A 107,079-nucleotide genomic window follows, 5' to 3' on the forward strand; every position below is an offset into this window, starting at 1 on the left:
TGGCCTATTCGGCCAGCCAGTCCGGCAGCCTGTCCATGCCGATCAGCTCGTCATAGGTCTGACGGGGCCGGATGACTGCGAATTCGCTGCCATTGACCAGTACCTCGGCGGCGAGCGGCCGCGTGTTGTAGCTCGACCCTTGCACCGCGCCATAGGCGCCGGCCGTCATCACCGCGATCCGGTCGCCCGGTTCGACGGCGGCCATGGTGCGGTTCAGCGCCAGGAAATCGCCGGTCTCGCAGACGCCGCCGACGACGTCGGCGAAGATCTCGCGCGCGCCGGGCTTCGGCAGGGCGACCGGCAGGATGTCGTGATGCGCCTCGTAGAGCGTCGGGCGGATCAGGTCGTTCATGCCGGCGTCGACGATGACGAAGGTCTTGGCGGCGCCTTCCTTCACATAGACGACCTCGGAGACCAGGATGCCGGCATTGCCGACGATCATCCGGCCCGGCTCGAACAGGATCCTGCCGCCGAGATTGCCGAGCCGCTTGCGCACGATCGACGCATAGGCTGCCGGGTCCGGCGGGGCTTCCTCGTCGAGGTGATAGGGGATGCCGAGGCCGCCGCCGCCATCGACATGGTCGATGGTGTGCCCATCGGCGCGGAGCTCGCGCACGAGGTCGGCGAGCAGGCCATAGGCGGCATCATACGGCGCCATGTCGGTGATCTGGCTGCCAATATGCATGTCGACGCCGGCAACCTTGATTCCCGGCAGCGCGGCGGCGCGGGCATAGACCTCGCGGGCGCGCTGGTAGGGGATGCCGAACTTGTTCTCGGCCTTGCCGGTGGTGATCTTGGCGTGCGTCTTGGCGTCGACGTCGGGATTGATGCGCAGCGAGATGGTCGCGATCTTGCCCTTGGCGGTCGCGATCTCGGAGATCCGCTCCAGTTCCGGCTCGGATTCGACGTTGAAGCAGAGAATGCCGGTATCGAGCGCCAGCGCGATCTCGCGCGCCGTCTTGGCGACGCCGGAGAAGACGATCTTTTCCGGCGGGCAGCCGGCGGCGAGCGCGCGGCGCAGTTCGCCTTCCGAGACGACGTCCATGCCGGCGCCCTCGGCGACCAGCGTCTTCAGCACGGCCTGGTTGGAATTCGCCTTCACGGCGTAGCAGACGAGCGTGTCCAGCCCGGCCAACGCCTCGCGGAAGACGCGGAAATGGCGGACGAGGGTTGCGGTCGAATAGCAGTAGAACGGCGTACCGACAGCCTCGGCGATATCGGCGATCGCCACGTCTTCGGCGTAGAGCGCGCCGTCGCGATATTCGAAATGGTTCATGGTAGGGTCATACCTCAGTCGTCATCCCGGGCTTGACCCGGGATCCATTCCGCCGCGGCCCTGGCCGGAGGAACCTCCCCAGGCTTCGGCTGGATGGATTCCCGCCTTCGCGGGAATAACGGCAATCCAATGATGGCTTTGGCGCCGCTCGATCGCGACGCTCAGAGAAGCTTGTCGATCCAGAGCGACTGGTCCGGCTTGGCCGGTTTCGAGACGTCGGGTTTCTTGCCGTCCGGGCCGGCATGCTCGGCGGAGAGCGCCTGGGGACCGCCCGGCGGCGGCTCCGGCGGACCCTTCACGCCGCAAGCGGCAAGACCCAGCGCGGCGGTCAAAAGCAGAATTCGGGCGGCAAGGGCCAAGGCGGCTTCTCCTGGGGACTCGTCGGTCGGCGGCGCATCTTATCCGATCGCGCCGCCCCGTCATTGGCAAACTTGGCCAAGCTGGCCTGTGCCGAACTTGGCAGGTCTGCGAAGGCGTCGCGATGCCTTCGCGTTGTCACCAAGCGTCGGCTAGGCCTTGAGCTCGCGTGCGAGCACGCGCTGCCAGCGTTTCGCCTGGGCGCGGACGTTCTTCGGCGAGGTGCCGCCATAGCTGGTGCGGCTCCTGACCGACTTGTCGACGGTCAGCACCGAATATACCGCGTCGGTGATGGCGGGATGCACGGCCTGCATCTCGTCCAGCGTCACCTTGGTCAGATCGACGCCGCGCTCCGACGCAATCGCCACGATGCGGCCGGTGACGTGGTGGGCGTCGCGGAACGGCATGTTCAGCTCACGCACCAGCCAGTCGGCCAGATCCGTCGCGGTGGCGAAGCCGGAGCCGGCCGCCTTCTTCAGGTTGGCGGCTTCCGGCTCCATGTCGAGCACCATGCCGGTGGTGGCGGCGATCGCCAGTTCCAGGCTCTCGAAGGCGTCGAAGGCCTGTTCCTTGTCTTCCTGCATGTCCTTTTGATAGGCGAGCGGAAGACCCTTCATGACGATCTGCAGCGCGGTCTGGGCGCCGATGATGCGGCCCGTCTTGGCGCGCACCAGTTCGGCCGCGTCCGGGTTACGCTTCTGCGGCATGATCGACGAGCCGGTGGTGAACTTGTCGGAAAGCTTGATGAAGCGGAACTGTGCCGACGACCAGATGACGATCTCCTCGGCGAAGCGCGACAGGTGGATGGCGCAGAGGCTCGCCGCCGCCAGCGCCTCGATGACGAAGTCGCGGTCGGAGACGCTGTCGAGCGAGTTCGCCGTCGGCCGGTCGAAGCCAAGCGACGCGGCGGTCTGGAAGCGGTCGATCGGGAACGAGGTGCCGGCCAGCGCCGCGGCGCCGAGCGGGTTCTCGTTGAGGCGCCTGCGCGCGTCCTGGAAGCGGCCGCGGTCACGGCCGATCATCTCGACATAGGCGAGCAGATGGTGGCCGAAAGTCACCGGCTGGGCGCTCTGCAGATGGGTGAAGCCCGGCATCACCTGGCCGGCATGGGCGAAGGCCTTGTCGGCGAGCGCCACCTGCAGCTCGCGCAGCGCCGCGTCCATCGCGTCGATCGTGTCGCGCACCCAGAGCTTGAAATCGGTCGCCACCTGGTCGTTGCGCGAGCGGGCGGTGTGCAGCCTTCCGGCGGCGTCGCCGATCAGTTCCTTCAGGCGCGATTCGATGTTGAGGTGGATGTCCTCGAGCGCGCGCGAAAACTTGAACTCGCCCGCTTCGATTTCGCGCAGGATGGCGTCTAGACCTGCCGCAATCTTTTCGGCATCGTCCGCCGCGATGATCCCCTGGCGGGCGAGCATGGCGGCATGCGCCTTCGAGCCGGCAATGTCCTGACGGTAGAGCTTCTGGTCGAAACCGATCGACGCGTTGATCTCTTCCATGATGGCGGCCGGGCCTTCGGAGAAGCGGCCACCCCACATCGAATTGCTCATGTACCCTCTCTCGGAGGCCTTGGAGGCAGGACGGAATGAATGAGACGCGCGGTAAATCGCGACGCTGGCCGATCATCGGCCTTGCCGCGATCGCAGGCATCGCAGTCGGAGTTGGCGCGGTATACGTGACCGAGACCCGGAAAGGCAACGGGGCTGTTGCGATGGCCGGGGTCGATTGCGGCCCCGCGGTCGAGGCCGCCGGCCTGCTGGCGCCGCTTGCGAAGGGCGAGGTCGCCGCCTTCCGCGTCGCCACCGAGCCGGCGCGACTGTCGGAACTCTCCTTCCAGACCGCCAATGGCGACAAGAAGAGCCTGGCCGATTTCAAGGGTCAGGCCGTGCTCCTGAACCTCTGGGCGACCTGGTGCGCGCCGTGCCGGCAGGAAATGCCGGCGCTCGACCGCCTCGACGCCGCCCATGATGGCAAGGACTTCTCCGTCGTCGCCGTCTCGATCGACACGCAGGACCCGGCCAAGCCGAAGAAGTTCCTGGAGGAGATCGGCGTCAAGTCGCTCGCGTTCTACGGCGATCCCACTACCGGCATTTTTTCCGCGCTGAAGGGCAAGGGCATGGCCGTCGGCCTGCCGACGACGGTGCTGATCGATAGGGAAGGCTGCGCACTGGGCGTGATGTCCGGCCCGGCCGAATGGGATTCGGAAGACGCCAAGGCGCTGATCGGGGCGGCCAGCAAGAGCATCTGAGTCGGGACAAAAGCCCCTTGCCCCAGCCCTCTCCCGTTGCGGGAGAGGGGGGCGGCGAGCCCGGTCGTCCCGAAGGTCCGCTGCCTGCACACCATGCCGGCCGGAAAGCCCTCGCCCGCTTGCGGGAGAGGGTTGGGTGAGGGGCTTGCTTGACTAGATGGCCGTGTCGACGACGACGGTGGCCTGCCAGGCTTCAGCGGGTCGGGACGGGGTGCTCGCCGCGATAGTCGTAGAAGCCGCGATTGGTCTTGCGGCCGAGCCAGCCGGCCTCGACATATTTCACCAGCAGCGGGCAGGGGCGGTACTTCGAATCCGCCAGGCCCTCATAGAGCACCTGCATGATCGACAGGCAGGTGTCGAGGCCGATGAAATCGGCGAGCTGCAGCGGCCCCATCGGATGGTTGGCGCCGAGCTTCATGGCGGTGTCGATCGCGTCCACCGTGCCGACGCCCTCATAGAGCACGTAGATGGCCTCGTTGATCATCGGCAGCAGGATGCGGTTGACGATGAAGCCCGGGAAATCCTCCGAGACGGTCGAGGTTTTGCCAAGCGCCAGCACATACGCCTTGGCCGCCTCGAAGGTCTCGTCGCCGGTGGCGATGCCGCGGATCAGCTCGACGAGCTGCATCACCGGCACGGGATTCATGAAATGGATGCCGATGAAGCGCTCGGGCCGGTCGCTCGCCGAGGCGAGGCGGGTGATCGAAATCGACGAGGTGTTGGTGGCGAGCATCGCCTCGGGCTTCAGCGCCGGGCAGACGCCGGAGAATATCTTGCGCTTCGTCGCCTCGTCCTCGGTTGCCGCCTCGATGACGAGGTCGCATTCGCCGAGCGCGTCGACGCCGAAGGCTGGCTTGACGCGGGCAAGCGCCGCCTTGCGGTCTTCCTCGGTGATGCGGCCGGAATGGACCTGGCGCGCGAGGTTGCCGTCGATGGTCGCGAGACCCTTGCGGACGCGCTCCTCGGCGACGTCGTGGATGAAGACCTCGTAGCCGGCAAGCGCGCTCACATGGGCGATACCATTGCCCATCTGACCGGCTCCGATGACGCCGATCGCCTTAATCGCGGTGCTCATGCCCCAAGGGCTCCTTTGTCTTCCAGAAATCGAAATGGCGTTCAAAAACGGTTCGGCCGCGCTCGCTGACCGGAGTCAGTCGAGCACGGCCGGCAGGAATGTCAACCGGCGATGGCAAAGGTCTAGTTCGCGAGGGCCTTCGTCAGCGCCGGAACCGCCTCGAACAGATCCTCGACCAGGCCGAAATCGGCGACCTGGAAGATCGGCGCGTCACCATCCTTGTTGATCGCGACGATGACCTTCGAATCCTTCATGCCGGCGAGATGCTGGATCGCGCCCGAGATGCCGATGGCGATGTAGAGATCCGGCGCGACGACCTTGCCGGTCTGGCCGACCTGCCAGTCGTTCGGCGCGTAGCCTGCGTCGACGGCGGCGCGAGAGGCGCCGATGGCCGCCTTGAGCTGGTCGGCGAGCGGGGCGATCACTTCCTGGAACTTCTCCGCCGAGCCGAGTGCGCGGCCGCCGGAGACGATCACCTTGGCGGAAGCGAGCTCCGGCCGGTCGGAGACGGAAAGATCCGCGCCGACGAAGCTGGAGAGGCCCTTGTCGGCCGGCGCCGCGATCGTCTCGACCGGGGCGCTGCCGCCGAGGGCGGCGGCCGGGAAGGCGGCGATGCGGACGGTGACGACCAGCTTCTTGTCGCTCGACTGCACCGTCTCGATGGCATTGCCGGCATAGATCGGACGCTCGAATGTATCGGGAGCCACGACCTTCGAGATCTCGGAGACCTGCATCACGTCGAGCAGGGCGGCGACGCGCGGCGCGACGTTCTTGCCGGTCGAGGTCGCCGGGACGACGATCGCGTCATACTTGTCGGCGAGCGACACGACCAGGTCGGCGAGCGGTTCGGCACGGCGATTGGCGAGGCTCTCGCCGTCGGCGAGCAGCACCGTGCGCACGCCGGAAAGCTGCGCGGCGGCATCGGCGGCCGCCTTGGCCTGGTGGCCGGCGACGAGGACGTCGACCGGCTGGCCGAGCGCAAGCGCCGCGGTCAGCGCCTTGGCGGTCGCCTCGTTCAGATGCGCGTCGTCATGTTCCGCGAGGATCAGCGTTGCCATCTCAGAGCACTCCCGCCTGCTTGAGCCTTGCGACGAGTTCGTCGACCGAACCGAGCTTGACGCCGGCCGTGCGGCCGGTCGGCTCGACCGTCTTCAGGACGGTGAGGCGGGGGCTCGCGTCGACGCCGAGCGTCTCCGGCGTGGTCTCGTCGAGCGGCTTCTTCTTCGCCTTCATGATGTTCGGCAGCGAAGCGTAGCGCGGCTCGTTCAGGCGCAGGTCGGTGGTGACGATCGCCGGCAGCTTGAGCCGCAGCGTCTCGAGGCCGCCATCGACTTCGCGCGTCACGTCGACGGAACCGTCGCCGAGCACGACCTTCGAGGCGAAGGTCGCCTGCGGCCAGCCGAGCAGGGCGGCCAGCATCTGGCCGGTCTGGTTGCTGTCGTCGTCGATCGCCTGCTTGCCGAGGACGACCAGGCTGGGCTCTTCCGCCGCGATCACGGCCTTGAGCAGCTTGGCGACGGCGAGGGGCTCGACGCTGGCGGCGTCGGTCTTCACCAGGATGGCGCGGTCGGCGCCCATGGCGAGGCCGGTACGCAGCGTTTCCGCCGACTTGTCCGAGCCGATCGACACGACGACGACTTCCGTCGCCTTGCCGGCTTCCTTGATCCGCAACGCTTCTTCGACGGCAATTTCGTCGAAGGGATTCATCGACATCTTCACGTTGGCGAGGTCGACGCCGGTTCCGTCCGCCTTCACGCGGATCTTGACGTTGGTATCGACCACCCGCTTGACGGGCACGAGGATCTTCATCGCGGCGATTATCCTTTCGGCGCAGCAATTTGCGGAGCGTTTGGGGCGGGACCGTACCGGCGGGTTCTCCCCGAGTCAACGCAAGGAACGTACCCTGGAAGGGCTCAAACCACAGGGTCGACGGGCATTTCCTCGTCGACCTGCCGCGCCAGCAGAGGAACGCCAGGCCGGCGGAAGAAGAGAACCAGCACGGCGCCCATCAGCAGGCCGCCGAGATGGGCTGCCCAGGAGATCTCGCCCGGCGCGCCAAAGGCGAAATTATACAGCTGCAGCAGGATCCAGAAGCCGAGTACCCAGACCGTCCTGAGCCGGATCGGGATGCGGAACAGCAGCAGCACCCAGATTTTCACGCGGGGGTGCAAGAGCAGGTAGGCGGCGATGACGCCGGCGACCGAGCCGGAAGCGCCGATCAGCGCGACATCCGAGCCGGGCTCGACCATGACATGCGCCAGCCCGCCGCCGATCGCGCAGAGGAAATAGAACAGGATGAAGCGGATGTGCCCCATCGCGTCCTCGACATTGTCGCCGAAGACCCAGAGGAACAGCATGTTGCCGGCGAGATGCCAGATGTCGCCATGCAGGAAGGAGGAGGTGATGAAGGTGAGGTATTCCGGCGCGTGGTAGATGCCGGGCGTGCGGATGTGGATGCCGGCGAGCGTCGACGGGATCAGCCCGAACGCCATCACGGACGCCGCCTCGGCATCGGCATTGCCGGCGCGCTGGTAGATCAGGAAGACCAGGCAGTTGAGGACGACGAGGCCGCGCGTCACCCAGGGAAAGCGGATGTAGCGGAGCGGATTCTGATCGTGGAACGGCACGAACATGCGTCGTTCCTCACCGGTTCTGGCCGGGCACCCACAGGACATCCGTGGCGCCGCGATCATTGACGTAACGGGCGGCGACGAACAGGAAGTCCGACAGCCGGTTGACATAGCGGATCGCCGCCGGATTGACGGCCTCGCGCGAGGCGAGCTCGACCATCACCCGTTCGGCGCGGCGCGTCACGGTGCGGGCGATGTGCAGATGCGCCGCCGCCGCCGAACCGCCCGGCAGCACGAAGGAGCGCAGCGGGCTCAGCTCGGCATTCAGCTGGTCGATCTCGGCTTCCAGCCGGTCGGTCTGCGCGTCGATGATGCGCAGCGCCTCGCGGCCGGGCTTCAGGCCGGTTTCCGGCGTCGACAGGTCGGCGCCGAGGTCGAAGAGATCGTTCTGGATGCGCGCCAGCATGGCGTCGACGACGGGATGGTCGGCGAGGTGGAGCCGGGCGGCGCCGACCTGGGCGTTGGTCTCGTCGATCGTGCCGTAGCTGTCGACGCGGAGATCGGATTTGGCGCGGCGCTCTCCCGTGACGAGGGACGTGGTCCCGTCATCGCCGGTTCTTGTGTAGATGCGGGTGAGCGCGACCATCGGAATGCCTCAGCGGGCCGAGAAATACAGGGCAGCCATCATGATGATGATCGCCGCGAACTGCAGCAAGACGCGCATCCGCATCAGCTTCTGCGACCGCTCCGGCGAGCCGCCGCGCAGCATGTTGAACAGCCCCAGCAGCAGCACGATGGCCACGGCGGCGAGCGCAATCGGGATCAGATAGTAAAAGAAGCTGTTCATCGGGCTCTTGCTTCAGGAATCGGATCGATCCGTCCTTATACGCTCGATCTTCGCCGCCTCGCCATATGCGCGGCCTGCGCTCAATTGAGCCACCAGACCGCCGCGTTCAGCACGCTGGCGAACGAGACCCAGGCGAGATAGGGCAGCAGAAGCCAGCTCGAAAGCCCGTCGATCCGCGAGAAGGCGCCCATGGTCGCGATGATGGCGAGCAGTAGCGCGACGATGTCGATCAGCGCCAGCCACGGCATGTGCAGGGCGAAGAAGGCTCCGGACCAGGCGACGTTCAGCACCAGCTGCACCGCGAAGGCGAGGACGGCGACCTGCAGCGTCGTGCCGCGGCCGAGCACCCATACCCGCCAGAACGCCACCGCCATCATCGCGTAGAGCAGGGTCCAGACCGGCCCGAACACCCAGTTCGGCGGGCTGAAGAACGGCTTCGCCAAGCCCGCATACCACGTCGGGATGCTGGGCAGGGTCATCCACGAGCCGAGCGCCGCGGCGGCGAAGCAGATCGCGAGGCTCACGACCAGGCGGACCAGCGAGCCCGGCGACAGCCAGAAATGCGGCGAGCGGAAATCGGCGGAAACGGAACTCATGGCAATACCCTCACGGCGGCGCGTCCCGCGCCCGATGCTCCTTCTACGCGCGCCGGGGCGTTCCGGTTCCAGTGCCCTGCGATTTCCCGCTCAGGAATTCCGCGCGATCAGCCGGTCCATCAGGCGGGCCGGTAGCAGCCGCTTCATCACGGCCGCCGCCTTGGTCAGCACGGTGACGCGGTAGCGAAGGCGCGGCCGCGAGCTTTCGAGCGCATGCAGCAGGGCAGCGGTCACCGCCTCCGGCCCGAGCTTGAAGCGGGAAGGGCGGCGGGTGCCCTTCATGCGCGCGAGCTGCGACTGGTATTCGTCGCGGTGGATCGAGCCCTCGACATCGACGGTCGCATGAAAATTCGCCAGTGCGTTCTGGGTGAAGCGCGTGGCGATCGGGCCGGGTTCGATCAGCGCCACCTGGACCCCGCTGCCGCAGAGCTCGACGCGCAGCGAATCGGTCAGGCCTTCGAGCGCGAATTTCGAGCCGACATAGGCGCCGCGATACTTGCCGGCGACGAAGCCGAGGATGGACGAGCACTGGACGATGCGGCCATGGCCCTGCGCCCGCATCACCGGCACGATGCGGCGGGTCAGCGTGTGCCAGCCGAAGACATTGGTTTCGAACTGCCGGCGCAGGACGTCGGTGGTGAGATCCTCGACCGCACCGACCTGGCCATAGGCGCCGTTGTTGAACAGCGCATCGAGCCGGCCACCGGTCCGTTCGAGCACGGCGTCGGCGCAGGCATGGATCGACGCCTCGTCCACATAGTCGAGGTAGAGCGCCTCGCATCCGGCCTCGGCGAGGGCGGCGAGATCCTCCGGCTTGCGCGCCGTCGCGAAGACGCGCCAGCCGCGCGCCTTCAGGGCCAGCGCGGCATCGCGGCCGATGCCGGTCGAGGCGCCGGTGACGAGGATCGATCGGGCGTCCGTCATGCTGGTCTCTGCTGCTCCCGTTCCGCGCCGGGCTTCGGCGCGACGGCCGGACTATAGTGTGCGAGGCGGCGGAGCCAAGCGGAACCATGGTCGCGCCGGTTGACCGCTGCGGCAGCGCTTTCTACTGTCGGGAACCATCCTCCCAGCCTTGTGATCCCGCATGCCCGCCTGTGCCTTCCCCATCACCGCCCTGCCGGGGGCCGGCGCATGCTGATGCTCGGCCGCCTGACCGAGATCGCTTTCATCGTGCTGCCGATCGCCGGGCTAATCAGCGTCGGCTATCTCGCCGGCTGGACCAAGCATCTCGGCGACCGGGCCGCCGACGGCCTGTCGGAATATGTGTTCGGCATCGCCGTGCCGGTCTTGATCTTCAAGACGCTGTCGGAAGCGAAGATGCCGGAAGGCGGCCAGCCCTGGGGCTACTGGATCGCCTATTTCACCGGCGCTTTCATCGTCTTCGGCATCGGCTTCCTGATCGCCAGGCGGGTGTTCGGCCGGGCCCATGTCGAGGCGGTGATGCAGGGCTTCGCCTCCGGCCAGTCCAACACCGTGTTTGTCGGCGTGCCGGTGATCCTAAACGCCTTCGGCGAAGAGGGCGCCGTGCCGCTCTTTCTGCTGATCGCCATCCATCTGCCGGTCATGACGACGGCCGCGACCTTGTTCGCGGAGGGCTCGGAGTCAGGCATTTCGCGCGCGACGCTGATGCGGCTCCTGAAGGCGCTGGCGCGCAACCCGATCCTGTTCGGCATCTATGCCGGCGCGATCGGCCAGATCGCCGGCATCCAGGCGAGCGGCCCGGCCGGCGAGGTGGTGCGCATGCTGGCGGCCTCGTCGGTGCCCTGCGCGCTGATCTCGATGGGGCTGGCGCTGCGCCGCTACGGCTTCGCCGGCGACCTCAAGGCCTCCTTCGTCATCAGCATCCTGAAGCTGGTCGTCCACCCCCTGATCGTGCTCGGCCTGGCGCATGTGCTGCCGATGCCGCCGGTCTGGGCCGGCGTCGCCGTCGTCTTCGCCGCCATGCCCTGCGGCGTGAATGCCTACCTGCTCGCCAATCACTACAAGGCCGGCGTCGCCAGCACGGCGAGCGCCGTCTCGCTGTCGACGCTGCTCAGCCTGTTCACGGTGACGATCTGGCTCTACGTGCTCGGCGTCGGCTGATCGGGCACTAGAGTCCGACGAGGGCGCGGATCTCGGCTGGCGTCGCGCCGGCGTCGCGCAGGACGCGCAGCCCGGTCGAGCCCTCCGATTTCGAAAGCTTGCGCCCCGCGGCGTCGCGGATCAGGCCGTGATGGCGATAGGCGGGTTCCGGCAAGTCGAGCAGGGCCTGCAGCAGGCGGTGCACGCTGGCGGCGTGGAAGAGGTCTTCGCCGCGCACGACGTCGGTGATGCCCTGCAGCGCGTCGTCGACGACGACGGAGAGATGGTAGCTGGTGGGGATTTCCCTGCGCGCGATAACCACGTCGCCCCAGCGGCCGGGCTCCGCCGTCACCCTTCCCGTCTCGCCTGCCGGGCCGCGGCCCTGTTCGGCGAAGGCGAGGGGGCCGGCCTTGGCCATGGCCGCGTCCATCTTCAGCCGCCAGGCATAGGGGGCGCCGGACGCGATCCGCGCGTCCGCCTCGCGCGCCGGCAGGTCCCGGTCTCCGCCTGGATAGAGCGGCGCGCCGTCCGGATCGCGCGGCCAGTCCGGGCTCGCGGTCGCCGCGCGGATCTCCGCCCGGCTCAGGAAGCTCGGATAGACCAGGTCCATGGCCTTCAGCCGGTCGAGCGCTTCCGCATAGGCGTCGAAATGTTCGGATTGCCGGCGCACCGGCCGCTCCCAGTCGAGCCCGAGCCAGGCGAGATCGTCGAGGATCGCAGCCTCGAACTCGGGCCGGCAGCGCGTCACGTCGATGTCTTCGATCCGGATCAGCAGCCGCCCGCCGGCCTCGCGCGCCAGATCGCCATTGAGCAACGCCGAATAGGCGTGGCCGAGATGCAGCTCGCCATTCGGGCTCGGGGCAAAGCGGAAGGTGCGGGACATGTCGGCGCGACGTCGTGCGGGATGGCGAAACGGGATGCGGACTTGCTAGCATGAGCCAGATTCGTTTGCCTGCCTGCAACAGGGATTTTCCATGCTCGATGGTCCGCGCCTCGCTCCGCTTTCCGGCGACAAGCCCAAGAAACTCGTCGTCCTGCTGCATGGCGTCGGCGCCGACGGGCACGATCTGATCGATATCGGCAGGCATTGGGCGCCGCTGTTTCCGGATGTCTATTTCGTCGCGCCGGATGCGCCCGATCCGTCCGATTGGGGCATGGGCCGGCAGTGGTTCCGCCTCTCCGTGCGCGATGCGCATGAATATTGGCAGGGCGCTTCCGCCGCCGCGCCGAAGCTCGATGCGTTCCTCGACGCCGAACTGGCGCGCCACGGCCTGACCGATGCCGACCTGGCGCTGGTCGGCTTCAGCCAGGGCACGATGATGGCGCTGCAGGTCGGGCCGCGCCGGCCGAACGAGATGGCCGGCATCGTCGCCTATTCCGGGCGCATCGCCGGAGTCGAGCGGCTGAAGGCGGAGACGAAGAGCCGGCCGCCGATCCTGCTGGTGCATGGCGCGCTCGACGAGGTGATTCCCGTCGCCGCGCTTCAGGAGACGGAAAAGGCGCTTCTCGACGCCGGTTTCCCGGTCGCGGCGATCGAGCGGCCGGCCCTTGGCCACAGCATCGACGAGGCCGGACTTGCCGCAGGGGCGGCCTTCCTGAAACGCATTTTTGCCACAGCCGAGGCCTGATCGACGCGCACGGAAACGTCAACGTTTCATTGGCTTCACAAGGATGACACAGAGCCTATAGACTATTTCGGCAATCTCGAGGTTCGGCGCGTCTCAACAGAGGAAGCCATGTCTTGACGATAGCCGTGTCGCCCGGCGCCCATCCGGCCCTTGTGCTCAATGCCGATTACCGGCCGCTGAGCTACTACCCGCTTTCGCTCTGGTCGTGGCAGGACACGATCAAGGCGGTCTTCCTCGATCGCGTCAATATCGTCTCGGAATACGACATCGACATCCGCAGCCCGTCCTTCCGGATGCGGCTGCCCAGCGTCGTCTCGCTGAAGAGCTACATGACGCCGGCCCGCAACCCGGCCTTCACTCGCTTCAACGTCTTCCTGCGCGATCGTTTCCAGTGCCAGTATTGCAGCGCGCGCGAGGACCTGACCTTCGACCACGTCATCCCGCGCGCCCGCGGCGGCCAGACGACGTGGGAAAATGTCGTGGCCGCCTGCTCGCCCTGCAATCTGCGCAAGGGCAGCCTCACCTCGGCCGATGCCCGGATGTGGCCGCGGCAGAAGCCCTACCAGCCGAGCGTCTCCGACCTGCACAACAATGGTCGCCTGTTCCCGCCGAATTATCTGCACGACAGCTGGCTCGATTATCTCTACTGGGATACGGAACTGGACCCGTAGTCCGCCTTCCTCCCCAGCCTGCCGCCCGTCTTGCCGAACCTGATCCGCATCACCGACCCCGCCGATCCGCGCATTGCCGCCTATTGCCATGTGCGCGAGCGCGACCTCGTCGGCCGCGACGATCACTTCATCGCCGAGGGCGAAGTCGTGCTGCGGACCCTGCTCGAATCGGAACGGCACCAGCCCGTCTCGCTGCTCATCGACGAGAAGCGCGTCGACGGCCTCGGCAACATCACCGGCCGCCTGGCCGAGGACGTGCCGGTCTATGTCGCGAGCCAGGCCGTGCTCGACGGCATCGTCGGCTTCCACATTCATCGCGGCATCCTGGCGCTCGGCCACCGCGCGCCGGCGCCCACGGCCGATGCGCTGCTCGCCGGTCTTTCCGGCCGGGCGCTGGTCGTGGTGCTGATGGGGATCGCCAACCACGACAATCTCGGCGGCATCTTTCGCAACGCCGCCGCCTTCGGCGCCGATGCCATCCTGCTCGATGCGCATTGCTGCGACCCGTTCTATCGCAAGGCGATCCGCGTTTCGGTCGGCAACACGCTGACGCTGCCGCACGCGAAGCTGGAACCGGCGGAGGACGTCGTGGCGCTGCTGGAGCGGCACGGCTTCACCGCCGTGTCGCTAAGCCCGAATGGCGCGTTCCGGCTCGCCGAGCTGAAGCGGCCGGCCCGCGTCGCGGTGCTGCTCGGCACCGAGGGACCCGGTCTCGACGCGGCGGTGCTGGCCCGGACGCTGACGGTGCGGATCCCGATGGCGGCTGGCGTCGATTCGCTCAATGTCGCGACGACGAGCGGCATCGTCCTGCATCAGCTGACGCAGGCGGCCGTCGACGAGGAGCCGGCCTAGCCGACCGGCCTCCGGCTTACACCCGGCGCAGGCCGGCGCGCAGCAGCAGGGCGGCGATCACGGCCGAGACGACGGCGTTCCAGCCGGCAAACGAGAGCCCGAGGACGCGGAGCGCGGCGTCGGTGCAGCTCACCACCTTGGTCTTGTTGACCTGCGCCAGCAGATCGCCGGCATTGCTCGTCGTCGTCAGGCCGCCGCCGCAATCGGCCGGTCCGAGCCAGAGCTTCCATTCGACGCCGGCATGATAGATGCCGAGGCCGAGGCCGACGAGGAAGATCACCCCGGCCAGCACCAGCAGGGCGCGCGCCAGGCCCGTCGACTTGCGGGCGGCGAGCAGCAGGATCGCAACCAGCAGCACCGGCAGGCCGAGATAATAGGGAATGCGCTGTTCGAGGCAGAGCTTGCAGGGCGAATAGCCGCCGAAGATCTGGAAGCCCCAGGCGCCCAGGATCGCCGCGAGGCCCAATCCGAAGCTGAGGACGGCAAGCGGCAGGCGGCGGGAGGTACTGTCAGCCATTCATGTCTCGCTTTGATCGATGCGCTCTGCTTCTAGCCTGCCGCGCGCGAATCTGTCGACCGCGACGGCTTTCACATCCGCGTGGGGTGTGGAGGCGCCGCGCGCGGGGGGCATCCGGCAGGTGGGCATAGCGCGAAAACGGCGTTGCTTCTGCCGCCGGCCTGACTATAGTCGCGCCGTCGCAGGCCACTGGCCAGCGCGTTGCGGGCGTGGTGGAACTGGTAGACGCGCCGGACTCAAAATCCGGTTCCGAAAGGAGTGTCGGTTCGATTCCGACCGCCCGCACCACCTTTATCCTTACAGAGCAGATCCTGAACAGATCCATCCGCCGGCGAGAACCGCGCATGATGCGTTGATGTCCATGGCTGCGGGCCCCGCGATGAGAAGGCTGCGGCTCGCCCCGGTTCGGGCGCGCGGCTCGTGGGGACGCCTGCAGGCGCGGACAGGCGGGGGGCGATTCGATTCTTGCCGGGCGAAGGATTCCGACCCTGCAGCCGCGATCCGGCGCATTCATCGAATGGCGGGCAGCCATCCGGCGCGTCTGGCTGTGGCCAAAAAACCTCAAGCCTGTCCGGTTTCGCGTCGCGTTGTTTGGCGGGGAGGCGCTTGACTCTGGTCCGGCAAGCAACGCCGCCCGGGGCTGAATCGCACGATTCAGCGGTTGCAAGCCAATACTCCGCAAGCCCGCGGATATCCTTAACGAATGGTTAATCGAGTTGGATGCGGCTTGCGTGGCGGTGTTGCATTTCTGTCATAGCGCGCGTCAGGCCCTTGGGTAATAGTGACTGCAGGAATCACGAGATGAGGTTCCGGTTGCGTCTGCCGGCTGCCCTGGGGTGGGAGCCAAAAAAGCGGACGCAGCTAAACGGGGATTAGGACGGACTTCGTACGGGCTGTCGAGAAGGGGTGATCCTGCGGGATCTACTCGGTGGCGACGAGAAGAATGAAATACTCTCCTGGATTTACCTTTTTGGAGGTCAGGATATGAACTTTAAGACCCTTCTCCTCGGCTCTGCAGCAGCCATGCTGATGGCTGGTGGCGCTCAGGCGGCGGATCTCACGGTCGCCGAGCCGGTTGACTACGTGAAGGTCTGCGACGCTTTCGGCGCTGGCTTCTTCTATTCGCCGGGCACGGACACCTGCATCAAGATCGGTGGCTACGTGAAGTTCGGTACCGCCTTCGGCGATAGCGACTTCGGCTACTTCAATGCTGGCTACGACAACAGCAACTGGGGCAACTTCTACACGGAAGTGTCGATCCAGGCGACGGCTTCGACGGTCACCGAATACGGTAACCTGACCGGCTTCATCGACATGCGCGCCCAGACCGGCAACACCTTCTCCGGTGGTCAGACCTTCTCCGACCTGGTCAACTCCTCGACCAATTCGGCTTACGTCGACAGCGCCTACCTGGAGCTTGGCCCGCTGAAGGCTGGTCGCTTCACCTCGCTGTTCGACTTCGGTCGTGGCTACAACGACACCGGCATGTTCGGTTCGGACTCGACCACCGACCACATCCAGCTGACCTATGCCGTCAACGGCTTCGGTCTGGCGATCTCGGTCGAAGACAACCGTGACCGTGGCGCTCTCGGCTACACCGACGGCATCCTGGTTGATGGCTCCGGTGACTACTTCACCGGCGGCAACGACAACATCCCCGATATCGTCGGTGCGGTGACCTACGCTTCGGGCATCTTCAGCGCCAAGGTGGCTGCTGCATACGTCAACGAAGCTGTTTCGATCGGCAGCGGCTCGGGCACTCTCCTGGATCCGTACAACCTGAACAACGAGTCGGGTTGGGCCATCGGCGGCGGTCTCGAGATCGCGCTCGACAGCTTCTCGGCTGGCGACCGCTTCTTCGTGTCGGCTGCTTACGGTGACAACGCCAACTCCTTCACCGGCATCACCGGTGGCACCTCGGTTGCTGGCACGTTCAACCCGTTCTCGGCTGACATCACCTACTCGGTCACCCCGGGCACCAGCTGGTCGGCTCTCGCTTCGTACAAGCACGTTTGGAGCCCGCAGCTCTGGTCGTCGCTCTCGGGCGGTTATGCCAACTTCGACGGTTCCGATCAGTCGGACGGCGTGAACGTCGACGCATGGCGCGTTGGCTTCACCACCGCCTACACCCCGGTCAAGGGTCTCGACCTCGTTGGCGACGTGTTCTACTCGAACATCAAGGCTGACGATAACGGCTACGACCTGAACGACGACAACGGCGACAGCGCCTGGAACTTCAACCTGTTCCTGAAGCGTTCCTGGTAATCTGACCTAGTCAGACTATCGAAGGCCCGGCAGAGCAATCTGCCGGGCTTTTTTGTTTTTGCCGGACGCGATCGAGCGGCGAGGGCAGCCGCGAGCCTGATCATCGGCCCGGCCAGAGCTCCGACACCCCGGGATCGGGTCGTGCGGAAGGTATCGGCGCCAGGGCTCCCGCCGATGCGGTGGAATTGCTAGCCCGAACGCCGCGCGCCCCATTTCCGGCCGAGCTTCGCGCGCCGATATTGCGAGCGTCCAAACGGGCGCGTCGAGACGCGCGCGCTTGCAGGCCGCGACGTGCGCCGTCGTGTGGCGGTGCCGGTCGCCCGCCGCGCATCGTGAATTCGCTCGTCGCCGCGTGCCTGCGCGGCCGAGCCGAGCGGCCCGACACCGGCGCCGGCTTCAACCTTTGCGGGTCCCGGATGCGATCGGTCCGGACATGCGAGGCAGCAGGCCCGGGCGCCTTCTCTCTGTTTGCGCGCTACTATTGTCAGGTAGCAAATATAGTCGGCGCTGTCCGGATCCATCGATTGCGCCGGCTGAGCCATGCTGCAATGCAGCCAAGAAGATAGGTCGGATTTTACAATAATATCTCCGGTCGAATTTGCCTTTGCGCCGCCCTAACCTAGATGGATCGTTGCGGGGGCGAGGTCTTTCCCGGTTTCACTCGCTCTGTTCGGCCGCCCTTGCGCAACGCCCATTCACTGAAAAAGCAGCCTCGTCACGCAGATAGTCGTTGCCCAGGAAGGGACCAGATCGATGAGCAAGGATACAGGGACAAACCTCGGCGAGCCCTCGCAGCCGGAGACGGGACTGACGCGCCGGAATCTGCTTCTGACCTCCAGCGTGCTGACGGCGTCGGCGATGCTGGGACCGCTCGCTGCGGTCGAGCAGGCCAAGGCCCAGCAGGCGGCGACGGGCCGCAGGCCGAACATCCTGATCATCTGGGGCGATGACATCGGATGGCAGAACGTCTCGGCCTATGGCATGGGGACGATGGGCTACACGACGCCCAATATCGACCGTGTCGGCAATGAGGGTATCCGCTTCGTCGATCACTATGCCCAGCCGAGCTGCACCGCCGGCCGTGCGTCGTTCATCACGGGGCAGTATCCGATCCGATCCGGCATGACGACGGTCGGCCAGCCCGGATCGTCGCTCGGCCTGCAGGCGGCGTCGCCTTGCCTCGCCGAGGTCATGAAGTCGGCCGGCTATCGCACCGGTCAGTTCGGCAAGAACCATCTCGGCGATCGCAACGAGCATCTGCCGACGGTGCACGGCTTCGACGAGTTCTACGGCAATCTCTACCACCTCAACACGCAGGAAGAATCCGAGCAGCGCGATTACCAGCGCTTCGGCAAGGCGTTCGCCGGCAATATCGAGGACTATGAGAAGCGCTTCGGAACCCGCGGCGTCCTCCATGCCAAGGCTACCACCAAGGACGATCCGACCGAGGATCCCCGCTTTGGCCGCGTCGGAAAGCAGACGATCGAGGATACCGGCCCGCTTACCCAGGAGCGCATGAAGAACTTCGACGCCGGCGAGGTGATTCCGCGGGCGCTCACCTTCATGGGCGCCGCCAAGGATGCGAACGAGCCGTTCTTCGTCTGGCTGAACACGAGCCGCATGCACCTCTACACGCGCCTCAACGACGAGTGGCGCTACGCGGCGGAGACCATGACGTCAGAGGCCGACATCCATGGCTCGGGCATGCTGCAGCACGACCACGACGTCGGTCTGGTGCTGGACTGGCTCGATAACCAGGGTCTCGCCGAGGACACGATCGTCTGGTACTCGACGGACAACGGCCCCGAGCATACGTCCTGGCCCTATGGTGGCACGACGCCGTTCCGGGGCGAGAAGATGACGACCTATGAAGGCGGCGTCCGTGTCCTCTCGATGCTGCGCTGGCCAGCCGAGCTGCCGAAGGGCAAGGTCCTGAACGGCATCCAGGCGCATCAGGACATGTTTACCTCGCTGGCGGCCGCCGCGGGCGTCGATGACGTCAACGCCCAGGTGCTGAAAGACAAGAAGCAGTATATCGACGGCGTCAACAACCTGCCCTACTGGAAGGGGGAGAGCGAGACCTCACAGAGGGATCACATCTTCCACTATTATGAGAGCAAGCTGACGGCGGTCCGGATGGGGCCGTGGAAGTTCCATTTCTCCACGAAGGAAGACTACTACGCGAACGTCATCCCGAGGACGGTGCCATTGGTCTTCAATATCCGCATGGACCCGTTCGAGAGCTTCGATTCACCGGATGCCTATGGCCATCTGATGCAGAAGGTCTCCTGGCTGATCCAGCCGATGAATGTCCTGATGCAGGAGCATCTGCAGACGCTGGCGGACTATCCGCCGGTACAGGGCGGCACCTCCTTCGACATGTCCAACATCGTCAAGGACTTCATGGCCAAGGGCCACGATTGATGCGTCGCGGCCCCCGACCTCGCAACAAGGTTGGGGGCCAAAGCGCATGCCGGCTCTCGTCCAGGTTCCTGTCCGCGCTTCCGGCGGGCAGGTGGGACGTCGGTTGATCGACGCAGCGAATGTCCCCCGGCCGGGTCGATTTCCGGCCGAGGGGTGCAAGCCGGCTAGATGAAATGGCCGTCGCAGCCGGGATGCGTCCGCGTGGGGGCGATGGGCAGTGTCGTTATGCCTGACGCTATTTCGGAAACAGGAAGGTGGCGACGAGGCGCGCTCCCCATTCCGGCCCATTCTCGGGCGCGACGGCGTAATAGCGTCCCATCGCCGCGAGGCTGACGCGCTGGTCGCCGAACTTGAAGATCTTGCTGACGCCGAAATTGATCGGAATGGTCCACTCGCCGGACTGCCAGTCGTAGGTCGATTCGGTATTCAGGATCAGCGACGTCGTATCGGGGAAGGTGTAGTTCAGGAACGGCTGGATGAAGGCCTTGCTGTAGTCGTCGCGGTCGCTCGGCCCGGCGTAGGACCAGATCTGGTTGGCCAGCACGCCCACGGTCCAGCCATTCATCTGCCGGAGCAGGATCGCCGTCGGACCCGCGCCCCAGACGCCGTTGCCGAGTTCGCTTTCCGTGGCCGTCGGCCAGAGGAAGGCGGGGCCCGCGCCGAAAACCCAGCCATCCTTCAGGGCCGGCGCGAGGAAGAAGCTCTGCGTCGTGTCGCCAAGGCCGAAATGGCTGCCATAGCCGGGCGCCAGTTCCCCCTGCTGGATCGTCGGCACGATGGTGCGGACGATGAGGCTCAGATCTTCCGACAGGGTGACGGGAACGACCGGCTGGAGATTGAGCGTGTACTGGCCCGCGTCGCTCGGCCCGAAGCAGCAGTCATAATTGCCCTGGAACGGCACGCTGATGAGGTTGGCGATCGGATTGGCGAGCTGCTTGGCGAGCTCGGCATCGTCTTCCGCGCGGGCGGCGCCACCCTGAAGCGCGAAGGCGACGGTCGCCATGAGGGCGAGCCGGATCGAGCTTGTCATGCGAATTCCCCCTGTCGTGCCGGTCCCAACGAGGCCGCTCGACGGGGCCGGGCCCATCGAGATGCGCCGGGTCTTCCTTGAGTTCGTCTGTCGTGGAAGGAGGGCCGGTCTCCTGCCAGCTTTGGACGTGGCGAGCGAGCCTTGCTTGTGGAGCCGCCGGGCTTCCGTTGCGATTCTGTCCTCGGCTCGCAGCGTGCAAGCTGCATCGAAGCAAAGGCACCGACTATCGTCCGAGACATATCAGAATCAGCCCCGTTGAGATGCAAGAAGTATGTTCTGCATGACTGGGGCGCGTCCAGAAAAAAGCTCCTGGCCCGGCGAAGGCGGACGGCGGAGATAGATCGAATACTGAACTACTTTGGGGAGCGGGGGAGTGCATTCCACGCCAGGCGTCGCGTCTCCCGGAGCGGGACGCCAGTCCTCTATGTGCGACGTGATTCCGGCCGTTGCCCTGTCACCCTCGGGGTGGGCATTCGAGCGCGTCTGGCCAAGGGCGCGCGAAGTCCAGCGGCGCGGCACGCCTCGGCTGTCGGCGCAGTACGAATCGTCCGCCGGCGCGGCGCGACATCCGTCATCGTGCTGCGGGGCGGATGCCGTCGTGATGACGGGTCGCCATCAGCTCCGGATGTCGGGGCAGTCTTGCGCGCTGCGCGTGGGAGCCGGCTTGACGGGTGCCATCACGACGGTCCGCTCGGCCGTGGCCCGGGCCTCCTCGGCTGCCATCCTGAGCAGATAGGCGAGGTCGTGCATTTCGTGCTGCCGGGCCAGATGGCTGAGCTCATCCGACAGGTCTTCGATGTATCGAGCTACTCTCTGCATTTCCGCCTCCCAGTCCCAAGCGTGATGCGAAATTCGCGTGAACCGTCTCGGATCAAGGTTCAACGGAACAAAAGAAGTGACCGCAGCCGAGGCAGTCAGTTCATTCCCGGGCGCTCCCTTCGCAGAGGTCGCCCACCTATGTGCGATCCCACGTGCGTATCCGCATTGCCACTGTCCACCTGATCAGTTGACAATTCCGATGCGCAGGAAATCCGCTATTTCGGCGGCGCCGGATCTAGGCGCCCCGAGATGGACAGGGTCCCCGCCATGTCATCCGGCCAGGGCCTGCTGCATGCATTTCGGCTCTTCCCAGCCGAACATTTCAATTTCGGCCCGGCAGATCCGGCTCACCCGCTGGATCTGCTCCCGGGACAGGCTCTCGACCGAGCGGCTCTTGACCCGAATGCCTGATTTGTGCCGCGGCAAGTCATCGACCGACAAGGGAAGCCGCAGCCGCTTTGCGACACCCTCCAATTCGCAGGTGAGCTTGGAATAGTCTAGCACAGTGTCGACAATGATCGAGCCGCTCTCGTCTGCATAGGCTGGAATATTCGACCAGTACTGCACGAGCGGATCGCCGTCATTGCTCTCGATCCGATCGAGAAAGTGGTCGAAGGAGATCTCCCGCTTGAGGCGATGCTGGCGCCAGGACCAGAGCGAGAGCAGGCGATCCCAGGGCTGCCGTTCGATGCTGAACTTGTAGTAGCTCCGCCAGACGTCCTCTCCGACGCTGCGGCGCACTTCCATCGCTTCCGAGTGTTGGTCTAGCCGAAATCCGGGGCGAACCAGGCGCAAAGCCTTCTTGAACGGGCGTTCGATGGCCGCCAGGCGGGTGACTGGATGAGGCGTGCTGAGAACCGGCAGGCGGCGGTTTTCGTCGCTGGTGATGACGAGATCCATCTGGCCGAGTAGCGGCGCCAGCCATCCCTCGACCGAAGAGCCCGCGGTCTTTCGCGACTTCAGGAAAATGAAGCGGTGCTTGTGAGAGATAATGGTCATGACGATCGACGAAAGCTCTAGAACGGATCGTCTAAAATGTCCCATGAGACAGAATTGTCGTCAATGAAACGACGGATGGATTGGTTTGCTTTTCCCGTATCCGCTGAGTTTCGGCCCGCGAGAATATGCTTGGGTGCGGGAAATGTTGTTGCGATGCAGCACTCTGCCTGCAGGTTCAGGTTGCCTGTCGGCGCTGGTGCGACTGTTCCATGCCGGACCGCCGGCGGTGTGGAGGGGCGCCTCAGTCGACCGCGCAGATATCCGAGCGGACCAGGAAGCGGCGCTCGCGGCCGTTGTCGAGCGAGAACATGCCGCCGCGACCGTCGATCGCGTCGATCGTCAGTTCGGTGTGCTTCCACACCTCGTATTGCGCAGCGCCGATATAAAAGGGCGTGTCGCCGATCGTGCCGAGCAGCACGTCGCGGTCGCCGATGAGAAAGTCGCCGCGCGGGTAGCACATCGGCGACGAGCCGTCGCAGCAGCCGCCCGACTGGTGGAACAGCACCGGGCCGTGATCGGCGATGATCTCGTCCAGCAGTTTCTGCGCCGCCGGGGTCGCGGTGACGCGGTTTTCCGAACCTTCTGCCATGATGGCCTCCGCTACCTTCCGGCCCGATCCCGCAGGAAAAATGCACCGCGCGGAGCGCCCGCGCGGTGCCAGTCTGGGGAGGAGCCGTTCTAGAAGAAGCCGAGCTTCTTCGGCGAGTAGCTGACCAGCATGTTCTTGGTCTGCTGGTAGTGGTCGAGCATCATCTTGTGGTTTTCGCGGCCGATGCCGGACTGCTTGTAGCCGCCGAAGGCCGCGTGGGCCGGGTAGGCGTGGTAGCAATTGGTCCAGACGCGGCCGGCTTGGATGGCGCGACCGAAGCGGTAGGCGCGGTTGCCGTCGCGCGTCCAGACGCCGGCGCCGAGGCCGTAGAGCGTGTCGTTGGCGATCGAGAGCGCCTCGGCGTCGTCCTTGAAGGTGGTGACCGAAACCACCGGCCCGAAGATCTCCTCCTGGAAGATGCGCATCTTGTTGTGGCCGCGGAAGACGGTCGGCTGCACGTAGTAGCCGCCGGCGAGGTCGCCCGGCAGTTCGTTGCGGGCGCCGCCGGCCAGCACCTCAGCGCCTTCCTTCCGGCCGATGTCGAGATAGGAGAGGATCTTCTCCAGTTGCTCGCTGGAGGCCTGCGCGCCGATCATGGTCGAGGGATCGAGCGGGTCGCCCTGCTTTATCGCCGCGACGCGCTTCAGCGCCTTCTCCATGAAACGGTCATAGATCTTCTCGTGGACCAGCGCCCGGCTCGGGCACGTGCAAACCTCGCCCTGGTTCAGCGCGAACATGACGAAGCCCTCGATCGCCTTGTCGAGGAAATCGTCGTCCTCGGCGGCGACGTCGGCGAAGAAGATGTTGGGCGACTTGCCGCCGAGTTCCAGCGTCACCGGAATCAGGTTCTGCGAGGCGTACTGCATGATCAGGCGGCCGGTCGTCGTCTCGCCGGTGAAGGCGATCTTGGCGATGCGCGGGTTGGAGGCGAGCGGCTTGCCCGCCTCGAGGCCGAAGCCGCTGACGACGTTGAGCACGCCGGCGGGCAGGATGCCGTCGATCAGGTCGAGCAGCACCTGGATCGAGGCGGGGGTCTGCTCGGCCGGCTTCAGCACGACGCAATTGCCGGCGGCGAGCGCCGGGGCGAGCTTCCAGACGGCCATCAGGATCGGGAAGTTCCACGGAATGATCTGGCCGACGACGCCGAGCGGCTCGTGGAAGTGATAGGCGACGGTGTCGTGGTCGATCTCGGAGATACCGCCTTCCTGGGCGCGAACGGCGCCGGCGAAGTAGCGGAAATGGTCGATCGCGAGCGGGATGTCGGCGGCGGTCGTCTCTCGGATCGGCTTGCCGTTGTCCCAGGTCTCGGCCAGCGCCAGCGTCGCGAGGTTCTCCTCCATGACGTCGGCGATACGGTTCAGCAGCAGGGCGCGCTCGGCCGGGCTGGTGCGGCCCCAGGCGTCCTTGGCGGCGTGGGCGGCGTCGAGCGCCAGTTCGATGTCGGCGGCCTCCGAACGGGCGATCTCGCAGAGCACGCGGCCGTTGACGGGCGAGGTGTTGTCGAAATAGCGGCCCGATACGGGCGGTACGCGCTTGCCGCCGATATAGTTGTCGTAGCGGGGCGCGAAGGGCGCCTTGGTGGCGCGGGTGAATTCCGGCTTGTTCATGCTGACCTCCCTTGGTCGACGCTGAGTGGGCGTCATGGGAGGGAGTTTGCCCGGCCCGCGGCCGGTGTCAGCCCTGCCGTGTCGCAGGGATCGACGAAACTGTCTCACCCTTGCGACACTGTGCGGCGCAATACCCGGTTGCAGCGCAATATTCAGTGCGGACGTTCGAGCCCGAGCTTGCCGAGCTTGCGATGCAGGGTGGCGCGCGACACGCCCAGCTGGCGGGCCGCCGCCGTCACATTGCCGCCGGAGCGCTGCAGCGCCCGTTCGAGGATGGCCCGTTCGGCGTGGCGGAGCTCGTCGCCGAAGCGTGCCTCGCCGGCGACGTCGCCGAGCGGCAGCGGCTGGCCGATCAGCGCTTCGCGATGGCGATAGGCCTGGCGCGCGGCCCGCGTCGCGCCGACGACGATATCGTCCTTGTCGACGGCGAGCAGGGCGCTTGGCGACCATTCCGGCGTCGGGGCGACGACGATGCGGGCGTCTGGGAAGGCGAGGCGGAAATTCTCAGCCTCGATGCGGCGCGTCGCATCGGTCACCGCCATCGCGACCAGATTGGAGAGATCCTCCGTTTGGTCGTTTCGGCAGGAGGAGACGTCGAGCGCGGCGGCGAGGCGTCCCTCGTGGTCGTAGATCGGCGCGGTGGTGCAGGAGAGCGCCGTGTTGCGGGTGAAGAAATGCTGCTGGCGATGGATGGTCAGCACGCGCTGCTCGACGAGGCAGGTGCCGATGCCGTTGGTGCCCTCGCTCTCCTCGCTCCAGACGCAGCCGGTCCAGAGGCCCCAATCCTCGAAGGTCTCGTCGTCGCCGACGGCGCCGCGCCGCTCGACCGGGATGCCGTCGCGATCGGCGAGCAGCACGCAGCAGCCCATGCCGCCGACGGCGAAATAGAGGCGGTTGAGGCTCGCCTGCGCCGCCCGAAGCAGGGGCTCCATCCGTTGCCGGACGGCTGTCAGCTCGCGATCGCTCAATCGATTGGGGAGGCGCCGCTCGGCCGGGTCGAGCCGGTGCAGGCTGGCGGAGCGCTGCCACGACGCGACCAGCGCCGAGGAAGCCGCCTCGCCCGAGCGGATGGCCGACTGCACCCTGTCGGCATGCAGGCCGATTTCCGGCTTCGACATCGCCTCCTCCCAGATGGCTTGTTGCTGTCGTCGCTTTCCGTGTCTTGTCGCGGCGGGCCCGTTCCTTGTCGGCGGCCGCCCGCATGTTCCCCATAAGATAGCGAGCCACGGCCGTTTCGCAAAACCCGTTACCTTGGCCCGGCCCTGGCCTTTCGCGTGGCTCGCCGCCATCGACAATCCGCGCGCAAGAAATTATCTATAAAACATGAGCAAGCCCAAGGAAGACACGCTGGCGGTGCGGATCAGCCGCGCCCTGGCCGAGCGGATCATTGCCGGCGAGATCGAGCCCGGCGCCCGTCTGCGCCAGGATCATGTCGCCGAGGAGTTCGGCGCCAGCCATGTGCCGGTGCGCGAGGCGTTCCGTCGTCTCGAAGCGCAGGGCCTGGCCGTCAGCGAGCCGCGCCGCGGCGTCCGCGTGGCGTCGTTCAACCTCGCCGAGGTCAAGGAAGTGGCGGAGATGCGCGCTGCGCTCGAAGTGCTGGCGCTGCGCCATGCCGCGCCCAACCTGACCGCCGCCATCCTCGACGAGGCCGAGGCGGCGACCAAGGCGGGCGACGAATCGCGCGATGTCCGCTCCTGGGAGGAGGCAAACCGGCGGTTTCACCGGCTGATCCTGGCGCCTTGCGGCATGCCGCGGCTGCTTGCTTCGATCGACGACCTGCATGCGGCCAGCGCGCGCTTCCTGTTCGCCGCCTGGCGCGCAGACTGGGAGGCGCGCACCGATCACGACCACCGCGCCATCCTGGCCGCCTTGCGCAGCCGGCAGGTCGAGGCGGCCTGTTCGACGCTGGCGGGGCATGTGCAATGGATCGGGCGGCGTCCGGTCTCGGCGTCCGGCGGCCGTACGCGCGACGCCTTCGCTATCGTTGGCTGAGTTTTATAGATAGAGATTGCGCGAATCGATCCGATGTGGATTCAGTTATAGATAGACTGCAATATTATCTATAATTTGGAGTTCACATGACCTCGACCCTCGTTCCCGCCATCCGCCAGGCCCGCAGCCTGTGGCGGCCCGCCGCCGTCGTCGTCGCCGGCATCGCGCTGATCACGCTCTGCGCCAAGATCCATATTCCGTCCTGGCCGGTGCCGATGACGCTGCACACCCTCGCCGTGATGGCGATCGCCATTGCCGCCGGTCCGCGTCTCGCTACGGCGACGTTCTTCGGCTACCTCGCCGTCGGCGCGGCCGGCCTGCCGGTCTTCTCCGATTCCCCGGCGCGCGGCGTCGGCCTCGCTTACATGATGGGGCCGACCGGCGGCTACCTGCTCGGCTATCTCGCCGCCAGCTGGCTCACCGGCGCGCTCGCCGAGGGGCGCAGGACGCTCGGCCGCACCCTCGCCATGCTGGCCGGTCTCGCCGTCACCTATGCCGTCGGCCTGCCGTGGCTGGGGCTGTTCGTGCCGGCCGGGAACATCCTGGCGCTCGGCTTCACGCCCTTCATTCTTGGCGACCTGATCAACATCGCCATGGTCGCGGCCGGCGCCGCGATCCTGCCCGCCCGCTTCATCGGGACGATCGGCCGATGATCGCCGAGCATGGCGTAGTTCCGGTTTCCCCGTCTGCGATGCAGGCGGGGAGGCCGGACCGGCGATGGACCGAGGCGGAGGCGGCGGCGCTCTATGCGCTGCCGTTTCCGGAGCTGATGTTCCGGGCGCAGAGCGCGCATCGCCGGCATTTCGACCCTGCCGCGATCGAGCAGGCGAGCCTGCTCAGCATCAAGACCGGCGGTTGCCCGGAGGATTGCGGCTATTGCTCGCAATCCGCAGCCTATGCCACCGGCGTCAAGGCGACCAAGCTGATGGAGGTCGAGCGCGTCGTCGCCGAGGCGGCGCGCGCCAAGGCGGGCGGTGCGACCCGGTTCTGCATGGGCGCGGCCTGGCGCAGTCCGAAGGACCGCGACATGGACAAGGTCTGCGCGATGATCGCCGGCGTCCGGGCGCTGGGGCTCGAAACCTGCGTGACGCTCGGCATGCTGACGCCGGACCAGGTCGATCGGCTGCGCGAGGCCGGGCTCGACTACTACAACCACAACATCGACACCTCGCGCGAATTCTATCCCGAGATCATCACGACGCGGACGATCGACGATCGTCTCGAAACGCTCGGCCATGTCCGCGATGGCGGCATCAAGGTCTGCTGCGGCGGCATTGTTGGCATGGGCGAGACGATCGCCGACCGGATCGGCATGCTCGTCCTCCTCGCCAATCTCGATCCCCCGCCGGAGAGCGTTCCGATCAACATGTGGAACGAGATCCGGGGAACGCCGGTGCTGGACAAGGGCGAGCCGGTCGAGCCGATCGCCCTGGTGCGGCTGGTGGCGCTTGCCCGCATCCTGATGCCGGAGAGCATCGTCCGCCTGTCGGCGGGGCGGGATTCGATGAGCGACGAGACGCAGTCGCTCTGCTTCCTGGCGGGCGCCAACTCGATCTTCACCGGCGACGTGCTGCTCACCACGGCCAATCCGCAGCGCGACCGCGATGCGGCCCTGCTGGCGAAGCTCGGCATGCGCCCGGCGGCCGTCGCCGCGAGGGCGCGGTGACGCCGCGGCGGATCGTCGTCACCGGCACCGATACCGGCATCGGAAAGACGGTATTCTCGGCCGGTCTCGTCGACCGGCTGGGCGCCGACTACTGGAAACCGGTGCAGGCGGGGCTCGACGGCGAGACGGACAGCGAGACGGTGGCGCGGCTCGCCGGGATCGGCGGCGGGCGCGTGCATGCGGAGGCATACCGCCTGAAGATGCCCGTCTCGCCGCATCGCGCGGCCGCGAGCGAGGGCGTCGCGATCGACGTCGCCGGGCTGGCGCCGCCGCCGACGCTTCGACCGCTCGTCATCGAGGGGGCGGGCGGCGTGCTGGTGCCGCTGACGCCGGCGGCGAGCTTCGCCGACGTTCTGGCGCTCTGGGGCTTTCCCGTCGTGCTGTGCGCGCGGACCTCGCTCGGCACGATCAACCACACGCTGCTGTCGCTGGAGGCGCTCCGCCATCGCGCCGTTCCGCTCTTCGGAGTCGCGTTCGTCGGAGAGGCCGAGCCGGAGACGGAGCAGGCGATCGCCGGGATCGGTCGCGTGCGCATCCTCGGCCGGCTGCCGTGGCTTCCGCAGCTGACGGCCGCGTCGCTGCGCCAATCGTTCCGCCAGGGCTTTGGCGCGCGCTTCGACGTCGGGCCGGGCGGGGAGATGTGTGATGTTTAGGCAACGGTGGCTGCCGATGCGTCCGTGCATGGCTGCGTTGCAGGCCGCCATCACATACGCGCCGCATTCCCTCTGGTAGGAGGCGGGCCAAGGCCCGCGCGTTGCGCCAGGCCATTCCCATCCACTTCCAAGGTTTTCCGTCCGTGTCTTCAGCTCTTTCGCGTCGGTCGTTCCTGACCGGCATGTCCCTTGTCGGCGTTTCGGCGCTTGCCGCCTGCGCGCAAGTGCCGAAGGAGGTCGACGTGGAGACGAGCCTCGCGCCGATGGCGCCGGGCCTGTCGCCCGCCCCGGCGACGGCCGAGCCGGCAGCCGCGACCGCAGCCGCCGAACCGGTCTCCGGCGGCAGCGACTATGCGCGGATGTACGCAGCCGTGACCGATGGCGATTTCAAGCTGCCGGCGATCCGCCACGACGCCGTCGATCCGAAATATCTGCGCCAGCTGGTCGATGATCCGACCGGCGAGCCGCCCGGCACGCTGGTCGTCAACACCAAGGACAAGCATCTCTATCTGGTGCTTAGGGATGGCAAGGCGATGCGCTATGGCGTCGGCCTCGGCCGTCAGGGCTATTCCTGGAAGGGCCGCGCCATCGTGCAGTGGAAGCGCAAGTGGCCGACCTGGACGCCGCCCTCCGCCATGATCGGCCGCAAGCCGGAACTGGAGAAGTGGCGCACCGGCATGCCGCCCGGCCTGCAGAACCCGCTCGGCGCGCGCGCCCTCTACATCTACAAGGATGGCGTCGACACGCTCTATCGCATCCATGGCTCGCCGGAATGGCGCACGATCGGCAAGTCGGCTTCGTCCGGCTGCGTGCGCATGTTCAACCAGGACGTCATCGACCTCTACGACCGCGTGCCGTCGAAGACGACGCTGGTGGTGATCTAGGCCCGGACGCTGCGCGCCGTCATTCGGCCGTCACTTGGCCGTCATCGCCGGCAGGTCGGCGGCGAGGGCGTCGATCGCGATGCGAACCCGCAGCGGCAGCCGCGCCTGCCCCGGCCAGACGGCGTTGATCTGAAACTCCAGCCCCGGCCGTTCGGGCAGGAGCCGTACCAGTTCGCCGGACGCGATCCGGTCGCGGATCAGCCAGCATGGCAGCCAGGCGAGCCCGAATCCGGCGGCGGCGGCATCGGCGATTGCCTCGAGATCGTCGAACCGCATCCGGCCCAGCGGGATGAATTCCTCCAGGGCCTCGTTGTCGCGCGGAAACAGCCAGCTGCGGATCCGATCGCCGCGGCCATAGGCGATGGTGGCATGACCGCCTAGGTCCGCGATCGTCATCGGCCTGCCGTGGGCTTCGAGATAGGCCGGCGCGGCGCAGACGGTCATGCGCTGGCGCGCCAGTCGCCGCGTCAGCAGACCCGGGACTTCCGCGAAGGGTTCGTTGCGGATCGCGAGATCGAAGCCGTCGCCCATCAGGTCGACGGTCCGGTCGCTGAATTGCAGGTCGAGTTCGAGGCCGGGATGCTCGCGAGTCAGCCGTGACAGGATCGGCGCCACGCAGCGCCGCCCGAACAGCACCGGCATCGACACGCGCAGCCGGCCGACGACCTCTTTGCGGCCGGATTCCAGCATGGTTTCGGCGGAGCGCAACGCTTCCAGCGCGCGCGCGGCGTGCTCGTAAAGCGCCTGGCCGTCATCCGTCAGGCTCATGCTGCGCGTGGTGCGATGAAACAATTGGACGCCCAGCCGCTGTTCCAGCCTGGCGATGGTCTTGCCGACCGCGGAGCGGGACAGGCCGAGACGCGCGGCCGCCGTGGCGAAGCTGCCGGATTCGACGGTCTGGACGAAGACGGAGACACCAGTCAGCGGGTCGCTCATGGTCGGTTCTTTGTAGCTATCGTGGAACCAATGACGGGCGATCTTATCGCCACTGGATCTCTTCGTTCAACGCTATCGTCCGCCTCCCGAAACGATCAGGATACGGACATGACCGAAACAATGCAGCGCTGGACCCTCGACGCAGTCGGTCGCGATCACCTGGCGCTGACGCGAGCGCCGATCCCGGAGCCCGGACCCGGCGAGGTGCTGGTGAAGGTCGCGGCCGTGTCGCTCAACTATCGCGACAAGCTGGTGATCGATGGCGCCATGCCTCTGCCGCTCGCCTTCCCGTTCACGCCAGCTTCGGACCTTGCAGGCTCGGTCGTCGCGCTCGGCGAAGGCGCAAAGCGCTTCGAACCTGGACAGCGGGTGATCTCGACCTTCGAGGCGGGCTGGATCGATGGCGCGCCGGAAGGCACGGCCCGCAATCCGCCCTATCGGACGCTGGGCGGCATCCATCCGGGCGTGCTCGCCGAATACGTCGCATTTCCGGAGGATTGGCTCGCGCTGGCGCCCGCCAGCCTCGACGACGCCGAGGCAAGCACCTTGCCGGTCGCCGGCCTGACTGCATGGTCGGCGCTGGTCGAATATGGCCGGCTTCGGGCTGGGCAAACCGTCCTGCTGCAAGGGACTGGCGGTGTATCGCTCTTCGCGCTGCAGATCGCCAAGGCGCATGGCGCCGAGGTGATCGTGACCTCGTCGAGCCCGGACAAGCTCGCCCGCGCCAGGGCGCTCGGCGCGGACCACGGCATCCATCGCCGAGACGATGGCTGGGTGGCGGCCGTGCACGAACTGACGGCCGATCATGGCGCCGACCACATCCTCGAAATGGCCGGAGGCGCCAATCTCGGCCGCTCGGTCGAGGCGGTGGCGGTCCAGGGGCGGATCTCCGTCATCGGCGTGTTCGAGGGCTTCGCCTTCTCGGGACCGATGGGGCCGTTGCTGCGCAAGCAGCCGGTGATCCAGGGAATCAGCGTCGGCCATCGCCGGGCGCTGGAGGATTTCGTCTTGGCCGTCGACCGTGTGGGGCTGAAGCCGGTCATCGACCGACGCTATGGCTTCGCCGAGCTGCCGGCGGCCCTCGATCACCTCGATCGCGGTCCGTTCGGCAAGATCGTCGTCACCCTCGACGGCTGAGGCGCCTCAGCGCTTGCAGTCGGTGGCGAACAGGAAGTTCTTCACCGAGATGTCGCCCTTGACGACGAAATCGAAGGCGCGCGGCCCCCAGAACACCACGTCGCTAGCAAGGCGCTTGGTGTAGTCGCTGTCCTTGCCGATCCGGCCGAGATCGATCGGTCCGTGCGTCGCGCTCGTGCCGTCATCGAGGACAAGCGGCCGCTCGCAGGTCGTGAACGTTAGCTGCACCAGCAGGATGCCGACACCGATCACGCAGTAGAGCAAGGCCAGACGAACGAGAAAGAACACCGCGGATCACCCCTGTGCGACGCAAAGTTTGCCGAGCATAGAGAACTATGCCGGCCGCGCCAGAGCCGGCCCAACTGGCGTCATGCCGGAACGGCCTCGTGACCCGGCGGTTCCTGAAACGAGAGAGGCGCCGCGACCTGTTCGGTCGCGACGCCTGTTTGCCATGGCCCCGCTTGGCCGATATGGCGGAGACTAGCCGCCGCGCAGCCAGACCAGCATTTCGCCGGGCTCGCGGTTGTCCCAGGCGTAGTAGGGGACGGCCTTGATCGGCACGGTCTCGGTCTTCGGCGCGGCGGTGCGGTAGAGATCGCCGTTCCAGTCGCCCGTCGCGTCGGCCTCGGCTTCGGCCGCCAGCGTCACGACGCCTTCGAGCAGGCCCGGCTCGAAATTGGCCGTGAAGCTCGACGGGGCGGGGACGCGGAGGCGGTTCAGCGACAGCGGGTTGTCGATGCCTTCCAGGCAATAGACCAGCGGTCCGCGCTTCAGCGTGACGCGGCCGACGTCCTGGCGGACTTCCGGATGGGCGTGGAGCTGTTCGACCGCGAGGTCGAGATCGAGCTGGACGGTGTCGCCCGCCTTCCATTCGCGTTCGATCCGCGCATAGCCGTCCTCGGTGGCGGCCTTCAGGTCGACGGGCGCGCCATTGACCGAAAGCGTCGCCTTGCGGCACCAGCCGGGGATGCGCAGGTTGAGCGCGAAGCGGGTCGGCTTGGCGACGTCGACGGTGATACCGATCGCGCCATCCCAGGGATAGCGGGTGTCCTGGGTCAGCTTCACCTCGGCGCTGCCGATGTCCAGCGTCGCGGTCGAGTCGCAATAGAGGTGGACGGCGACTTCGCCTTCCGCCTGGCCGTACATGTAGGTGCCGATCGACGCGACCATGCGGCCGATGTTCGGCGGGCAGCACGGGCAGCGGTGCCACTTCCAGCGATTATGGCCGCCGCGGCTTTCGAGCGGGTTCTCGTAGAAGAACAGCGAACCGTCGAGCGACAGGCCGGAGATCGAGCCGTTGTAGAGCGACAGCTCCATGGCGTCGGCATAGCGCGTGTTCGGACCCATGCCGAGCATGCGATTGGCCCAGAAGGCGAGGCCGACGGCGGCGCAGGTCTCGGCATAGGCCGTCTCGTTCGGCAGGTCGTAGTCCGAGGTGAAGCCCTCGTTGTCGGCCGACGGGCCGAGGCCGCCGGTGACGTAGAGCCGTTTCGAGTTCAGATCGTCCCAGAGCCGGTCGAGCGCCTTCTTGAGGTCGTCGTCGCCATACTCGGTCGCGACGTCGGCCATGCCGGCATAGAGATACATGGCGCGGACGGCGTGGCCGACGACCTTGTCCTGCTCGCGCACCGGCTTGTGCGCCTGGTTATATTCATAGTTCTTGAAGTGGTAGTCGGCCGGATCTGCACCGCGCGCCTTTGCCTCTTCGTCGAAATAGTGCGGCTGCTGGCCGCGCTGGTCGACCATGTACTTGGCGAGATCCATGTATTTGTGGTTGCCGGTGACGCGGGCGAGCTTCACCAGCGCCAGTTCCAGCTCCTCATGGCCGCAATAGCCCTTGCGCTGGCCCGGATTGGGGCCGAACACGGTGCCGATATGGTCGGCATAGCGCGACATGACGTCGAGCAGCTTACGCTTGCCGGTCGCCTGGTAATAGGCGACGGCGCCCTCGATCAGGTGGCCGGCGCAGTAGAGTTCATGGCAGTCGCGCAGATTGGTCCAGCGCTTGCCCGGCTCCATGCGCTGGTACCAGCTCGACAGGTAGCCGTCTTCCTGCTGCAGCTTCTCGAACATGTCGATGACGGCGTCGATCTTGGCTTCGAGCGCCGGATTGGGCTTGCGATAGACGCAATAGGCGGCCGTCTCGATCGTCTTGCCGAGATCGGAATCCCAGAACATCTGCATCGTCACCGTGCCGTTCGGATGGAACGGGATGCGCAGCGCCGGCACCGGCCGGTCGGGGTCGATCTGGTCGAGCATGCCGGCCTCGACGCAGCGCTGGTAGAGGATGTCGGCGGTCTTGTCGGCGACGGCGTCGACGCGCGAGCCCCAGAAGCCGCGCACTTCGACCTGGGGAACGGCGGGCGGACGGAAGCGGGCGCGCGGGGCCTCGTCGACGGATGGCAGGGCACTCATGGAAGACTCCTATTCTATCGGAAGCAGGGTTCGGGGGGAGCGCTACTTCACCGCGCCGGCCGTCAGGCCGCGGATGTAGTAGCGCTGCAAGAGCAGGAAGAGGATCAGGCAGGGGATCATCATGACGGTGACGCCCGCCTGCACGGCGCCCCAGTCGACGGCGCCGAAGCGGCCCGACTGCACGGCGGTCATCATGATCGGCAGGGTGAACTTCGCCTGGTCGGTCATCAGCACCAGGGCGGCGAGGAACTCGTTCCAGGTGTTCAGGAAGGCGAAGAGCGCGACCGTCACAACCCCGGGCCAGACCAGCGGCAGCATCACCTTGGTCAGAAGCGCGAAATTGGTGGCGCCGTCGATGCGGGCGGCCTCCTCGATCTCCTTCGGCACCGCGTCGAAGGCGTTGCGCATCATGAAGATCGAGAACGGCATCTGCAGCGTCACATAGACCAGCACCAGCCCGGTCAGCGTGTTCTGCAGCCCGAGCCAGGAGAGGATCAGGAAGATCGGCGTCAGGATCGACTGGAACGGGATCATGATCGTCGACAGGATCAGCACGAAGAACAGGTTCTTGAACGGGAAGCGGAAGCGCGAGAAGCCGTAGCCGGCGAGCAGGCTGATCACCGTCGTCAGCAGCACGCTGGCGACGGCGACGAAGATGCTGTTCTGGGCGGAATGCCAGAGGCCGGCGCCGAAGCTGTCGAGCGTGACGTAGTTCTGGATCGAGAAGCCGGTCGTCGGCCAGGGCGGGATCGGGGGCAGGCGGGCCTCCGCCGGCGGCTTGAAGGTCGACAGGATCGTCCAGACGATCGGCGCCAGGAAGATCAGCGACAGCAGGACGCCGGTGCCGTGCTCGCCGAAGAGGCTCGCGATCGAGCGGTTCGAGGTGGAGCGGGTGGTGGCGGCCATCATGTGCCCTCCGGGTTACGCAGCAGCCGGAGCTGGATGAGGCTGAGGACGACGAGGATGACGAGCAGCACCATGGAGAGCGCCGCGCCGTAGCCGAGTTTGAACGAGACGAAGGACTGGTTGAAAATCCAGTACACCGCCGTGATCGTCGAATTGCGCGGGCCGCCGCGCAGCAGGATGTAGAACTGGTCGAAGGCGAGGATCGAGCCGGCGACCGAGAGGATGAGCGCCAGCGCCAGCGTCCGGCGCATCAGCGGCAGCGTGATGGCGCGGAAGCGCTGCCAGGCATTGGCGCCGTCGATCTTGGCGGCTTCCTGCAATTCGGTCGGGATCGACTGCAGCCCGGTCATCAGGATGACCATGGTGAAGCCGGCCACCTTCCACACAACCATGACGATGATCGACCAGAAGGCCGGATTGAAGGTGGCGATCAGGTTGAACTTCCTGTCCGTCAGGCCGAGCATCTGCGCCGCCGGGCTGAACAGGCCGCTATCGACGTTGAGCAGCCAGGCCCAGAGCAGGCTGGCCGAGGCGAAGCCGACGACCACGGGCATGAAGAAGGCGGTGCGATAGACGCTCGCCATCGGTCGCGGCTTCTCGACGAAGAGCGCCAGCGGGAAGGCGACGGCGAAGATCGCGATGGTGACGATCACCGTGTAGTAGAGCGTGAATTTGAGGGCGTTCCAGAAGCGGACGTCCTTGGTGATGGCGATGTAGTTGTCGAGCCCGATGAAGCGGTGCTGGCCCATCAGCGGCCAGTTGTGCAGCGACATCCAGGCGGTCATGCCGAGCGGGATCACGAAGAACACCGTCACCAGGACGATGGCCGGGGCGATGTAGAGCAGGCCGACCCAGTGGCTGCGGTCGACTTTCGCGCGTCGGCGGACGGGTTGGGTGGGCAGGGCGCCCGCCTTGGCCGGGATCGCCTTGGCCGTGATCGAGGACATGGTGTTTCCTTCGCAAGCGATGCTGGCGGACGGCGAGGGCGCGGCAGCGCCCCCGCCGATCGAGGGGCCTTACTGGCCGGTGCCGGCGTCGATGATGCCCTGCATGGTCTCCTGCGCATTGGCGAGCGCGCCGTCGACGTCGTCGCCGAAGAACACCTCGTTGATCATCTGCGCCCACGGGCCGTTGGCGCTGTTGATGATGTCGTTGAAGACGACGGAGTAGGGGGTCTTGCCCTTGGCCATCGCTTCCGCCGCGATCTGGTAGCGCGGGTCGAGGTCCTTCAGAGCTTCCTTGGCGATGTCGCCGCGGACCGGCAGGCTGCCGCGGCTGGCGAGCAGCGTCTGGCCTTCGAGCGAGTAGGCGTAGTCGAGGAATTCCTTCAGGACGGCCAGCTTCGGCGTGCCCTTGGTGACGACGAAATTGTCGCCGCCGGCGAAGGAGGACCAGCCGCCGTCCTTGCCCGGCAGGAAGGTCACGCCGTAGTCGATGTCCTTGTACTGTGTGTTGAGCGCGCCGATGGCGAAGGCGCCCGACGGCGCGATGCCGACATTGCCGCCGGCGAAGGCGGCGAAGAAGTTGGCGCCCGAATCGGTCTTGGCGCCTTCCGGCACCAGGCCCTTCTCGACCATGCCGCGATAGAGCGCGATCGCGTCGCGCATCTGCGGGCTGTCGAGCGTCGCCTTCGAGCCGTCCTCGCTGAGGATGTCGCCACCCGAGGCCCAGATCAGCGGCGTGAAGGTGAAGATGTTGCAGCCGCCGCAGGCGCCGGAGAAGTAGAAGCCCTTGATGTCGCCGCCCAGCGCCGCGACCTTCTCGGCGTCGGCCGCGATCTCGGCGAAGTTGGTCGGGCCCTTTTCGGGATCGAGGCCGGCCTGCTTGAACAGCTTCTTGTTCCAGATCAGCACGGAGCTGTCGGCCGAGAAGGGCAGGCCGTAGATCTTGTCCTTGTAGGTGCCGGTCTTCACATGCGCGGGCGACAGGTCCTTGAAGTAGGGCAGCGACTTGGCCCAGTCGGTGATGTCCTCGAGCTGGCCGGCCGCGGCGAAGGCCGGGGTGTAGATCAGGTCGAGCGACAGGCCGTCCGGCGCGGTGCCGCCGGCAGCGGAGGTCGCGTATTTCTGAACCAGCTCGGCGTTCGGGATGATGTCGAGCTTGATCTGGTTCTCATGGCTCTTGTTGAAGGCCTCGACGATCTGCGGCATGAAATTGGAGCCGTCGGCGCGGACCCAGATATTGGCCGTCTCGGCCGCCGAGGCGAGCGCCGTCATCGAGAGCAGCGTGGCGGTTGCCGCCAGCAGGCTTGTCAGTCTTTTCATGGTCTTCCCTCCCTGATGTCCCCGATCCAGGCTCCTCCCGGGACCGTGACAGGTAACCCTAGTCGCCCGGCGGACGACCGCATGACTGACGCACCACCAACCGGCACGGCAGTTTTCGAATGCCCGGCTCGACGGGCTTTCCGTCGACGAGCGAAAGCAGTGTGAGGCCGGCCTCGCGGCCAAGCGCCGTCAGGTTCATGTCGACCGTGGTGAGCGGCGGGCGCGTGGCGGCGGCGACGATCTCCCAGTTGTCGAAGCCGATGACGCCGACATCCTCGGGCACGCGCAGTCCCCGTTCGCGCAGCGCGTCGACGACGCCGCGCGCGATCTGGTCGTTGCCGCAGAAGACGGCGTCCGGCTTTTCGCCTGGCGCATCGAAGAGTTCGGCCACTGCCTGATGGCCCCAGCCTTCCGACCATTTGCCCATCAGCACGCGCGGCGGAGCGAGGCCCTGCTCGTCCAGGACGGCCCGATAGGCACGAGCGCGCTGGTGCACCACCTCGAAGGTCTCGGGGCCCGTCACATGCACGATGCGCTTGCGGCCAAGCGCCGCGAAATGCTCGACGGCGAGGCGGGCGCCGCCCTCATCGTCCGAGACGAAGGCGATCGAGTTCGGGTCGGGGTCGGTGAAGGCGTAGATCACCGGAATGCCGAGATTGGAAAGGTCGACCGGCAGATGGCGATCGAGCCGCTTGCCGGAGGCGATGATGCCGTCGACGCGCTTTTCCAGCATGGCATCGACATGCATCTGCCCGAGGCGCGGATCGTCCTCGACATTGCAGAGGAAGACCGAGACGCCATTGTCGAGCAACGCTTCCGATACGCCGGCCATCACCGGCAGCGAGAAGCGGCCATAGGTGTCGTTGGTGAGCAGCCCGACGGTGAAGCTGCGTTGGCGCAGCAGGCTCTGGGCGAGGCCGTTCGGCCGGAAGCCGAGCTGCGATGCCACCGCGCGGATACGCGTCCGCGTCTCGACCGTCATGCGGCCCTGGTCGTTCAGCGCCTTGGAGGCAGTGGCGACGCTGACGCCGGCCGTTTCGGCGACGTCGCGCAACGTCACAGGCCGCCTGCGGGCGGGCTGAATCACGTTGTCGCTGCCGTCGCTCATGCCGTCGTTTCCTCGCCCCGGCCGTCCGTTCGAGCGGCGGCCTCTCTTTTAGAGAAAAGGTTTTCTCAACCGGTTTCAAAAAAAGGGCGGAGGGAATAGCGCCGCCGCCCGGACCGTCTGAGAAAACCTTTTCTCAGGAAAAGCTAGCACAGTTTTTTCGCCGCGCAAGGCGCTCGCGACGTGCCGGTGAAGAAAGTTTTTGGATAGCGGAACAAACGCCCGGATTGCCTCGGTTCCGGAATATCCACGATGGCCGCCGGCGTCGGGGGGAGGGGCTCAGGCCGCGCCCCAGAGGTCGGATGTCCAGCGATAGAGAAAAAGCGACAGTTCCGCGCCGAAGAAGACGATCGCCGAATTCCAGGCGATGGCGACGACGGTGAGCGCCCAGCCGACCAGAACGGCCAGGCCATCCCGCTCGATCAGGCCGAAAGCGAAGACGATGACGGCGAGTGCGGGCAGCTGGTTGCCGAGCGGGATCGGCAGCAGGATCATCACGGCATGGACGAAGATCGGCACGGCGAGGATGAAGGGCGCCAGCCGGCCGGAAAGGAAGGAAAAGCGCGGCCGCAGCATCCATTCGACGCGCCGGAACCAGGGCGCGATCCAGGCGCCGCCGCTGACGACCGGGCCCCGCGGCAGGCTCTGCCGGCGCAGCCATTGCGGCAGGCGCAGCCGGTCGGCGCCGGCGAGAATCTGCAGCGACAGGATCGCCAGCGCGGTGCCGAAGACGAAGCCGGTCGGCAGGCCGGGGATCGGGATGAAGGAAGGCAGCGCCAGCATCAGGATGGAGAGGCCCAGGCCCGCCTCGCCGAGCGCGTCGACCATGTCGCCGAGGCTGACGCGATCCTTCTTCAGCACCGAACCGAGATCGGCCAGGATCGCCGAGGCGGAGCGGGTCCGGAAGAAGGCGGTCGTCGCGTCGTCGGAGGTGGGGTCGGCGGGCAAGCGGCGGATCCTCTACGGTCGTTCGATCGTCCCATATGGGGTGCCGCCGTCGCGACGCCACCCGTGACGGGCATCCTGCGCCGCTTGCATGACACGTCGATTGCGTCCTAACTCCCTATTCTCGTCATCTTTAATCCTATAGCTCAGGCAGCCGCATGATGCGGTACATTGCCCTGCTGGAGATCTGCTTGTTCAGCGCCGCCTCCCCCAGCCGCCGGCCGGCTTCCGTCGACACGCTCCGAGGCGCGGTCGCCGCCTTCCTTCGCCTCGTCGTCGCCGCCTGGCTTTTCGGCGTGCTGGCGGCGGGATCCGCCTGGGCGCAGCCGGAAGATCCGCAGAAGCAGATCAATGCCTGGAATATGTCGCTCGAGAAGATGGACGCCGCCATCGATGGCGACGGCCTGACCGATGCCGACTTCAAGCGGTTCAAGCAGGACACGACCGATATCGTCACGGCGGCCAACGCGCTGGCCGACGCGCTGGCGCCGAAGGTCGAGGCCGCCACAGCGCAGGTCGACCAGTTGAAGCCGACCGGCGCGGCCGACGCGACGGAATCGGACGCGGCGAAGGAAAATCGCCAGCAGGCCGAGCAGCAGCTCGCCGATCTCGCCGGCTTCCAGAAGCAGGCTCTCGCTGTCGCCACGCACGGCTCCTACACGATCTCGCAGATTTCCGAGCGCCGCCGCACCCGCTTCACCGCCGCGCTGCTCGAGCGCAATTCCAGCCTGATCGATCCCGGCCTCTGGGGCGATGCTGCCACCGACGTGCCGGCGATTGCCGGGCGTTCCGGCTCGGTCGTCAGCGAATGGGCGACGGTGATCGCCAATCGCAGCGACCGCTCGGTGATCGCGATCTTCGTAAGCCTGCTGGCCCTGATCGTCATGGTGCTCGTGCCGGGCCGGCGCTTCCTGCTTTCCAAGCTGCGCCGGCCGACCGCCGACCAGCAGCCGACCATGCGCACCAAGGTGATGTCGGCGGCGGCCATCGTCGCGGTCAACGCCTTCCTGCCGCTCATCGTGCTGACCGGCGTGCAGTCGATCCTCAAGGCGCTCGATCTGATGCCCTATCGGATCGATCTGCTCTGGACCGCGACCACGGCGGCGGTCGTCTTCTTCTCGCTCGCCTTCGGCGTGTCGCGCGCCCTCCTGGCGCCGACGCGCAGCACCTGGCGGATGGTCGATCTCGACGACGCGGTTTCCACCCGCGCCTTCCACATCTCGGTCGCAATCGCCGCGCTCGAGGCGCTGGTGGTCGTCCACCAGAGCTTCGCCAAGGTGACGCTGGCGTCGCTGCAATTCGTCATCGCGCTCGACGGCGTGCTGTCGATCGCCATCGCGGTGCTGATCATCAGCATGGTTCGCGTGCTGACCCGGCGGGGTTCGCCGGAGGATGAAGAGAACGACGATCCCGCCGACGAGGATTACGGCCTCGGCCGGATCGCGCTGATCATCGCGGGCCTTTCGGCCGGCATCGCCATCATCGCCAACGTGATGGGCTATGTCGCGCTCGGCCGCTTCATCACCACGCAGACGGTGTGGATCACGGTCGTCATCTCGCTACTCTACCTGCTGATGAAGCTGACGGACGAGATCACCGCCGCCTCGTTCCGTCGCGACGGCGTCGTCGGCAGCCGCCTGATCGGCTCGGTCGGCTTCGCGCCGCGCTCGGTGACGCAGGCCGGCGTGCTGGCCAATGGCGTCGCGCACCTCGTCCTGATCAGCTTCGCCTGCCTCGCCATCGTGGCGCAGTGGGGCGTCGATTCCTCCGGCCTGTTCGAGACGATCCGCCAGCTCTTCTTCGGCTTCAAGATCGGTTCGATCACCATCTCGCTGTCGACGCTCGTCGCCGGCATCGCCGTCTTCATCGTCGGCCTGGTGATCACACGGTCGATCCAGAACTGGCTCGACACACGCTTCCTGCCGACGACGCGGCTCGATTCCGGCCTGCGCAACTCGATCCGCACCAGCTTCGGCTATGTCGGCATGATCTTCGCGGCGACGCTGGCCTTCGGCTATGCCGGCCTCGACCTCTCCAACATCGCCATCGTCGCCGGTGCCCTCTCCGTCGGTATCGGTCTCGGCCTGCAGGCGATCGTCAACAACTTCGTCTCCGGGTTGATCCTGCTCGCCGAACGGCCGATCCGTGCCGGCGACTGGATCACGGTCGGCGCGGAGGAAGGGACGGTCAAGCGCATCAATGTGCGCGCCACCGAGATCGAGACCTTCGACCGCGCCACCGTCATCGTGCCGAATTCGAGCCTGATCACCGGCGTCGTCAAGAACATGGTTCTGCGCGATCGCTCGGGTCGTGTCGTCGTGCCGGTGACGGTCAGCAAGCTCGCCGACGCGGAACAGGTGAAGGCGATCCTGCTCGACTGCGCCAAGGGCCATTCGCTCGTTCTGCGCTATCCGGAGCCGATCGTGCTGTTCCTGAATTTCGGCGAGAAGTCGCTCGATTTCGAGCTGCGCTGCTATCTCGCCGATATCGCCACCGGCGCGACGGTCCGTTCCGACCTGCGCTTCGCCATCCTGAGCAAGCTGAAGGAGGCGGACGTGGCGCTCCCCGGCTGAGCCGCCGCCGATCCTTCTTCTCCTGCGTCGCTTGTCGCTCGCAGTTCGTTAGCGTTTCCTGACTATTCCAGACGTCACCGCGTCCCTTACCCCCGAGGCCGTTCCATGTTCCTCTCTTCCCGGCGCCTGCCCCCGCTGCTTGCCGCACTGACCGCCGCCGCTGTCCTGGCCGGCTGTTCGGAAACGGTCGTCGACACCACGCCGAAATCGCCGGTCTTCTACAACCGGATCGATTCCGCCGGCGCCACGGTCGACCCGCAGGCAGCGGCGAGCCTCATTTCCGGCTACCGCATGAACAAGGGCCTCGGCACCGTCACCGTCGACCCGCTTTTGAACAAGATGGCGGCCGACCAGGCGCGCGCCATGGCCAAGGCTGACAAGGTCAATCATGACGTCGGCGGCAGCTTCCAGCGCCGCCTCGCAGCTTCCGGTTTTGACGCCGGCATCGCGGCGGAAAATGTCGGCGCCGGCTATCGCACGCTCGCAGAGGCCTTCTCCGGCTGGCGCGATTCGCCCCACCACAATGCCAACATGCTGAAGCCGGGCGTTACCAAGATCGGCATCGGCACGGCCTATGCGCCGAACAGCAAGTACAAGGTCTACTGGTCGCTCGTCCTGGCCAAGCCCTATGAGCGCCCGGCCGTGGTCGGCGGCGGCCCGCTGCCCGCCGATGGCAGCACGGTCGTCTCGATCGGCGGCGCCGTCATCAACCGTTAGTCGGCTCCGACAGCAGCGTTTCCAGCGCCCGCGCCGCCTTCGAGCGGTAGCGTTCCTTGTGCCAGACCATGCTGAAGGCGCGCGGCGTCATCTCGAAGGCGACGCGCGCCAGCTTGCCGGCCTCGATATGCGGGCTCGCCACCAGTTCGGAGACGACAGTGGCGTGCTCGCCGGTTTCGACGGCGGCGCGCACGGCCTCGTTGCTGGGCAGTTCCATGTCGACCTGCAGCGTTTCCGGCTGGATGCCGCGGGCCGTCAGCGCCGCCTCGAACACCGAGCGCGTGCCGGAGCCGCGCTCGCGCATCACCCAGCGTGTGGCGGCGATCTCTTCGGGGCCAACCGTCGCGGCCCGGGCCAGGGCATGGCCGGGCGTCGTGACGAGAATCAGCCGGTCCTCGCCGACCGCGCGCGTCGCCAGCGCTGGGTCGTCGATCTCGCCTTCGATGAAGCCGATTTCGGCGAGGCCCTCATGCACGGCATGGCGCACGGTCTCGGTGTTGCCGATCTGCAGATGGATGCCGAGCGAGGGATAGGCGGCGCGGAAGCGCACCAGCGCGGACGGCAGCCAATAGCTCGCGATCGTCTGGCTCGCCTGCACCTCCAGCGTGCCGCGCAGCAGCCCGCCCAGTTCGGCAAGCGCCAGTTCCGCCGCCTGCGCCCGGGCGATCGTGGCCCGCGCCTCGACCAGGAAAACCCGGCCCGCCTCGGTGAGTTCGATCCGCCGTCCGACGCGGTCGAACAGCCGCGCGTCATAGCGGGCCTCGAGCGCATGGATCGCCGAGCTCACCGCCGAGGGCGTCAGCCGCAACGCCTCCGCCGCGCGGGTCAGATGCTCGCGCTCGGCGACCGCGATGAAAATTCTAAGCTGGTCGAGGGTCATGGCATTGTTTGTTCGATTGGGTCGAACGAACAGTAATATATTTCGAAATGGAATGCATGATTGGGCAGGATCATCCTGCCGTCATGATGATTTCCCTTCGTACTCTCCCGTCGCGTCTGCAGGCCCTTGGCCCCGGACTCGCCCTTACTGCGGCGGTCTCGGTGGCCGCCCTCGCCATCGAGCATGTCGAGGCGTCGTTTCTCGGACGTGCCTGGCTCGACGGCGTCGTGCTCGCCATCCTGCTCGGCGTGGCGGTGCGCTCGCTCTGGCGGCCGGGCGCCATATTCCTGCCGGGCGTCACGTTCAGCGCGCGGACGCTGCTCGAGGTGGCGGTCATGCTGCTCGGCGTTTCGATCAGCGCCTCGGTCGTCGCCGCGCAGGGCATGACCCTGCTCGTGGGCGTCGCCGTGGTCGTTGCCTGCGCGATTCTCGTCAGCTACGGCATCGGCCGGACGATGGGCCTCGATCGCGGTATGGCGATCCTGATCGCCTGCGGCAACTCGATCTGCGGAAATTCCGCCATCGCCGCCACGGCTCCAGTCATCCATGCCGACGGCGAGGATGTGGCTTCCGCCATCGCCTTCACCGCCGTGCTCGGCGTCGTCGTCGTGCTGACGCTTCCGCTGCTGATGCCGGTCTTTGGCCTGTCGGTGACGCAATATGGCGTGTTCGCCGGCCTCACCGTCTATGCGGTGCCGCAGGTCCTGGCCGCCACCGCGCCGGTTGCCGCCGCGAGCGTGCAGATGGGCACGCTGGTCAAGCTGCTGCGCGTCCTGATGCTCGGCCCCGTCGTGCTGGTGCTGTCGCTGTTGCAGAGCCGGATCGACGGCGCCCGCATCGACGCCGGCCGTCCCAATTTGCGCCACATGGTGCCGTGGTTCATCCTCGGCTTCATCGGCCTTGGCATGCTGCGTTCGGCCGGCCTGATCCCGGATGTCGTCGTCGCCCATACCGCGCCGGTCTCGGGTTTCCTGACGGTGCTTGCCATGGCGGCGCTCGGGCTCGGCGTCGATGTCCGCTCGGTGGCGCGGGCCGGCATGCGGGTGACGGCGACGGTTGTCCTGTCGCTCGCCGCCCTTGGCTTGATCAGCCTTGTGGCGATGCGGCTGATGGGGGTCGCCTGAGCCGGGCCTTCACCGCCTCGGCCTTCTTGCGGGTGGCGCGCAAGAAGCGGCGGGCGATCGGACGCAGGGTTAGTTCCAGCCTCGCCAGGGCCAGACCCGTCTCGTAACCGATCCCGCCGCCCTTCGGCCCGATCACAAGCGTGCCGATTTCCAGCCGGTCCGGCCAAATCGGATCGACCATCGGGTGGTTGGCGACGGCGATCGAATCGATCCGCTCCACGGCCGGGTCGGCGAGCAGGGCCTTCGACCCTTCCAGCATGACATGGACGCCGGGCGAGAAGCGGGCATAGGCCTCGTCATAGGCGATCTTCCAGGTGACGGCGCTGGCGCCGGCCCGGAAGCTGACCAGCATGGCGACGGCGCGGCCATCGAGCCGGATGGCGTAGATCACAGCGTCGCCGCCCGCGACGGCGGCCCGGGCAAACGCTTTTTCCCGCGGGCGCAGCGCCAGCGCGGTGCCGCGTCGGCCCTTCCAGCCGCTCGCCTCCAGCGCGAAGAAGTCTTCGAGCGTATCGGCGTGCTGGGCCGGATCCGAGATATGCTCGACCGTCACGGCGCCGAGGTCGCCGAGGCGGCGCCATTGCCGCGTCAGTTCCCGGCGTTTCTTGGTCGAGATCGTCTGTAGGAAGGCCGTGGGGTCCGTGCCAGTCCGCTCCAGCTTGGCACGGCGGTGCGTCGCGAGCACGGCGATGGGGCGACCCGCAAGTCCGGCCTGGCGGCGGAGCGCGTCGGCGACGGGGCCTGCCAATGGCAGATAGGGAAATTCGAGGATGGCCCGGCCCGGTCGGCCGCCATCCATGGCGGCGAGCAGTCCGGCCGCGGCCTCGTCGATCGCGCCGGCGTCGAGCAGCGGTGTGCCGAGCGGGCCATGCGGGTGTACCCAGACCGCCATCGCCGGCACGACGCGGCCGAGCCGTGTCGGCCGGATCGGCGCCAGGCCGATGGTCTGGCCGGCGGCATCGGTGATTTCGGCCACCGTCACCCTGGCATCGCCGAGATGTTGTCGCGCCGCGCCCAGGATGCCGGCGGTGAAGAAGGGGTTGTCCCCGGCCGCGCGGGCGGTCAGGTCCGTGGCCGGAGCCTGGGCCGCCGCCTCGCTCACGACGGGCTCTCCGGGCGCGGCGCCAGGCGGATCGTGCCGCGCGGCCCCAGCACATGTAGGATCGAGCAGCGTAGCTTCAGCCGCCAGCGCACCGCCAGGTAGACGGCGAGCGTCTCGAGGCAGAGCGCCAGCGAGGTGGCGATCGCCGCGCCCTCCAGCCCGAAATGCGGGATCAGCGTGTAGTTCAGGATCAGGTTGACCAGGAAGGTGCCGGCATAGACGGCGGCGCAGATGCGCTGTTCGCCGGCCATGGTCAGGATGCTCTCCGCCGGGCCGATGGCGGCGCGGACGAGCAGGCCGGCGGCGAAGATGAAGATCAGCGGAAAGCCGGAAACGAAGCTCGCGCCGAACATCGACAGCAGGAAGCGGCCGCAGGCGAGCAGGACGAGGACGGCGACGACGGAGGGCCAGAAGGTCCAGTGCAGCGAATCGCGCACGGTCGCTTCGAAGCGGACGCGGTCGCCGGAGGCGTAATATTGCGAGAAGCGCTGCATAGTGGCGGCGCGGACGGCGAAATAGACGAAATGCACGAGCGCCAGCGTCTTCACCGTGGCGAAATAGACGGCGACTTCCTCCGGCGCGCGCAACTGGCCGACGATCAGGATGTCGACATTGGTCAGCAGGTTGAAGAAGCCCTCGACCAGGAAGATCGGGAAGGCGACCGCGATCCAGGTGAAGGAGCGATAGTGGCGGACGCCCGGGGCCACCACCTTGCGCGTGCGATAGGCGAGCGCCGCCATCTGCAGCAGGCTGGTCAGATAGGTGGCGAGGATCGCCGTCGTCATCGCCGTGGTCGCGTCGGGAACGGCGCCCATTTCGAGCGCGGCGAAGGTGAAGGCGATGATCAGGACGGGGCGGATGATGAAGGTCGGCCAGAGCGCCAGGTCGGCCCAGTTGAAGCCGCGCGCCAGCCCGTCCTGGATCTCGCCGATCGCCAGCATGGGAATGCAGATCGCCGCCAGATAGAGCGGCATGACGTAGTATCCGGCGATCTGATCGCGGAACAGGAAGATGCCGACCAGGCCGATGGCGCCGATCAGCGTCGCGGTGGCGAGGCCATGCACGCGGCTGCCGATCAGGATGCCACGCAGCAGCGCCAGTTCGTTGCGCGCCGCATATTCCGGCACGAAGCGGACGACGGCGGTCTGGATGCCGAGGCAGGCGAGGCCGCCGATGATCACGGCGCCGACCCAGACGACGACATAGACGCCATATTCGAAATCGCCCATCCAGCGCGCCAGCAGCACCTGGCTGACATAGGCGATGACGGCGGAGAGCACGCGGATGGTGAAGGCGGTCAGCGCCATGCGCTGCGCCACGGCGCGATCGTCGCGGCCCGTCACGATGTTGTCGGCGATGGCGGCGAAGCGGGAAAGCCGGGCGCGCAGCGCCGCCGGCGCAAGGCGCTCGACCATGCCGACGAAGGAAACACGCAACGGGCAGGGCTCCTGGATCAGGATCGCGTTCGGGGACCGGGTTCACCTTCTAGGGCGTTCTGCTTTAAGAAAGCGTTCGCCGGCCGGGGAGCCGGCAGAGACAGGATGCGCCGAACGAGATGATGGACGAAGCCGAAGCGACGCGCGGCGCGGATGCCGACCGCTTTCTGGATGCGCGCGGGATCGCCTGTCCCCTGCCGGTATTGAAGGCGCGCAAGCATCTTGCCGGCATGGCGCCGGGCGAACGGCTGCGGGTCGAGGCGACCGATCCGATGGCGGCGATCGATCTCCCGCATCTCTGCCAGGAGGACGGTCATTTGCTTGTGCGGCAGGAGCGGTTCGAGGAGGCCGGCCGCACCATCCTGCGCTTCGTCATCGAGCGCGGCACGCGCGTGGCTCAGTCGGACTGAACGGCCGAAAGAAGCGCCGCGAGGCCCGTCTCGATCGTGGGCCGGAGAGCCGGATCCGCCGCGATCGCCCCTGCCTCCATGCCTTTGGCGATCAGGGCGACGCTGATTGCCGCCTCGTCGACGACGCGGCCCGACATTGTCGTCAGCACCAGGCGAAGCTGTGATTGCGCGTCGGAGGCGCGGGGCGAGGCGTTGAAGAGCGCGATCGGCTTGCCGGGGAATTCATGACCGCCGACCAGCCAGTCGAGCGCGTTCTTGAACGCGCCGGGGATGCCGCGCGCATACTCCGGGCAGGAGATCAGCAGGGCGTCGGCATTATCCACGCGGGCGCGCAGCGTCGCGACCGGCGCGGGAAGCGGTCCGGCCTCGATGTCCGGATTGAAATGCGGCAGTTCGCCGATGCCCTCGTAGTGTTCGAACGTCACTCCCGCCGGCGCAATCAGTTCGGCGGCGCGCAGCAGCGACCGGTTGGAGGACGCCGCGCGCAGGCTGCCGCAAAGGGTGAGGACATGAACCATGGCGGACCGAATCGCTCCATCGTGACGGGAGCGTCATGATGCCGGAGCGATCCGGATCCGCCAGGGGCTTCCGCGTCAGCCGAGATAGCGGACCTTGCCGCCCTTGGTGACGATGCAGTTGAACTGCGCGTCGTTGATCACGAGCCCGAATTCATAGGTGTTGCTGTGGATCCTGGCACGATTGATATGCACGTTGCCGCGCAGCGAGTTGTGCTTGATGGCGGCCTGGTTGATGCAGATGTTCTTCGCCGCGGACTGCGTAACCGCCTGCGCCTCGATCGGGATCAGCGGCAGGAAAGCGGCAATCGACACGGCGGCGACGGCAATTTTCATCGACATCTTGGGTCTCCTTCCGGTTGCATCTGCAGCCTCAACGGCGATTTTTCCGTTCAGTTCCCGCTCGGGTTCGGCGATTTTTCCGAAGTCCTTTTTGCGGGGATGACCGGAATGGCGCTAGGGCCGGAAGACGCCGGAAAAGCCCGAAATGGCGAGTGGATTGTCGGCGATCGTTGTTGCATCCGCCGTGTCGGTCTGCGGCAGGTCGGAGAAGGCGCCGACGATGGCGCGCTCGGCTGCCTCGGGGAGATCGCGCACGATCAGCACCAGTCGCGAGCGGTGGTCGTCGCTCGGCCAGGCCGGGAGCCGGGCAGGCGGGTGGAAGATCGTCTGCGCCGCCTGGATCACCAGCGGCCGGTCCGGCGCGTCGGCGGTCTGCACCAGCCCCTTCAGCCGCAGCAGGCTCGGGCCGTGCTCGCGGGCCAGCCGGTCGAGGAAATCATCGAGGGCATGGCGGGAGATCGGCGTCGCGCGCGTCGCCGTGAACGAACGGATGCGCGCATCGTGGCGGTTGACGTCGTGCGCCTGCGGGTGGGCGTGGCCATGATGGTCATGGCCGTGATCATGGTGGTGCCCATGATCCCCATGGTGGTCGTGGTGATGATGGTGGTGGCCGGCGTGATCCTGCGCCTCGGCCGCCAGCCAGCCGACGACGTCGGCGATCTTTCCCTCGGTGGTGAAGGGCTGCGTATCGAACAGATCCGCCGGCTGGACGTCGTCGCGGCCGGCCTCGAGGACCTTCGCGCCGGGGTTCAGGGCGAAGATGCGGTCGCGGATGGCCGGGTCGGCTTCGTCGAGGTCCGTCTTGGTCAGCACGATCCGGTCGGCGACGGCGATCTGCCGGTTCGCCTCGTCCGAGATGTCGAGGGTGTGCGCGCCGTTGACGGCATCGACCACGGTGACGACGCCGTCGAGCCGGTAGCGCATCGAGAGATAGGGGTGGAGCAGCACGCTCTGCAGCACGGGCGCCGGATCGGCGAGGCCGGTGGTTTCGATCACGACCCGGTCCAGACGTTCGATGCGGTGATTGTCGAGCGCGCGCAGCAGGTTTTCGAGCGTCGTGACCAGCTCGCCGCGGATGGTGCAGCAGAGGCAGCCGGAGGAAAGCTCGATGACGCCATCCTCGGATTCGCCGACCAGCAGGTGGTCCAGCCCGATCTCGCCGAATTCGTTGACGATGACGGCTGTGCCGGCCAGCGTCGGGTCGCGCAGGAGGCGGTTCAGCAGGGTCGTCTTGCCGGCGCCCAGGAAGCCGGTCAGCACGGTGAGCGGAATCGGCTTCGGGCGCTGGCGGGCGGGGCGGGCTTCGGTTTGCTGGGGCATGGCGGGATCGGGAACTGGGCCACGGAACGGGCCGTTGGCATCACTGCGTGACGGCGAGGGCGGAATCCGGCAGCGGCGCGACGTCGGTCGAATCGAACGGCACGCCGAGCTCGATTTTCGGCTTGGCCGGCGCCTTCGCCTTGACCGGCTTCTCGTCGGCCTTCTTCACCGGCTTGGGGACGGGCTTGGTGGCCGTCTTCTTCTCGCCATCCTTCTTTTTCGCAGCCTTGCCCTTCTGTTTCTTCTCGAGCTTGGCGGCCGCGGCCGCGGCGGCGGCCGCTTCGTCCTCGGCTTCGGCGACGGCGGCCGGCTTGATCGACCCGTCCGGGTTGCGGACGCCGAGCGTCGAAACGACGACGGGCTCCATCAGCTTGACGCGCGGCTGCAGCGCGCTCGGCAGGTTCGGCGCGGCGGCTGTCTCCGCCTCGTGCTCGCCGCGATCCTTCTTGCTGCAGATATCCTCGCGCATGTTGATCGCGCCTTCGACCGGCGAGGCGCCGCGGAAGCTGGCGAGCGACGGGCGGCTGCCGGAAAGCGCCAGGCTGCCGAAGCTCTGGTTCAGCAGACGAGCCGTTAGCTCGGCGCGCTCCTTGGCGGTGCTGGCGCCGAGAACGACGGCGGCGAGCGTGTGGCCGTCGCGCGATGCGGTCGCCACGACGTTGAAGCCCGAGGCGCAGATGAAGCCGGTCTTCATGCCGCTGGAGCCCGGATAGCGCTCGAGCAGCGAGTTGGCCGATTTCAGCACGCGCTTGCCGGAACGGATCGCCGTGATGCCATAGAGCTCGCGCCGCTCGGGAAACTCGGTCCAGAGTGCCCGCGCCAGCACGGCGAGATCGCGCGCCGTGGTGTACTGGCCTTCGCCGGGCAGGCCGTTCGGATTGATGAAATGGGTATTCGTCATGCCGAGGCGAGCCGCTTCGGCGTTCATCATGGCGACGAAGCCTTCCTCGCTGCCGCCGACCGTCTCGCCGATCGCCATGGCGATGTCATTGGCCGAGTGGACCAGCATCATCTTCAGCGCATTGTCGAGGTCGATGACGGTGCCGACCTTGAAGCCCATCTTGCTCGGCGGCTCGTCGAGCGCGTGGCGCGAGACGATGATCTGGCTCGCCAGCGTTAGCTTGCCGGCGCGCAGCGCCTTGAACACGACATAGGCGTTCATCAGCTTGGTGACAGAGGCGGGATACCATTCCTGGTGCGGATTGCGCGCCGCCAGCACCTTGCCGCTGTCCATGTCGACGACGACGTAGGGCGTTTCCACTGCGGATGCCGCGTTCACGCCAAGGCCGATCAGCAGGATGAGTGCGAAGAACCGGGCGATCGATCGGGTCACGAAGTGCATGTCTGGCTTTGTCCGTCTCGGGGAGGTCGCAGTACCGACGGGGCCGGCGCGTCCGACCTGAATAACCGATCTGGGGCTCGATTGGCAAAGCGACCATTCGGCCAGGACCGATCACAATCCCGAAGTCCTTGGAACCAGAGTGGAAATTTCTGTAGGATCCGGATGCCGCGCGGACAGGCTTTCGCAAGGAAATCCGCGAAATCTGGCAAGTGAATCAGCTCGTGAATCGGCGTGGCGGCACGCCGGCTTTGCATGGCCGCATGGTATGACGTAGCGTTATGGCCTAGATTGGGGGCATGGACCGCCGCGTGCGGGGCAGGCGGCGCGTCGGAAATTGCCGGGCCGACATCATGTTCGGGACCGGCCTGTCGTGATGAGGCGCCCGATGATCCGCGCAACCGCCGTTCTTCCCGCCGGTTCCTGGACCGGCCCCCCGGCCGACACCATCCTGCTCGACTATGACGCGCGCCATCGCCGCCGGCTCGCCATATCGGGCAGGGCCGGCGTGTCTTTTCTGCTCGACCTGCCGATGGCGCTCGGCCTGCGCCAGGGCGACGGGCTGCTGCTCGAGGATGGCCGCATCATCGCGGTCGAGGCCGCCGCCGAACCGCTGGTCGAGATATCAGCCGCCAGCCCGGCCCAGCTGAGCCGCATCGCCTGGCATATCGGCAATCGCCAATTGCCGATCGAGATCGTCGGCGAGCGCCTGCGCATTCGGCCCGATCCGGCCGTGGAGGCCACGCTGGCCGGGCTCGGCGCCGCTACGCGGATGATCGAGGCGCCGTTTGATCCGGAGGGCCCGCCCAGTACGGAGGAGGACGGGCCTTGGGCCGGCTTCTGGCAGGGCTTTGGCGACGGAAAGTTCTTTTCGGAGAGCTTCGGCGCCTCGTCGGGACCGGGACATGCTTCGGCACGCGGAAGTTTCCATCGCGATGGTCCGGTTTTCGCGGAGGCGCATGGCAACGCGCATGCGAGCGGCCGCTCTCGGCATTCCTACACGCGGTCGGAGAGCCACGCCCGCAGCCCGGCCCATCCGCAGCACGATCATTCGGAGCCGGAGGACCGGGACCCGGATGGGCCGAATCCCCGTCAGGGTTGAGTGCATGGGAAAAGCAAACCGGATCGTGATTTCTTGCTGCGCTGCAGCTAGAGTGGGGCTTCGTGCTGTAGATCCTGCGGAGTTCCGGAATGCCGATCGTCAATCGTCTCGCCGAATATCAGGACGAGCTGGCCGCGTGGCGGCATGATCTGCACCAGCATCCGGAGATCCTCTACGACGTGCATCGGACCGCCGCCTCGGTGGCTGCGCGGTTGCGGGAGTTCGGCGTCGACGAGGTCGTGACCGGCCTTGGCCGCACCGGCGTGGTCGGCGTCATCCGCGGCCGGCGCGGCGAGGGCGGCCGGACGGTGGGGCTGCGCGCCGACATGGACGCGCTGCCGCTGACGGAGATCACCGGCAAGCCCTATAGCTCCACGATCCCTGGCAAGATGCACGCCTGCGGCCATGACGGCCACACGGTGATGCTGCTTGGAGCCGCCAAGTATCTGGCCGAGACCCGCAATTTCGATGGCACCGCGGTCGTCATCTTCCAGCCGGCCGAGGAGGGCGGCGGCGGTGGCCGGGCCATGGTCGAGGACGGGCTGATGGAGCGGTTCGGCATCGACGAGGTCTATGGCATGCACAACATGCCGGGCCTCGACCTCGGCAAGTTCGCGATCCGGCCGGGCCCGATCATGGCGGCGACGGACGAGTTCAACCTCAGCATCGCCGGTCTCGGCGCCCATGCCGCCAAACCGCATCTGAGCCTCGACCCGATCGTCATCGGTGCGCAACTGGTGCAGGCGATGCAGACGATCGTGTCCCGCTCGGTCGATCCGCTCGAATCCGTCGTCGTCTCGGTTACGAAGTTCCACGCCGGCGAGGCGCACAACATCATTCCGCAGACCGCCGCTCTCGGCGGCACGGTCCGCACGCTGAAGGCGGAGATGCGGGATCTCGCCGAGAGGCGGATCCGCGAGATCGCCGCCGGCATCGGCGCCGCCCATGGCGTCAGCATCGAGGTCGACTACGACCGCAACTATCCGGTGACGGTCAACCATGTCGCCAACACCCTCTTTGCCGGCGATATCGCCTCGGAGATCGTCGGCGGCGATCGCGTCGATCGCGACGTGGCGCCGATGATGGGCGGCGAGGACTTCTCCTACATGCTGGAGAAGCGGCCGGGCGCCTTCATCTTCATCGGCAATGGCGACTCGGCCGGGTTGCACAACCCGGCCTACGACTTCAACGACGACGCCCTGCCGATCGGCGCATCCTACTGGGTGCGTCTGGTCGAGACGTCGCTGGCGCCGGCCTGAAACGCGGCGCGGTCGTCGCGCCGCGTCTTCCACAGCGAGAGGATGACGCCGCCGCCGAGCAGGCCCAGCGTCGAGCCGAGCGAGAGCAGCGTATCGACCGGCCCGACCAGGTGGGTCCAGAAGATCTTGCCGCCGACCAGCACCAGCACGAGCGCCAGCGCGTATTTCAGGTAGTCGAACCGGTGCACCATGGCGGCGAGCGCGAAATAGAGCGCGCGCAGGCCGAGAATGGCGAAGATGTTCGAGGTGTAGACGATGTAGGGATCGGTCGTGATCGCGAACACGGCGGGCACGCTGTCGACCGCAAAGACGATATCGGCGATCTCGATCGAGACCAGCGCCAGGAACAGCGGCGTCGCCACCCAGTGCATCTTGCCGTCGGCCTTCTTCACATGGGTGAAGAAGTTGTGGCCGTCGAGCGTCGGCGAAACCGGGATCATGCGCCGGACCAGCTTCAGGATGCGGCTCTTCTCCAGATCCATCGGCTCGTCGCCAGCAAACAGCATCTTGATGCCGGTGATGATCAGGAAGGCGCCGAAGAAGTACAGGATCCAGCCGAAGGACGAGATCAGCGCCGCGCCGAGGCCGATCATGATGGCGCGCAGCACCAGCACGCCGAGAATGCCCCAGAACAGTACCCGGTGCTGGTAGGCGCGCGGAATGGCGAAGGCGCCGAAGATCAGCGAGATGACGAAGATGTTGTCGAGCGCGAGGCTCTTCTCGACGACGAAGCCGGTCAGGTAGAGCATGCCGGCGTCGGCGCCGAGGTCATACCAGACCCAGCCGCCGAAGAGCAGGGCGACGCCGATATAGAACGAGGAGAGGATGAGGCTGCGGCGGATGCCGATCTCGTGATCGCCGCGGTTGAGCACACCGAGATCGAGGACGAGAAGCGTCGCCACGACGCCCACGAACAACGCCCACGCGACCGCGGACTTGCCGAGAAACTCGGCACCGAGAAATGAAACGATATCCATGAGTCACGAGCACAGGTCGCCGGGCCAATAGGCTCAAGGGTCCGACATCGCGGTGGGCGACACACCGCCAGAGGGGCCCGGACCCCACTCGTTCGGGACAAATGGCACCCGGATCGGTGACTCGCAAGGGTCTGGATGGAGGAATTTTCTCGACATCCCCCCCGCTTTGGTGCAACCAACCCTAGCCACCACCTCCCTCGGACGTTCCGCTCGATCGGCAGCGCCTTATATGAGGGAGACCGCAGTAGATCGAGGTCATCATGCCCGCCTATCGTTCCCGTACCTCCACCCATGGCCGCAACATGGCCGGCGCGCGCGGCCTTTGGCGCGCCACCGGCATGAAGGATGGCGATTTCGGCAAGCCGATTATTGCGGTGGTAAACTCGTTCACGCAGTTCGTCCCCGGCCACGTCCACCTGAAGGACCTCGGCCAGCTGGTGGCGCGCGAGATCGAGAAGGCCGGCGGCATCGCCAAGGAATTCAACACGATCGCCATCGATGACGGCATCGCGATGGGGCATGACGGCATGCTCTATTCGCTGCCGTCGCGCGAGATCATCGCCGACTCGGTCGAGTACATGGTCAACGGCCATTGCGCCGACGCCATGGTCTGCATTTCGAACTGCGACAAGATCACCCCCGGCATGCTGATGGCGTCGCTGCGCCTCAACATCCCGACGATCTTCGTCTCCGGCGGCCCGATGGAAGCCGGCAAGGTGGTTCTCTCCGATGGCAAGATGCACGCGCTCGACCTGGTCGACGCCATGGTCGCCGCCGCCGACGAGACGGTGTCGGATGCCGACGTCAAGCTGATCGAGCAGAACGCCTGCCCGACCTGCGGCTCCTGCTCGGGCATGTTCACGGCCAATTCGATGAACTGCCTGACCGAGGCGCTCGGCCTGTCGCTGCCCGGCAACGGCTCGACGCTGGCGACGCACGCCGATCGCAAGCGCCTGTTCATCGAGGCCGGCCACCAGATCGTCGATATCACCCGCCGCTACTACGAGCAGGACGACGAGAGCGTGCTACCACGCAACGTCGCCTCGTTCGGCGCGTTCGAAAATGCGATGACGCTCGATATCGCCATGGGCGGCTCGACCAACACGGTCCTGCACATCCTGGCGGCCGCGCATGAAGGCGAGATCGATTTCGACCTCGACGACATCGACCGCCTGTCGCGCCACGTTCCCGTGCTCTGCAAGGTCGCGCCGGCCAAGCAGGACGTGCACATGGAAGACGTCCATCGCGCCGGCGGCATCATGGCGATCCTCGGCGAACTCGCCCGCGGCGATCTGCTGAACCTCGACCTGCCGACCGTCCATTCGTCGACCATGGCCGAGGCGATCGCCCGCTGGGACATCCGCCAGACCAACAGCGAGAGCGTGCGCGAATTCTACCGCGCGGCGCCGGGCGGCGTGCCGACGCAGACGGCCTTCAGCCAGGACCGCCGCTGGACCGATCTCGACCTCGACCGCGAGAAGGGCGCGATCCGCGACGTGCCGAACGCCTTCTCCAAGGATGGCGGCCTCGCCGTGCTGAAGGGCAACATCGCGCTGAACGGATCGGTGGTGAAGACCGCCGGCGTCGACGAGTCGATCCTGAAGTTCACCGGCCCCGCCGTGATCTTCGAGAGCCAGGACGACGCCGTGCTCGGCATCCTGAACAAGAAGGTCAAGGCCGGCGACGTCGTGATCATCCGCTACGAGGGTCCCCGCGGCGGCCCCGGCATGCAGGAAATGCTCTATCCGACCAGCTATCTGAAGTCGCGCGGCCTCGGCAAGGCCTGCGCGCTGGTGACGGACGGCCGCTTCTCCGGCGGCACGTCGGGCCTCTCCATCGGCCATGTTGCCCCCGAGGCGGCGGCCGGCGGCGCCATCGGCCTGGTCGAGGAAGGCGATACGATCGAGATCGACATCCCGAACCGCATCCTGCGCATCAAGATCTCCGACGAGGAGCTTGCCGCGCGCCGCGCCGCCATGGACGCCCGCGGCAAGGACGGCTGGAAGCCGGTCAAGCCGCGCAAGCGCAACGTGACGACCGCGCTCAAGGCCTATGCCGCCATGGCGACCAGCGCCGACAAGGGCGCCGTCCGCGACGTCAGCCGCTTCGACGTCTGATCCGACGGATCCTCGGAAATGAAAAAGGGCGCCTCCTGGCGCCCTTTTTGTTGTCTGGTCTTGCGTTGCGTTGCGATGCGAGGGCACGAGGGGCCGACGCGCCTCAATCGTCGATGATCTTGACCTTGTCGCCGACGGGCGGCAGCGCATTGCCCTTGATATCGTTCAGGATGCGGAAGAGATCCGCCGGCCGGTCGACGCCGTTCATCCGCCGGGAGAGGCTGTCGACCGTGTCGCCTGTCTTCACCGTCACCAGCTGGACGCGCAGCGGCTTCAGCGCGGCGGCTTCCTGTGGCGACAGCTTGCGGAAGCTCTGCACCGTTTCCATCGTCGCCTGCTCGAGGCCGGGCGTATCCGTCTCGTTGGCGAAGATGAAGCGATAGGTGGCGCTGGCGCCGACCCGGATCACGGCGATGCGGAACACCCAGCCCTTGGCCTCGGCGCGCGCCGAAGCGGCCTCGAGGCCGTTGACCGTGAAGCTCTTGATCGAATTGCGGTCGAGCCCGTTGACCCAGCCTGACGCGATGTAGTCGGCCAGCGCCGTGCCGACAGGCAGGTTGGCGCCGTCGAAGCGCAGCGCCGTGCCGTCCGGCGCCGTCGCCAGCACCGCATCCGCCGTGTTGTCGAGCACGAACCCGTTCGGCACGGTGAAGCCGACGCCCAGCGTCGGGTGATAGAAATTCTTGCCGCGGACGAAGCCCTGCGAGCGGTCGTCGCCATAGAGCATGCCGTCGATGCCTTGCAGGTAGCGGTCGCGGTCGACCTCGCCGATGCCCGGCGCGCCGAACTGGCGGGCAGCGCGGATGGCGAAATCGACGCGCTGCGGCGTCGCCGGGTGCGAGGCGAGGAAGTCCGGTCGCTTGTCCTGTACGCTGCCGGCCGACTTGTAGGCGGCGAAGCGGCCCATCAGGTCGAGGAAGCGGGCCGCGGCGAAGGGATCGTAGCCGGCCTTGCCGATGGTGCGGACGCCGATCGCGTCGGCCTCCAGCTCCTGCTGCTGCGAGAAGGCGGCGAGCGTCCGCTGGCTGGAGGCGAGCGCCAGCTGGCCGGCGTCGCCGTCCTGCAGCACGTCGGTGACGACGCGGCTGACGATCATCGCGGCGCGCGCCTTGTTCTGGCGCTGCATGGCGTGGTTGGCGGTGACGTGGCCCATCTCGTGCGCGATGACGGCCGCGACTTCGGAGGAATCGTTCGCCAGCGCCAGCAGGCCGCGCGTCACATAGAGATAGCCGCCCGGCAGCGCGAAGGCGTTGACCGAGGGCGTGTTCAGGATGGTGATGCGATAGGATTGCGACGGGTCGTCGGAGGCGGCGACGATGCGGCCGACGATGCGGGCCACCGTCTTCTCCAGCTTGTCGTCGTGATAGACGCCGCCGAAGCTCGCAACGATGCGCGGATGCTCCTGCGCGCCGATGCGGGCCTGCTCGGGATCGACCGGGGGCGGCGTCGCCGCGCCGGCCGTCGTCTGCGGCGGGCCATAGGTCTGCTCGAGCACGGTTGTGCAGCCGGCGAGCAGCAGGCTCGCCGTGAGGATCGCCGCCTTCCAGAGAAGCGCGCCGGGGGAGCTCGACCGCTCCCTATCCAGTGTGGCACCGAATGCCGTCATTCTTCACCATTGGTCCAACAGTTCGAGCTGCTCGGGATGCGTGACCCGCAAGCTCGGTCCGTCGTGACTCTCGATCCAGCCCCTCAGTCTTACCCGTTGCCCCCTCAAGGCCGCCACGGCGATGCCGTCCTCGGCCAAGGCCGCGATGGCCTCGGCGGTCACGACAGCCGTGAAATCCGTCGACCAGTCACGCCCGAAATCGAGATAGGCGATCGGGCCGCGCTCGCCGACGGAAACGACCCTTCCTTCAACCAGATCATATACATCGTGCCGGGTTGCAAGCCCGGGATCGGTCGCAGGGCGGATGGCGTAGTATGGATCGGGCCAGAGGCCAAGCCCTGATTTGCGCGCGTCCCTTTCAACCTTCATCAAAGCGCCGACACATTGACGATTGTCGGCGAAGGAATAGACGCGGGCGAGGCCGCTCGCCACCATCTCGCGCTGCAGCCACAGCACCTCGCCGTCTTCGGGCAGGATCTCGACATGCGCCAGCGCGCGGCCATAACGGTCGCGCCGGGCGCCGCCATAGCGCAGTTGCGCCGCCTGGCCGAGCGCCATCCGCTCCAGCGCTGTCTTCGCTTCCTCGGCCAGCGGCCAGGCGGTGAAATCCGGTCGGCCGAGCGGCAGTTTCGGCGCCTGGATGCCGACCAGCCGGACCTCGAGGCCCGAATCGAGCACGAGCGTGTCGCCGTCGACGACGCTGGCGACCAGTCCGGTCTCGCCGTCGACGAGCCGGCATTCGTTGGGCCCCGCCGTCCTTTCGGCCGGCTCCGCCCCGGTCGCAGCTGTCATCATCGCTCCCAGTATCAGCAGGACACGCCCGAGCCGGCTGCCCGGCATCCGAAGACGCCGTCGAGCTTCCGGCACGACCCGCGACGCCCATCCGGCACGACGCTTCGTCCCCATCCTTGATCCTGCTTCCCCCGTCCTTGTGTCATCGTCATGGCGGGCATGCGGCATCGTCTCATGGCAGACGGATCGGCGCATCAGGAAATCCGGCATGGCGGGGCTGCGGCGCCCGCACGACTCGGGCAGGCGGCATCCGTATGCAGCGGTCGATTCCCGCGCAGATTTCTGGCGGTGGCTCTTGAAAACGACGCGACAATCGGACCATAAGCATGTCGCCCGTCCGGCCCGCCGGATGGCGCCATGCTGCCTCGGCGGCCGCTTAAGTCCCGGTAGCTCAGCAGGATAGAGCAACGGTTTCCTAAACCGTAGGTCAGGGGTTCGAATCCCTTCCGGGACACCAATACTCTTTAAAATCAATAAGTTACAAACAAAATGACCGGTGTTGTCAAAAACTGATGGCGCCTGTTTGTTCTCGGCTATTCCGAGGCCTGCTCAACCCTGCGGAGGACGTTCTCTGCGAGCGCGCGTTGGCGGGCACCCTTGGTGTAGCGGTCGACTTCCTTCCGAGTCGTGTGGCCAGTGATCGCCATAATCTCCGCGTCGGTGCATCCAAGCTCCGCCAGGCGCGAGGCGGCCGCCTTTCTGAGGCCGTGCGCGGAACAGTCCGGCAACCGCGCTTCGTCGCACCACTGGCGCATTTTGTTGCCGAACCCGTTGCTGGTGAACGGCTTGCCATAGTCCGTCATCAGGAAGGTGAGATCGCCGCATGGCGACGCGTCGATGACCTTCTGGAGCTCTGGGACGATCGGGATCTGCATGCGGATCGGATTGCGCTTGCGCCCTTTGAACTGAGTGAAGAACAGCCACCCGTCGCGGACGTGTTGCCTGCCGAAGGTCACCATGTCGCTGCGACGCTGCCCCGTGTAAAGCAGCAAGGCGAAGGCGAGCCGAGCTCGCGAGCCCAACGGGTGGGTACGCTCGAACTGCTCCACTTCGTCCAGCGTCCATGAATGGAAGCCGTCGCCCATGACCTTCAGGTTCCGGACGTCGCGGGCGATGTTGTAGGTCAGATCGTCGTCGACCTCTGCCTCAATGGCCCAAGAAAGCATCTGCCGAATCGCCTTCAGGCGGCCATTGGCGGCATTGGGGAAATCGGCCTTGCGGTCGCGAAGCACCTTGATCGCCTTCGCAGTCAGCATGTTGACGGGGCAGTCGCCGAACGTCTCGCTGGCATCGGGCCGAATCGGTTCCTTCAGGCACTTTTCGATGACAAGCTGCCGGACCCTTTGAGTTGATTTTTCGAGCGCCCGGAACTCCCTCGACCGTTCGTACTGCCGCCAGATGCTCTCCAGAGTGTTCTGCGGCGGCGGCGGTGCGAAACTCTTTGTGGCGGGCCGGTGTTCGGCTCCCTCGGCGAGGCGCCGATGCGCTTCGGCAAAGGCCTCAGATTGCGGGTCGTCGGGGAGGCGGGTCGAGCCGCCGTTCGGCGGCCGATAGTACAAGCGCTCGGTGCCATATCGGTCCCGATGTCGATAGACATATTTGGGTAGGGGTCGCTTCATCGCGGCTTCCTTTCGGTCAGACGCCGAAAGCCCATTTGCCTTTCTCGGCGTCTTCGCTAGTTGGCAGCGCCGAGAAGGCTTCGTCCAGCCCGTATCGATCCCAGATGGTGCGGGCATTGATCCGTTTCGGCTTTGGCATGCGGCCATCCTTGACCATCTCGTCGAATAGCGTTGCCGAGATCCCGATATAAGCGGCTGCCTCCGCGCGCGAGAGGCCGCGCGGAGGCAGCGACAGCGGCAAGATATCCCGGGGGCTACGCGCGGCGGCGCTAGTCATGGCTCAGCGCCCCTCTATATCCCCGCGGATGCTTCATCATTTCGAACCCGTTCACGTCTGGGAAGGGATCGGCAAGCACCGAGCGATCAGCGATGTCGAGCGCGCGGCCGAGTGGCTGCTGGAGCGGTGGCCGCCAGCCTTCTCGGACACGGCGGCGCACGCGGCGGCTCGGCTGGCGTGCCTTGAGGCCTGGGAGGACAGTCTGCCGGCCGAATACGCCCGCGCCGCGTTCATCGTGGCAGCGCGCGAGGCGGGCATCCTTGTGCCGGAGGAAATCACCGGCCGACCTGGACGAGCGGGCAGAGTGGTGCCCGGCCGGTAGGGCAAGCGCCGCTTCCATCATGCCGCTTCCCTTTCCCTCTCGACATGCCGCGTCCACTGCTCAGCGAGGGCAGCGGCCATGCCGGGGAAGGATCGGCTCCGCTCCTTCCACCTGTCCGGGCCGGGCGGCATGCGATGCACCCGGTTCCAAGCCTTCCATTCGTCGGTGCCCTTCGCGGGGATCGGAAGCGGGTTGGTCGCTTCCAGTTCGGGGAGGGCGCGCAGATACCAGCCGGTCGCCTTGAACTCGGGATGACCGAACCAATGCGGCTGCACCATCTGCGGCCGAGGAAGGTCTTCGGGCATGCGGGCGCGCGCCAGATCATGCATCTCGGGGTTCTCGATCGCGACGCGCTCAACGGACGCATTCCAGCAGGCGAGGAATAGATCCACGCCGGCCTCGAATTCATCCTTCATGCTCTGCCATGTCCGGCCCTTGGGCAGGGTCTTGGGCGGCGTCATGGTGCCGGGGCCGGAAAGCCAGCGTCGGCCGGAGCGGCACAGCCGCGTGCAGGGCGGATGCGCGACGACAAGCAGATCCCAACCTCGGTCGAGATAGTCGCGGACATCTCCGACCAGGTGCCGGTTGCTGCCATCCTCCGCCGGCAGCAGGTCGTTCGACCAGGCGTCGTGCCCGAGCGCCGCGAAGGCGCGGCGAATGACACCGGAGTATTCGCAGGCAATCAGGACGCTAAGTGGCGCGAGCATGCTCATGGCCGGCGGCCTCGCTCTATGTCATCCGCACGGGACTCAGCGTTTTGCGCCGCGCGCAGGATGCGCGTCGCGAGCGCCTTGTTCTCGACGTGGAACATCTCGTCGGCGACAGGGCCGGCCTGGGGCAGTCCGCCATCGGCATGACGGATGTACTCGGCCCAGTGCCGCAGGATGGCACCGCGGGCGCGAAGGCGCTGGATCTTGGCGAAGCTCATTCGAGCACCTCTGTCGCCATGCTGTCGGTCGGTTTGCCGCCGGCGGCAATGTGGGCGTCGAATTGCGCGCGGCAGTCTTCCGCGGCGCGCTGCTCGCCGTCATCGAGATAGACGTGGCCGAGGGGCTCGTCGATCATCTGCTGATAGGTCGGCGCGCATTCTTCGCACTGGGTGCCGTTCACGTCCGGGAAATAGCGATCGCCCTTTTGAAGCTGCTTCTCGCAGACCATGCACTGGGGGTAGTCGGCCCGCCTTGCCAGTTCGTCAGCCACCTTCCGGCGAGCAAGTTCCTCGGTGACCTCATCGACCTCGAAGTCGTCATCGCTGTCGCTGTCACCGGCGGGCGGTAGCTGGGCGTAGTAGCGGGTCTCGACCACACCGCCCCGAGAGATCGCGACGACGGTGCCGGGATCGACATGCCCATCGGAAAAGAACTCGTGCGGGTAGCTGATGCAGGAGTCGGAACTCGTGTCGTCCTCCGGCCAGTACCAGTCGCAGGCGTCGATGATCCTCTTTAGCCGCGCATTCTCGACGTCGGCCGCGCGGGCGCGCTCCAGGTAGCGGTTGTTCGCCTCGAGCAGCTCGGCGACGCGGAGGGAATGCTTCGCCGGCCACTCGGCGGCCTCGCTGGCGAGCATGCACAGTGCGATCGCGACATCTGTGCTGCAGGCGACCCGCTCCGATCCAGCGCCGAAGGCGACGCGGGTCATTCCCTCGACCTCTGCGAGGCCGCCCGACCGCAGATAGGCGAGCGCTTCATCGATCCGTGCCGTCATGCTCCGGCTCCATTCTGGGTGAGAAAGCTGTCGACCGGCGCGGCGTCGAGGGCCTTCGCCTCGATGCGGCGCTCGCGGTTGCGGCGGCGGGCGTTGGCGCCGCCGCGATCCCAGCGGACGGCGCCGCCGTTCTGTTCGCGCCAGTGCAGGAAGTCGTTCGCCTTCTGGCGCAGGGCGGGGGAGATGTGCGTGCGCATGGTCAGGCCCTCATCGGCATGATGACGACGCCGTGGCGATCATCCTGGTCGTCGGAAAGGAGAAGCGGCGTCTCTGGGTCAGCGATCGCCAGCGTGATGTCGTCGCCGGTGAAGCTGCCGAGGCTGGCGGCGAGATAGAGGCCGTTGACGGCGATCGTCTGCGGGCCGCCCTCCAGGATGACGTTCAGGTGATCCTCGATCTCGGCCGCGTCCGAGGCGGAGGTGAGCATCAGCCCGTCTTCCTGCTCGCCATTCAGCGTCAGGCGGATAGCCTTTCTCTTGCCGGTCAGGATCGAGGCGGCGCGCGCGCTGGAGAGCTCCAGTTGGCGGCGCGGCAGCTTGGCGAAGGTCGACTGGCCCGAGGGGATGATGCGGAGATAGTCCGGATAGGTGCCGTCGACCTGCTTCGACACAATCCGGCAGGAGCCGAAGGCCGCCGCGATCTTGGTCTCGTTGATCGAGATCGCGACCGGCTCGGTGGCGTTCTTGTCGGCGCGCTTCGCAAGCAAGGGGATCAGCGCGCTGACCGTCTGGCGGGGGACGATCACCGCGCGCATTCCGGCCGCGCCCTCTGGCAGGTCCGCCCGGCTCCAGGAAAGCTGATGCCCATCGGTGGCGGCGACGCCCAGATAGGGCGCGCCGTCGCGCTGGCCGGCGTGCAGGAAGACGCCGCAGAGAAAGTAGCGCGTCTCCTCGTCGTTCATGGCGAACTCGGTCGCGCGCAGCATGCGCACCAGGTCGCCGATCGGGATCTCGAACTCGTGACTCCAGCCGCCGGTGTCCATCACCGGGAAGGTGTTGGCTTCGAGGGTCAGGAGCGAAGCCTTGATCCGGCCGGCGCGGATGATGAGCTTCGCGCCGTCCTGCTCCAGCGCGATCTCTGCGCCGTCCGGCATGCGCCGGATCAGGTCCAGGAGCTCGGACTGGTTGACGCAGAGCGACCCCGGCCGCTCGACATGGGCGGCGGCGCGATCCGTGGTCTCGATATCGATGTTCGTGCCGGTGATGTCGACCTGGCTGCCGGAGGCGACAAGCCGAACACAGGACAGGATCGGGATGGTGGTCCGGCTTTCGACGGCCGCCTTGCAGGAGGTCAGCGCGGCAAGCAGGTGGGCGCGTTCGACGATCAGCTTCATGGCGCGAGCTTCCTTCCGGTCTCGCGCTCGAGCAGGGCGATGATCGGGTGCAGGTCGGGGATGGCGCGGACGAGGTAGGTCAGGACGTCCGGCAGGCGCGCGGCCTCGTCGCCCATGCCCTTCGTCAGCGCGTGAATGGCGAGACCGAGATCGTCCCGGTGGACGATGGTCAGGCCATCGTCGTCATCCTCGTCCTCGAACTCGGTGCTTCCGCAATCGGCGCAGATCAACATGCCCGTTCCTCCCCGATCCATGCCTCGAGCGTCGCGAGCAGGGCGTTGTCGTGGAAGCGGCTCTCGACGAGCGCGAGCGTCCAGGCCGTGGCCTCGGCGATCTGCTGGATGGTTTCGCGCGAGGGCTTCTCGCCGGCCCGACGGGCCGCCTGAATGGCCGGGGCGGCGGCGGCGAGGGCGCGCTCGGCGCGGGAGAGCGCGGAGCGTTCGTTGTGGGTAAGGGCGCTCATCCGGGCAACCTCCCGCAGACGAAGCCGATGACGCCGCTGCCGAGCAGGAGCGAGGCAAGGGCAATCCAGTCCGCCGCCGTGCTGTCATGCACCGCGGCGATCATTTCGATGATCGTGCGCATGGTTTTCTCATCTCGGGACGGAAGCGTCCGGCGACGCGGCCTCGGCGGGGGAGGTTGGGGCGGGAGCCGAGGCCGCGCTGGCCCGACGCTTTCGCGTCAGGACAGAAGCGGGAGGGGCGAGGCGATCTCGGTCAGGTTTCCGTCCAGCATCAGGTCGTCATCGCCATTGCGGAGCGCGGCGACGAGGCGGCGCGCGATGGCGCGGGTGCCGGGACCGAGCGCGAGATAGGTCCGCAGGAAAGCCGAGTCCGACTGCGAGCAATCGAAGACGGGCGCGAGGTCGGCGTCGCTCTCACCGGTTCCGAAGAAGGCGGCCACGGGCGTATCGAGGGCGGCGGCGATCTGCAGCATGCGCGACCCGCCGATCCGATTGCTGCCCTTCTCGTATTTCTGGATCTGCTGGAAGGTGACGCCGAGGACCTTGCCGAGCCTCTCCTGGCTCATGCCCCTAGCCTGGCGGATGGCGCGGATGCGGGCGCCGATGGCGACATCGTCCGGATTGGGCTGATGGTGCTTCTCTCCAGGCTTGGCCATGGAAATCTCCCTGCTGGACAGGATCGTCCGGCGACGCGGCTTCGGCGGGGGAGGGCGGTGCCGAAGCCGCGCTGGCCTGACGATCCTGCGTCAGGCGGCCGCCTGGCGAATGGAGCGGCGCTGGGCTTCCTGGTTCGCCGCGCCGGCGTGCTCGGCGATCTCGGCGCCGGTGAAGCCGTAATTGCGCAGGTCGGCCTCGGTGCAGCTGCCATGGCCGGCGGCGAGATTGATCATCTCGGAGGCCATCAGCTCGGGCACGCGGCCGAGGCGGCGGGCCTTGTCGAGCGCGGTTTCGCGCTGGAAGCGGGAGGGGCGGGAAAAGCGGGTCTGGGTCGAAAGCATCGCGGTCTCCATCGTGAACCCTGAGGTTCGGCGCGGAGGCTCGATGCCTGCGCCGATGGAGAGAAAAATACCAATGCGGTATTTTATGTCAATACCATTTTGGCATAATCAGGAATTGGAAGGGTTTAGCCCGCCGAAAATTTGCCGATGTATCGACCCAGCACGTAGAGATCCTCAAGCGCGAGAAGCTTCGGTTCGTGTCGGGGATTGTCCGAAATGACGCTGACCATCACGTCGGGGTCGGAAGGTTTTGAGACCACGTCGAGGCGCTTGAACATCACCCCGCCGAACTGGTCGGCAATTGCATAAATGCCGGGAGGAGAGGGGATGCGATGACGGAGGTCAATGAAGCCGACCTCACCAGCAAAAAGGGTTGGCTCCATCGAGTCGCCCTGCATCGGGAAGGCCGCCGCGTGCTCCGGTTTGATGCCAAGGCGAGCCAATATCCACGCCGGCAATACCCAGAAGTCCTTGATAACCTCTGCAGCGAACCGGGCCCCACTAGGGGACGTAGCCTCTGAAATCATTGCGATCCCGCCGGCGCCCAGACCCGCTGTAACGTCAATTTCGGCGATGCTGTGAGCGGGAATGCCTTGCCGCCCGGTCTCCCATCCCACGGTTGCGTGGCTGTCTGGGTCAGTGTCGGGCTCGAACTCTTGCCCTTCTGGAACTCGACGCAACTCTCCGGGAGCAATGGTGCCCGAGAGGACGTCGTCATCGAACAGCAGATCCTTGGCTGAGATCTTCAGCGCGGCGGCGAGTCTTGTGGCCCACTCTTTCGTCAGTTTGCGTTCCCCCGCTTCGAGGCGGCGGATCTGCGGTTGCGTGCTCTTCACCAGTTCGGCGAGTGCCGCCTGGGTCAGTCCACGCTGCTCACGGTAATGCTTCAAGCGGCTCATTCCGAAATGGTATGACGGCCCGGCTGGTATAGCTAAGTCCGTTTTGGTATTTTGTGCTTGCGTGTAAAATACCATTTTGGCATATACTCCGATTATGAAACTCGCCGACTACCTTGCAGCGGAGAAGATTTCCCATGCGGCGTTTGCCGATCTCATCGGTGTGTCGCAGGCGGCGGTCACTCGCTACGCCCGTGGCGCTCGCTTCCCGCATCGGGTGGTGCTCGCCAAAATCAAAGCCGCGACGAACGGCGCTGTAACCTTCACGGACTTTCTCGATATGGCGGAGGCGGCGGAATGAACCCCGATGACCGCCTCCGCCTTCACGAAGGTTCCGATTTTCCGGCCGTGGCCGGACCGAGAAGCGCGCGCCGTCTCCTTCCGGCGCTCGTGACTGCCTTGCGCGCTGTTGGCTGGCGCGCCGGGCGCTTCCTCCCCGGACTGCGGACGGGCCGGCTCGCGCCGCGCTCGTCCGCATTTTTCCAGGGCGATCATCCCGACGGTCGTCATCTGCGAGGCCCTCCCTGAGGCGTTTCTGACCCTCCCTTTCTGACAGACCGAAACCGTTCCCAGAACGGGAATGCCTGAGGGCGTTTCCCGAGCTGGGAAAGCTTTGCCCGAGGCGACCATGTCCCGACCCATCTCCGACGCTTGGTTCCACCGCGTGAAATCCGCCACCCGCGACCTCGTGCAGGCCTGCGGTGGCCTGGTGCGCACCGGCGAGCTCGCCCATGCCTCGAAATCCGAGGTCTCGCGTTGGCAGGTTGCCACCGACGAGGCGATCATCCCGCTTCCAGCCGTGCTCGCGCTCGAGGCGGATTGCGGATTGCCGCTCGTCACGACCGTCATGGCCGATCTCGGCGGGCGCCGGTTGGAAGGCTCGGCCGACGATACGGTCTCGGCCACCAGCGTGCTCGGCCACTATGCCGAGACGATGCGGGCCTCGTCCGAGCTGATGGCTTCGACAGCCGCCGCGCTCGCCGACGGCAAGATCACCGGCGCCGAGCTGGAGATCCTCGACCGCAATGCCGGCGCGCTGGAGCGTGCTTCCGCGACGCTCCGCCTCAACATCGCCCAGGCCAAGGGCGGCCCGGCGCTCAAGGTTGTCGGGCAGGGCGAATGATCGTGCGCCCGACCCGCACGCGGCCTTCGGCGCGCGACATCCTCTGGCTCTGGCTCGGCATCGTCCTGCTCTGGCTCTCCTTCGCCAGCGTGCTGCTGATCACCGGCGCCAAGATCCTCGACATCGTCATCGAACAGGTGAGGCCATGATCCTGACATGCCACGCATGCCCGCGGCAGTTCTGCGCGCGGGGGAAGCTCTCGACGGTCATCGACCTGGCGCATCTGTTCGGCTGGTCGCGGCGCGCCGGCGGCGACGGGTTCCTCTGTCTGCCCTGCGGAGGCGCGTCATGACCTGGAAACAAAGCCGCTCCGGCCTCGCGATCGACCTGGTGCGGCCGGATCTCTCGAAGATCGACCTTCACGTCGATGTCGCCGTGCCGCTGTCGCTGATCAACCGCTTCGACGGCCATGCCAGCTTCTCGGAATGGCATGGCTATTCCGTCGCGCAGCATTGCTGCCTCGGCGCCGACGCCATCCTGCACGAGACCGGCGGCGACACCGACGCGGCGCTCGCCTTCCTGCTGCACGACGCCCATGAGGTGTTTTCCGGCGACATCACCACGCCCGTCGCGGAGGCGTTGAATCGGATGGTGGTTGATCCGCTGGGGCGGCTGGTGGTCGACCCGCAGGGGCGTCTTGTCCCGTCGAATCTCGTGCGCCGCGCGATCAAGGATATGAAACAGCGCCTCGACGCGGCGCTCTATGCGCGGCTCGATCTCGATTGGCCGCTTCCGCCGCGCCTGGCGGAGATCGTCGCGGACATGGATATCCGCATGCTGCGGGCCGAGCGCGACCAGTTCATGGCGCCGCCGCCGGCGCCCTGGCACGACGCGGTCGAGCGCGCGGCGCCGATTGTCTCGCTCGACTGGCGCCGGTTCCAGCCCAAGCGGCCGGACGAATGGGCGGCCGAATGGCTGGCGCGTCTCGCCGCCTGGCACCCCACGCAGGAACCGGCCCTGTTCGGCGATGCCGTCACCTTTGTCGGCGGGGAGGGCGTGCGATGAGCGAGGATGTCTACGACCCCTATGCCACCGGACGTATCCGCATCGACGTCGATGACGATCCGGAGGCTGGTCCGAAGCCGAAGCGGAAATCGAAGTCGAAAGCGCCGGCCGACGATGGCGAGGCCGTTCAGATCAACGGCATCGCCGCGCAGCAATTGCGCTCGATCGTCGAGCGGATCGAGCGCCTCGAGGACGAGAAGAAGGCCATCGCCGACGACATCAGGGATGTCTACGGCGAGGCCAAATGCAACGGCTATGACACCAAGGCGCTCCGCAAGATCGTTGCGCTGCGGAAGAAGGACGCCAGCGAACGCGAGGAAGAGGAAGCGATCCTCGAACTCTACAAGAACGCGCTGGGGATGGTGTGATGGACCAGATCGCTCCGAGCCCTCTCCGCACCATCGAAACGCTACCGCCGGGCGCGCCGGCGCATCCTTCCCGCGTCGCCGCCGGCCCAGCGCCGCAGCTTTCCTGGCTCAAGATCGAGCTACTGGTCGTCGACCCGGCCTATCAGCGCGATATCTCCGCCGGCGGCCGCGCCAATATCCGCCGGATCGTCTCGGGTTTCCGCTGGACGCGCTTCTCGCCGGTCATCGTCGCTCCGGTCGAGGGCGGCCGCTTCGCCATTCTCGACGGCCAGCACCGGACGACCGCGGCCGCCATGATCGGCATCGACAGCGTGCCCTGCCAGATCGTCTTTGCAACGCCTGGCGAGCAGGCCGAAGCCTTCACGGCGATCAACGGTGCGACGACGCGCGTGCACCCGCTCAACCTGCACCGCGCCGCGGTGGCGGCGGGTGATGCCGATGCGCTGCGCCTGCAAGCTGTCGCGGCGCGGGCGGGGATCACGATCCTTCCCTATCCCAAGGCCGAGCTGCATCAGGCGCCCGGCGAGACACTGGCGCTGGGCACGATCAAGGATGCGGTCCGGCTCTATGGCGAAGACGTCGCCGTGCTGGCGCTGCGCTGCGTGCGGGAGACGGCGAAGAACAACATCGTCGGCGGGCTCTCGGCGTCCATCATCGCCGCGACTAGCCGGCTCGTCGCCGCCGCCCTCAGGGCGGGGCACGAGCCGCAGGCGCTGCTCGCCTTCTTCGATCACGTGCTGCTGATCCGCGAGCAGGACAAGGCCCGCATGACCGACCGGCCCAAAGGCAAGGCGGTCTGGAGCGAGCTTGCCGATCGCCTTGACAGGGCCTTCGCCGCCCATCTCGCCAAGGGGGCATGACCATGCTGCCGTTTCATCCTTTCGCCAATCTGTTCCCCTTGATCGAGGGCTCCGCCTTTGACGAACTGGCGGCGGATGTGGCCGAGCGCGGCCTGCGCGAGCCCGTCGTTCTCCTGGACGGCCAGATCCTCGACGGCCGCAACCGCTATCGCGCCTCGCGCGCGGCGGGCCTCATCAACAGCGAGGATTCTGTCGACCCGGCCGATGCTCGCCATTTCGTGCGGTTCATTCCCGCCGTCGACGGCGATCCGCTTGGCTATGTGATCTCGAAGAACATGCACCGCCGGCAGTTGACGGACGATCAGCGCCGCATGATCGCGGCGCGCCTCGTCACGATGTCAAAGGGGCGCCCTGATGCAAATACCGCCAATGGCGGTATTTCCAGACAGCAGGCGGCCGAACAGCTTTCTGCCGACGAGGCCGGCGTCGAACGGGCGCGGACGGTGATCAACCGCGCCGTGCCGGAAATTGTCGCGGCGGTCGATGACCGGAAAATGAGCGTCCGGGCGGCGGCCGAGATCGCGACTTTGCCCGTGCCGGAACAGAAGGCTGTGCTAGCCCGGATCGCCGCCCACGGAGAAACGGCGCAGGCATTCCGTGCTGTCATCAAGGACCTGCGCGACGAGAAGACGGCCGAGAAGAAGGCGCGCCGCGCCGGGCGCGAGGCTGATCTCGCGGTGAAGCAGCGCGCGTTGCCCGACAGGCGCTATGGCGTGATCTATGCCGACCCGGAATGGCCTTTCGAACCTTACAGTCGCGAGACCGGCATGGATCGGGCGCCGGACAATCACTATCCGACCTCGTCGGTGAACGACATCGTGCTGCGTCCCGTCGGGAACATCGCGGCGAAGGACAGCGTGATTTTCCTCTGGGCCACGGCTGCGGGGGTGAAAGCAGCTCTGCGCGTCATGGAGCATTGGGGCTTCACCTACAAGACGCACTTCATCTGGCTGAAGGACCGGACCGGCACCGGCTACTGGAACCGCAACAAGCACGAGCTGCTGCTCGTCGGCACGCGCGGCGACATCCCGGCGCCGGCGATGGGCGAGCAGTGGCCTTCCGTGATCGAGGCGCCCGTCGGCGCCCATTCGGCCAAGCCGGAGATCTTCGCCGAGCTGATCGAGGCCTATTACCCGAACCTGCCCAAGATCGAGCTCAACGCCCGCCGCGCGCGGCCGGGCTGGGACGTCTGGGGCCTCGAAGCGCCGGAGGCGGCAGCATGACGCCCATCAGCTCAGTCAACCAGCGTGTCCAGCGGAACGGCGAGGGCGCGGGCGATGGCCTTCAAGGTCTCGGTCGAGCCGGCCTTTTTGCCGGTCTCGATATCCGCGATGTATCCCTGCGTTACGCCAGCGGCGGCCGCCAGGCCGGCCTGGGTCATTCCGCGGTGCTTGCGGATGGCGCGGACAGGCGTATCGCCGGCCTCGATCGCCGCCCAGACGCTTTCGGGCAGGGCGATATCCGCGCCGGCGGCAATGGCGGCATCGCTATCGGCGATAATGGCCGCCGTCATGCGATCCTCGGCCGCCTCGTCGCCGGAGCGCGCCATCAGGGCATCATAGTCGCGGCGGGACAGGACGACGATCTCGTCGCTGATGAAGTGGGGCTTACCCATGGCGAAGTCCTTTCAACGGTAGATTTCGCGACGATGGCCGAGGGCGCGAACCTCGATCCTATCGGCAGTTTCGACAAAGATCACGCGGTAGTCGCCGACCCGAAGGCGGGCGCCGATTTCGCCGACCAGCTTCTTGACGTCGCCTTCACCCGTCTCGGCCAGACGAGCCAGCCGGGCTTCGACCTGCGCACGCACATCTACCGGGAGCTTCCGGAGAGCGCGGCGGGCGGAGGAGGTGTAAGCGAGCGTTTTCATGTCTCCTTTATAGCCAATAGCGATATCGCTGGCAAGCGAGAAAATCGCCAATTGCGATATTTCGCGAAGAGATCCGTTCCATGTCCGTGAGCGTCAACATCCGCATCAGCGAGCGCGCCTGGCGCCTGATGAGCCGCGCGGCGCGCGAGCACGACGTCACGCTGCAGGAGCATCTGCGCCTCGTGATCGAGGCCGACGCGGCGGTCTATGCCGTCGAGGACGCCGACCGCAGCCCGGCCGGACCGATCGCCACCAGGCTGCGCCCGCGCAAATGGCGCGTTGTCCGCGACATCGATCTTTCGCCGCCGGCGCGCAGCATCACCGCCGCGCTTTTCGGCGATCCGCCGTCGGCGCGCAGCATCACCGCCGCGCTTTTCGGCGATCCGCCGTCGGGGCGCAGCGCGCTCGACCAGAGGAAGCTTTCGACATGAGCCCGCATCTTTCCATCATTCCCGCGGCGGCCGTGGTCGACGGGCGCCTGGAAGGGCGCGACCTGCAGGTGCTCGCCCTGCTCGGCATCCACACGGACCGGGAGGGCTGGTGCACGCGCAGCCAGGTGCGCATGGCGCGCGAGCTCGGCTGCGGGCGGGCGACGGTGCAGCGCTCTCTCGGGCGGCTGATCGAGGCTGGCTATGTCCAGCAGCGCGCGCTTTTCCGCAAGGATGGCGGCGACCGCTCGCACGAATATCGCGTGCTGCTCGACGAGGTTCGCCCCGCCGAATTCATCACGGAAGTTGATGCTTCGGCCGAGGCGGACGAACAGGCCGGTTCCGCTGCCGACCCCCTGCCCACGGGTGGGCAGGGGTGCCCGCCCAGCATGGGCACGGGGGTGCCCGCCCATGGATGGGCACCCAATAGAACGACCCTTTCTTCGAACGATAGTGAGAGAGAGACGCGCGCGGCGCGGCGTGATCCGGCTCAGGAGAAGCGGGACGCTCTCGCCGCGGCCGAGGCGGACGAACCGTTCATCACCTGGTTCCGCAGCTGGCCGACTTCGGCCTCGGACAGCATCCTGCGGACGCATGCCGCCTGGCTCGGCCTGACCGAGGCCGAGCGGACCGAGGCGGTGCGCTGCAGCGAGGCGGCGGTGGCCAATCACACCATCAGCCTGCGCCGCAAGGGCTGCTACAGCGCGACGACGTATCTCGAGGAAAAGCGCTGGAAGATGCTCCCGGAAGGGGTATCGGCCAAGGCGGGCGGCGTCTCGTCCGTCACGCTCGCGCCCCGCACGCTGCCGTGGTTCGCCATGTTCTGGCGGCTCGTCACGGCGGGCAAGCCGGTCAAGGTCATGTTCGAGAACATGCAGCGCGGCGCGGGCTATGCCGTTCGGCTCTCCGACGTGCCGAGCGACGCGGAGACGGGCGCGCTCGTCAAAATCGAGGCGGCCGTCGACGGTCGCCCCACGCCGGAAATGGCGGCCTGGGCGGCGGCGATGGCGCGCCACGGCATCAGCTTCACGCCCCTCTCGATCGGTATGCCCTTCGTCTGGGTGCCCAGTCGCTGGCCGCCCGGCCAGGAACAGGCGCAGGAACAGGCGCAGGCGAGGGCGGGCTGATGACGATGATCTCAATGGAAATGGCGGCGGGTCTCATGAGCGAACAGGGCAAGGTCTGGCGGATCGGGGATATCGTCGAGCCGGCGCGCGCCGGGCGAGCCGGGGCTGAAAGCCGCCGGCCGGGGCGCGAGGGCTGGTACATCGTCTATGTGGCGGGCGGCGATGGGCGCGCGGTTCATGCGCTGGAGCGGCGCGGCTGGAGCGTCTATCGGCCGATGATGACGCGCTATGTGGCCGTGAAGAAGCGCGGCGGGCTCCGGGCTGATCGCACACAGTCGCGCAAGAAGCGTCGCGAGCAGCCTGCGCAGCAGAGAATCACCGTGCCGCTCTATCCGCGCTACCTGTTCGTCGCGGCCGATTCGCGCCTCGGCGCCTGGTGGATGCTGCTCGATATCCCCGGCGTGGCGGCCGTCATCCGACATGGATCGAGCGAGGTGGTGCGGCTTTCCGATACCGTCGTCGATGGCATCCGGGGCGAGGAAGCGAGCGGCGAGCATGACGAGCGCGAGCCGTCCAACATCTTGAAGCCATTGCCGAATGTGGCCGTGCGCATCGTCAAGGGGCCGTTCCAGGGCTTCCCTGGCATGGTGGTCGAGGGCGGCGATCCGGACACGGTCAAATGCGAGGTCGGCGTGTTCGGTGGCACGGTGCCCGTCTCCATGCCGCTTGACCATGTGGAGATCATCGGATAGCGAATCCGACAGGACGAGCGGACTGGAACACCATCGCACCCATCGGGTCTGAGCGAGGTCGGTCCCCCCGGAAGGCGGTAGCAACCGACCTTCGCAGGCGACGAAGTATGGCCCGGATGCAGCGATGCATGCCGGGCTTTCGTTTGTCCGGGGTATGGAGACCATCACCGTCAAATGGGCTGACAGGCACCTCGCGATCTTCAGCGGACGGATCGCCAACCTCAACACCAAGTTCCCGCTGGTGCTGCCGCGCATCATCAATCAGGTCGGCAACCGGGCGAAGACGCAGGTCATCCGCACCCTGACGAAGCAGACGGGGCTCAAGCGTGCGGTGATCGTCAAGGCGGTCGGAGATCCGGGGCGCGCGCGGCCGGGAAAGCTCTCCTACGACATGGTCACGCGAGGCGGAAACATCCGCCTCAAATATCTCGATCCGAAGGAGACGCTTCCGGGCGTCGTCGCCAAGCCCTTCGGCAAGCGCACGCTCTATCCGGGCTCCTTCATGAGGGGCGGCGCATTCCCGGATCGGAAGGTGGTGCCGCAGTGGAATGGCCATGTCTTCTTCCGCAATCGGTCGAAGGGGCGGCACTACAGCTATGCGCGGTCGGGCGTGTTCATCCCGAAGGAGATGACCACAGGGGCGACGAAGGCGGCATTCGAGGCCATCGCGGCACCGCTGCTCCGCCAGCGCGTCGAGGCGGTCCTCGTCAAGCTCCTCTGACCCTGGCGCCTTCGCGGATGCGAGGGCAGGGGCTCGGGCTTCGCAGGTGCAGCATGCCCCCCTCCGTTGGGTCCTTCTCCCGGCCTGGGCCAGCAGCGGGTGAGCGCGACTGCCGGATTTCGGCCTATGCAGAGTTTCGTAGGGGGATTCCCCCGCCCTTTGATTGGAATCGGAATCACGTGGCCAGAGGGTATTCGACAGAGCTCCGGCAGCAGGTCGTCGCCTTCCTGGATGAAGGCCATACCGTGCGCCAGGCGGCCGAGAAGTTCGGCGTCAGCCCCAGCTTCGCGGCGAAGGCGCGCAAAAAGCTGGCCGAGCAGGCTGATGCGGTGCTCCCCTTTGAGGCATTGGCGGCCGAGGAGGCTGGTTCGGCTGCCCTGGACGCCGAGATTGCGGCAATGGACCTCGCCGACTTTCTCGGCGTGTCGAAGCGGGCGATCTCGGATTTCGCGGACCGTGGAATCATCGCGAAGACGGGCCGGAATCGCTTCGACCTGCGCCGATCCATCCAGCTCTACTGCGATCATCTCCGCGGCGTTGCGGCCGGGCGCGGCGGCGATGGCGGCGACGCGCTCGCAACCGAGCGAGCCCGGCTGGCGCGGGAGCAGGCCGACAAGGTGGCCATGGAAAATGCCGCCAGCCGCCGGGAGCTGATCACGGTCACCGACGTGCGCGGCGAGTGGGTCGCCATCGCGAGGCGGATCCGCAACATGATGATGTCGGTCCCGTCGCGCTGTCGGCAGATGCTGCCGCACCTGACAACCTTCGATGTCGACCTGATCGACCGTGAAATCCGCACGGCGCTGACCGAGCTTGGTGAAAAGGACGATGACGGCGGCGCTGACGATTTTGCGACGCGCGGTGTGGGACGCGCTCACGCCGCCGGCCAAGCTCAAACTCTCGGACTGGATCGAGCAGACGGTCTACCTGCCTGAGGGTGTGTCGTCGCTGACAGGCCGTGTTCGCCTTTGGCCGCCGCAGCGCGAGATCGCCGACGCGATCGGAGACAGCGCGCTGGAGCGCGTCACGCTGGTGAAGCCGGTCCGTGTCGGCTTCACGACGCTGCTCACGAGCGCGATGGCGAGCTTCTGCTCGAATGATCCGTCGCCGATCCTGTCGCTGCTGCCCACCGAGGCCGACTGTCGCGACTACATGGTTTCCGACGTCGAGCCGATCTTCGACGCATCGCCCGGCCTGAACGGGTTGTTGACGGGCGATGTGGACGAGGGTGGGCGGAACACGCTGCTCTCCCGCCGCTTCCCAGGCGGGTCGCTGAAGGTGATCGCAGCCAAGGCTCCGCGCAACCTTCGCCGCCATAACGTCCGCATCCTCTTCATCGACGAGGCGGACGGCATGGCGCCGACGAAGGAGGGATCGCCGATCGTCCTGGCCGAACGGCGGACATTGTCCTTCGCCGACCGCAAGATCGTGATGGGCTCGACGCCGGTCTATGAAGAGACCAGCCATGTGCTGCAGGCCTATGAGCAGTCCGACAAGCGGATCTACGAGGTTCCCTGCCCGGAGTGCAGCCAGTTCCACGAGATTGGCTGGGCGGATATCCAATGGCCGGAAGGGGAGCCTGAGAAGGCACATTTCGTGTGCCCTTCATGCGGCAGTGTCGTCGAGGAGCGGCACAAGCCGGGCATGGTCGGCGGTGGCCGCTGGCGGGCCCTTCGGCCGGAGGTGAGGGACCATGCGGGCTTTCGCATGAGCGCCCTGATCTCGCTGCTGCCGAACGCGTCCTGGGGGCGGCTGGCGAAGGAGTTCGTCGGCGCGAAGAACGATCCGTCGAAGCTCCAGACGTTCGTCAACACGATCCTCGCGCAGGGCTGGAAGGAAAACGCCGACGAGCTCGACGATGTCGAGTTGTCCGGCAGGGCCGAGGATTTCGGACTGGTCAAGGGCGGCGAGGATGGCACGTCGGGCATCCCGATCGAGGTTCTGATCATCACCTCCGGCGTCGACGTGCAGGATGATCGCCTCGAGGTGACGCTGATCGGATGGGACAAGGACGGCATCCCCTACGCGCTCGGGCATTTCGTCATCTGGGGCCGCTATGACGATCACACGACCTGGGCGGAGCTCGATGCGCTTCTCGCCACGAGCTGGGATCACCCGCTCGGCGGCAAGATCAAGGTGGACGCCACCTGCATCGACAGTTCCGACGGCGAGACCATGGAGACGGTCTATCGCTATGCCTTCCCCCGCTTCCGCCGTCGCGTCTATGCGATCAAGGGCGCGGCCGGAAACCGCCCCTGGATCGAGCGCTCGAAGTCGACGGTCAAGGGCGGCAAGCTGTTCATCGTCGGTGTCGAGGGCATCAAGAGCCACATCTTCGGGCGTCTGGCGCGCACGAAATCCATGAGGTTCTCCAAGAGCCTCCCGGCAGTCTGGTTCGAGCAGCTCGTCGGCGAGCAGATGGTTGTCCGCTATGCGCGCGGACAGCCGAGCCGGCAGTTCATCCCGGTGCCAGGGCGGCGTCACGAGGCGCTTGACTGCACGGTCTATGCCTTCGCCGCCCGGCAGATGGTGAACGCCAACTGGGCGCATCGGGAGGGCGAGCTTTCGACGCCGCCCGAGATCAAGCCTGTTTCCAAAGTCCCCAAGATCGCACCTTCGGAGTGGTTATAGCCGTGGCCTCCATTGACGAGCAGATCGCTGCGCTTTCCGACGCCATCGCGCAGGGCGCCAAGCGGGTCGTGTTCCATTCCGGCGGGACGCGCCGGGAGGTCGAGTATCATTCGCTGAAGGATATGCGCGAGGCGCTGGCCGCCCTGCAGGCGCAGAAGTCCGGCGCCTCCCGTATCGTGCTGGCAGCGTTCTGATGGTTAGGCCGAACCTCATCGACCGGGCTATCGGCTGGATCGCCCCGGAGGCGGGAGTGCGACGGGTCCGGCATCGCGCGGCGATGGAAACACTGACGCGCGGCTACGCCGGCGCGGACCGTGGCCGATTGAAATCATCGATCAAGGCGCCTTCGACTTCCGCTGACGCCGAGGTCTCGCGGGATGGCCGCCTGCTTCGCGACCGAATGCGCGACCTGGTGCGCAACAATCCGCATGCGGCGAATGCTCTGTCGGTCCTGGTCACACATGCGGTCGGCGACGGCATCGTGCCGCGGACGAAGGATCGCAAGGTCAATGAACTGTTCGCGACGTGGTCGAAGCGCTGCGATGCCGATGGCATGCTCGATTTCGCCGGCATCCAGTCGCTGGCGGTGCGCGGCATGTTCGAGTCAGGGGACGGTCTTGTCCGTCGCCGGCGTCGCCGTGCTGAGGATGGCCTGCCGGTTCCGCTGCAGTTGCAGGTGCTGGAAACGGATCTGATCGACGGCAGCAAGGACGGCATCCAGTCGGGCGGCGGCATCATCATCCAGGGGATCGAGTTCGATGCGATCCGGAAGCGCCGCGCCTATTGGATGTTCGGCGCGCATCCCGGCAATTCGTTCTTCGATCCGCTGCTTTCGATCAAGTCGAACCCGGTCCCGGCCGAGGATATCGCCCATGTCTATGAGCGACAGCGGCCACAGGTTCGCGGCACCCCATGGGGCGCGCCGGTTATCGCCGATCTCTATGACCTCGCCAGCTATGAGCAGGCCGAACTGGTCAGAAAGAAACTGGAGGCCTGCCTCGTGGGCGTCGTCACAGGTGGCGATATCAACGATCCCATCGGCATGGAAATGAGCAACGACGATGGGAAGCCGCTTCCCGCCGGCGTCTATGATGTGCACGGGGCCCGTGTCGAGAAGTTCGCGCCCGGCATGTTCTACAACGCCGTCGGTGGCAAGGATATCGAGTTCAGCCAGCCTGCCGCGACCGGATCCTATGACGCCTACAAGACGTCGATGCTGCACACCATCGCGGCTGGCTTCCGTGTCCCGCATGCGCTGCTGTCGGGGCGGCTCGACAAGATCAACTACTCGTCCAGCAAGGTCGGCCTCGAGGGGTTCAACCGTACGATCTCGGCGTTGCAGTGGCAGATCATCATCCCGATGCTGTGCGAGCCGATTTGGCGGTGGTTTCTAGAGGCGGCGTATTTCGCCGGCCTGATCGACCACATGAACCATGTGGCCGAGTGGTCGCCGCCGCGCCCTTATTCGGCCGATCCGGGTCGCGACGTGAACGCAAAGCTGGCGGAGGTCCGTGCCGGCTTCCGGTCCCTGTCCTCGGCCATCGCCGAGACGGGCTACAACCCGGATGACGTGCTCACCCAGATCGCCGAGGACAACAAGAAACTCGACGAGCTCGGTATCATCCTGGACAGCGATCCGCGCCACATCTCGCAGGCCGGTCAGTTCCAACAGCAGATCGACGACAAGCCCGACATCGAGGACACGCCATGAGCAAGTTGCAGACCCGCAAGATGCCGGAGGCCCTGCCGCTTCAGGTGCGCCGGCAAACGATCAGTCGGGACTCGATCGATACCGAGGCGCGCACCGTCACCCTGGTGTTCACCACCGGGGCGACCGTGCGTCGCCGGCGGTACGAGGGTTGGGATACGGTCGTTCCGTTCGACGAGACCCTGGTGGTCAGCAAGGCTGCGATCGACCTCTCCCGCATGAATGCCGGGGCGCCCGTGCTCGATAGCCATTCGACCTACACGACCTTCTCGCAGGTCGGCGTGGTCGAGCGTGCCTGGATCGAGGGCAAGGAGGGCAAGGCGACCGTGCGGTTTCCTTCTGCGGGTCTCGATGAGCGCGCGGACCGGATGTTCGGCCTGGTCTCCGACGGGATCATCAAGAACGTCTCGGTCGGATACTCGATCGACAAGATCCGCGTCATCGCCCCGGAGAAAAAGGGGCAGGTCGAGCAGCACATCGTCGAGCGCTGGACGCCGAGCGAGATTTCGTTCGTGACGGTCCCTGCCGATGTCGGCGCGCAGGTGCGGGCCGCGGCTCCGATTTTCCCCGTCGAGTTTGCCAATCGCGGCGGCGTGATCGGAGCCGCTCTGGCTCGCATGCGGATGCGCTGCAGAGCCCTGGGTTTTTAGCTCCGCCCATCACCGAAACTCATCGCCCGTCGATCACCGCCAGCTTGGCGGAACGCCGTCGCCTGCCCTTCGGCAAGGCAAACCCCAAAAATGAAAGGAATGTCCCGATGCGGACCCTGAAGCAGTTGCGGGCGGCGCTTGCGACGCTCAATGCGCGCGCCGCCGCCAAGCTCGGCGAAATTGACGACGGCATGGAGGCTGACGCCGTTCGCGCCATCGAACAGGATCACGAAGGCATCCTCGCCGAGATCGAAGAGGTCAAGGCCGAGATCGCCGAGCGCGAGGCGGAAGAGGCCGAGACGCGTGTCCGTCCGACTGCCGGCGCCGCCGCCGAGGCGGCCGCGCTCGCGGTCCGCTCCGAGCGGGAGCGCGTTTCGACCATTACCGATCTCGCCCAGCGCGCCCGCGCGCCCGAACTGGGCGCCGAGCATGTCCGCTCCGGCACCACGGTCGATGCGTTCCGCACCGCGCTCCTCGAGCACATGGTTGCCCAGGAATCGGCGGCGCCGACCGACAGCAACGTTCGCGCCCATGTTGGCGCCGAGGAGAACGAAAAGCGCCGCGGCCTGATGGTCGAGGCGCTTTCCTACGGCCTTGGCGCGCCGCTGCCGCAGGCCGGGCCGAGTGAAGGCGCCCGCCAGTATATGGGCCGGGGTCTCGTCGACCTCGCCGCCGACAGCGTGAACTTCCGCGGCGGGCGCATGCTCAACGCGCGTCAGGTCGACGAAATCTTCACGCGGGCCTCGCATTCGACGTCGGATTTCCCGATCATCTTCGAGGGCGCCATCAATCGCACGCTGGAGCAGCGCTTCGCCCTGGCGCAGCCGACGTTCAAGCGCTTCGCCCGCAAGCGCAATTTCCGTGACTTCCGGCCGGATACGACCGTTAAGATCGGTGATTTCCCGATGCTCCAGCAGGTGCTGGAAACGGGCGAGATCAAGTATGGCAGCTTTGTCGAGGGCAAGGAGCAGGTGCGGGCCTTCAGCTACGCCATCGCGCTCCGCGTCACGCGGCAGATGCTGATCAATGACGATCTCGGCGCGATCAGCGAACTGCTTTCGAGCTACGGCGCCTCGGTGGCGCTGTTCGAGGAAGTGACGTTCTACGCCACCGCGTTCAACGGCAAGCTGGCCGACAACAAGGATGTCTTCCACGCGGATCATGCCAATCTGGCCGCCGCCGGCACGGTGATCGACGTCGACAATGTCGGCAAGGCGCGCGCCGCCATGTCGAAGCAGAAGAGCGCCTCCGGCAATCCGCTGCTCTCGAACTCGCCGAAGATCCTGCTGGTCGGTCCCGACAAGCTGACCGAGGCCGAGAAGCTGCTGGCGTCGATCACGCCGGCGACGGTCGCCAACGTCAACATCTTCTCGGGCCGCCTCGAGCCGCTGGAGAGTTCGCAGCTCACCGGCAATGCCTGGTACCTGCTCACGGATCCGGCGGCCGGATCCAACTATCGCTGGGGCTATCTCGAGGGCTACGAGGCGCCGCGCGTCCGTATGGATGAGCCCTTCGGTCAGCAGGGCTTCGCCATGTCGGTCGAGCATGATTTCGGCTGCGGCGCGACCGACTCCCGCTTCGCCTACAAGAATCCCGGCGCCTAGCGCGTCCCGGCCGCGCTCTCCGGCGGGGCTTCGGGCCCCGCCAGTTGCTCTTCCTGCTCCCCTCGATCCCAAAAGGAACCGATGCGATGAAGAATTTCATCCAGCCCGGCGATACCGTCACCGTTCCCGCTCCCGCCGACGTCGTGTCCGGCGCCGGCGTTCTGGTCGGCAAGCTGTTCGGCGTCGCCAACTTCGACGCCAAGTCAGGCGATCCCGTCGAGATCAGCCGTTCCGGCGTCTACGAGCTCGCCAAGACCTCCGGCCAGGCCTGGACGGTCGGCGCCTTGATCTATTTCGATGGATCCAAGGCGACCACGGCGGACAATTCCGGCGCCAATCCGAAGATCGGCTATGCGCTGGCGGCGGCGGCCAACCCGTCCGCAACCGGCATCGTCGTCCTCTCGGCCTGATGCCGTGACGGGTTGGCGAGGCCTCGAGGCGGCGGTCGATCGCAGGATCGGCCTCGCCTTCGGCGAGACGGTTCGCCTGTCCTTTCTGAAGGGCGGCGTCGTCGACCCGGCGCGGCCGGCCGTCGACATCCGGGCCGTCCTGCATGTCGGCGGCGACGATTCCAAGCCTGTCGGCGACAGCGCCGATCGCTACCGGTCGCGGCTGTCGCTCGGCGAGGCGGAGCTCTTCATCGATCGTACTGCCTATTCCGGTCCGATGCCGCGTCAGGGCGATGGCGTCCGCGCCAGCGACCGGGCGGGGCAGCCCTGGTTCGAGGTGGCGGGTGTCAGCGACCGTTATTCCAACCTCATCGTCCTCACGCTCGGAGCCAAGTGATGCTGGCACGCATTGCGCTGCGGATCGCCGCGATCGAGGCCCTGAAGGGCAGGACGCTTGTCGGCGACAATGTTCTCGACAGCCAGATCGGGGCGATCGACGTCGCCGCCGATGACAGCCTCCGCACCGACCAAGAGCGGCCATTCATCGCCGTCTATGTCGACGGCAGCGTGATCGAGGAGCGGATCGATCTTCGCGGGCTGCATAAGTCCGGCCGGACCGAGCTGACCATCGAAGCCGGCATCACGGCCGCGATGACCGAGACCGACCCCGAAACGGGCGAGAGCACCGTGATCGGCATCGGTATCCCGGCGACGGATCCGGCGCTGGAACTCTATCTCGACTGCGTCGGCCGCGAGATCGCCATGGCGCTTTCCGATCCCGGCAATGGCTGGGCGGAGATCTGGCGGGGCCTGTCATCCTCCATCCTGAAGATCGAACGGAAGCGGACGTCGGATGCGGCGAGCGGGACGCGCATCGCCGCGCATCAGCTCGTCATCACGCTCGATCTGCTGCCGGATCCCGTCTTCGGCGCGCCGATTGCGCCGACATCGGCCTGGGCCGCCTTCTTCGCCAAGATGGAGGACGCGGACCATCCCTTCCTGGTGAAGCTGCTCGAGCTCGTCGGCGAGGATGCCGCGCCATCGGAGGTTGATATCACCCGGCGCCGCTTCGGCCTGACTCTGTATGAGGCGCGCGCACTCTTCATTCCGGAGCCGTAGCGATGGGACTTCTCGAGCGTCTCGTCGAAATCGAGCGCAAGATCGCCGAGCAGGACCGGCGCTCGCGCAATCGCCGGCGCACGGGAACGGTGAGCGAGGTCGACACCGCCAAGGGGCTCGCGCGCGTCCAGATCGGCAAGGGCGAGAAGCCCTATATCTTGCCCTGGATGCCCTGGAAGGAGATTTCCGCGGGCGGCACGTCCTCGCACATTCCTCCAACGGTCGGCCAGCAGGTCGACGTCGTCTCGGAAAGCGGCGATCTGACCGATGGCGTGATCGACTTCTCGACCCATTCGAACGCCAATCCGCGCCCGCATGACGGACCGGAGGCCGTCATCGTCCATGGCGGGACCCGCGTGACCATCGGCGACGGCAAGGTCGAGATCGTCGGCGACGTCACGATCCGGGGCGCTCTGACCGTCGAGGGCGCGCGCGTCAGCCACAACGGCACGAATATCGGCGACAGCCACGTCCATGGCGGCGTCACGCCCGGCGGATCGGACACCGCACCCCCTCACTGATTACCCGACCGCGAACAGGAGCCCCAGATGAAAGTCATCGTCAACGTATCCGGATTCTATGCCGGGACCTGGTATGCGGCCGGTCCCAAGGCTGTCGAGATGGCCGACGCCATCGCGAAGCCCTTCCTGCCACCGCGTGGCGACCAGCTTTCGCTTGCGAAGGCGGAGCGGGCGACGGCGGCCGCCGACAAGAAGGCCGGCTGACATGGCGTCCTCCGGCTTCGGTCGCGACGCCGGAGCGGCCCTTTCCGGCTTCGACCATGTCCGACAATCGATCGGCGTCATCCTGACGACGCCGATCGGGTCTCGCGTCATGCGGCGCGAATTCGGATCGGAGCTGTTCGACCTGATCGACCGGCCGATGACGGACCAGGTGATCCTCGCGATCTACGCGGCGGCCGTCATGGCGATCGCCCGTTGGGAGCCGCGCTATGCCGTCCTCGGTTGCACGCTTAGCCAGGCATCCGCGGACGGGATCATCTCGCTCCAATTGTCCGGCGTCTATTACCCGCGCGGCCATCTCGGCGATTTCACGCCCGAGGCTGGCGATGCGTCGATGATCATTCCGATTTCCGGGGGCGCATCTTGACCACGATCGACCTTGCCGCCTTCCCGCCGCCGGAGGCGATCGAGACGCTCGATTTCGAGGCGATCCTCGCCGCGGTCATGGCGGACGCGCAAGCGCGCTTCGAAGCGGCCGGCATCGCCTATGATGTCGGCGCGCTCGAGACGGATCCGGTCAAGATCGTGGCCGAGGCGGCCAGCTATCGCGAGCTGCTGCTCCGGGCGCGGGTCAACGATGCGATCCGGGCCAACCTGCTCGCCTTCGCGCGCGGCGCGGATCTCGATCATCTCGCCGCCTTCTATGATGCGGCGCGGCTGCCGGAGGAGGGCGACGACCGCTTCCGCCTGCGGACGCAGCTCATCATCCAGGGCCGCTCGACCGGTGGAACTGAGCCGCGTTACCGCGCCGTCGCGCTCGGCGCCTCGCTCCGCGTCGCCGATGCGGCGGTCTATCGGGTCGGCACGTCGCCGCTGATCCAGATCGCGGTCATCGCCGCCGACAACAATGGCGTCGCCGATGCCGGCCTGCTCGCGCTCGTCGCGGCGGCCGTCAACGCCCCGGCCGTCCGCATGGTCAATGACACGATCGAGGTCGTCGCGGCCGTCACCGACACCATCGACGTCTCGGCCCGGATCTGGCTGCTGCCGGACGCCTCCGCGGCCCTGCTCGAGGCGCTCGTCCCGGCGCTGCGGGCGGAATGGGTGGCGGAGGGCGGGCTCGGCTTCGACCTGACGCGCGAGTGGCTGCTCGCCCGACTGATGAAGACCGGCGTGCAGCGTGTCGAGGTGACAGCGCCAGTGGCGAACGTCATCGTCCCGCCCGGTCGCGCGGTCGCGCTCGGCGCCGTCAACCTGACCCTGATGGGGCGCGACCGGTGACGACGCCAGCTCATCTCCTGCCGGCCTCCTCGACGAAGTTCGAGCGGGCGCTTTCGGAGGCGACCGATCCGACGGCGCGCCTCTCCGGCGCCATTGCCAGCCTGCACGGTTTCAAGTTCACGCCACCGCCCACGGTCCTTCCCTACCTCGTCTATGAGTACGGGCTCGGCGAACTGACGCCCTATGTGCCGAACCTCTACGAGCTGATCCCCGAAGGCGTTGCCTGGACCCGCCTGCGCGGCACGCCGGCGGCGGTCGATCGCGCGCTCGGCTGGCTCGGTTACGCGGCGGAGATCGAGGAGGCGCCGGTTCGCCGCACGCGCTGGAACCTGTTCCAGATGCATCTCGACCGCATTCGCGACGACGAGTCCGACCTGGAGCCGGTCGAGGGTGTGGCCGAGCTTTCGACGCCGCTCCGCTCCGTCTTCTGGCGCGGCTTCCGCGGCTATGATGTGCGGGCGCTGGAATATGGCCGGGGCCGCTGGAGCGGTGCGCGCTACGGCTCGTCGTCGGGCGTTTCGATCCGCGAGGGCGGCGCCAAATGGTCGTTCGGCCGGCCCTACAGCTTCGATCATGCGATGACCGAGGCCGATCTCATCGCGCTCGGCGTCTGGATCGAGCCGACCGGCGACGCCGAGCCCGCCTGGCTCGATATCGAATGGCCCGACATCGCCTGGAGCGATCTCGGCGGCGATGCGCGCTCGGCGCTGATGCTGCTGGGCGTGCCGGCCGGCACCGCCTGGGCCTGTTTCCGCGATGCCGGAGGCGAGGTCATCGGCTATCGCCGCGCCCGCGTGCATCGCCGGGTCGGCGAGGCATCCAGCGGCCCCTACGAGTTCGGCGGCCTCCGCTATGCGCCGCTCGCTTCGGGCGCCGAGATCGTCCTGATCGAGGCCCTGACCGAGTTCGGCGACGGCTTCGGCAGCACCGCCGCGTCCGTCTCCTTCATCCTGGCGGGCGAGCCGGCCGACCCGGCGCGACCTGGCGCGCTCTGGCTCGGGCCCGGCGCGCTCAACGCCAGCCTGCCCGAGATCGCCTTGACCCCGATCGACATCGAGTTCGGCCGCACCGTGCGCGAGCGCGTGCGCATCCTTCTGAGGTTCTGATGGCTCACGAGCATTCTTCCGGCCTGCCCGCCGCCTATGACCGCGCTCCGGCCAATCCGAGCTGGACCGGCGTCATCGCTCGCGAGGATCGCATCGCGCAGGCGGCCGAGATCAACGAGATCCAGACCATCCTCGGCCGCCGCGTCCAGCGCGTCGGCGACCTGGTCGCGCGCGATGGCGACCGGATCGAGGGCGCCGACGTCGTCGTCGATGTCGCCGCCGGCACCGTCATTCTGGCGCCGGGCCGGATCTATGTCCGCGGCGACATCCGCAACATCGTCGCCGCCACGCTCTCCGGCGTGCCGATGACCGGCGATGTCGCGATCGGCGTGCGGCTGCTCACGACCATCATCACCGAGGTCGGGGATCCGTCGCTGCTCGGCCTGCATCCCGGTCCCGAGGGCGAGGGCGAGGCCGGCGCCGCGCGCTCGGTCGAGAGCGTCGCCTGGGGCTTCGCCGGCGATGGCGAGGCGGGCGACCTCTATTCGGTCTATCTGCTCTCCGATGGCGTCATCATCGACCAGACGCCGCCGCCGAGCCTCTCGGGCATCAACCAGGCGATCGCCGTCTATGACCGCGACGCCAACGGCAATTACATCGTCGATGGCTGCCGCGTCACCGCCCTGGGCAAGGCCGGCGACGACCAGGTCTTCTCGATCTCGGAAGGCGTCGCCAACATCTTCGGCTTCAAGCGAACCCGCGCGACGGCGATGCGGCATGCCCAGTTCGAGACCTTCGACCTCGAGCTGATTGCCTCCGAGCCCCATACCTTCGACGGTAGCGGCACGATCACATTGCCGCTCAACCATGGCCCGATTGCCTCGGTCTCGACCGTGATCGTCACCAAGGAGGTGACGGAGACCGTCACGCGCGGCACGCCGAACAACACGTCCGACCTGCTCTCCAATACCGGCGTGACGCAGATCCTGGAGGTGAAGCAGGGCGGCACCACCTATGTCGCCGGCACGGATTATGTCCGCTCCGGCGATCATGTCTCCTGGGCGCCGGGCGGCGTGGAGCCCTCCGGCGGATCGAGCTACACGGTCAAGTATCGCTACCTCGCGGCGATCACGCCGAGCCAGGTCTTCGCCGACACGATCGAGATCGCCGGCGGCGTCACCGGCGAAGCGGTCTTCGTCTCCTATGCCTGGAAGCTGCCGCGCATCGATCTTCTCTGCCTCGACCAGAACGGCCAGGCCGTCTATCTGCCCGGCAAGTCGAGCCGCACGCATCCGGCCGCGCCGCAGGCACCGGCCGATCTGCTGCCGCTCGCCACGATCACCAACAACTGGACCGGCAAGCCGGACGTCGTGAACGATGGTGTCCGCGCCTATCCGTTCTGGAAGGTCGACCGCATGTACAACATGCTGATCGATACCTATGACCTGCTGTCGCTGGAGCGCCTGCGGCGGGACATCGACAGCCGCGAGCCGGTGGCGAAGCATGGCGTCTTCGTCGATCCCTTCACCTCGGACCGCTACCGCGACGCCGGCGAACCGCAGACGGCCGCCGTCTTCAACGGCTCCTGCCAGCTTGCCATCGACCCGACCTTCTATTCGACGCCGCTGACAGCGCCGGCGACGCTCGCCTGGATGGAGGAAGTGATCGTTCGGCAGGAGCGCGTCACCGCCTGCATGCTCATCAACCCCTATGCGAACTTCGAGCCGCTGCCGGGGGCGATGACGATCAACCCGACCGTCGACTTCTGGACGGAGAGCGCGACCGAGTGGACCTCGCCGGTGACGCGGCAGTTCGGCTCCGGCAACCAGAGCCGCACGACGGTCTCGACCACCCTGGTCGACGAGCGGACCGAGCTGCTCGAGTTCCTGCGTCCGATCTCCGTCGACTTCCAGGTGAAGGGCTTCGGCGTCGGCGAGATCATGGCGAGCCTCACTTTCGACGGCATCGACGTGATGCCGGCTGGCCCGCCGGTCGGCGACGCGAATGGCGAGATCTCCGGCAGCTTCACCATTCCCGCCAATGTGCCGGCCGGCTCCAAATCCGTGAAGGCGACCGGCATGGCCGGCACGACGGCCGAGGCGGTCTTCGTTGGCCAGGGCACGGTCGAGATCGATGTGATGCGGCGCGTGACGACGATCCAGCGCTGGCAGACGCAGACCGTCTCGGGCACGTCCGGCGCCGACCCGCTGGCCCAGACCTTCACGCTCGTCGAGGGCCGGCACCTTGCCGGCATCGACCTGAAGTTCTGCGCCGCCGGCGACACGTCGAAGGGCGTGCTGGTCGAGCTGGTCGAGGTCGAGAACGGCATCCCGACGACCAGCGTGATCACCTCGGCCTTCGTCGATATGGCGACGGTCGTGCTCGGCGCCTGGACGGCGATCCGGTTCCCGATGCCGGTCTATCTGCCGGCCGACATCGAATACGCCATGGTCGTCAAGACCGACGACAACCAGCATTCGCTCTCGATCGCGCGCATCGGCGATCTCGACACCGCGGCGCAGCAGTTCCTGTCGGCCCAGCCCTACACGATCGGCGTGCTGCTCTCGTCCTCCAACGCCAAGACCTGGACGGCGCACCAGGCCGAGGATCTGACCTTCCGCCTGGTGGCGGCCAAGTTTGATCCGGTGACGAGGGTCGTCAATCTCGGCACGCATGCGCTCGTCGACTGCTCCGACCTGATGGTGCGGGCCACGGCCGAGCTGTCGACCGCCGCCGCCTCGATCCGCTTCGAGATCGAGCGGCCAGGCGGCGAGGTGATCCGGCTCGACGCCGGCCAGGTCATGGAGCTGAACGGCTACATCACCGAGAGCGTCGTGCTGCGCGCGATCCTCGCCGGCAGCGAGAAGGTGTCGCCGGTGCTCTATCCGGGCGCCATGCTGATCGCGGGCAAGCTGCGGCCGACTGGCACTTATGTCAGCCGCGCCATGCCGATGGGATCAATGATCCGCTTCGCCAACACGCTGAAGACGAAGCTGCCGGCCGGATCGTCTCTCGTCGTCGAGATCGATGCGGCCGACGACAACTGGCAGGAGCTGACCGCCACGGTCTCCGCCCCGCTCAACGATGGCTGGATCGAGCGCACCTATGAGCGCAACCCGCACACGGCCGTCGAGGGGCGTGTGCGCCTGAGCCTGGCCGGCACGCCTGCGGCGCGGCCTTCGGTGGCGGACGAACGAGCTGCGGCAACGGCGATCTGAGGAAGAGAACAATGGCAGTGATCGACGATCGCACTCCGAACCGCGACTACCTGCTCCCGAATATCGGGAACCTCATGCGCAGCCAGGAGGTGCCGCGCTTCATCGAGACCTTCATGAGGATCGACGAGGACATGGCGGTGGTCATGTCCTCGCTGCTCGGCAAGGCGCCGGCCGACCACGAGCACGAGATGGGCGCCATCATCGGGCTGCTTGATGCGCTCGCGGGCAAGGCCGCCTTCATTCACAACCACAGCATCGGCGGCCTCCAGGGCGTCGATTTTTCTGGCGCCGCCACCAACCAGTTCGCGAAGTTCAATGGCTCGCTCTGGATCCCGGCCTTCATCCAGGCCGCCGATCTCGCGAACAAGATCATCACCAATGCCAAGCTGCGCGACAGCGCCGCGCTCTCGATCCTGGGCCGGGCTGCCGCCTCGGTCGGATCGCCGGCCGACATCTCGGCAGCGGCCAATGATCGGTTGCTCGCGCGCGTTGCCGATGCGATCGCCTTCGTGCAGCTCACCCTCGGCATGGTTCCGGATGGGTTGCTGACGAGTGCGAAGCTTGCCAATGAGGCTGTGACCACGGGAAAGCTCGCGACAGGGTCGGTCACGACGCCGAAGATCCCGGATGGGGCAGTGACGTTTGCCAAGCTGGCTGAGGATGCCAAGCCTTCAGCTGGCCGAATTGGTCAAATTCTCTATGCGGCCAACAATGCAAAGACCTCGTTGTCTGCCGTCATCCCAGTAGACAATACGGTCCCGACCTCGTCGGAAGGGACCGAGATCCTCTCCCTCGCTGTGGTCCCAGCGAGTGCCGCCAGCAAGTTTCGCCTCACAGCGACATCCTTTGGCACGGCTCAGACGGCCGGAAATCATCACACGATCGCTGTGTTTCGCGGTTCCACCTGTATCGCAGCCAGGGCCTTTGTGTCGGCGGCAACTCAGTCTCCGGTCGTGTTGGTTGCTGACGTCGTGGACGAGCCCGCCACAGGATCGTCAGTGGTCTATTCGGTTAGGGTCGGACCGGTTTCGAACAGTCTGCACCTTAACTCCTATGGCAACGGTCTGGGCGCCTTTGGTTCCATGGGCGCTAGCACGCTTGTCATTGAGGAGATACTGCCGTGAGTTACACGATCCTCTCCGCCACTTTCGCCAACCCGGAGCATACAGCGGCCATTATGCAGACCGAGGAGGCAGGGGCCGTTCTCGTCAGCAAGCCTGATCGCCCGGGCGTGTGGGCCGCTATTCTCGCATGGGGCGAGCCAGAACCGTTCGAACCGCCCCCGGCACCGCCGCCGAGCGAGATCTCCCGCCGCCAGTTCTTCCACGCCCTGGCCATGCCGGACTACGGGCTGATCTCCGAGGCGGAAGCGCTCGCGGCGGTCCAGACCGGCGCCATCCCGGCGGCCTTCGAGGCGTTCATCACGACCCTGCCTTCCGGCCAGCAGTTTAGCGCCCGCATGCTGCTCGCCGGCGCCGCGACGTTCGAATTCGAGCATCCGATCTCGATCACCTTCGGCGCCGTCCAAGGCTGGAGCGACGAACAGCGCGCCAACCTCTGGCGGTTCGCCGCCGGGCTTTGACGGCCGGCTGGCCGAGCTAGCCCAGCAGAACCACCGAAAACGCAACTGGCCGCAGGGCCACCTCGAAAGGAGAGCCGAGCATGGCTTCTGTGTCCTTCCACCACGGCACGCGCGTATTCCAGAGCGCCGAGACGCCGGTGCTCGTTCGCACCGCGCGAACCGCCGTCATCGGCCTGATCGGCACCGCCGAAGAGGCCGATGCGGCGAAGTTTCCACTCAACAAGCCGGTCATGATCCTGCAGCCGCAGGATGCCGATGGGCTGGGCAGCGACGGCACCCTCGCCGAGGCCATCGACAGTATCTTCGACCAGGTCGGTTGCCCGATCGTCATGGTGCGGGTCGAGGAGGGCGCGACGGCCCCCGAGACCTGGGCCAATATGGTCGGCGATCAGACCGCCTTTTCCGGCGTGCATGCCTTCCGCCGCGCGGTATCCGATGGGCTCTACAAGCCAAAGCTGCTGATCGCGCCCGGCTTCACCCAGACCTCGCCGGCGGATGGCATCGCCTCCATCGCCGTCACGGCCGGCGGCACTGGCTATGTCGATGCGACGACTGTCGTGGCGATTTCGGGAACGGGCGGAGCGGGCGCCGAGGCAAAGGCCGTCATCGAGGCCGGCGTCATCACCTCGATCCTCGTGACCAAGCCCGGCTATGGCTTTACCGGAACGATCACCGTCACGATCACGGGGGCCGGCACCGGCGCCACCGCCACAGCGACGAAGGGGGCGACCATCAATCCGGTCGTCGCCGAGCTGATGGGCGTCGCGGACAGCCTGAAGGCCATTGCCTATGTCGACGGGCCGGATACCACGGACCAGGCGGCGGTGCAGTATCGCGGCCGGATCAATTCGGGTCGCATCTTCGTCTGCGATCCGAAGGTGCTGAAGTTCGATACCGAACTGGCCGTCAACGTGCCGCAGCCGTCCTCGCCGATCTGGGCGGCGCGGCAGGCCAGGATGGATCTGGAGCAGGGCTTCTGGTGGGCCGGCTCGAATGTCGAAGTCGCCGGCATCGTCGGCATCAACCGCCCGATCGAATATGGCGGGCAGTCGAACTATCTGAACGAGAACCGCGTCAACACCATCGTCAACATCAACAATACCGGCTTCCGCCTTTGGGGCGTGTGGACCTGCGATAGCGATCTGCTCTGGCAGTTCGTCTCGGTGCGCCGGACGGCCGACGCGATCAACGAGGCGCTCGAGGCGGCCTATATCGAGTTCGTCGACCGGCCCTTTACCAAGGCCAATCTCAAGTTCCTGATCGAGGCCGGCCGCGCCTATCTCCGCACGATGGAACTCGAGGGCGCGATCCTGCCGGGCTCCGACGTGTGGCTTCTCGACAGCAACACCAACGAGGAACTGGCGCAGGGCATCGTCAAGCTCGGCGTCAAGTTCGAACCCCCGACGCCGATGGTCGATGTCCGGATCACCAGCCATCGCAACCTCGCGGCCTATGAGCTCCTGCTCGACCAGGTGGCACAGGAGATGAGCTCCGGCTCGCTGGCGGCCTGAATGACCTGGCGCCGGCTTAGCCGGCGCCTCGCTCTCCCAAACCTCCAATCTGAAGGGTGGCTTCGATGCCGTCTCAGTCCGATATGCCGCGCTACATCCTGCGCAATTGCACCATCTTCGCCGATCGCGTTTCCAAGATCGGCCAGGCCAGCGAGATCACGCTGCCGGTTCCAACCGTCAAGGTCGAGGAGCTTCGCAACGCCGGCATGGTGATGCCGATCGACGTGAACATGGGCTACGAGAAGATCGAAGGCTCGTTCAAGCTCACTGGCTTCGATCCCCAGGCGATCGCCCTGTTCGGCCTCGCTGTCGGCGTCGAGAAGGAATACATGGCGACCGGCGCGCTCGCCCATGAGGATGGTACGATCATCAACGCCACCGCCTATCTGCGCGGCATGCTGATCAAGAACGATCACGGCTCGTGGAAGCCGGGCGAGGCCGGCGAGAACGATCACGCGATCACGCTGCGCTACTACCGCCTCGAGGTCGATGGCCGCACGCTGATCGAGATGACGCCCTTCGATGTGTCGATCGGCGGCGTCTCGCAGACGAGCGCCATCCGCGACGCGCTGCTGGCGTAAGGGGGGCGAGATCATGACCAGCGCAATCGAAGTCAAGCTCTCCCGAACCTACAAGCTGGCCGGCAAGGACGCCGATACGCTCGTCCTGCGCGAGCCGAAGCTGGCCGACCTCATCGCCATCGAAAATGTCGGCAGGGACGCTGGGCAGCATGGCGCGGCGGCCCTGCTGATGGCGCAGCTCTCCGGAGCGACGCAACCGGAGATCGCCGAGATGTCGCTCGGCGATTATGCGAAATGCGACAGGGCGCTCCGCCCTTTCACAGTCATCGCCGAGGGTGGCGGCGACTGACCGCCTGGCTCTGCCGGGAACTCCATTCCCCCCTTTCCGAGATCACGGCCATGGCGCCGGCGGAGGCTATCCGCTGGCGCGACGAGCTCGTCGATCTGCTGACACCGCGAAGGCCGTGACATGGCGACCCTGACTTCCAAACTGATCGTCTCGCTCCAGGACATGGTCTCCGGCCCGGCGCGCGGCGTCGGCGCCTCGCTCGACCGCCTCAGTCGCCAGGCGACTCGCATGAACGGGGCGATCGTCGGGCGCACCAGTGCCTTCGGTGGCGGCATGCTGCGGGGGGCATTGGCCATTGGCGCGGGCTATGTCGGCGTCAGCAAGGCGCTCGGTGGCACGGTCGGGGCGGCGATCAGGTTCGAAGAGGCGTTCGCCGATGTCCGCAAGGTTGTCGATGGCACGCCGGCGCAGCTGTCGCAGATCCGTTCCGAGATCCTGGCGATGTCCAGGATCATGCCGAACTCGGCCGCTGGCATCGCGTCGATCTACGCGGCGGCGGGGCAGTCCAACATCCCCATCAACGAGCTCGGAAAATTCTCCGAGATGGTCGCCAAGGTCGCCATCGCCTGGGAGGTGAGCGAGGGCGAGACGTCGGAGGCGCTCGCCAAGATCAAAAATCAGCTCAACATGAATGTGGATCAGGTCGGCCTCTACGCCGATGCGATCAACCAGCTCGGCAATAACACCGCCGCCTCGGCGCCGGCCCTCGTCGACTTTTCCAAGCGCGTCGCGGCGCAGGGCGAGATGTTCGGATTTACCGCAACCCAGTCGCTTGCCTTTGGCGGCGCCATGATCGCGGCCGGCGGCGAGACCGAGGTTGCCGCGACATCATTCCGGAACATGGGCATGGCGTTGGCGGACGCCGCCAATGCACAGAAGCGGACTCGGGTCGCCTTCAAGGCCCTCGGCATCGACGCGAACAAGGTGGCCAAAACCTTCAAGAGCGATGCGGTCGGCACCATGCTGGATGTGTTCGAGCGGATCAACAAGCTGCCCGAGCATGAGCGGCTCTCCGCGGCCATCGGTATCTTCGGCAGGGAGGCGCGAGCCCTCATGCCGCTGATCAATGACACCCGAGAGCTTCGTCGACAGCTTGGGCTCGTCGCCACCGAGGCTGATTATTCAGGCTCCGCCTTCCGGGAATATCTCGTTCGCGCGGAAACGACGGGGAACGCCCTCGCGATCCTCGGCAACAAGTTCAAGGCCGTCGGCATCGATATCGGCAATGGCTGGCTGCCGACGATCAAGGAGCTCGGCGCAGGGATCGGCGACGTGCTCGACACGCTGAAGGAACGCGTCGGCGTTCTCGACCAGGTCAAATCGGCGTTTCAGGGTTTCATGGGCGGCATCGGCTATGGCGGCAATGCGGGCCCGCGTGCCCTGATGAACGATCTCGGCGATCTGCTGTTCGGCGAGGCGTTCGGCGGCAGCCTCAAGGAGGCGGACGATCGTGTCATCGGTCTGGCCCGGCTGTCGAACCGGTTTCGCGGCATCGGCCAGGACCTCAAGTCGTTCGGGGAGAATGTTTCGGCTGGGAACATCAGCGCCGCGTTCGGAAGCATCGGCGCGGCGATCGGCAAGCTCGGTGGGGAGTTGACGGTGGGGGGCGCGATTGCCATCGGCGCCACGGGCAGCGCCCTGATCTGGCTGGCCAAGGGCGCCGCTGCGCTCGCATTGTCCAAGGCCGGTAGGATTGTCATTGCCGCAATGGCGATTTCGACACTTATCAACGTCGTCAAGGATGCCGGAAGCCTCGGGGAGTTCGTCGATAATCTCAAGGAGCTCTCGGCGGTGGATTGGGCAACAATCGGGGCAGGACTCCTCATGCTTGGCGGCGCTGGCGCCGGCGCGATCGGGCGCCTGCGCAAGCTGTCCAAAGGAGGCGCCGCTGGTGCTGCCGGGGCCGGCGCCGCAGGGGCGGCCGGCGCTGCCGCCGGCGCGGGGGCGGCTGCCGGAGCAGGCGCCGCGGCCGGAAAGGGGTGGCTCAGCCTCTTGCTCAGAGGAGGTAGCGCGGCCCTAACGCAGATTGCCCTCTACCAGGGCGGCAAGGCGGCTATGAGCTGGGGCTTAGACCAGCTTCCGCATCCAGAGTATCCAGCTGGCTATGATGTCGATGCGGAGCTCAACAAGAGCACCTGGCAGCGTATCCAGGAGCTGATCGGCCGGCAGAACGGCAGCGCCCAGCAATCCTTCTTGTTCGGCCCTGAGCCGGCCGGCGGCCCCAGCGATGTTAATCTCGTTGGGGTGCCGGAGGTCTCCATTCCGTCGCCGGTGACGACCCAGCCGAGCGGAACGCAGGATGTCCGCGTGACCAACCCGCAGCCGGCGCCGAACATCACGGTCAACGTGACCGCTGCGCCGGATCCGCATGCTACCGCCATGGCGACGCTCTCAGCCATCTCGTCCAGATTCCACGCGTTGACGAGCGGCGCCTATTCCGACGGAGCGAATTGATGGCGATCCCCATGGCGCTCGGGCCATTCATGTTTCACAGCTTGCGGTTTGGCTATAACGGCATCCGCCGTGACCTGTCGACGCGCTGGGCCGAGATCCCCACGGTCGGCGGGCTAAACCGCCTGCAATGGACCGGCGGCGACGACGACGCCGTGCAGATCGAGGGCGCGATCTTCCCGCATGAGTTCGGCGGGCTCGCCACACTGGAAGGGGTCCGCGGCGCGGCGGCGGCGGGCGCCGTCCTGCCGCTCGTCACGCTTGCCGGCAACGTGTACGGCATGCATGTGATCGAGGGGGTATCGGAGGATCAATCCTTCCACGACGCCCTCGGACGCCCGCGGCGTGACGTGTTCCGTTTGCGGCTGCGGCGCTATACCGGCGGCGCCTTCTCGCCGCTCTCCATCCTCGCGACCCTGTTCGGGTGATCCGATGGCCATCTACACCACCCGCCAGGGCGACATGATCGACGCCATCTGCACCCGGACCTATGGTGACGAGAGCGGCTATGTCGAGATCGTGCTCGCCGCCAATCCTGGCCTTGCGGCGCTAGGCATGCCGCTGCCGATCGGTACGGTGATCGACCTGCCGGAGATCGCCAAGGCGAGGGAGGCCGTGGCCGTGGTCAGCCTTTGGAGTTAGGCTGGCATCTGGCGATGTCCATCATGGCAAGTCCAGGGATCTGCATGGAGATCCGGCCGTCGCCGACCATCCGAACCGAGTAGTCTGCGGTCGAGGCGCTACATGCGCCCGACAGTGGTGCGCCATTCTTCGTCTTCAGCGAGAAGTAGCCAGAGAATTCGGAGGGGAGGATGCCAAACTCCATCAGCGCGTTCGAGAATGGAACAGCCTGGTAGATGGGCACATGGATGAAATCGACCTTGAGTTGGTTCCCTGGGGTGTTGTCGTCGACGATCGATTGGGCAAGGTCGGCCAGCGTCGCCTTGTTGTCCTGCCATCCGAAATACCCGATCGCCCCCAGAGCCAAGCAGGCAACCATGACAGCCCCTCTCGGCGTCAGCATTCCTGCCCGCTGGCTGATTTGCTCTTCTTTTTCCATGTTTCAGCCCCCCCCCGAGAGTGTGTAGCCAATCGACGGGCCGGCGGGCCGCGCCGGGCGGTCAACCTGCTAGGGCGATTCCTCGCCGAGTATCCCGATTTTCTTCCCGGTCGCGCGTGCCATCGTGCAGGCGGACGGCGTGGGCGGATCGCCGAACTCGGCCATCGATATCAGGTTGGCGATGTGGGAAAGCGCCTCGGGGGTGTCGAGGCCGGCCTTGGAATAGTAGGCCTCAAGCTTCGATTGGTCGATCGTATATCCGCAAGTCTTCTCGCCGTTGATCACTTCGGCCAAGCCCTGAGCGACCATCATCGACTTCAGGCCCATCTCTGACAGGGCTGGTGCTGTCCCTACTGCGGTGGCCGCCAGGAATGTCGTCAAAGACAGTATTCTCAAATTATCCCCCCAAGACTATCGCGATCTGCAGATCGGCCCCTCCATGAAAACACCCGTCGCCGAAATAAAAGTCAATGGGAAGGCAGTCGCCTCGATCTTCAACGAGCGATTGATCGGTGTCACCATCACCGACAAGGAGGGCGTCACTTCCGACACGATTTCCTGTGAGCTGAATGACGGCAATCCCTTTGCCGCCATTCCGCGGAAGGGCGACACGATCACCGCCTCGCTCGGCTATCTCGAAACGGGCCTGGCTTTTTTCGGAAGCTATACGGCCGACGACCCGGAGGTGCGCTGCCTGCCCTATGGCATGACGGTGAACGGCAAGGGGGCCAATGTCCGCGACCAGGCCAAGCAGCATCGCTCGCGTCATTGGGACAAGAAGACCGTCAAGGACATCGTCGCCCAGATCGCCGCGGAAAATGGCCTCTCGCCCGTCGTCGACGATGCGGTCGGCGCCTATGAATATGCGTGGTTCGGCCAGCAGGACGAGAGCGACCTGCACGTCGTCGAGCGCCTGGCGCGCCGCCATGGCGCGCTGTTCTCGATCAAGGATGGCAAGCTTATCTTCGCGGCGAAGGGCAGCGGCAGATCGGCGGGCGGGAAGGGGCTGACCGCCGTCGTCGCTTCGCCAGCCAACATTGTCGAGGGAACCTGTCGGACGGGCTTCGCGCACCGCAACCGGTTCGAAAAGGTGAAAGCGCGCCATCACGACCGCGACAAGGCCGAGCTGGTCGAGGTCGAGGAGGAAAGCGATAGCGAGGGATCGGCGGACTATACGCTATCGGAGCCCTTCGCGGACGTGGAGGAGGCGACGCGTGCCGCGAAGGCCAAGGCCAGGGATCTCAAATCGGAGACGATCCGGACCTCGGTCACGCTGTTCGGCGATCCCGCCATTCGGGCCGGCGCGCCCTTCCGCTATTCGGGCGTTCGTCCGGAGCTCGACGCGATCGAGTTCATCATCGAAACAGCAACGCATGTGATCTCGAAATCCGGCTACACGACGCAGGTCGAGGCGAAGCTGAAGCCGGAGGCATCAACGGAAGGCGACGGGCAGGGCTCGGGAGCTTCCGGAGCCGACACGCCGGCGCCGCCGACCGCGAACGCGCCACCGATACCGGCGATCCCGGATGCCGTGGCGCCGGCCGGCCAGGGCGGCATCGGCAGCCGGTAGGCGCTGCTTGGCGCCTGCATAGAGAACCGCCGGCGGGGGCACCGCCGGCGGCTGTCGATCAGACCGGATCGTGGCTGTAGACAGCGGCAGCGATGGCCTGCAGCTGGGCGCCCTTGGTGAGCGCCGGCTTCTCGTAGGTCTTCTTCATTCTCAGTCCCCTTATCTAGACGTTGACGTATGGGAGCCTGACAGATCGGCAGGCTTCGCGTCTATGGGGCGACTGTCAAAGGTTGAGGAAAAGTGTGTCTACATCTCTCGCTTGGGTAAGGAGATGTCGCGCTGATGTTCCTCGCCTTCATTCCAGTCGGACGCCTCTTGTTCGCCATCCCCCAGTACGCGGGGCTCGGCGCTGACAAGGCCGCTGTTGGTGCTGCCCTTCTTGCCGCGATGGAACTGTCCTCGAGCATCCTGCCGCTCCAGTTCGGCGACGGATTTCTGGGCCTTGTTTCTTCGGGATGCCATGTGGGACCTCTGATGATTTGAGGTGAGTGCGTTTGTGAGTGCCGTGCCGTTCAATCGAACCGCCCGGGCCCGCCGGGAATTCGGAGCTCGATGGCCCTGCCTTCCGCCATTGCTGTGTCGATGACGGCAATCGCTCCCTGGAAGGCGGATTCTTTGGTCAGATAGACCACCTCGTTGGCTTCGGCGTGCTGGACGATCCAGCCTTCACCCTTCGCGATGATTTCAATCGTCAGCTTTTCCATTGGGAATCCCTTCGCGAACTAACGTGCGTGGCCGCTCGCTTTCATCGTGGCGACTGGCCCAGAGCGCCGTAACACCGTCCGCAAATCAACTCGAGCTGGCCGCTTGCGTTCCCGCCTGCCGGGTCAACAGAAAGCCCGCCGATCAGGGCGGACCGGCGGGCCATTCGTCGAGGGGTCGCATCTACTCCAGAGGGGAAGGCTGGATACCCTCGATCGAACTCAACCGCCTTGCAGGGCGAAAGGTTCCGCGTCCGTCGCTAAAAAAAGCCCGCCTCGTGAGGCGGGCAGGATCTCTTTGCATGACCCGGAACGGGGGGACGGCCGTTCCAATGTCTCAACGCCGCTTGTCACCGCCTGTTCCCAATCCTGATCTCATTTGGAGGCAACCATGCACAACCTGCCCATGCGCGGGGAGCGATCCCATGCGTGAAACCCTTCCCCAGGCTCTCACCCTCATGTTCGGCGACGAGGGCGGCTATGTGAACCGCAAGACGGACGCGGGCGGCCCGACGAAATACGGCATCACGCAGCGGACGCTGAGCGCGGATCTCGGTCGGCCGGCCTCGATCGACGACGTGCGGAACCTCACGCTCGCGCGGGCCGAGGCGATCTATCGCAAGAGCTATTGGACGCAGAGCGGCGGCGACCTGCTGCCGGCCGGGCTCGACTATGCCGTGTTCACCTCGGGCGTCATGTCCGGCCCGGCCAAGGCGGTGCGGCTCCTGCAGCAACTCGTCGGCGTGCCGGCCGACGGCATCGTCGGCGTGCAGACGGTCGACGCGGTGCGCCGCTACGGCCCGGTCGAGACGCTGATCCGCGCCTATTGCGACGCCTACATGGCCTTCCTGCGCGGCATCAAGGGGCCGCAGGGCTTCGTCGCCAACGGCCGCGGCTGGACGATCCGGATCACCGGCAAGGACCCGAAAGGGCAGTGGAAGACGCAGCCCGGGGTCATCGGCCATTCGCTTTCGCTCGCGGCGGCGGCGAAGCCTTCGGCCCAGGCTCCGGAGATCGAGCCGACGAGGTCGCCGGCTGACCGCCTGGTTGCGGACGCTATGTCCGCCAAGGCCGTTCCGCCACCGGCCAAGCCGCTGACCGATCCGGCCGTGATCGCCACCACGGTGACAGCCGGCACCGGCGTGCTGTCGGCGCTCTCCGGTCTCAGCGGCCCCATCGCCTGGGCCGTCGCCGCCGTCATTGTCGCCGGCGCGGTCTTCGTCGGGCTCCGCTACTGGCGGGGCGTCAAGGAAGCCGAGGCGGCGGCATGAGCGCGCTATGGGCATGGTTCCTCGGCACGCGTGCCGGCCGGTTCGCCGCCGGCGCGCTGGCCATCGTCGTCATCGCCGGCGCCGCCTTCCTGAAGGCGCTCGCCATGGGCCGGGCGCAGCAGCGCGCGAGCGACGCGGCCGACCGGCTCAAGGGAATTTCGAACAGGAGGGCCAGCGATGAAGCGGTCGATCGGATGGATGCTGGCGCTCGTGGTCGCGAGCTTGGCGGCTGGATGCGCGACAAGCCGAAGCGGTGACTTCTGCGATGTCGCCTCGGCGATCCGACCGTCCGTCCGTGACGTGCTGACGGACGGCACCACCGAGCAGATCCTGAAGCATAACCGCTATGGCGCCAGGGCCTGCGGCTGGAAGGGCAAGCCATGACGACTGCCGACAAGATCGCCGCAAACACCACCATTCTCGTCATGTCGCGCATCGCGATGCTGCTGACGCCGGCGCTGCTGAGCGCCATGGCGTTCCTGTTCTGGCTCTATCTCGATGGGATCTCGGCAGACGCGAGCGCGGCGGTCAGCACCGCCAACAAGCTCGAGACGCGCGTTACGGTTCTCGAGGGAAACGAGGCGATCGGACGTCAGGATCGTATCAGGTATCAGGACCAGGTGCTGGCCCAGTTGATCAAGCTCACCGACAAGGTCGACAGCCAAGCCGGACAGATCGCAGCGCTCACCGCGACGATCGAGGCGCTGAAGGGCGCACGGTAGGTTTCATCGTATGGCGCATTGACAGCCGGCTGCGCGATGGATTGTCTTATTGAATAGATGGCGGTGCGACGTTAAATGTCGCGCGAATAAGCCGTCACTAGGGGGGGCAATGCCAGAGCTAAGCGGGTTGGGGCCACTGCGCCTGATGCAGGTGCAGCTTGTTCGACGCTTTCCGCGCGAGGACATTCGTAGATCTGCTTTCGAAATCTCGGACGGACTGAAGCCGTATCTCGATGGTCAGCTGAATTTCCAGGATATCCCAGGCGCACCTCCTGAGCAGCCGCGATTCGTGGTGTCCGCAGGCAAGCGCAACTATCTCGGCTCAGATGTCGTCGCGCAGATGACCTTGGACTTCAGTGGTGGCGTACCTGATAAAGGCATTCTAAGTGCAATTGAAAAGGCCGCGGGGGTGCTGGATGTTTTGCATGGCCGCGTCTTTTCCAAGCAGAGCCAATACTATTGCGGGATTATTCTGCTTCTGACTGCTCCTCTTGTGGATCTTGGTAGAAATATCAGCGCTGATCTGCTCCCAATCGTTTCGAAAATTGAAGGCGGCGGAGTACCTACGGCTGTTGATGTCAATCTTGGCTGGAGTGTTGACGATAAATTCAGTTGGACGATAGGTCTCTCAGAGTATGTTGTCTTCAATCGTCAGGTTGTCGGATCGTTTGTGCCGCAACAGCTTCATTTCGATCCGGATTTCGAAGCCGCTGTTGAGAAAGGTCTTCAACTAAAAATCGATTGTAACAGTAAGCTCCAGAGGGATCTGGGTGCGTCTGGCAGTAATGATTTCCGAAGTCTGTTGCCGATATTGACGGAATACGCCATGCCGGACGCCCGCAAGATGACTGGCAATTTGTTGGATGGTGTCCTATGAACGCCATTGCCGTTATTAATGATCCGAATACTACGGAATACTCCTCTTCAACGTCCTTGGTAAGGAGCCGGCGCCGGTCCAACGCGGGAACGTATGCGGATATCGACATGTGGAGGCCCGGTCTCGCACGGTCGAAGTCTTGGCAGACTAATCCATTTGAAGCGGCAATCGAGCAGCTTCAGGTCATTGACTCTTCTTTGGTTACGGCGTCCCATAGTGCGCGACCTCTCCAGCGCGTCTACGTTGAGGACGCTCCCCCGTCTGAAGTCGAGGAGCAGCCTCTTCCTGGTGCCGCGGCGACAGAGGCGGCGGTTGAGCAGCGTGGGCTGGTCGCGATGAACGCGGTTGTAAAAAATGTCTCTAGCGCCGTGGGGCTTTTGGCCCTTTTCGCGCTCGTAGGGCATGGCTTGACGGGCATGGTTATTGTTCATCCGCTCATCGGCGGGATGCTTTTAATCAGCGCAGTCGGGTTTCATTTTATGGCGCGACTCAAGGCGAGCGGCTAGCTCATGCCTCCAATTCCACCTGAGCACCTGCAAGTAATGCTGTATTTGCTCTTCGGAGTTGCTGTGTTGGTGATCTTGAAGAAGGGGGCCGGGATCGACCTAACTTCTATCTTGAGTGGTCTAATTTCAGAATTTAAAGATCTCTTGTCCCTAAAGGTCACGGCTGGTGCGGTAAATGCGTTAACGCTGATTGGCTTGTTCTTGCTCATCGGCGCTTTTTTCGTGCCCGTAATACTGTTCCAGATTGCAGATGCTGTGTCGGGGGCGGACAATTGGATTCGAAACGCTGCACTGGGAATATTTTCCACTGTTGTCTTCTGTATTGTTGGTGTCCTTTCTGTGAAATATGCTCGTGACGACTAGAGATCGCAGGCGCCATATGGGCTCAGTCCTGCACATATAGCCGAGCATGCCAGCGCCACCGTCTTCGGGATGACCACCGGCCGGCTGAGCTTGGCCTATTGTTTCCACGCTCATCGATCGATCCGCCGGCCGTGCCAGATCGGTGAGAACAGCGTATGGAACGCGTCGGCATCGGTGGGCGTCGTGAAGCACCAGATCGCCTGATGGTTGAAGCGGTCATCGCCAGGCCGATGCGCGTGATCGCGCTCGCCGCAGAAGGCGGTCATCTCGTTCATCCGGGCGCCGAAGCCCGTTCCCGGCACGTCGAGGCATACCTGGTGCGGATAGTCCCGGTCGATTTCCTTCGCCGAACGCTGGCCCTTATATCGCCGCATCGGGATCTCTCCCTGTCGTTGGCAGCCGCCCGCGCACATAGCCGAACGAGATCCGCGCCGTGCGGCTGTCCGCGGTGAGCAATAGCGTTTCGATGGCGGCGCGCGCGTCGCCGTTGTGCGCGGCCAGCAGGTTGTCGACACGCTTGTCGAGGGCGTCCTGTTCTTCGTCGATGATCTTCTCGGCGTGGCCCATGGCGGCCTCCTGTGGGCATTTGTTCCTATTTCGTTCTCATCCGTGTCAGAGTCAATCGGTTTCGGACAAAGAAAAGGCGGCTCCCCTCCAGAGCCGCCTCTATGCCATCCCCGTCCGCCCGGTTGGGAACGGCCTCCAATGAAATCAATGGCCCTGAGAGCCTACGAATCTGGGTTGCGGCTTCTCCATCCGTCCATGCGCCCGGCGGGGCGGTGCGGGCAGACGCGCCACCAATTTTTGCAAACCTATTTGCGAACCCATTGATTTTGTTGAGGACGGCGGCCCCCTTCCGGGACGCCAATATCCTAATGAATCAGTGAGTTACCGGCGTTCTGGCTGTCGAGCCGCCACGCTGGCTGAGTTCGACTGTTCCGGTGCGGCCGCCGTCTTTCCGGCCGGGGCTGGTCCGTTTCGGCCTTGTCGAAGCGCGCGGCCGCGTCGCAAGCTCTTCAGATCGGCAATGGAAGGACCTGCCCCATGTCAAACGGACCCGAAGTGCACCCCAATCGCCGCGACTTCCTGATCACGACCATGGCGACGGCCGGGGCGACGGCAGCCCTTGCCGTTTCCACCGGCGCGGCCGGGGCGGAAGAAGCGGCCCCCGCCGCCAATCCTGGGTCGGGCACGGTCTATACCGGCGATGTCATCCAGGGGAAGAAGGTCGTCAGCGCGCTCGACGTGAACGATCTGGCGCCCGGCCAGAAGCACTTCCTGTATTTCCAGGGCGTCGAGATGCCATCCGGACAGCGCTGGCATGTATCGGTGACGGTCGTCCGCGGCGCCAGGCCCGGCAGGCGCGTCGTGCTGGTGAGCGGCGTGCACGGCGACGAGATGAGCTCGATCCACACGGTCCAGACCGTGATGAACGCTCTCGACCCGGCGCAGATGTCGGGCACCGTCATGGCGGTGACCGACGTGGCCAGCCCCGCCATCGAAAGCATGCAGCGCCGCTGGCCCAACTATGGCCGGGGCAGCGACCTGATCGATCTGAACCGGGAATGGCCCGGGAACGAGAACGGCATCACGGCTCCGAGCCGCCATGCGGGTCTCCTGTTCAACCGGCTGCTTCGCCCGAACGCCGACGCGGCGATCGACTTCCACACCGGCACGACCGGATTCGAGGTCTCCGCCTTCAATATCGCCGGCATGGACGTTCCCGAGATCAAGGCCATGGTGGACCTTTTCCCGGTCGGCCAGGTCTTCGACAACCACGTCTATCCCGGCGTCCTGCACAATGCGTTCGTCGACGTGGGCATCCCGTCCTTCTGCGCCGAAATCGGCGCCGCGCGCGTCCTAGACCTCGATATGATCCCGCTGTTCGTGGAGGGCACGCTGAACGTCCTCAAGCTCCATGGCATCCTGCCGGGGCCGATGGGGCGGACCGGCAGGGACGTGCATGTCTTCGTCGGCAACAGCGCGTTCCCGATCCTGGCGACGGAAGGCGGGCTCGTCGAGCATCTGGTCAAGCTCAACGACAAGGTCGAAGCCGGTCAGAAGATCGCCGTGCAGCGCAACGGCTTCGGGGAGGTGGTCGCCGAATATGCCAGCGGCGTGGCCGGCGAAGTGACAGGCCAGCGCAGCGACGCGATGGCCGAGCCGGGCAATCCGCTGGCCTTCATCCTCTTCCACCGGGGATCGGCCGACGGCGCCGAAATCTATCCCGAGTAGCGTCGGCCCCGAAGCAGGATGGCCGGCCCCGTATCGGGCCGGCCTGACGGGGATCAGAACGTTCCCTTGATGCCGAGACCGTACATGCGCGGTTCGGTCATGCTCGCCTCGATGCCGCCGATGCCGCGGTTCTGCTGCATGTAGGTCGGCGAGCGCTCGTCGAAGATGTTCTTGACGATCCTGCTGCTCTGCGCCGATATCCTGGGCCGGGTGGTCGCCATGCCGGACGAAGTCGCCGCCGGCATCGTCGCCACGCTGATCGGCGGCCAGTTCTTTCGGCGGTGGCCCTGACCGCGATCGCGACCGCGGCGGCCGGCCCCATCGCCTTCGTCGCCCTTGCGGGACCGCAACTCGCGCGGCGGCTGACGCGATCGCCGGAAGTCCCGGTCGTCTCCGGCGCCCTGATGGGCATGGCGCTGCTGATGATGGCCGATCTGATCAGCCAGCGCTTTCCGCTCAATCTCAGCCTGCCGATCGGCTCGACCACCGGCCTGCTCGGCGGCGCCTATCTCCTCTGGCTGCTGACCCGCAGCCGGACGGTGTGAAGCGATCCGGCCCGCGCCTCAGCGCGTCGACGCGATGTGCTCGGCCGTGCGGAAAGCGAGTGCGAGGATGGTCAGCACCGGGTTGAAGCCGCCATTCGTCGGATGCAGCGAGCCGTCGCAGACGAAGAGATTGTCGTGGCCCCAGACCCGGCCATCGATGTCCGTCACCGAGCGGGCCGGATCCGTGCCCATCCGGCAGGTGCCGGCCTGGTGGTGACCGCCCGACAGGCTGACCGTCGGCGCCTTGCCCCAGGTCCTGACGGCGCCGGCCGCCTTCAGCCAGTCGGCGGCGCGGTGGTGCATGTAGGTCGCCGTCCTCATCGTCTCGGGATGCACGCCGCCCGACAGCATCGCCACCGGCATGCCCCAGCGGTCGCGCACATGCGGCGCCACGCGGACGCGCGCATCCGCCGTCGGGATTTCGTGCACAGGGCCGATGATGCGGATGGTGCGGTTGTAGTTGTCGCGCATGAAGTCCTTGGCGGCCTGGCCCCAGCGCGGCAGGTCCGGCGGCAGGAACTGCTTGAAGAACTGGATCGGCGGCCGCACGAAATCATCCGCCAGCATGCCGCCCGAGATCAGGCCCGGATTGCCGTGGCTGAAGCTCGTCGTGGCGATGGTGACGCCCGGACCCTGTGAATCGTGCATCGGCTGGTCGAACAGGCCGTAGGCGCCGGGATAATAGTGGCCCTGCAGGTTGCGCCCGACCAGATCGTGGCTGTTGCCGAGGCCGTTCGGCTCCTGCGCCGTCGCCGAGTTCAGCATCAGGCGCGGCGTCTCGATCGCGCCGGCCGCCAGCACGATTGTCTGGCTCCTGGCGACGTGTTGCTGGCCGGCAGCGTCCGCGAAGGCGACGCCCGTCGCCCGGCCGCGCTGGTCGGTCTCGATCCTGATCGCCATGGCGCCGGTCAGCAGCGTGCAGCGGCCGGTCGCGATGGCGCGCTTGATCGTCGTGTTCTGGGTGCCGTTCTTGCCGTCGCTCGGGCAGGGGAAGCCGACGCAGGTGCCGCAGCCCATGCAGGCGGCCCTGCCGTCGCGCGGCACGCTGTTGATGGCGACGGGTACCCGCGTGACGCCGATGCCGAGCCTTTCGGCGCCGCGCCGCAGCGCCTCGGTCGACGGGCTCTCGGGCAGCGGCGGCATCGGATAGTCGCGCGCCCGGGCTCCCTCGTGAAAATTGGTGCTGCCGGAGCCGGACACGCCGATCTCCCATTCGGCCCGCTCGTAATAGGGCTCGAGATCGTCGAAGGAGAGCGGCCAGTCGACCAGCGACGACCCTTCCGGCACGCCATAGAGGCTCGCCATGCGAAAATCGTCGCGATGGTAGCGCCAGGCCTGGGCGCCATAGACCAGCGTTCCCGCGCCCACGGCCGCGGCCAGGTTGTGATAGAGCGTCTCGTGCGGCCGAACGATCTTCTCGATGCCGTCGACGTCGATGACCACGCGCGGATTGCCGTCGAGATCCGGTCCGGTGTTGTGGCCGTAGAAGGACAGTCGGTGATTGCGCAGATGGTCGCGGTGGCCGCTGTCGGCATAGTCGCGGCGGAGGCCGCGTTCGAGCAGCAGCACCCGCTTGCCGCTATCCGCGAGCACGCCGGCGGCAACGCCGCCTCCGGCGCCCGCTCCGACGATCACCACGTCGAAATCGAGGTCGTCGGGCACCGGGGAGGGCGGCTGCCCTCCCGTCGCGGCGGGTCCGTTCGGGCCTTCCGGCAATCGGTGCTGATAGCCGACCATG

Annotated in this window: 125 protein-coding genes and 2 tRNA genes (1 of these 127 only partly in view); 67 read left to right on the plus strand and 60 right to left on the minus strand. The window is 66.3% G+C overall.

Going from position 1 to position 107,079, the window contains the following annotated elements:
• Positions 1-4: 4 nt before the first annotated feature.
• The 3 genes from lysA to argH all read right to left on the minus strand — a co-directional run bounded on the left by lysA (position 5) and on the right by argH (position 3,180).
• The gene (lysA, locus tag OSH07_RS19460) at positions 5-1,276 is read right to left on the minus strand and encodes a diaminopimelate decarboxylase (RefSeq protein WP_266340351.1); all 1,272 of its coding nucleotides are present in this window, start codon (positions 1,274-1,276) and stop codon (positions 5-7) included.
• Between the two features lie 161 nt (positions 1,277-1,437).
• Complete coding sequence (gene lptM, locus OSH07_RS19465; RefSeq protein ID WP_266340352.1) at positions 1,438-1,635, minus strand: LPS translocon maturation chaperone LptM; 198 nt, start codon at positions 1,633-1,635, stop codon at positions 1,438-1,440.
• Between the two features lie 150 nt (positions 1,636-1,785).
• Positions 1,786-3,180 (minus strand): argininosuccinate lyase, encoded by a 1,395-nt coding sequence (argH, locus tag OSH07_RS19470; protein ID WP_266340353.1) that lies wholly within the window; start codon positions 3,178-3,180, stop codon positions 1,786-1,788.
• A gap of 35 nt (positions 3,181-3,215) precedes the next feature.
• Here argH and tlpA point away from each other — a divergent pair, with 35 nt between their 5' ends.
• Positions 3,216-3,878 (plus strand): thiol:disulfide interchange protein TlpA, encoded by a 663-nt coding sequence (gene tlpA / locus OSH07_RS19475; RefSeq protein WP_266340354.1) that lies wholly within the window; start codon positions 3,216-3,218, stop codon positions 3,876-3,878.
• Between the two features lie 193 nt (positions 3,879-4,071).
• Here tlpA and OSH07_RS19480 read toward each other — a convergent pair whose 3' ends face one another.
• From OSH07_RS19480 to OSH07_RS19515, 8 genes are all read right to left on the minus strand, one after another.
• Positions 4,072-4,953 carry a 3-hydroxybutyryl-CoA dehydrogenase gene (locus OSH07_RS19480; protein WP_266340355.1) on the minus strand — a complete coding sequence of 294 codons (882 nt, stop codon included), beginning with the start codon at positions 4,951-4,953 and terminating at the stop codon, positions 4,072-4,074.
• Positions 4,954-5,075: 122 nt separating this feature from the next.
• Positions 5,076-6,011 (minus strand): electron transfer flavoprotein subunit alpha/FixB family protein, encoded by a 936-nt coding sequence (locus tag OSH07_RS19485; protein ID WP_266340356.1) that lies wholly within the window; start codon positions 6,009-6,011, stop codon positions 5,076-5,078.
• A 1-nt stretch (position 6,012) separates the two neighbouring features.
• Positions 6,013-6,762, minus strand: a complete 750-nt coding sequence (locus OSH07_RS19490; protein WP_266340357.1) for an electron transfer flavoprotein subunit beta/FixA family protein — start codon at positions 6,760-6,762, stop codon at positions 6,013-6,015.
• Between the two features lie 104 nt (positions 6,763-6,866).
• Positions 6,867-7,586, minus strand: a complete 720-nt coding sequence (locus tag OSH07_RS19495; RefSeq protein WP_266340358.1) for a rhomboid family intramembrane serine protease — start codon at positions 7,584-7,586, stop codon at positions 6,867-6,869.
• 10 nt (positions 7,587-7,596) lie between these two features.
• Positions 7,597-8,169: a cob(I)yrinic acid a,c-diamide adenosyltransferase gene (locus OSH07_RS19500; protein WP_266340359.1), complete on the minus strand. Its 573-nt coding sequence runs from the start codon at positions 8,167-8,169 to the stop codon at positions 7,597-7,599.
• A gap of 9 nt (positions 8,170-8,178) precedes the next feature.
• Positions 8,179-8,370, minus strand: a complete 192-nt coding sequence (locus OSH07_RS19505; protein WP_266340360.1) for a twin transmembrane helix small protein — start codon at positions 8,368-8,370, stop codon at positions 8,179-8,181.
• Positions 8,371-8,450: 80 nt separating this feature from the next.
• A complete protein-coding gene (locus OSH07_RS19510; protein ID WP_266340361.1) occupies positions 8,451-8,966 on the minus strand; it encodes a TspO/MBR family protein in 516 nt (171 codons plus the stop codon).
• 90 nt (positions 8,967-9,056) lie between these two features.
• Positions 9,057-9,890 carry an SDR family oxidoreductase gene (locus OSH07_RS19515; RefSeq protein ID WP_266340362.1) on the minus strand — a complete coding sequence of 278 codons (834 nt, stop codon included), beginning with the start codon at positions 9,888-9,890 and terminating at the stop codon, positions 9,057-9,059.
• A gap of 213 nt (positions 9,891-10,103) precedes the next feature.
• Between OSH07_RS19515 and OSH07_RS19520 the strand changes: the two genes are divergently transcribed.
• The gene (locus OSH07_RS19520; protein WP_266340553.1) at positions 10,104-11,048 is read left to right on the plus strand and encodes an AEC family transporter; all 945 of its coding nucleotides are present in this window, start codon (positions 10,104-10,106) and stop codon (positions 11,046-11,048) included.
• A gap of 7 nt (positions 11,049-11,055) precedes the next feature.
• On the opposite strand, the gene gluQRS is transcribed toward OSH07_RS19520, so the two are convergent.
• Positions 11,056-11,910 (minus strand): tRNA glutamyl-Q(34) synthetase GluQRS, encoded by an 855-nt coding sequence (gene gluQRS / locus OSH07_RS19525; protein WP_266340363.1) that lies wholly within the window; start codon positions 11,908-11,910, stop codon positions 11,056-11,058.
• A 91-nt stretch (positions 11,911-12,001) separates the two neighbouring features.
• On the opposite strand from gluQRS, the gene OSH07_RS19530 reads away from it, so the two are divergent.
• The 3 genes from OSH07_RS19530 (at position 12,002) to OSH07_RS19540 (ending at position 14,178) form a co-directional block, all read left to right on the plus strand.
• Positions 12,002-12,655, plus strand: a complete 654-nt coding sequence (locus OSH07_RS19530; RefSeq protein ID WP_266340364.1) for an alpha/beta hydrolase — start codon at positions 12,002-12,004, stop codon at positions 12,653-12,655.
• A 113-nt stretch (positions 12,656-12,768) separates the two neighbouring features.
• On the plus strand, positions 12,769-13,326 hold the full coding sequence (locus OSH07_RS19535; RefSeq protein ID WP_266340365.1) for an HNH endonuclease: 558 nt from the start codon (positions 12,769-12,771) through the stop codon (positions 13,324-13,326).
• A gap of 30 nt (positions 13,327-13,356) precedes the next feature.
• Positions 13,357-14,178 (plus strand): TrmH family RNA methyltransferase, encoded by an 822-nt coding sequence (locus tag OSH07_RS19540; protein WP_266340366.1) that lies wholly within the window; start codon positions 13,357-13,359, stop codon positions 14,176-14,178.
• Positions 14,179-14,194: 16 nt separating this feature from the next.
• Here OSH07_RS19540 and OSH07_RS19545 read toward each other — a convergent pair whose 3' ends face one another.
• Positions 14,195-14,695: a disulfide bond formation protein B gene (locus OSH07_RS19545; RefSeq protein WP_266340367.1), complete on the minus strand. Its 501-nt coding sequence runs from the start codon at positions 14,693-14,695 to the stop codon at positions 14,195-14,197.
• Between the two features lie 203 nt (positions 14,696-14,898).
• On the opposite strand from OSH07_RS19545, the gene OSH07_RS19550 reads away from it, so the two are divergent.
• The 3 genes from OSH07_RS19550 (at position 14,899) to OSH07_RS19560 (ending at position 19,384) form a co-directional block, all read left to right on the plus strand.
• Positions 14,899-14,983 (plus strand) — tRNA-Leu (locus OSH07_RS19550).
• A gap of 696 nt (positions 14,984-15,679) precedes the next feature.
• Positions 15,680-16,960, plus strand: a complete 1,281-nt coding sequence (locus OSH07_RS19555; RefSeq protein ID WP_266340368.1) for a porin — start codon at positions 15,680-15,682, stop codon at positions 16,958-16,960.
• A 753-nt stretch (positions 16,961-17,713) separates the two neighbouring features.
• Positions 17,714-19,384 carry an arylsulfatase gene (locus OSH07_RS19560; protein ID WP_266340369.1) on the plus strand — a complete coding sequence of 557 codons (1,671 nt, stop codon included), beginning with the start codon at positions 17,714-17,716 and terminating at the stop codon, positions 19,382-19,384.
• Between the two features lie 235 nt (positions 19,385-19,619).
• Here the strand turns inward: OSH07_RS19560 and OSH07_RS19565 are convergent, their stop codons facing one another.
• The 6 genes from OSH07_RS19565 to OSH07_RS19590 all read right to left on the minus strand — a co-directional run bounded on the left by OSH07_RS19565 (position 19,620) and on the right by OSH07_RS19590 (position 25,546).
• Complete coding sequence (locus OSH07_RS19565) at positions 19,620-20,414, minus strand: hypothetical protein (RefSeq protein WP_266340370.1); 795 nt, start codon at positions 20,412-20,414, stop codon at positions 19,620-19,622.
• Between the two features lie 615 nt (positions 20,415-21,029).
• Positions 21,030-21,233: a hypothetical protein gene (locus OSH07_RS19570; RefSeq protein ID WP_266340371.1), complete on the minus strand. Its 204-nt coding sequence runs from the start codon at positions 21,231-21,233 to the stop codon at positions 21,030-21,032.
• Between the two features lie 270 nt (positions 21,234-21,503).
• Positions 21,504-22,232, minus strand: a complete 729-nt coding sequence (locus tag OSH07_RS19575; protein ID WP_266340372.1) for a sulfotransferase family 2 domain-containing protein — start codon at positions 22,230-22,232, stop codon at positions 21,504-21,506.
• A gap of 241 nt (positions 22,233-22,473) precedes the next feature.
• Positions 22,474-22,821 (minus strand): DUF779 domain-containing protein, encoded by a 348-nt coding sequence (locus OSH07_RS19580; RefSeq protein WP_266340373.1) that lies wholly within the window; start codon positions 22,819-22,821, stop codon positions 22,474-22,476.
• Between the two features lie 89 nt (positions 22,822-22,910).
• Positions 22,911-24,428, minus strand: a complete 1,518-nt coding sequence (gene adh, locus OSH07_RS19585; RefSeq protein WP_266340374.1) for an aldehyde dehydrogenase — start codon at positions 24,426-24,428, stop codon at positions 22,911-22,913.
• Positions 24,429-24,580: 152 nt separating this feature from the next.
• Positions 24,581-25,546 (minus strand): helix-turn-helix domain-containing protein, encoded by a 966-nt coding sequence (locus OSH07_RS19590; RefSeq protein ID WP_266340375.1) that lies wholly within the window; start codon positions 25,544-25,546, stop codon positions 24,581-24,583.
• Positions 25,547-25,751: 205 nt separating this feature from the next.
• Between OSH07_RS19590 and OSH07_RS19595 the strand changes: the two genes are divergently transcribed.
• The 5 genes from OSH07_RS19595 to OSH07_RS19615 all read left to right on the plus strand — a co-directional run bounded on the left by OSH07_RS19595 (position 25,752) and on the right by OSH07_RS19615 (position 29,623).
• Complete coding sequence (locus OSH07_RS19595; protein ID WP_266340376.1) at positions 25,752-26,420, plus strand: GntR family transcriptional regulator; 669 nt, start codon at positions 25,752-25,754, stop codon at positions 26,418-26,420.
• Positions 26,421-26,506: 86 nt separating this feature from the next.
• Positions 26,507-27,073 carry a biotin transporter BioY gene (locus OSH07_RS19600; protein ID WP_266340377.1) on the plus strand — a complete coding sequence of 189 codons (567 nt, stop codon included), beginning with the start codon at positions 26,507-26,509 and terminating at the stop codon, positions 27,071-27,073.
• A gap of 38 nt (positions 27,074-27,111) precedes the next feature.
• Positions 27,112-28,086, plus strand: a complete 975-nt coding sequence (gene bioB / locus OSH07_RS19605; protein WP_266340554.1) for a biotin synthase BioB — start codon at positions 27,112-27,114, stop codon at positions 28,084-28,086.
• The gene (gene bioD, locus OSH07_RS19610; RefSeq protein ID WP_266340378.1) at positions 28,083-28,739 is read left to right on the plus strand and encodes a dethiobiotin synthase; all 657 of its coding nucleotides are present in this window, start codon (positions 28,083-28,085) and stop codon (positions 28,737-28,739) included. Before bioB ends, bioD begins: the two co-directional genes overlap by 4 nt.
• 242 nt (positions 28,740-28,981) lie before the next feature.
• Complete coding sequence (locus tag OSH07_RS19615) at positions 28,982-29,623, plus strand: L,D-transpeptidase (RefSeq protein ID WP_338149895.1); 642 nt, start codon at positions 28,982-28,984, stop codon at positions 29,621-29,623.
• 30 nt (positions 29,624-29,653) lie between these two features.
• Here the strand turns inward: OSH07_RS19615 and OSH07_RS19620 are convergent, their stop codons facing one another.
• A complete protein-coding gene (locus tag OSH07_RS19620) occupies positions 29,654-30,559 on the minus strand; it encodes a LysR family transcriptional regulator (RefSeq protein WP_266340379.1) in 906 nt (301 codons plus the stop codon).
• 108 nt (positions 30,560-30,667) lie between these two features.
• Here OSH07_RS19620 and OSH07_RS19625 point away from each other — a divergent pair, with 108 nt between their 5' ends.
• Positions 30,668-31,696 (plus strand): zinc-dependent alcohol dehydrogenase family protein, encoded by a 1,029-nt coding sequence (locus OSH07_RS19625; RefSeq protein WP_266340380.1) that lies wholly within the window; start codon positions 30,668-30,670, stop codon positions 31,694-31,696.
• 6 nt (positions 31,697-31,702) lie between these two features.
• Here the strand turns inward: OSH07_RS19625 and OSH07_RS19630 are convergent, their stop codons facing one another.
• From OSH07_RS19630 to OSH07_RS19660, 7 genes are all read right to left on the minus strand, one after another.
• The gene (locus OSH07_RS19630) at positions 31,703-31,984 is read right to left on the minus strand and encodes a hypothetical protein (RefSeq protein WP_266340381.1); all 282 of its coding nucleotides are present in this window, start codon (positions 31,982-31,984) and stop codon (positions 31,703-31,705) included.
• Positions 31,985-32,176: 192 nt separating this feature from the next.
• Positions 32,177-34,111, minus strand: coding sequence for a glycoside hydrolase family 127 protein (locus OSH07_RS19635; RefSeq protein WP_266340382.1), 1,935 nt, complete (start codon positions 34,109-34,111; stop codon positions 32,177-32,179).
• 42 nt (positions 34,112-34,153) lie between these two features.
• The gene (locus OSH07_RS19640) at positions 34,154-35,017 is read right to left on the minus strand and encodes a carbohydrate ABC transporter permease (protein WP_266340556.1); all 864 of its coding nucleotides are present in this window, start codon (positions 35,015-35,017) and stop codon (positions 34,154-34,156) included.
• Positions 35,017-35,964 (minus strand): carbohydrate ABC transporter permease, encoded by a 948-nt coding sequence (locus tag OSH07_RS19645; protein ID WP_266340383.1) that lies wholly within the window; start codon positions 35,962-35,964, stop codon positions 35,017-35,019. The genes OSH07_RS19640 and OSH07_RS19645 overlap by 1 nt, the downstream gene beginning before the upstream one ends.
• Before the next feature lie 69 nt (positions 35,965-36,033).
• On the minus strand, positions 36,034-37,233 hold the full coding sequence (locus OSH07_RS19650) for an ABC transporter substrate-binding protein (protein WP_420909661.1): 1,200 nt from the start codon (positions 37,231-37,233) through the stop codon (positions 36,034-36,036).
• Between the two features lie 106 nt (positions 37,234-37,339).
• Complete coding sequence (locus tag OSH07_RS19655) at positions 37,340-38,389, minus strand: LacI family DNA-binding transcriptional regulator (protein WP_266340385.1); 1,050 nt, start codon at positions 38,387-38,389, stop codon at positions 37,340-37,342.
• A 276-nt stretch (positions 38,390-38,665) separates the two neighbouring features.
• A complete protein-coding gene (locus tag OSH07_RS19660) occupies positions 38,666-39,334 on the minus strand; it encodes an exopolysaccharide biosynthesis protein (RefSeq protein ID WP_266340386.1) in 669 nt (222 codons plus the stop codon).
• Between the two features lie 155 nt (positions 39,335-39,489).
• Here OSH07_RS19660 and OSH07_RS19665 point away from each other — a divergent pair, with 155 nt between their 5' ends.
• Positions 39,490-41,904, plus strand: a complete 2,415-nt coding sequence (locus OSH07_RS19665; protein ID WP_266340387.1) for a DUF3772 domain-containing protein — start codon at positions 39,490-39,492, stop codon at positions 41,902-41,904.
• 105 nt (positions 41,905-42,009) lie between these two features.
• On the plus strand, positions 42,010-42,621 hold the full coding sequence (locus tag OSH07_RS19670) for a CAP domain-containing protein (protein WP_266340388.1): 612 nt from the start codon (positions 42,010-42,012) through the stop codon (positions 42,619-42,621).
• Here the strand turns inward: OSH07_RS19670 and OSH07_RS19675 are convergent.
• Positions 42,611-43,501, minus strand: a complete 891-nt coding sequence (locus OSH07_RS19675; RefSeq protein WP_266340389.1) for a LysR family transcriptional regulator — start codon at positions 43,499-43,501, stop codon at positions 42,611-42,613. The genes OSH07_RS19670 and OSH07_RS19675 overlap by 11 nt on opposite strands.
• An 83-nt stretch (positions 43,502-43,584) precedes the next feature.
• Between OSH07_RS19675 and OSH07_RS19680 the strand changes: the two genes are divergently transcribed.
• Positions 43,585-44,625 (plus strand): YeiH family protein, encoded by a 1,041-nt coding sequence (locus OSH07_RS19680; RefSeq protein WP_266340390.1) that lies wholly within the window; start codon positions 43,585-43,587, stop codon positions 44,623-44,625.
• Here the strand turns inward: OSH07_RS19680 and OSH07_RS19685 are convergent.
• Together OSH07_RS19685 and OSH07_RS19690 are read right to left on the minus strand one after the other, a co-directional pair.
• Positions 44,588-45,727 (minus strand): GNAT family N-acetyltransferase, encoded by a 1,140-nt coding sequence (locus tag OSH07_RS19685; RefSeq protein ID WP_266340391.1) that lies wholly within the window; start codon positions 45,725-45,727, stop codon positions 44,588-44,590. The two genes, OSH07_RS19680 and OSH07_RS19685, sit on opposite strands and share 38 nt — an antisense overlap.
• Entirely contained in the window at positions 45,724-47,163 is a 1,440-nt protein-coding gene (locus tag OSH07_RS19690; RefSeq protein WP_266340392.1) for a lipopolysaccharide biosynthesis protein, read from the minus strand. Before OSH07_RS19690 ends, OSH07_RS19685 begins: the two co-directional genes overlap by 4 nt.
• A 119-nt stretch (positions 47,164-47,282) precedes the next feature.
• On the opposite strand from OSH07_RS19690, the gene OSH07_RS19695 reads away from it, so the two are divergent.
• Positions 47,283-47,573 carry a sulfurtransferase TusA family protein gene (locus OSH07_RS19695; protein ID WP_266340393.1) on the plus strand — a complete coding sequence of 97 codons (291 nt, stop codon included), beginning with the start codon at positions 47,283-47,285 and terminating at the stop codon, positions 47,571-47,573.
• On the opposite strand, the gene OSH07_RS19700 is transcribed toward OSH07_RS19695, so the two are convergent.
• The 4 genes from OSH07_RS19700 to OSH07_RS19715 all read right to left on the minus strand — a co-directional run bounded on the left by OSH07_RS19700 (position 47,561) and on the right by OSH07_RS19715 (position 51,092).
• Positions 47,561-48,091, minus strand: a complete 531-nt coding sequence (locus OSH07_RS19700; protein WP_266340394.1) for an NADPH-dependent FMN reductase — start codon at positions 48,089-48,091, stop codon at positions 47,561-47,563. The genes OSH07_RS19695 and OSH07_RS19700 overlap by 13 nt on opposite strands.
• A 75-nt stretch (positions 48,092-48,166) precedes the next feature.
• Positions 48,167-48,430, minus strand: a complete 264-nt coding sequence (locus OSH07_RS19705; protein ID WP_266340395.1) for a hypothetical protein — start codon at positions 48,428-48,430, stop codon at positions 48,167-48,169.
• A gap of 114 nt (positions 48,431-48,544) precedes the next feature.
• The gene (locus OSH07_RS19710) at positions 48,545-49,750 is read right to left on the minus strand and encodes a CobW family GTP-binding protein (RefSeq protein ID WP_266340396.1); all 1,206 of its coding nucleotides are present in this window, start codon (positions 49,748-49,750) and stop codon (positions 48,545-48,547) included.
• A gap of 40 nt (positions 49,751-49,790) precedes the next feature.
• Positions 49,791-51,092, minus strand: coding sequence for a D-alanyl-D-alanine carboxypeptidase family protein (locus tag OSH07_RS19715; protein ID WP_266340397.1), 1,302 nt, complete (start codon positions 51,090-51,092; stop codon positions 49,791-49,793).
• 385 nt (positions 51,093-51,477) lie between these two features.
• Here OSH07_RS19715 and OSH07_RS19720 point away from each other — a divergent pair, with 385 nt between their 5' ends.
• Positions 51,478-52,191 (plus strand): urease accessory protein UreE, encoded by a 714-nt coding sequence (locus OSH07_RS19720; RefSeq protein ID WP_266340398.1) that lies wholly within the window; start codon positions 51,478-51,480, stop codon positions 52,189-52,191.
• An 89-nt stretch (positions 52,192-52,280) separates the two neighbouring features.
• On the plus strand, positions 52,281-53,450 hold the full coding sequence (locus OSH07_RS19725; protein WP_266340399.1) for a M20 aminoacylase family protein: 1,170 nt from the start codon (positions 52,281-52,283) through the stop codon (positions 53,448-53,450).
• Here the strand turns inward: OSH07_RS19725 and OSH07_RS19730 are convergent.
• Complete coding sequence (locus OSH07_RS19730) at positions 53,408-54,427, minus strand: TerC family protein (RefSeq protein WP_266340400.1); 1,020 nt, start codon at positions 54,425-54,427, stop codon at positions 53,408-53,410. The genes OSH07_RS19725 and OSH07_RS19730 overlap by 43 nt on opposite strands.
• Positions 54,428-54,687: 260 nt before the next feature.
• On the opposite strand from OSH07_RS19730, the gene ilvD reads away from it, so the two are divergent.
• Complete coding sequence (gene ilvD / locus OSH07_RS19735; RefSeq protein ID WP_266340401.1) at positions 54,688-56,544, plus strand: dihydroxy-acid dehydratase; 1,857 nt, start codon at positions 54,688-54,690, stop codon at positions 56,542-56,544.
• Between the two features lie 103 nt (positions 56,545-56,647).
• On the opposite strand, the gene OSH07_RS19740 is transcribed toward ilvD, so the two are convergent.
• Both OSH07_RS19740 and OSH07_RS19745 read right to left on the minus strand, forming a co-directional pair.
• The gene (locus OSH07_RS19740; protein ID WP_266340402.1) at positions 56,648-58,150 is read right to left on the minus strand and encodes a M48 family metalloprotease; all 1,503 of its coding nucleotides are present in this window, start codon (positions 58,148-58,150) and stop codon (positions 56,648-56,650) included.
• Between the two features lie 3 nt (positions 58,151-58,153).
• The gene (locus OSH07_RS19745) at positions 58,154-58,942 is read right to left on the minus strand and encodes a thermonuclease family protein (RefSeq protein WP_266340403.1); all 789 of its coding nucleotides are present in this window, start codon (positions 58,940-58,942) and stop codon (positions 58,154-58,156) included.
• A 380-nt stretch (positions 58,943-59,322) separates the two neighbouring features.
• Between OSH07_RS19745 and OSH07_RS19750 the strand changes: the two genes are divergently transcribed.
• Positions 59,323-59,399: transfer RNA gene (locus OSH07_RS19750), tRNA-Arg, on the plus strand.
• A gap of 76 nt (positions 59,400-59,475) precedes the next feature.
• Here OSH07_RS19750 and OSH07_RS19755 read toward each other — a convergent pair.
• Positions 59,476-60,561 (minus strand): tyrosine-type recombinase/integrase, encoded by a 1,086-nt coding sequence (locus OSH07_RS19755; RefSeq protein ID WP_266340404.1) that lies wholly within the window; start codon positions 60,559-60,561, stop codon positions 59,476-59,478.
• A gap of 16 nt (positions 60,562-60,577) precedes the next feature.
• The gene (locus tag OSH07_RS19760) at positions 60,578-60,838 is read right to left on the minus strand and encodes a helix-turn-helix transcriptional regulator (RefSeq protein WP_266340405.1); all 261 of its coding nucleotides are present in this window, start codon (positions 60,836-60,838) and stop codon (positions 60,578-60,580) included.
• Between OSH07_RS19760 and OSH07_RS19765 the strand changes: the two genes are divergently transcribed.
• Complete coding sequence (locus OSH07_RS19765; RefSeq protein WP_266340406.1) at positions 60,837-61,160, plus strand: DUF982 domain-containing protein; 324 nt, start codon at positions 60,837-60,839, stop codon at positions 61,158-61,160. The two genes, OSH07_RS19760 and OSH07_RS19765, sit on opposite strands and share 2 nt — an antisense overlap.
• Before the next feature lie 17 nt (positions 61,161-61,177).
• On the opposite strand, the gene OSH07_RS19770 is transcribed toward OSH07_RS19765, so the two are convergent.
• The 11 genes from OSH07_RS19770 to OSH07_RS19820 all read right to left on the minus strand — a co-directional run bounded on the left by OSH07_RS19770 (position 61,178) and on the right by OSH07_RS19820 (position 66,557).
• A complete protein-coding gene (locus tag OSH07_RS19770) occupies positions 61,178-61,867 on the minus strand; it encodes a hypothetical protein (protein ID WP_420909662.1) in 690 nt (229 codons plus the stop codon).
• A gap of 2 nt (positions 61,868-61,869) precedes the next feature.
• Positions 61,870-62,088, minus strand: coding sequence for a hypothetical protein (locus OSH07_RS19775; protein ID WP_266340408.1), 219 nt, complete (start codon positions 62,086-62,088; stop codon positions 61,870-61,872).
• Positions 62,085-62,864 carry a hypothetical protein gene (locus tag OSH07_RS19780; RefSeq protein WP_266340409.1) on the minus strand — a complete coding sequence of 260 codons (780 nt, stop codon included), beginning with the start codon at positions 62,862-62,864 and terminating at the stop codon, positions 62,085-62,087. The genes OSH07_RS19775 and OSH07_RS19780 overlap by 4 nt, the downstream gene beginning before the upstream one ends.
• Positions 62,861-63,061 (minus strand): hypothetical protein, encoded by a 201-nt coding sequence (locus OSH07_RS19785; protein WP_266340410.1) that lies wholly within the window; start codon positions 63,059-63,061, stop codon positions 62,861-62,863. The genes OSH07_RS19780 and OSH07_RS19785 overlap by 4 nt, the downstream gene beginning before the upstream one ends.
• Before the next feature lie 2 nt (positions 63,062-63,063).
• A complete protein-coding gene (gene dnaN / locus OSH07_RS19790) occupies positions 63,064-64,197 on the minus strand; it encodes a DNA polymerase III subunit beta (protein ID WP_266340411.1) in 1,134 nt (377 codons plus the stop codon).
• Positions 64,194-64,430 carry a hypothetical protein gene (locus tag OSH07_RS19795; RefSeq protein WP_266340412.1) on the minus strand — a complete coding sequence of 79 codons (237 nt, stop codon included), beginning with the start codon at positions 64,428-64,430 and terminating at the stop codon, positions 64,194-64,196. Before OSH07_RS19795 ends, dnaN begins: the two co-directional genes overlap by 4 nt.
• Positions 64,424-64,660 (minus strand): hypothetical protein, encoded by a 237-nt coding sequence (locus OSH07_RS19800; RefSeq protein ID WP_266340413.1) that lies wholly within the window; start codon positions 64,658-64,660, stop codon positions 64,424-64,426. Before OSH07_RS19800 ends, OSH07_RS19795 begins: the two co-directional genes overlap by 7 nt.
• Positions 64,657-64,782, minus strand: coding sequence for a hypothetical protein (locus OSH07_RS19805; protein ID WP_266340414.1), 126 nt, complete (start codon positions 64,780-64,782; stop codon positions 64,657-64,659). The genes OSH07_RS19800 and OSH07_RS19805 overlap by 4 nt, the downstream gene beginning before the upstream one ends.
• A gap of 96 nt (positions 64,783-64,878) precedes the next feature.
• Positions 64,879-65,316, minus strand: a complete 438-nt coding sequence (locus OSH07_RS19810) for a helix-turn-helix domain-containing protein (RefSeq protein ID WP_266340415.1) — start codon at positions 65,314-65,316, stop codon at positions 64,879-64,881.
• 90 nt (positions 65,317-65,406) lie between these two features.
• Entirely contained in the window at positions 65,407-65,658 is a 252-nt protein-coding gene (locus OSH07_RS19815; protein WP_266340416.1) for a hypothetical protein, read from the minus strand.
• Between the two features lie 125 nt (positions 65,659-65,783).
• A complete protein-coding gene (locus tag OSH07_RS19820) occupies positions 65,784-66,557 on the minus strand; it encodes a LexA family transcriptional regulator (RefSeq protein ID WP_266340417.1) in 774 nt (257 codons plus the stop codon).
• A gap of 94 nt (positions 66,558-66,651) precedes the next feature.
• Here OSH07_RS19820 and OSH07_RS19825 point away from each other — a divergent pair, with 94 nt between their 5' ends.
• From OSH07_RS19825 to OSH07_RS19855, 7 genes are all read left to right on the plus strand, one after another.
• A complete protein-coding gene (locus tag OSH07_RS19825) occupies positions 66,652-66,855 on the plus strand; it encodes a hypothetical protein (RefSeq protein WP_266340418.1) in 204 nt (67 codons plus the stop codon).
• Positions 66,856-67,182: 327 nt separating this feature from the next.
• A complete protein-coding gene (locus tag OSH07_RS19830; RefSeq protein WP_266340419.1) occupies positions 67,183-67,677 on the plus strand; it encodes a hypothetical protein in 495 nt (164 codons plus the stop codon).
• Positions 67,674-67,826: a hypothetical protein gene (locus OSH07_RS19835; RefSeq protein ID WP_266340420.1), complete on the plus strand. Its 153-nt coding sequence runs from the start codon at positions 67,674-67,676 to the stop codon at positions 67,824-67,826. The genes OSH07_RS19830 and OSH07_RS19835 overlap by 4 nt, the downstream gene beginning before the upstream one ends.
• A 139-nt stretch (positions 67,827-67,965) precedes the next feature.
• Complete coding sequence (locus OSH07_RS19840) at positions 67,966-68,682, plus strand: hypothetical protein (RefSeq protein ID WP_266340421.1); 717 nt, start codon at positions 67,966-67,968, stop codon at positions 68,680-68,682.
• Between the two features lie 131 nt (positions 68,683-68,813).
• Positions 68,814-69,050: a GapR family DNA-binding domain-containing protein gene (locus OSH07_RS19845; protein WP_266340557.1), complete on the plus strand. Its 237-nt coding sequence runs from the start codon at positions 68,814-68,816 to the stop codon at positions 69,048-69,050.
• Complete coding sequence (locus tag OSH07_RS19850) at positions 69,050-69,910, plus strand: ParB N-terminal domain-containing protein (protein WP_266340422.1); 861 nt, start codon at positions 69,050-69,052, stop codon at positions 69,908-69,910. Before OSH07_RS19845 ends, OSH07_RS19850 begins: the two co-directional genes overlap by 1 nt.
• A gap of 2 nt (positions 69,911-69,912) precedes the next feature.
• Positions 69,913-71,133, plus strand: coding sequence for an MT-A70 family methyltransferase (locus OSH07_RS19855; protein ID WP_266340423.1), 1,221 nt, complete (start codon positions 69,913-69,915; stop codon positions 71,131-71,133).
• 11 nt (positions 71,134-71,144) lie between these two features.
• Here OSH07_RS19855 and OSH07_RS19860 read toward each other — a convergent pair whose 3' ends face one another.
• A complete protein-coding gene (locus OSH07_RS19860; protein ID WP_266340424.1) occupies positions 71,145-71,525 on the minus strand; it encodes a helix-turn-helix domain-containing protein in 381 nt (126 codons plus the stop codon).
• A 12-nt stretch (positions 71,526-71,537) separates the two neighbouring features.
• Positions 71,538-71,831 carry a type II toxin-antitoxin system RelE family toxin gene (locus OSH07_RS19865; RefSeq protein WP_266340425.1) on the minus strand — a complete coding sequence of 98 codons (294 nt, stop codon included), beginning with the start codon at positions 71,829-71,831 and terminating at the stop codon, positions 71,538-71,540.
• Positions 71,832-71,860: 29 nt separating this feature from the next.
• Here OSH07_RS19865 and OSH07_RS19870 point away from each other — a divergent pair, with 29 nt between their 5' ends.
• The 27 genes from OSH07_RS19870 (at position 71,861) to OSH07_RS20000 (ending at position 96,133) form a co-directional block, all read left to right on the plus strand.
• On the plus strand, positions 71,861-72,211 hold the full coding sequence (locus OSH07_RS19870) for a hypothetical protein (RefSeq protein WP_266340426.1): 351 nt from the start codon (positions 71,861-71,863) through the stop codon (positions 72,209-72,211).
• Entirely contained in the window at positions 72,208-73,335 is a 1,128-nt protein-coding gene (locus tag OSH07_RS19875; protein WP_266340427.1) for a helix-turn-helix domain-containing protein, read from the plus strand. Before OSH07_RS19870 ends, OSH07_RS19875 begins: the two co-directional genes overlap by 4 nt.
• Positions 73,335-74,027, plus strand: a complete 693-nt coding sequence (nusG, locus tag OSH07_RS19880) for a transcription termination/antitermination protein NusG (RefSeq protein WP_266340428.1) — start codon at positions 73,335-73,337, stop codon at positions 74,025-74,027. Before OSH07_RS19875 ends, nusG begins: the two co-directional genes overlap by 1 nt.
• Before the next feature lie 124 nt (positions 74,028-74,151).
• Positions 74,152-74,748, plus strand: coding sequence for a hypothetical protein (locus OSH07_RS19885; RefSeq protein ID WP_266340429.1), 597 nt, complete (start codon positions 74,152-74,154; stop codon positions 74,746-74,748).
• A 179-nt stretch (positions 74,749-74,927) separates the two neighbouring features.
• The gene (locus OSH07_RS19890; RefSeq protein ID WP_266340430.1) at positions 74,928-75,683 is read left to right on the plus strand and encodes a helix-turn-helix domain-containing protein; all 756 of its coding nucleotides are present in this window, start codon (positions 74,928-74,930) and stop codon (positions 75,681-75,683) included.
• Positions 75,577-77,379 (plus strand): phage terminase large subunit family protein, encoded by a 1,803-nt coding sequence (locus OSH07_RS19895; protein WP_266340431.1) that lies wholly within the window; start codon positions 75,577-75,579, stop codon positions 77,377-77,379. Before OSH07_RS19890 ends, OSH07_RS19895 begins: the two co-directional genes overlap by 107 nt.
• Positions 77,380-77,381: 2 nt before the next feature.
• On the plus strand, positions 77,382-77,573 hold the full coding sequence (locus tag OSH07_RS19900; RefSeq protein ID WP_266340432.1) for a phage head-tail joining protein: 192 nt from the start codon (positions 77,382-77,384) through the stop codon (positions 77,571-77,573).
• 56 nt (positions 77,574-77,629) lie between these two features.
• Entirely contained in the window at positions 77,630-79,090 is a 1,461-nt protein-coding gene (locus OSH07_RS19905; protein WP_266340433.1) for a phage portal protein, read from the plus strand.
• The gene (locus OSH07_RS19910; RefSeq protein WP_266340434.1) at positions 79,087-79,737 is read left to right on the plus strand and encodes an HK97 family phage prohead protease; all 651 of its coding nucleotides are present in this window, start codon (positions 79,087-79,089) and stop codon (positions 79,735-79,737) included. Before OSH07_RS19905 ends, OSH07_RS19910 begins: the two co-directional genes overlap by 4 nt.
• Before the next feature lie 107 nt (positions 79,738-79,844).
• Complete coding sequence (locus OSH07_RS19915) at positions 79,845-81,341, plus strand: phage major capsid protein (protein WP_266340435.1); 1,497 nt, start codon at positions 79,845-79,847, stop codon at positions 81,339-81,341.
• A gap of 86 nt (positions 81,342-81,427) precedes the next feature.
• The gene (locus tag OSH07_RS19920; RefSeq protein WP_266340436.1) at positions 81,428-81,751 is read left to right on the plus strand and encodes a DUF2190 family protein; all 324 of its coding nucleotides are present in this window, start codon (positions 81,428-81,430) and stop codon (positions 81,749-81,751) included.
• Positions 81,752-81,755: 4 nt separating this feature from the next.
• Positions 81,756-82,127, plus strand: coding sequence for a hypothetical protein (locus OSH07_RS19925; protein ID WP_266340437.1), 372 nt, complete (start codon positions 81,756-81,758; stop codon positions 82,125-82,127).
• Complete coding sequence (locus OSH07_RS19930; protein ID WP_266340438.1) at positions 82,127-82,849, plus strand: hypothetical protein; 723 nt, start codon at positions 82,127-82,129, stop codon at positions 82,847-82,849. Before OSH07_RS19925 ends, OSH07_RS19930 begins: the two co-directional genes overlap by 1 nt.
• A 2-nt stretch (positions 82,850-82,851) precedes the next feature.
• The gene (locus OSH07_RS19935) at positions 82,852-83,370 is read left to right on the plus strand and encodes a phage baseplate assembly protein V (protein ID WP_266340439.1); all 519 of its coding nucleotides are present in this window, start codon (positions 82,852-82,854) and stop codon (positions 83,368-83,370) included.
• A gap of 27 nt (positions 83,371-83,397) precedes the next feature.
• Entirely contained in the window at positions 83,398-83,574 is a 177-nt protein-coding gene (locus OSH07_RS19940; RefSeq protein ID WP_266340440.1) for a hypothetical protein, read from the plus strand.
• A gap of 1 nt (position 83,575) precedes the next feature.
• Entirely contained in the window at positions 83,576-83,959 is a 384-nt protein-coding gene (locus OSH07_RS19945) for a GPW/gp25 family protein (protein ID WP_266340441.1), read from the plus strand.
• Positions 83,956-84,813 (plus strand): baseplate J/gp47 family protein, encoded by an 858-nt coding sequence (locus OSH07_RS19950; RefSeq protein ID WP_266340442.1) that lies wholly within the window; start codon positions 83,956-83,958, stop codon positions 84,811-84,813. Before OSH07_RS19945 ends, OSH07_RS19950 begins: the two co-directional genes overlap by 4 nt.
• The gene (locus tag OSH07_RS19955) at positions 84,810-85,919 is read left to right on the plus strand and encodes a phage tail protein (RefSeq protein ID WP_266340443.1); all 1,110 of its coding nucleotides are present in this window, start codon (positions 84,810-84,812) and stop codon (positions 85,917-85,919) included. The genes OSH07_RS19950 and OSH07_RS19955 overlap by 4 nt, the downstream gene beginning before the upstream one ends.
• Positions 85,919-89,077, plus strand: a complete 3,159-nt coding sequence (locus OSH07_RS19960) for a DUF4815 domain-containing protein (RefSeq protein WP_266340444.1) — start codon at positions 85,919-85,921, stop codon at positions 89,075-89,077. Before OSH07_RS19955 ends, OSH07_RS19960 begins: the two co-directional genes overlap by 1 nt.
• 11 nt (positions 89,078-89,088) lie before the next feature.
• Positions 89,089-90,201 carry a hypothetical protein gene (locus OSH07_RS19965; protein WP_266340445.1) on the plus strand — a complete coding sequence of 371 codons (1,113 nt, stop codon included), beginning with the start codon at positions 89,089-89,091 and terminating at the stop codon, positions 90,199-90,201.
• Positions 90,198-90,659 (plus strand): hypothetical protein, encoded by a 462-nt coding sequence (locus OSH07_RS19970; protein WP_266340446.1) that lies wholly within the window; start codon positions 90,198-90,200, stop codon positions 90,657-90,659. The genes OSH07_RS19965 and OSH07_RS19970 overlap by 4 nt, the downstream gene beginning before the upstream one ends.
• Before the next feature lie 80 nt (positions 90,660-90,739).
• Positions 90,740-92,170 (plus strand): phage tail sheath subtilisin-like domain-containing protein, encoded by a 1,431-nt coding sequence (locus tag OSH07_RS19975; RefSeq protein WP_266340447.1) that lies wholly within the window; start codon positions 90,740-90,742, stop codon positions 92,168-92,170.
• Between the two features lie 65 nt (positions 92,171-92,235).
• Complete coding sequence (locus OSH07_RS19980; protein WP_266340448.1) at positions 92,236-92,751, plus strand: phage major tail tube protein; 516 nt, start codon at positions 92,236-92,238, stop codon at positions 92,749-92,751.
• A 13-nt stretch (positions 92,752-92,764) separates the two neighbouring features.
• On the plus strand, positions 92,765-93,040 hold the full coding sequence (locus OSH07_RS19985) for a phage tail assembly protein (protein ID WP_266340449.1): 276 nt from the start codon (positions 92,765-92,767) through the stop codon (positions 93,038-93,040).
• Positions 93,041-93,160: 120 nt separating this feature from the next.
• On the plus strand, positions 93,161-95,494 hold the full coding sequence (locus OSH07_RS19990) for a phage tail tape measure protein (protein ID WP_266340450.1): 2,334 nt from the start codon (positions 93,161-93,163) through the stop codon (positions 95,492-95,494).
• Positions 95,494-95,919, plus strand: coding sequence for a phage tail protein (locus OSH07_RS19995; RefSeq protein ID WP_266340451.1), 426 nt, complete (start codon positions 95,494-95,496; stop codon positions 95,917-95,919). Before OSH07_RS19990 ends, OSH07_RS19995 begins: the two co-directional genes overlap by 1 nt.
• 4 nt (positions 95,920-95,923) lie before the next feature.
• Entirely contained in the window at positions 95,924-96,133 is a 210-nt protein-coding gene (locus tag OSH07_RS20000; RefSeq protein WP_266340452.1) for a tail protein X, read from the plus strand.
• On the opposite strand, the gene OSH07_RS20005 is transcribed toward OSH07_RS20000, so the two are convergent.
• Together OSH07_RS20005 and OSH07_RS20010 are read right to left on the minus strand one after the other, a co-directional pair.
• Positions 96,117-96,551: a hypothetical protein gene (locus tag OSH07_RS20005; protein ID WP_266340453.1), complete on the minus strand. Its 435-nt coding sequence runs from the start codon at positions 96,549-96,551 to the stop codon at positions 96,117-96,119. The two genes, OSH07_RS20000 and OSH07_RS20005, sit on opposite strands and share 17 nt — an antisense overlap.
• Positions 96,552-96,620: 69 nt before the next feature.
• On the minus strand, positions 96,621-96,932 hold the full coding sequence (locus OSH07_RS20010) for a hypothetical protein (RefSeq protein WP_266340454.1): 312 nt from the start codon (positions 96,930-96,932) through the stop codon (positions 96,621-96,623).
• A gap of 58 nt (positions 96,933-96,990) precedes the next feature.
• On the opposite strand from OSH07_RS20010, the gene OSH07_RS20015 reads away from it, so the two are divergent.
• Positions 96,991-98,121, plus strand: a complete 1,131-nt coding sequence (locus OSH07_RS20015) for a phage late control D family protein (RefSeq protein ID WP_266340455.1) — start codon at positions 96,991-96,993, stop codon at positions 98,119-98,121.
• 58 nt (positions 98,122-98,179) lie between these two features.
• Here the strand turns inward: OSH07_RS20015 and OSH07_RS20020 are convergent, their stop codons facing one another.
• Positions 98,180-98,269, minus strand: coding sequence for a putative RiPP precursor (locus tag OSH07_RS20020; RefSeq protein ID WP_266340456.1), 90 nt, complete (start codon positions 98,267-98,269; stop codon positions 98,180-98,182).
• Between the two features lie 134 nt (positions 98,270-98,403).
• On the opposite strand from OSH07_RS20020, the gene OSH07_RS20025 reads away from it, so the two are divergent.
• Positions 98,404-98,604 (plus strand): hypothetical protein, encoded by a 201-nt coding sequence (locus OSH07_RS20025; RefSeq protein WP_266340457.1) that lies wholly within the window; start codon positions 98,404-98,406, stop codon positions 98,602-98,604.
• 29 nt (positions 98,605-98,633) lie between these two features.
• Here OSH07_RS20025 and OSH07_RS20030 read toward each other — a convergent pair whose 3' ends face one another.
• On the minus strand, positions 98,634-98,825 hold the full coding sequence (locus tag OSH07_RS20030) for a hypothetical protein (RefSeq protein WP_266340458.1): 192 nt from the start codon (positions 98,823-98,825) through the stop codon (positions 98,634-98,636).
• Between the two features lie 422 nt (positions 98,826-99,247).
• Here OSH07_RS20030 and OSH07_RS20035 point away from each other — a divergent pair, with 422 nt between their 5' ends.
• The 6 genes from OSH07_RS20035 to OSH07_RS20060 all read left to right on the plus strand — a co-directional run bounded on the left by OSH07_RS20035 (position 99,248) and on the right by OSH07_RS20060 (position 102,561).
• The gene (locus OSH07_RS20035; protein ID WP_266340459.1) at positions 99,248-100,093 is read left to right on the plus strand and encodes a glycoside hydrolase family 108 protein; all 846 of its coding nucleotides are present in this window, start codon (positions 99,248-99,250) and stop codon (positions 100,091-100,093) included.
• Complete coding sequence (locus tag OSH07_RS20040) at positions 100,090-100,350, plus strand: hypothetical protein (protein WP_266340460.1); 261 nt, start codon at positions 100,090-100,092, stop codon at positions 100,348-100,350. Before OSH07_RS20035 ends, OSH07_RS20040 begins: the two co-directional genes overlap by 4 nt.
• 123 nt (positions 100,351-100,473) lie before the next feature.
• A complete protein-coding gene (locus OSH07_RS20045) occupies positions 100,474-100,815 on the plus strand; it encodes a hypothetical protein (RefSeq protein ID WP_266340461.1) in 342 nt (113 codons plus the stop codon).
• Positions 100,816-100,924: 109 nt separating this feature from the next.
• A complete protein-coding gene (locus OSH07_RS20050) occupies positions 100,925-101,692 on the plus strand; it encodes a hypothetical protein (protein WP_266340462.1) in 768 nt (255 codons plus the stop codon).
• Positions 101,689-102,198, plus strand: a complete 510-nt coding sequence (locus OSH07_RS20055; protein ID WP_266340463.1) for a hypothetical protein — start codon at positions 101,689-101,691, stop codon at positions 102,196-102,198. Before OSH07_RS20050 ends, OSH07_RS20055 begins: the two co-directional genes overlap by 4 nt.
• 66 nt (positions 102,199-102,264) lie before the next feature.
• Positions 102,265-102,561, plus strand: a complete 297-nt coding sequence (locus OSH07_RS20060; protein ID WP_266340464.1) for a hypothetical protein — start codon at positions 102,265-102,267, stop codon at positions 102,559-102,561.
• Positions 102,562-102,671: 110 nt separating this feature from the next.
• On the opposite strand, the gene OSH07_RS20065 is transcribed toward OSH07_RS20060, so the two are convergent.
• Both OSH07_RS20065 and OSH07_RS20070 read right to left on the minus strand, forming a co-directional pair.
• A complete protein-coding gene (locus OSH07_RS20065; protein ID WP_266340465.1) occupies positions 102,672-102,935 on the minus strand; it encodes a hypothetical protein in 264 nt (87 codons plus the stop codon).
• The gene (locus tag OSH07_RS20070; RefSeq protein ID WP_266340466.1) at positions 102,922-103,128 is read right to left on the minus strand and encodes a hypothetical protein; all 207 of its coding nucleotides are present in this window, start codon (positions 103,126-103,128) and stop codon (positions 102,922-102,924) included. The genes OSH07_RS20065 and OSH07_RS20070 overlap by 14 nt, the downstream gene beginning before the upstream one ends.
• Positions 103,129-103,605: 477 nt before the next feature.
• Here OSH07_RS20070 and OSH07_RS20075 point away from each other — a divergent pair, with 477 nt between their 5' ends.
• The gene (locus OSH07_RS20075) at positions 103,606-104,796 is read left to right on the plus strand and encodes a M14 family metallopeptidase (RefSeq protein ID WP_266340467.1); all 1,191 of its coding nucleotides are present in this window, start codon (positions 103,606-103,608) and stop codon (positions 104,794-104,796) included.
• Between the two features lie 53 nt (positions 104,797-104,849).
• Here the strand turns inward: OSH07_RS20075 and OSH07_RS20080 are convergent, their stop codons facing one another.
• Positions 104,850-105,050 carry a hypothetical protein gene (locus OSH07_RS20080; protein WP_266340563.1) on the minus strand — a complete coding sequence of 67 codons (201 nt, stop codon included), beginning with the start codon at positions 105,048-105,050 and terminating at the stop codon, positions 104,850-104,852.
• 27 nt (positions 105,051-105,077) lie between these two features.
• On the opposite strand from OSH07_RS20080, the gene OSH07_RS20085 reads away from it, so the two are divergent.
• Positions 105,078-105,341: an iron chelate uptake ABC transporter family permease subunit gene (locus tag OSH07_RS20085; protein ID WP_266340468.1), complete on the plus strand. Its 264-nt coding sequence runs from the start codon at positions 105,078-105,080 to the stop codon at positions 105,339-105,341.
• Between the two features lie 18 nt (positions 105,342-105,359).
• On the opposite strand, the gene OSH07_RS20090 is transcribed toward OSH07_RS20085, so the two are convergent.
• A protein-coding gene (locus OSH07_RS20090; RefSeq protein WP_266340469.1) for a GMC family oxidoreductase crosses the window boundary here: on the minus strand, positions 105,360-107,079 show its 3' portion. Its footprint extends 311 nt past the window's final position; the window shows 1,720 of its 2,031 coding nt (coding positions 312-2,031); the start codon falls outside the window, past its right edge; it ends in the stop codon at positions 105,360-105,362.

It is taken from the genome of Kaistia nematophila, assembly GCF_026343855.1.
GTDB lineage: Bacteria > Pseudomonadota > Alphaproteobacteria > Rhizobiales > Kaistiaceae > Kaistia > Kaistia nematophila.

What these genes read in the sequence shown, in the direction of transcription:
- OSH07_RS20050 (WP_266340462.1), top strand. Translation starts at nt 100,925, where the DNA reads ATGCCAGAGCTAAGCGGGTTGGGGCCACTGCGCCTGATGCAGGTGCAG.
- OSH07_RS19730 (WP_266340400.1), bottom strand. Translation starts at nt 54,427, where the DNA reads ATGGATATCGTTTCATTTCTCGGTGCCGAGTTTCTCGGCAAGTCCGCG.
- OSH07_RS19935 (WP_266340439.1), top strand. Translation starts at nt 82,852, where the DNA reads ATGGGACTTCTCGAGCGTCTCGTCGAAATCGAGCGCAAGATCGCCGAG.
- OSH07_RS20000 (WP_266340452.1), top strand. Translation starts at nt 95,924, where the DNA reads ATGGCCATCTACACCACCCGCCAGGGCGACATGATCGACGCCATCTGC.
- OSH07_RS19740 (WP_266340402.1), bottom strand. Translation starts at nt 58,150, where the DNA reads ATGACGGCATTCGGTGCCACACTGGATAGGGAGCGGTCGAGCTCCCCC.
- OSH07_RS19495 (WP_266340358.1), bottom strand. Translation starts at nt 7,586, where the DNA reads ATGTTCGTGCCGTTCCACGATCAGAATCCGCTCCGCTACATCCGCTTT.
- OSH07_RS19745 (WP_266340403.1), bottom strand. Translation starts at nt 58,942, where the DNA reads ATGACAGCTGCGACCGGGGCGGAGCCGGCCGAAAGGACGGCGGGGCCC.
- OSH07_RS19980 (WP_266340448.1), top strand. Translation starts at nt 92,236, where the DNA reads ATGCCGTCTCAGTCCGATATGCCGCGCTACATCCTGCGCAATTGCACC.
- OSH07_RS19840 (WP_266340421.1), top strand. Translation starts at nt 67,966, where the DNA reads ATGACCTGGAAACAAAGCCGCTCCGGCCTCGCGATCGACCTGGTGCGG.
- OSH07_RS19795 (WP_266340412.1), bottom strand. Translation starts at nt 64,430, where the DNA reads ATGTTGATCTGCGCCGATTGCGGAAGCACCGAGTTCGAGGACGAGGAT.
- OSH07_RS19715 (WP_266340397.1), bottom strand. Translation starts at nt 51,092, where the DNA reads ATGCACTTCGTGACCCGATCGATCGCCCGGTTCTTCGCACTCATCCTG.
- OSH07_RS19860 (WP_266340424.1), bottom strand. Translation starts at nt 71,525, where the DNA reads ATGGGTAAGCCCCACTTCATCAGCGACGAGATCGTCGTCCTGTCCCGC.
- OSH07_RS19580 (WP_266340373.1), bottom strand. Translation starts at nt 22,821, where the DNA reads ATGGCAGAAGGTTCGGAAAACCGCGTCACCGCGACCCCGGCGGCGCAG.
- OSH07_RS20040 (WP_266340460.1), top strand. Translation starts at nt 100,090, where the DNA reads ATGAGCGCGCTATGGGCATGGTTCCTCGGCACGCGTGCCGGCCGGTTC.
- OSH07_RS20055 (WP_266340463.1), top strand. Translation starts at nt 101,689, where the DNA reads ATGAACGCCATTGCCGTTATTAATGATCCGAATACTACGGAATACTCC.
- OSH07_RS19755 (WP_266340404.1), bottom strand. Translation starts at nt 60,561, where the DNA reads ATGAAGCGACCCCTACCCAAATATGTCTATCGACATCGGGACCGATAT.
- OSH07_RS20045 (WP_266340461.1), top strand. Translation starts at nt 100,474, where the DNA reads ATGACGACTGCCGACAAGATCGCCGCAAACACCACCATTCTCGTCATG.
- OSH07_RS19640 (WP_266340556.1), bottom strand. Translation starts at nt 35,017, where the DNA reads ATGGCCGCCACCACCCGCTCCACCTCGAACCGCTCGATCGCGAGCCTC.
- gluQRS (WP_266340363.1), bottom strand. Translation starts at nt 11,910, where the DNA reads ATGTCCCGCACCTTCCGCTTTGCCCCGAGCCCGAATGGCGAGCTGCAT.
- OSH07_RS19855 (WP_266340423.1), top strand. Translation starts at nt 69,913, where the DNA reads ATGCTGCCGTTTCATCCTTTCGCCAATCTGTTCCCCTTGATCGAGGGC.
- dnaN (WP_266340411.1), bottom strand. Translation starts at nt 64,197, where the DNA reads ATGAAGCTGATCGTCGAACGCGCCCACCTGCTTGCCGCGCTGACCTCC.
- OSH07_RS19480 (WP_266340355.1), bottom strand. Translation starts at nt 4,953, where the DNA reads ATGAGCACCGCGATTAAGGCGATCGGCGTCATCGGAGCCGGTCAGATG.
- OSH07_RS19560 (WP_266340369.1), top strand. Translation starts at nt 17,714, where the DNA reads ATGAGCAAGGATACAGGGACAAACCTCGGCGAGCCCTCGCAGCCGGAG.
- OSH07_RS19530 (WP_266340364.1), top strand. Translation starts at nt 12,002, where the DNA reads ATGCTCGATGGTCCGCGCCTCGCTCCGCTTTCCGGCGACAAGCCCAAG.
- OSH07_RS19990 (WP_266340450.1), top strand. Translation starts at nt 93,161, where the DNA reads ATGGCGACCCTGACTTCCAAACTGATCGTCTCGCTCCAGGACATGGTC.
- OSH07_RS19710 (WP_266340396.1), bottom strand. Translation starts at nt 49,750, where the DNA reads ATGCCCCAGCAAACCGAAGCCCGCCCCGCCCGCCAGCGCCCGAAGCCG.
- OSH07_RS19850 (WP_266340422.1), top strand. Translation starts at nt 69,050, where the DNA reads ATGGACCAGATCGCTCCGAGCCCTCTCCGCACCATCGAAACGCTACCG.
- OSH07_RS19775 (WP_266340408.1), bottom strand. Translation starts at nt 62,088, where the DNA reads ATGAGCTTCGCCAAGATCCAGCGCCTTCGCGCCCGCGGTGCCATCCTG.
- OSH07_RS19785 (WP_266340410.1), bottom strand. Translation starts at nt 63,061, where the DNA reads ATGCGCACGCACATCTCCCCCGCCCTGCGCCAGAAGGCGAACGACTTC.
- OSH07_RS19910 (WP_266340434.1), top strand. Translation starts at nt 79,087, where the DNA reads ATGAGCAAGTTGCAGACCCGCAAGATGCCGGAGGCCCTGCCGCTTCAG.
- lysA (WP_266340351.1), bottom strand. Translation starts at nt 1,276, where the DNA reads ATGAACCATTTCGAATATCGCGACGGCGCGCTCTACGCCGAAGACGTG.
- OSH07_RS20015 (WP_266340455.1), top strand. Translation starts at nt 96,991, where the DNA reads ATGAAAACACCCGTCGCCGAAATAAAAGTCAATGGGAAGGCAGTCGCC.
- OSH07_RS19510 (WP_266340361.1), bottom strand. Translation starts at nt 8,966, where the DNA reads ATGAGTTCCGTTTCCGCCGATTTCCGCTCGCCGCATTTCTGGCTGTCG.
- adh (WP_266340374.1), bottom strand. Translation starts at nt 24,428, where the DNA reads ATGAACAAGCCGGAATTCACCCGCGCCACCAAGGCGCCCTTCGCGCCC.
- OSH07_RS19625 (WP_266340380.1), top strand. Translation starts at nt 30,668, where the DNA reads ATGACCGAAACAATGCAGCGCTGGACCCTCGACGCAGTCGGTCGCGAT.
- OSH07_RS19680 (WP_266340390.1), top strand. Translation starts at nt 43,585, where the DNA reads ATGATGATTTCCCTTCGTACTCTCCCGTCGCGTCTGCAGGCCCTTGGC.
- OSH07_RS19995 (WP_266340451.1), top strand. Translation starts at nt 95,494, where the DNA reads ATGGCGATCCCCATGGCGCTCGGGCCATTCATGTTTCACAGCTTGCGG.
- OSH07_RS19485 (WP_266340356.1), bottom strand. Translation starts at nt 6,011, where the DNA reads ATGGCAACGCTGATCCTCGCGGAACATGACGACGCGCATCTGAACGAG.
- ilvD (WP_266340401.1), top strand. Translation starts at nt 54,688, where the DNA reads ATGCCCGCCTATCGTTCCCGTACCTCCACCCATGGCCGCAACATGGCC.
- OSH07_RS19665 (WP_266340387.1), top strand. Translation starts at nt 39,490, where the DNA reads ATGATGCGGTACATTGCCCTGCTGGAGATCTGCTTGTTCAGCGCCGCC.
- OSH07_RS19960 (WP_266340444.1), top strand. Translation starts at nt 85,919, where the DNA reads ATGGCTCACGAGCATTCTTCCGGCCTGCCCGCCGCCTATGACCGCGCT.
- OSH07_RS20075 (WP_266340467.1), top strand. Translation starts at nt 103,606, where the DNA reads ATGTCAAACGGACCCGAAGTGCACCCCAATCGCCGCGACTTCCTGATC.
- OSH07_RS20035 (WP_266340459.1), top strand. Translation starts at nt 99,248, where the DNA reads ATGCGTGAAACCCTTCCCCAGGCTCTCACCCTCATGTTCGGCGACGAG.
- OSH07_RS19805 (WP_266340414.1), bottom strand. Translation starts at nt 64,782, where the DNA reads ATGCGCACGATCATCGAAATGATCGCCGCGGTGCATGACAGCACGGCG.
- OSH07_RS19940 (WP_266340440.1), top strand. Translation starts at nt 83,398, where the DNA reads ATGAAAGTCATCGTCAACGTATCCGGATTCTATGCCGGGACCTGGTAT.
- OSH07_RS20070 (WP_266340466.1), bottom strand. Translation starts at nt 103,128, where the DNA reads ATGGGCCACGCCGAGAAGATCATCGACGAAGAACAGGACGCCCTCGAC.
- OSH07_RS19675 (WP_266340389.1), bottom strand. Translation starts at nt 43,501, where the DNA reads ATGACCCTCGACCAGCTTAGAATTTTCATCGCGGTCGCCGAGCGCGAG.
- OSH07_RS20030 (WP_266340458.1), bottom strand. Translation starts at nt 98,825, where the DNA reads ATGGAAAAGCTGACGATTGAAATCATCGCGAAGGGTGAAGGCTGGATC.
- OSH07_RS19915 (WP_266340435.1), top strand. Translation starts at nt 79,845, where the DNA reads ATGCGGACCCTGAAGCAGTTGCGGGCGGCGCTTGCGACGCTCAATGCG.
- OSH07_RS19720 (WP_266340398.1), top strand. Translation starts at nt 51,478, where the DNA reads ATGATCCGCGCAACCGCCGTTCTTCCCGCCGGTTCCTGGACCGGCCCC.
- OSH07_RS19800 (WP_266340413.1), bottom strand. Translation starts at nt 64,660, where the DNA reads ATGAGCGCCCTTACCCACAACGAACGCTCCGCGCTCTCCCGCGCCGAG.
- OSH07_RS19975 (WP_266340447.1), top strand. Translation starts at nt 90,740, where the DNA reads ATGGCTTCTGTGTCCTTCCACCACGGCACGCGCGTATTCCAGAGCGCC.
- tlpA (WP_266340354.1), top strand. Translation starts at nt 3,216, where the DNA reads ATGAATGAGACGCGCGGTAAATCGCGACGCTGGCCGATCATCGGCCTT.
- OSH07_RS19555 (WP_266340368.1), top strand. Translation starts at nt 15,680, where the DNA reads ATGAACTTTAAGACCCTTCTCCTCGGCTCTGCAGCAGCCATGCTGATG.
- nusG (WP_266340428.1), top strand. Translation starts at nt 73,335, where the DNA reads ATGACGATGATCTCAATGGAAATGGCGGCGGGTCTCATGAGCGAACAG.
- OSH07_RS19770 (WP_420909662.1), bottom strand. Translation starts at nt 61,867, where the DNA reads ATGCTCGCGCCACTTAGCGTCCTGATTGCCTGCGAATACTCCGGTGTC.
- OSH07_RS19870 (WP_266340426.1), top strand. Translation starts at nt 71,861, where the DNA reads ATGTCCGTGAGCGTCAACATCCGCATCAGCGAGCGCGCCTGGCGCCTG.
- OSH07_RS19505 (WP_266340360.1), bottom strand. Translation starts at nt 8,370, where the DNA reads ATGAACAGCTTCTTTTACTATCTGATCCCGATTGCGCTCGCCGCCGTG.
- OSH07_RS19920 (WP_266340436.1), top strand. Translation starts at nt 81,428, where the DNA reads ATGAAGAATTTCATCCAGCCCGGCGATACCGTCACCGTTCCCGCTCCC.
- OSH07_RS19895 (WP_266340431.1), top strand. Translation starts at nt 75,577, where the DNA reads ATGACGGCGGCGCTGACGATTTTGCGACGCGCGGTGTGGGACGCGCTC.
- OSH07_RS19760 (WP_266340405.1), bottom strand. Translation starts at nt 60,838, where the DNA reads ATGACTAGCGCCGCCGCGCGTAGCCCCCGGGATATCTTGCCGCTGTCG.
- OSH07_RS19930 (WP_266340438.1), top strand. Translation starts at nt 82,127, where the DNA reads ATGCTGGCACGCATTGCGCTGCGGATCGCCGCGATCGAGGCCCTGAAG.
- OSH07_RS19565 (WP_266340370.1), bottom strand. Translation starts at nt 20,414, where the DNA reads ATGACAAGCTCGATCCGGCTCGCCCTCATGGCGACCGTCGCCTTCGCG.
- OSH07_RS20065 (WP_266340465.1), bottom strand. Translation starts at nt 102,935, where the DNA reads ATGCGGCGATATAAGGGCCAGCGTTCGGCGAAGGAAATCGACCGGGAC.
- argH (WP_266340353.1), bottom strand. Translation starts at nt 3,180, where the DNA reads ATGAGCAATTCGATGTGGGGTGGCCGCTTCTCCGAAGGCCCGGCCGCC.
- OSH07_RS19575 (WP_266340372.1), bottom strand. Translation starts at nt 22,232, where the DNA reads ATGACCATTATCTCTCACAAGCACCGCTTCATTTTCCTGAAGTCGCGA.
- OSH07_RS19985 (WP_266340449.1), top strand. Translation starts at nt 92,765, where the DNA reads ATGACCAGCGCAATCGAAGTCAAGCTCTCCCGAACCTACAAGCTGGCC.
- OSH07_RS19695 (WP_266340393.1), top strand. Translation starts at nt 47,283, where the DNA reads ATGATGGACGAAGCCGAAGCGACGCGCGGCGCGGATGCCGACCGCTTT.
- OSH07_RS19520 (WP_266340553.1), top strand. Translation starts at nt 10,104, where the DNA reads ATGCTCGGCCGCCTGACCGAGATCGCTTTCATCGTGCTGCCGATCGCC.
- OSH07_RS19765 (WP_266340406.1), top strand. Translation starts at nt 60,837, where the DNA reads ATGGCTCAGCGCCCCTCTATATCCCCGCGGATGCTTCATCATTTCGAA.
- OSH07_RS19965 (WP_266340445.1), top strand. Translation starts at nt 89,089, where the DNA reads ATGGCAGTGATCGACGATCGCACTCCGAACCGCGACTACCTGCTCCCG.
- OSH07_RS19515 (WP_266340362.1), bottom strand. Translation starts at nt 9,890, where the DNA reads ATGACGGACGCCCGATCGATCCTCGTCACCGGCGCCTCGACCGGCATC.
- OSH07_RS20020 (WP_266340456.1), bottom strand. Translation starts at nt 98,269, where the DNA reads ATGAAGAAGACCTACGAGAAGCCGGCGCTCACCAAGGGCGCCCAGCTG.
- OSH07_RS19500 (WP_266340359.1), bottom strand. Translation starts at nt 8,169, where the DNA reads ATGGTCGCGCTCACCCGCATCTACACAAGAACCGGCGATGACGGGACC.
- OSH07_RS19645 (WP_266340383.1), bottom strand. Translation starts at nt 35,964, where the DNA reads ATGTCCTCGATCACGGCCAAGGCGATCCCGGCCAAGGCGGGCGCCCTG.
- OSH07_RS20025 (WP_266340457.1), top strand. Translation starts at nt 98,404, where the DNA reads ATGTTCCTCGCCTTCATTCCAGTCGGACGCCTCTTGTTCGCCATCCCC.
- OSH07_RS19655 (WP_266340385.1), bottom strand. Translation starts at nt 38,389, where the DNA reads ATGAGCGACGGCAGCGACAACGTGATTCAGCCCGCCCGCAGGCGGCCT.
- OSH07_RS19825 (WP_266340418.1), top strand. Translation starts at nt 66,652, where the DNA reads ATGAAACTCGCCGACTACCTTGCAGCGGAGAAGATTTCCCATGCGGCG.
- OSH07_RS19590 (WP_266340375.1), bottom strand. Translation starts at nt 25,546, where the DNA reads ATGTCGAAGCCGGAAATCGGCCTGCATGCCGACAGGGTGCAGTCGGCC.
- OSH07_RS19490 (WP_266340357.1), bottom strand. Translation starts at nt 6,762, where the DNA reads ATGAAGATCCTCGTGCCCGTCAAGCGGGTGGTCGATACCAACGTCAAG.
- bioB (WP_266340554.1), top strand. Translation starts at nt 27,112, where the DNA reads ATGCAGGCGGGGAGGCCGGACCGGCGATGGACCGAGGCGGAGGCGGCG.
- OSH07_RS19885 (WP_266340429.1), top strand. Translation starts at nt 74,152, where the DNA reads ATGCATGCCGGGCTTTCGTTTGTCCGGGGTATGGAGACCATCACCGTC.
- OSH07_RS19820 (WP_266340417.1), bottom strand. Translation starts at nt 66,557, where the DNA reads ATGAGCCGCTTGAAGCATTACCGTGAGCAGCGTGGACTGACCCAGGCG.
- OSH07_RS19810 (WP_266340415.1), bottom strand. Translation starts at nt 65,316, where the DNA reads ATGGCCAAGCCTGGAGAGAAGCACCATCAGCCCAATCCGGACGATGTC.
- OSH07_RS19835 (WP_266340420.1), top strand. Translation starts at nt 67,674, where the DNA reads ATGATCGTGCGCCCGACCCGCACGCGGCCTTCGGCGCGCGACATCCTC.
- OSH07_RS19830 (WP_266340419.1), top strand. Translation starts at nt 67,183, where the DNA reads ATGTCCCGACCCATCTCCGACGCTTGGTTCCACCGCGTGAAATCCGCC.
- OSH07_RS19650 (WP_420909661.1), bottom strand. Translation starts at nt 37,233, where the DNA reads ATGACGGCGCTCGCCTCGGCGGCCGAGACGGCCAATATCTGGGTCCGC.
- OSH07_RS19815 (WP_266340416.1), bottom strand. Translation starts at nt 65,658, where the DNA reads ATGCTTTCGACCCAGACCCGCTTTTCCCGCCCCTCCCGCTTCCAGCGC.
- OSH07_RS19600 (WP_266340377.1), top strand. Translation starts at nt 26,507, where the DNA reads ATGACCTCGACCCTCGTTCCCGCCATCCGCCAGGCCCGCAGCCTGTGG.
- OSH07_RS19635 (WP_266340382.1), bottom strand. Translation starts at nt 34,111, where the DNA reads ATGAGTGCCCTGCCATCCGTCGACGAGGCCCCGCGCGCCCGCTTCCGT.
- OSH07_RS19945 (WP_266340441.1), top strand. Translation starts at nt 83,576, where the DNA reads ATGGCGTCCTCCGGCTTCGGTCGCGACGCCGGAGCGGCCCTTTCCGGC.
- OSH07_RS19670 (WP_266340388.1), top strand. Translation starts at nt 42,010, where the DNA reads ATGTTCCTCTCTTCCCGGCGCCTGCCCCCGCTGCTTGCCGCACTGACC.
- OSH07_RS19875 (WP_266340427.1), top strand. Translation starts at nt 72,208, where the DNA reads ATGAGCCCGCATCTTTCCATCATTCCCGCGGCGGCCGTGGTCGACGGG.
- OSH07_RS19705 (WP_266340395.1), bottom strand. Translation starts at nt 48,430, where the DNA reads ATGTCGATGAAAATTGCCGTCGCCGCCGTGTCGATTGCCGCTTTCCTG.
- OSH07_RS20005 (WP_266340453.1), bottom strand. Translation starts at nt 96,551, where the DNA reads ATGGAAAAAGAAGAGCAAATCAGCCAGCGGGCAGGAATGCTGACGCCG.
- OSH07_RS19725 (WP_266340399.1), top strand. Translation starts at nt 52,281, where the DNA reads ATGCCGATCGTCAATCGTCTCGCCGAATATCAGGACGAGCTGGCCGCG.
- OSH07_RS19700 (WP_266340394.1), bottom strand. Translation starts at nt 48,091, where the DNA reads ATGGTTCATGTCCTCACCCTTTGCGGCAGCCTGCGCGCGGCGTCCTCC.
- OSH07_RS19570 (WP_266340371.1), bottom strand. Translation starts at nt 21,233, where the DNA reads ATGCAGAGAGTAGCTCGATACATCGAAGACCTGTCGGATGAGCTCAGC.
- OSH07_RS19620 (WP_266340379.1), bottom strand. Translation starts at nt 30,559, where the DNA reads ATGAGCGACCCGCTGACTGGTGTCTCCGTCTTCGTCCAGACCGTCGAA.
- OSH07_RS19780 (WP_266340409.1), bottom strand. Translation starts at nt 62,864, where the DNA reads ATGACGGCACGGATCGATGAAGCGCTCGCCTATCTGCGGTCGGGCGGC.
- OSH07_RS19595 (WP_266340376.1), top strand. Translation starts at nt 25,752, where the DNA reads ATGAGCAAGCCCAAGGAAGACACGCTGGCGGTGCGGATCAGCCGCGCC.
- OSH07_RS19545 (WP_266340367.1), bottom strand. Translation starts at nt 14,695, where the DNA reads ATGGCTGACAGTACCTCCCGCCGCCTGCCGCTTGCCGTCCTCAGCTTC.